The sequence below is a fragment of the Micromonospora sp. NPDC047762 genome, from assembly GCF_043204655.1.
Lineage (GTDB): Bacteria > Actinomycetota > Actinomycetes > Mycobacteriales > Micromonosporaceae > Micromonospora.
In genome coordinates, this window is sequence record NZ_JBIDCQ010000002.1 from 1,035,245 (window position 1) to 1,127,917 (window position 92,673).

The window sequence follows — 92,673 nt, forward strand, 5'->3', positions numbered from 1 at the left end:
GATCACGGCCGGCTCAACGTCAGTCAGGAGGATCAGGAGGCCGACACGGTGATCGGCGCGAGCCCGGTCCTCTTCGACGACATCGCCTCGGGGCGCGAGCACGGCCTGGCCGCGCTGTTGCGGGGGGACATGACGGTGTCCGGTGACGCTCGCCTCGTCGTACAGGTGGAGCGGATCTTTCCGGGTTCCCCGGACGCCCGCGGGCCGCGTCGGCGATTCGCGGGGGAGGAGCACTGATGGGGCAGAGCAACACGATCCGGATCCTGGACGGCAACACGTTCGTCGTCTGCGAGGACACCGGTGACATCGAGGCGACGCCGAGCGAGCCCACCGGGCTCTTCTCCATCGACACCCGGTTCCTGTCGACCTGGGTGCTGACCATCAACGGTGAGCGACTCAACTCGCTCTCCTACGACGACCTGCAGTACTTCGAGTCGCGATTCTTCCTTGTCCCGGGGATGGCCACGCACTACGTGGACGCGAAGCTGTCGATCATCCGCGAGCGCGCGGTGGGCGGCAGCTTCTGTGAGCGGCTGACCATCCTCAACCACGACGAGAAGCCTGTCGACCTGGAAGTCCGAATGGACGCGGCGTCGGACTTCGCCGACCTGTTCCAGGTGAAGGACGAGATCCTCAACAAGAAGGGCGAGATCTACACCGAGGTGGAGTCGGACCGGCTGCGGCTGGGGTACCGGCGGGGGAACTTCAGGCGGGAAACCGTCATCTCGTCGTCGACGTCGGCCCGGTACGACAGCAAGGGCTTCGCGTACACCGTGCACCTGGAGCCCAACGAGCAGTGGGATGCCTCGATCGACGTCCAGACCTACGCGGTCGGACCCGGTGGCCGGGACCTGCGGTTCGGCCTGCGCAAACACGGCACCGAGCGGCTCGCCCTCCAGCACGACCTGGAGAAGTGGATCGCCGACGCTCCGAAGGTCAACAGCGAACACGGGCGCGTGGCGAGCACGTACCGGCGGAGTCTGATCGACCTGGCGGCGCTGCGCTTCTCGCCGCTGTCGCTGGGCGGTGCCACCCTGCCGGCCGCCGGTCTGCCCTGGTTCATGACCATGTTCGGCCGGGACAGCATCCTCACCTGCCTGCAGACACTGCCGTTCACCCCGCAGCTGTCGAAGACGACGCTTCGCATCCTGGCGTCCCTGCAGGGCAGCCGGTTCGACGACTTCCGGGACGAGGACCCGGGGCGCATCCTGCACGAGATGCGCTACGGCGAGACCGCGGCCTTCGAGGAGCAGCCACACTCGCCGTACTACGGCTCGGTGGACGCGACGCCGCTGTTCATCGTGCTGCTCGACGAGTACGAAAAGTGGAGCGGGGACGTCGCGCTGGTCAAGGAGTTGGAGCAGGAGTCCCGGGCGGCGCTGAGGTGGATCGACAACTACGCCGACCTGGTTGGCACCGGCTACATCTGGTACGAGCGACGCAACACCGACACCGGCCTGGAGAACCAGTGCTGGAAGGACTCCTGGGATTCGATCTCCTACTCCGACGGCACGCTGCCGCCGTTCCCCCGGGCCACCTGCGAGGTGCAGGGGTACGCGTACGACGCGAAGGTCCGCGCGGCCCGGTTGGCGCGCGAGTTCTGGGGTGACCCGGAGTTCGCCGACCAGTTGGAGCGGGAGGCGGCGGAGCTGAAGGAGCGGTTCAACCGGGACTGGTGGGTGGACGACGGCGGGTACTACGCCCTGGCCCTGGACCCGGACGGCCGGCAGTGCGACATCCTCAGCTCCAACATCGGCCACCTGCTGTGGAGCGGGATCGTCGAACCCGAGCGGGCGGAGAAGCTCGCCGCGCACCTGGTCGGGCCGCGGCTCTTCTCCGGCTGGGGGGTGCGCACCCTCGCCGAGGGGGAGGCTCGCTACAACCCCATCGGCTACCACAACGGCACGATCTGGCCGTTCGACAACTCGTTCATCGCCTGGGGTCTGCGCCGCTACGGCTTCGCCGAGGAGGCCGCGACCATCGCCAACGGCATCCTGGACGCGGCCACGTACTTCGATGGCCGGCTGCCGGAGGCATTCGGCGGCTACCCGCGGGAGCTGACCAAGTTCCCGGTGGAGTACCCGACGGCATGCAGCCCGCAGGCCTGGTCGACAGGTACCCCGCTGCTGCTGCTGCGCACCATGCTCGGTCTGGAGCCGCACGAGGGTCACCTGGCGGTCGAGCCACGGCTGCCGGTGGGGATGGGTCGCATCGAGGTGCTGGACATCCCCGGTCGTTGGGGCCGGGTGGACGCGTTCGCCCGGGGTCGACTGGACCTGGACAACCTCGCGGACTGACCGATTCAGCCGCCGAACCGGCGGTGGCGCCGCCGCCCGCGTCGCCGCCGCCGGGTCGCCACCCAGCCGATCCCCAGCCGGTCAGGGTAGATTCTGCGAATGCCGGAGCTCGTGTACCCGCCCGTTATCGCCACCGCCAAGACGCTGTTCCGGGTCCTCGACCTGAAGATCACCATCGAGGGCGCCCACCACGTACCCCGCACGGGCGGGGCGGTGCTGGCCAGCAACCACGTCAGCTACCTCGACTTCGTCTTCGCCGGTCTGGGCGCGAACGCGTCGGGCCGCCTGGTGCGGTTCATGGCCAAGGATTCGGTCTTCACGCACAAGATCTCCGGCCCGCTGATGCGCGGTATGCGGCACATTCCGGTGGACCGGCAGGCCGGCGCTGCCTCGTTCCGCGCCGCCGTGGGCGCGCTCAAGAAGGGCGAGGTCGTCGGCGTCTTCCCCGAGGCGACGATCAGCCGGTCGTTCACCGTCAAGGAGCTCAAGAGCGGCACGGTCCGGATGGCCCGCTCGGCGAAGGTGCCGGTGTTGCCGGTCGCGCTGTGGGGCACCCAGCGCCTCTGGACCAAGGGCCGCCCGCGCACTCTCACCCGTCGGCACACGCCGATCACGATCCTGATCGGCGAGCCGATCAGCCCGGCGGACTTCCCGGACCCGAACGTGCTGGCCGCCGAGCTGACCACCCGCCTCAGCGCCCTCGTCGACCGGGCACAGCGGGATTATCCGGACACCCCGGCCGGCCCGGACGACACCTGGTGGCAGCCCGCGCACCTGGGCGGCAGCGCGCCCACGCCGGAGGAGGCCGCCGCTCTGGACGCCGCCGCCGAACACCCCGCTCGCAGCGCCTGACGCTGAAGGCGTGTGTCGACGTTCTCGGCGGGCCCGGGGCTTCGACGCACGCCCCAGCTTCCCGGATCGCTCCGCGCCGGGGCGGAACGGTGTCTGCCGACGTGGACGGTCGGTGTCACCGCTGCCCGGATGCTGCGCCGCCTGCGAGCCCGCCCCACGAGGTCGGATCCGGTCTTGAGCGGTAGTAGTCGTCCCGGGAGTGGAACTCCACCGGCAACGAGCCGGGCAGCGTGATCCGGGTGTCGCCGGCGAGCAGACCGGGGCCGGCCCGCAGCAGCAGCACGTCGCGCTCCTGGGCCGAGAGGTCGACCAGTTGTGGACGGTTGAGCCGGAACATGGCAACCGCGCGGCGGACCTGCCGGGCCAGCGCCACGACCTCAGCTGTCATTCCGCTGAGGGCCAGCGCCGGCTGCTGAATGGTGCGCAGCGCGTCGCAGACGATCAGCAGCTGGGCAGGGACGTCCGGCGCGCTCGTCGGCAGCTCCAACCGGGACGGCCACTGCCAGCGGATCTGACCGCTCATCAGGCCGTTCAGCCGAGCCGGTGGCCGGGCCCGGTGCGTGCCGTCGGCGACCAGCGACAGGTGCGAGCCACTGCCCACCCAGCAGATCCGCTGGTCGGTGACGGTCACCGCGACCGGCTCGGGCAACTGCCAGCGGCGTCGCACCTCGCTCGGCCCGAGCAGGTAGCCCGCGACCAGCAGTCGGTGTCGCCCGAGCAACCGCTCGCCGGGCATGGGTCGCAGGTTGTAGCGGCGGTCCAGGGTCGGGCCCACGTCGTCGTCGGTGGCGTCGAACCGGTGAGGACCGATGAAGAAGGGGGACGCGTCGGCGTGCATCGTCACGACCTTCCGGTCAGCTGGCTGTGTAAGAGAGCCTTCCGGACCGGAGCGCCCCTGTCATGACGCCTGTTAGGGGGTCGGCCGGTCGTGTGCCGCCTGTGACCGGTAGATGCCGATCTCCTCCGGGCGGACGAGACCGTCCTCGATCGCACGGGCGAGCAGTGCCGCCTTTGTGGCGGCGGGTCGCCCCGCCCGGGTGTACTTGATCCGTGCCCGGTCGACGTACTGCTTCACTGTGTGCTCGCTGATCTGCATCCGCCGGGCCACCGACGCCTTGGACATCGACTGGAACCAGAGCAGCAGCGCCTCACGCTCCTTGTCGGACAACATCGGCCGGTCCGGCCGTGGGTCGCCGACCATCGCACCGGCCAGCGCCGGCGGCACGTACGGACGGTCGCTCGCGGCGGCCAGCACCGTCTCCACGCAGTGTTCCCGGCCCTCGTGCTTGGCCAGGAACGCCACCGCCCCGGCGTCCAGCGCGGCGAGCATCGTCTGCGGGTCGGTGTGCTCCGAATAGACCACCACCCGCCGGCCGGCGGCGCTCAGCTCGGCCAACTTGTCCAACGCCATCCGCCCGTGCAGTCGCAGATCGAGCAGTATGACGTCGGCGTGCGGCGCCGCCCGCAGCACCGCGTCCGGGTCGTCGCCGGTGGCGAGCACCGTCAGGCGAGGCTCGGTGGCGAGCCAGGCGCGGACCCCCTCGACCACCACCGGATGGTCGTCGACGATCGCCACCCCGACCGGTCGATCGCCGGTCACCGCCGCCACCGGGTCTGCGCCCATCTGATGTTTCCGTCCCGTTCGTAGAGGTACTCCACCGGCCCGTCGTCGTGCTCCCCGGGAGGCGGGCCGGTCGACTCCGGCCCCTCCCGGTCCGGTGTGACCAGGCTGACCACCACCTCGTCCGAGCCGGAGACCACTGTCAGACGCGCCCATTCCCGGGCGTCGGCGAGGGTGCCGGTGAGCGGGTCGGCCAGCCGGCGGCGGACCTCCACCGGCAGCGGCGGCGGGGTGCCGATGGTGACCAGGTCGATCGGAAGGCCGTTGCGTTCCGCCAGGTCGGCGGCGGCTCGCAACTCGTGCAACAGCGGGTCGGGCACATCGTCGGACTCGGCGATCAGCCGGCGCAGTCGGGCGGCGGCCAGCATGCACCGGCGCTGCACCTCCGGGTCGTCCGGGTCGGCCTGGCCGGCGGCCAGGTCCCCGAGGACCCGCCCGGCCGCCGAGCTGACCAGGGCCAGCCGGTCCCGGCGTTCCCGAAGGCCCCGCTCGGCAGCGTCCCGCTCCGCGGCCATCGCGTGACCGGCAGCCGACACGGCGGCCCGTTCCCGAGCCAGGCCGACGATGACGGTGCTGCCCACGAAGACCGCCACCGGCAGCGAGAACGTGCCGTAGACGTACATCACGTAGCGGGCCACGTCGGCCGGATCGGGGCCGTGCCCGAGCACCGCGACCAGGGCGATCAACGCGTGCGTGCTGAGGAGGGCGATCAGCCCCACGACACGCCGGCCCCACACCGCCAGCACGAAGAACCAGCCGAGCGTGCCCCACACCCAGTTGGCGGCGGTGAACAACTGCCGCTCACCGGCCGCGGCGAAGACGGCCGCGTCGACGACAAGCAGCAGCCCGGCCAGCGGCCACGGCGGCAGCGGCGAGCCTTGCAGCAGCCGTACCCCGGCGATCGCGCCGGTCACGGCGACCAGTACCCAGGCGCCGAGCACCACCGCTGGCGCGGCGAACTCCGCACGGGCGGACAGCACCGCCGGCAGCGCGATCGCGACGTGCCAGGCCAGCGCGATGGCGACGGCGGCGATCCGGGCACCCCGGTCGGACGCGTGCGCCACGGCGGCCGGGGCGGCGAGCGCCGCGGGGGAGTCCGGTTCCCGAGGCGTCGGAACGCTGGTCCAGTTCAATGTCTCCGGCGCGTCGGTCGGGTGCGCCGGGGCGTTCAGGTCAGCCGACACCGGGCCACTCCAGCCGAATCCGAGTGCCCACGCCGACGGCCGAGTGCACGTCGGCCCGGCCACCGACAGTCGCCATCCGGCCACAGATGGACTCGCGCAACCCGTACCGGTGCGGTGGGACGGTGGCCAGGTCGAAGCCGGGGCCGTCGTCGGCGACCTCGACCACGACGCCGATGGCGTCGCGGGTCAACCGCAGCGCGGCCCCGGCGCCCGGCGCGTGGCGGACCACGTTGGACAGCGCCGCGTAGGCGCTCTCGCTGATCGCGTCGGCCACGCCGACCGGGACGGCGCAGGACGCCAGGTCCAGCCGTACCGCAAGCTCGGGTAGCCGGCCGGCCACCAACCGCAACCGCCCGTCGAGCGGCACCGGGCCGTCGCCGGCCACCGGGCCGACGTCGGTGAGCGCGACGAGGGTACGCAGGTCGGCCGCGCAGCGGTCCCGGAAGACTGTCGAAGGCCCGGCCACCGCGCCCAGCCCCACCATGGTCAGCGTCCCGAGCACCGTGTCGTGCAGGTCGCGGTTCTGCTGGCGTTCGGCCTCGCGGGCGGCGCGTGCGACCAACGCCTCCCGGGTCAGCCGCTGGTGTTCGACGAAGGCGCGGTCCGCCCGGCCGATGCGTCGGCGCATGACCGCCGCCATCATCGCCGTGCAGGCGGTCTGCGCCAGTAGCGTGGCCGCGTGCGCCCGGGCTTCGGTGGGGTTGCCGGCGGCCTGCGCCCCGGTCACGTAGGTGGCTATCACGAGTAGTCCGGCCGGGATCGACCAACGTGCCGAGGTCGTGGCCTGTGTGTTGATCACCGTGGTGCTGGCCAGCACGGCGATCCAGCTGCCCTCGCCGGGCAGCACCTCGGGCGCCACCAGCACCGGGATGAGCAGGCAGGTCAGCGCGGTGACCGCCACGTCACCGCCGACGAGGCCGGGGCCGATGCCGTGGCGCAACGCGCGGTGTGCGTACCAGAGGGACCAGCCGGTCAGCACTCCCACGGCGGGCAGCAGCACCGCCTGCTGCACCGGCGGGGTCTGCACCGACACGGCGACCGCCGCGCCGAACAGCCCGCAGCTCAGCCTCAGCAGCGCTGGCAGCGTGGTGAAGATGAGGCCCAGGGCCCCGCCGGCCGGATTGTCCAGCGTGGGCGGCGGCACGGTCGGGGTGGCAACGGCCGGCATCGGGAAGTGTCCTTCCGACAACGACCCGGTCCGGGTCCACGCGGCGTAGATCGACATCGGACAATAGCATGGCGGACCGTGACGGGGTCATCCCTTGTGTGCGGAGTGTCGCTAATGTGTCACTCTGTGCTGCGGGGGTGCGGGCGCTGCGGCGTGATCCACTCGCGTTCACGGAAGTCGGGGTGTCCGGAGCCGGCTGACCACCCGACATCATGAAAACCCGAGTCGATCACCGGGTGCGATGGAGCGACCACCCGGCCGGAACCGGGGGCACCCGTCGTCCGTCTCATCCCCGGATGGAAAGGTGGTGAGCCGGATGCGCTCGTCCCGTACGGCACTCGCGGTGGCACTGCTCGGCATGACGTTGGGCGGCTGCGGTGGCACGGAGGTTGGGCCGGGTCGGGCCGACGAGCCCGCTCCGGCTCAGATCGTCGACGGATGGACCTCCTGCGCCACGGAGGCGCCCAGGGCCGGCGAGATGACCACGGAGGCGTCACCACCGGCCGTGGACGAGCCGGCGATCGGTCGCATCGACCCCACGTTCACACCGGTCGCGGCCGTGGTCTGCGGGCGGGAGATTCGGCCGGGACCCAAGGGCGGCCAGGAGCAGGTCGCCACCGAGCGACGCGCCGAGGAGATCGCACGGCTGATCACCGCGCTGCGCCTTCCCGACGAACAGGCCAACGGGGAGGTCGCCTGCACCCTCGACATGGTCATTCCGCCGTGGCTCGCACTGGTGGACGAGCGGGGGCGTTGGCTTCGGCCCCACATCCCGACGGACTCCTGCGACAAGCCGCGCCCCGAGGTGATCGCCGCTCTGGCCGGGCCGCAGTGGACCACTGTGGACACCCGTACCATCCGGCAGGTCGAATCCGCGGCGGCCGAGGCCGCCGGATGTGCCCAACAGTGGACGGACCTGGTGTGGGTGGAGACCCGCAATGGCCGCCCCGGGCCGCCTCCGCCGGCCCGCTCGACCGCCGGGCCGCTGCGCCTCTGCGTCTACGAGGTGCCCGCGTCGCTTCAGGAGGGCGAGAAACCGCCGGGTGATTTCGTGTACGGCGGCCCGCTGCCGGCCGAGCGTCAGGCGGGCGTGCTCCGGGGGTTGTCCAACCGCCGGGCGGTGGTCGACTGTGCCACCCCGGCGAGCCGCTTCGCGGTGCTGCGCCCGCTCGAAGGGGCGGGCCCCGACCGGTACGTGGAACTCGACGGCTGCCGACGGTTCCTGGTCGCGCCAGCGACGGGTGGTGCGCAACTTGGCCAGGGCGACGCGGCTCTGGCCGCCTTGCTGGGGCCCGTCTAGAAAGTCGGAGGTACGCGCTACCGTCCCGGTCATGGCAGCTCGGATTTCCCTCACCCTCGACTCCACGGACGCGCAGGTGCTCGCCGCCTTCTGGAAGGAGGCCCTGGGTTACATCGACGAGCCACCACCGCCGCCCTTCGCCACCCGCGCGGAATGGCACGCGCAGTTCGACCTGCCAGAGGACGACCTTCCCGAGCACGGCGCGTGGCTGTGCGACCCCGATGGTGTCGGCCCCTACCTCTCCATCCTCAACGTGCCCGAGCCCAAGACGGCGAAGAACCGGCTCCACATCGACATCCGGGTGCCCGGCCACGGCAACTCCGACGAGCAGTGGGCGCGGATCCGGGCTGAGGCCGAGCGGCTGGCGCGGGCCGGCGGACGGGTCCTGGCGGAGTTCGACCAGCAACACGTGGTGATGGCCGACCCGGAGGGCAACGAATTTTGCGTGGCGGCGGCCTCAGCCTGAGCACGGCGTCACCAGGTCTCCAGGCGGTCGAGGTCGCGGGCCGGCCGGTACCCGCCGAGGATCGCCAAGCCCTCCGCCTCGGTGTAGCCGTTCCCCCAACCCCTGCGGAACGCCTCGACGACGCAGGGCTTGACGGTCATCTCCAGGACGTCACTGCCTTGCCGACGAGCCCGGTACGGGCCGGCGACGAGATCCCCGGGCCGGGCGTCATCGCGGGCCGGAGCGGGTTGCGCCCGAACGGTCAGCCAACGGCCGGACGCGTCACCGACCACCAGAGCGCCCTCGACGAAGAAGTCCCGCGCCGAACGGCCGAGCGTGACCGAGCACTCCAGCAGCCGTCCCTCGGGCGGCAGCGACTCCAGGCGGAACGGCACGACGCACCGGTGGGCGCGGTCGAACCGCATCCGGCTCGCCGTACCCGTCGCATCGTCAAGGGTGGTCGCGTAGGTTTCCACCTGGGCCCAGAACCCGTCGGCGGGCTGCCAGCGGACGATCCACAGCTTCCGGTCGCCGGACGGATCGAACCAGGCGACCCCCGAGCGGTCGCCGACCCGTACCTCGGTCCGTCCCTGCGGTCGCCCCTGCGAGGACAACGTCTGCTGGAGCCCGTCGAGCAACGCCTCGGTGCGCGCCAGCACGAAACGGGCCTGACCGCTCGGACCCCGGAACTCGACGCTCTCGATGCCGCGCCCGGTGCGCCACGTGGCGAAGTCGGCACCGTTCACCAGGGTGTCGGTCGTGAAGTGCACAGTCGCGGCATCGGCGCCGACCTCCTCGGGGCGTACGGTCCCATCGCTCTGTGCCTCCGGCAGCATCAGTGCCGCGACCGGCATGACCGGGTCATCGGTGCTCCGAACGCCCGGGATCGCCAGCACCACCGAGGTGAGAGCGACACACGCCGCTGCCACGCCCCCGGTGATCAGCCCCCGCCGCCGCAGTCGCAGCCGCCGGCCCCGATGCCGGGCCTGTCGCACGATCGGCGTCGGGTCGATGTCGCCTCCCGCCCGATGCCTGAGCGTGGTGGCGAGCTGCTCGTCGAGGTCACTGAACATCAGAGCTCTCCTGCCCATGCGTGGGTTGCCGCACCCTGTCGTCGACGCAGCGCCGCCAAGGCCCGCTTGGCGTGTGTGCGTACCGTCCCGGTTGAACAGGCGAGGATCTCGGCGATCGACGTGTCGTCCAGATCCTCGTAGTAGCGCAGCACGATCACGGTGCGCTGACGTGCCGGCAGATCACAGACCAACCGCCACAGGGCGTCGCGCTCGGCGACGCCGGCGGCCTCGTCCACCCCGCCGGCCCGGTCGAGCACCGCGGCAACCGAGATCTCCCGGCTGCTGAGCCGACGCCACCACGAGTTGTGGGTGTTGACGAGCATGCGCCGGACGTACGCGTCCGGCTGGTCCGTCCGCGAGATGCGCCCCCACCGGGCGTACGCCCGGGCGAGGACCTCCTGAACCAGGTCCTCGGCCCGATGCTCGTCACCGGTCAACAGCCGGGCGAGCCGCACCAGCGCCGAAGTGCGAGCGAACGCGTACTCCTCGAACGTCACGCCCTATTAACGCCGTAGGCCGGCCAACCCGTAGACACCCGCCGGGCACTTTCTACCGAGCAGGGCCGTCGTGACACGCCCACCTGTCGAGGCGTCGGCGGGGCTACCTCCGTCCGTGTCGGGAGAAAATCTATGAGCGAAGCGCTAGACATTCGTGCCCTCGCCGACTAACGTTCCTGGGGTCGAGAGAGCAAACAAAGACGCTGACGTTGCCGCCCCGCACGAGGGCGAAGGAGCGGGGCCCAGAAAGCTTGTAGGGCCTGCTCAGTTCGGCGACGGGCACTTGCCGTCGATGGTTAGTACGTGGAAGGCGTGTGACAGCGGGTGAGGCCGACGCTTGTTCAGGGCTTCACCCGAGGTTGAGAAAGGTTCGTCGCACGTGTCAGGGCCATGAAGTCGCGTGGGGCTCGGACACCGACGGACAGCACGGAGTACGACAGAGGAAATCAGAGGCAAGGGAGGGCATTACACCGTTGGATCGCCCGCTGCCAGTCGCGTTCGTGGGCTGGGCGCGGACACCGCAGTTTCCATCGAACGAGAGGTGGTCTCCGGTCACGCTTATGCGATCCTCGCACCCGAAGTCGTCCCTGACGGCTGGTGCGGACAAGACAAGCCGACGTTCTGTCGGTAGATGGTGTTCCTGACCCACAACCCTTGGGCCCCGGTGCTTCCGAGCACCGGGGCCCTCGTGATGGAGGTTCCATGGCTCAACCCGACGATATGTTCGACGATGAGGACTACCCCGCCTACACGATGGGCCGTGCCGCCGAGATCCTCGGCTGCTCGCAGGACTTCCTACGCCGACTCGGCGATGCGAAACTGATCGACCCCCAGCGCTCCAGCGGCGGGCACCGTCGCTACTCCCGCTACCAACTGCGCCTTGCCGCGAGAGCCCGGGAGATGTGCGACCAGGGCACCGACATGGCCTCGGCCTGCCGGATCATCATTCTTGAGGACCAACTCGAAGAGGCCCTTCGGCGCAATGAGCGCCACCAGCAGGGCTGAGATGGTTGCGGTGCTGATAGGTCGTTGAATGCCGGTCATGTCGCTGACGATCGGACCGGCGTTCACCATCCCCGGGTACACCACAGTGGCCAACCGCCTCCGACAGTGGGTGCGAGGCGACTGTGTATGCCGCCGATGTCGTGGTGGGCCACCCGGCCTTCTGGTCGCACTACCTGGCCGGCCCACTCGGCGCGGACAGGGAGGTGGACGCTGCCTTCGAGGTCACAGCGGCCGTGAGAGCGAGCGCCGCATCCACGACTGTCATGCACGGAGGCACCGAACCGCCGGAGTAGCGTCGGGTGGGCCGACTAGCCGACGTCCCTGGCAAACAGCGCCACCACAGTCGGATTGTGTGTGCTGAGGCCGATCCGCTGCGCCCAGCGTCCGAGGCCGACCAGTCCGACCCCATGGGCCTCCTGCTCAGTGCCGGCCGCGATGACCGCACTCAGGGTGGTTGCCCGATCACCCATTTGAGAAATGGCGATCGGGTTCACCCGTGAGTCATCCGTGGCGCCGTCGTCCTCAAGCCAAGCAGGCGACACGCCGGCATACTCGACTGTCATGACCCACGTCGGGGTGACGGCTGACATGGATGTCCTTCCAGCTTCTGCCGAGAGTCTGCGTAACGGATGTGGGGCTCGGTCGGAACTTCGGCTCAGTTGGCTGTAGGAAGCCCTGGTGATGGTCTCGACCGGGCACGGCAAGCCGCTGACCTGCGGTGGTGAAGTGCGCCCGGCAGGATTCGAACCTGCGGCCTTGGGATTAGAAGTCCCCTGCTCTATCCGCTGAGCTACGGGCGCGCGTGGCGTGGATGTCGCGCCCAGAGGGTACCGCCGTCCCAATGCCCGACGGCGAAAAGGGTGCCCGCGTCCACGTTGCCGAGCAGAGTCTCACGTCCGCCCCGTAGCGGGCATCCGGGTTACCTCGAAGCGGCCAGGCCCCGGACCGTACCGTTGGCTGGTGCTGCTGGATTCCGACGCCGAAAGCGACGTCGCCTACGAGCTGTGCCAGGTCGTCGGTCGCGCCATCCTGCCGTACCGGTCATCGGGCGACGTCGGTACGGCGTTCTTCTTCCAGGACGGCGACGACCCGGTGGGAGAGTCGCTGCTGACGGCGGCCGACCTGGTGGGCGGTTCGGGCGGTGAGTTGACCCTGCGGGCCAGTGTCACCGAGCCGGCGGGGGTGGCCCCGGCCGTCATTTCCGAGGCTGAGATCGTGCCCGGTTGGGCCCGCTTCGCGGGCGACGGGGTCGCCGTGTTGCCGACCGCCGGGCTGCACCGGTATGCCGGCGACGGAGGCTGGCGGTGGCGGGTCCAGCCGGTGCCGGCGGGGATCGCCGCCGGGCCCGAGGTGGTCGCCCGCCTCGGTGCCGACACCAGTTCCGCTTTCGTGCTGGCCCACGGGGTACGCGAAGACGGGTCGCGACCGCTGGAGGTCGCGATCGAGCGGGTGGTCCGCGACGGGGACGCCGTGCTGATCACCACCGAGCTGCCACCGGGGTACGTCGGCGCACCGGTCTTCATCGTGCAGGCCGAAGCCGCCGGTGAGGTTTCCCCGTACTGCCTGGGCCTGGTTTTGCCCGGTGTCGGCGCGCACCCGGTGGCGACCTTCGACCGGATCAGTGCCGTCCTTCGGGCGACGCCCGGCGACGTCTGAACCGCGCGCCCGGCCTGGTCAGCCGCCGGCAGTCGTCGCCTTCGCCGGGTCGGCCGGCTGCGCGTGGGTGCGCGCGGCGTCGGCGGGGGCGGTGGGGCCGGCGGCGAGGAACGCCTCGGCCCAGCGGCCCACCTCGTCGAAGACCTTCGTCCGCACGGCCGGACCGGAGAGCGTGAGGTCGTGCAACCCGCCGTCGAAGCGCGCCAGTGTGACGTGGCGACCGAGGCGGGGCGCGTAGCGGACCATGTGCTCGACGTCCAGTACGGCGTCGGCCAGGGTCGCGTTGTCGTGCCATTTGGTGCCTCGGAATGACCGGGTCGAGCAGGCCAGCAGCACCGGCACCTGGATGTCCAGCCCGGCGCGCAGCCGGCGTTGCCCGGTGCGGATCGCGTTCAGCCAGCCGGCCCGGACGGGGAACCCGGCCAGCGGCTTCCACGCCAGGTCGTAGGTCCACTCGCCGCGGTGGTCGGAGTGGATGCTCTCGCCGTACACAGTGCCCAGCCCGAACGGCAGGATGCGGTGCGGCGCCCTGCGGCCCAGCCGGGACACGGCGGCCGCGAGGGGTCGACGGACCGCCCAGGGGGCGTTCAGGTCGAAGAAGGGGCTGTTGAGCACCAGGCCGTCGATGGTGCCGGTGTCGCGGCGGGCGTCCGCCCAGAGCGAGATGATCAGGCCACCGGTGGAGTGGCCCATCGCCAGCAGGGTGTCGTGCCCGTCGTCCTTGCGGATGATCTCGGCGGCGGCGTCCAGCTCGGGGAAGTAGTCGCTGATGTCGCGGCAGAAGTTCGGGGTCTGGGCCGGGAGCAGACTCCGGCCGTACTTACGCAGGTCGAGCGCGTAGAAATCCCAGCCTCGCTCGGCGAAGAAGTCAGCCAGGTGAGTCTGGAAGAAGTAGTCGACGAAGCCGTGCACGTAGAGCACGGCCCGCCCGGTGGGGCGTTCGGCCCGCCGCCGGACCAGTGTCGCGACAACGGGGCCTTCGTCGTCGGTGCCCAGGTCGATCGTCTGCCGCTCGTACGGCGGCCCCAACACGTCCGGTTCCACGAACGCGACGCTACGCCGCCAACCTACCCAGCGGTAGCCCACGCCCGCCCGATGCTCGCCCCCGCGATCTTGCACTTTGTGTCCCGGCGTAAGGGGCGATTGCCGCCATTCGGCGTTTGAAAGTGCAAGATCGCGGGGGTGTGGCGTGGGTCAGGCGGTTTCCGCGTCGGCGCGGAGGGCCGGGTCGGCGGGCTCGTCGGCCTCGACCTGCGGCTGCGGGACATCGCGCAGGTGCTTGTTGTGCCGGGGCTCCTGGCGGGTCTTGGCGTCGTTGAGCTTGCGGCGCAGGTCGTCCCGGACGTCATTGAGGGCGGCGTGCAGATCCTCCTCGGCGGAGGTGGTGACGATCTTCTGTCGGCCGGCGATCCAGCACTCCAGGGTGACCTTCTGACCGCGCGCCTCCCGGTCCTTCACCGACACCTCCAGCTCGGTGGCATCGGCGTGGAAGCTGGCGAGCCGGGCGTCGAGGGTGCCGAACTGCTCGGCGATCCAGTTGCGGTCGCCCTGGGAGAACCCGGCGCCCACCCGCAGGCACTCAGCCACGGTGGCCGGGTTCGCCACGGCGCTCATCGCTGCGCCTCGGAAGCGTTCGCGGAGCCGATGGTAGTGATCATCATGGCGCTGACCTCTCGTCGACGTGGAGCTGTCGGTAGTGCGTTGATCAAGTCCTTACCCAGTTCGGGCGGCCTGGGAAACCGTGGACGGCGGGTCGGGTGGGTCGGGCGTACCACAGCAGGTCTTGATCAGGGCGTTGTCCACAGGTGGGTTCGTCATCCACAGGTCGGAGACGGGTGCTCACAAAGGGCGCCCTCAGTGTCGATGCTCGTTTCGAGTCGACTCGCGCTGGCAGGCCCCGATCCCCCTGGAGGGACGATGTTCGACACTTACGTGACAATCGTCGGCAATGTGCTGACTACGCCCGAGTGGCGGCGTACGACCCAGAGCAACACCCTGGTGGCCAACTTCAAGGTCGCCTCCACCGCCCGCCGACTCGACCGGGACAGCGGCCGGTGGGTTGACGGCAATTCGCTCCGCGTCCGCGTCAACTGCTGGCGCAAACTCGCCGAGGGGGTGGCGGCCTCCGTCATGGTCGGCGATCCGGTGGTGGTCTGCGGGCGGCTCTACACCCGCGACTGGACCGACGACGGCGGTAACCACCGCACGCTCTACGAGTTGGAGGCGGTGGCCGTCGGCCATGACCTGTCCCGGGGGCGCGCCCGCTTCCTGCGCAACCGGCCGAGCATGGCGACCAGCACGCTGGAGGACGCGGAGGCCGAGAGCCGGGTGCACGGCGAGCCCACCGAGCCGGTGCCGGCCGGGCAGGCGCCAACGCTGCCCGACGACGGTCCGCTGGACGACGACTTCGAGCTGCCCGACTACGCGGAGCTGCGAACCAGCCCGTTCGGCAACGTCCCGGCGGATGACGACAGCTCTCCGAGCGGCGGCGTCTTCGGTGACCGCGGAGCGCTTGCGAGCGGCGGACAGGGCGGGCCGGCCGACGCTGCTCCGGCACTCGACGACGAGTTGGCCCCGTCGCCCGAGGCGGACGACGACAACGCCGACGGTGACCTGGACGTCGAGTTGGGTTCGGTGCCCGACGAGGGGCAGCCGGAGCCGGCGCAGCCCGGTCGAGGGCGGCGTGGTCGGGGCCGGATTCCGCAGCCAGCCTGACCGATCGGCTCGGCCGTCGCGGTTGAGCGGCACGACGGGGGCGGGGTGGCGGCGCGACCAGCGTCGTCACCCCGCGTGACAGGACGTCGGCGGGTTTGCCGGCCTGTCACTCGACGGGTTCTCGTTGCCGGTGCGGCACCGTGGGTTGGGCTGGTTCACGGGGTGCTCGTCTAGGCTGGCCGGCCGGAGGTGGTGCGGGTGCGACGGACAGCGCCGATGGCGAACGCGGTGGGGCTGCTGGCCGGGTACGCGCTGGACAGGCTGCTCGGCGACCCCCGCCGGTGGCACCCGGTGGCCGGCTTCGGGCAGGCGGCGGGGGCGCTGGAGCGCCACCTCTACCGCCCGGACCGAACGGCGGGTACGGCATTCACCGCGCTGGCCGTGGGCGGGCCGGTGTTGCTCGGGGCGGTCGCCGCGGCGGCTACCCGCGACCGGCCGGTGACCCGGGCGGTGCTGGTGGCGGCCGGCACCTGGACCGTGCTGGGCGGCCGCACGCTACGGCACGAGGCGACCGTCATGGGTCGTACGCTGCGTGACGGTGACCTGCCCGCTGCAAGGCGACGTCTCGGTCACCTCTGCGGGCGGGACCCGTCGACGCTGGGCGAGTCGGAGCTGGCCCGTGCCACAGTCGAGTCGGTCGCGGAGAACACCTCCGACGCGGTGGTCGCTCCGCTGCTCTGGGGTGCGGTCGCTGGTCTGCCCGGGCTGCTGGGCTACCGCGCGGCGAACACCCTTGATGCGATGGTCGGGCACCGGTCGACGCACTACGCGCGGTTCGGCACGCCGGCCGCTCGGCTGGACGACGCGCTCAACCTCCTGCCGTCCCGGCTGACCGGGCTGCTCACCATTGCCGTCGCGCCGGTCGCGCACGGGGACCGGCAGCGCGCCTGGCAGGTGTGGCGGCGGGACCGCAACGACCACCCGAGCCCCAACGCCGGTCAGTGCGAGGCGGCGATGGCGGGCGCGCTCGGGGTCCGCCTCGGTGGTCGAAACGTCTACTTCGGGCGCTCCGAGGTGCGGCCGTTCCTCGGCGACGGTCCCCGCCCCGAGGCGCGGCACCTGAAGCGGGCCGCCCGGATCTCCGGCGCGGTGGGGCTGGCCGCCGTCGGGTTGGCCGCCGCGTACCCGGTGACGCTCGGCCGGCTGGTCGGCGCGCTGAGCAGGCGTGCACTGACCGGTGCCGTGGGCCGGCGAGGGTCGGCGGATATGGCCGGAGGGCGCGGGTGGGGTGGCGTGGCCGGGGCCCTGCGGTCGGGCGGTGCCGGTGAGCAGGGGCTGCGAGCCGTCGGTGTGGGCAGGGCCGCCGGGGTGCGGCGGGGGAGTGGGAGGTGAGCGGCGGGCTGCTGGTGGCCGGCACGACGTCCGACGCCGGCAAGAGCGTGCTCACCGCCGGCATCTGCCGTTGGCTGCACCGGCAGGGCGTGAAGGTGGCGCCGTACAAGGCGCAGAACATGTCGAACAACTCGGCGGTGGTCGTCGGGGCGGACGGGCGCGGCGGCGAGATCGGGCGTGCCCAGGCCATGCAGGCCGCGGCGTGCGGGCTCGCACCCGACCTGCGGTTCAACCCGGTGCTGCTCAAGCCGGGCAGCGACCTGGCCAGTCAGGTGGTGCTGCTGGGCGAGGCGGTCGACACGATCACCGCGGGCACCTTCCGGCAGTTGCGTCCCCGGCTCGCCGAGACCGCGTACGCCGCGCTGGCCGAGCTGCGCGAGACGTACGACGTGGTGATCTGCGAGGGCGCCGGCAGCCCTGCGGAGATCAACCTGCGGGCCGGTGACTACGTCAACATGGGGCTGGCCCGGCACGCCAACCTGCCCACCATCGTCGTCGGCGACATCGACCGGGGCGGTGTCTTCGCCTCGATGTTCGGCACCGTGGCCCTGCTCGACCCGGCCGACCAGGCGCTGATCGCCGGATTCGTGATCAACAAGTTCCGGGGCGACCTCGGGCTGCTCCAGCCGGGTCTGGACATGTTGCGTCAGGTCACCGGCCGTCCCACGTACGGGGTGCTGCCCTGGTCACTGGACCTGTGGCTCGACGCGGAGGACTCACTCGCCTACGGTCGGGTGCTCGGTCGACCCGCCGCCCCGCACGGCAGGGAATGGCTGGACGTGGCCGTCGTCCGCCTACCCCGGATCAGCAACGCCACCGACGTGGAGGCGCTCGCCACCGAGCCGGGCGTCCGGGTGCGCCTCACCATCGAACCGGCCGAACTGGCCGCCGCCGATCTGGTCGTCCTACCCGGCTCCAAGTCCACCGTCGCCGACCTCGGGTGGCTGCGTGAGACCGGTCTCGCCGACGCGGTGGCCACCCATGTGGCGGCCGGCAAGCCCCTGCTCGGCCTCTGCGGGGGCTTCCAGATGCTCGGCCGCGCCATTAACGATCCGGTGGAGAGCCGGCAGGGCAGCGTGCCGGGGCTCGGCCTGCTGCCCATCGACATCACCTTCGACCCGCGCAAGACCGTCCGGCAGTCGGTGGGCACCGGCCCCGGTGGCCTTCCGGTGCGGGGCTACGAGATCCACCACGGGTACGTCTCCCAGGCCGACCCGAGCCTGACCCCGCTGCTGACCAGCGACGACGGCGTCGGAGAGGGCGCCGTGCTCGGCGCGGTGCACGGCACGCACTGGCACGGGGCGTTCGAGTCTGACGAGTTCCGCCGGTGGTTCCTCACCGAGGCCGCTCGCCTGGCCGGTCGCAGCGGGTTCCGGGTCGCACCGGCCACCAGCTTCGCCGCCGCCCGGGAAAACTCGCTCGACCTGCTCGGCGACCTGGTCGAGGAACACCTGGACACCGATGCCCTCTGGCGTCTCATCGAAGCCGGCCCACCCGCCGACCTGCCCTTCATCCCACCCGGCCCTCCACCCTCCTGACCGGCGCACCGTCCCCTGTGGAGGGTGCTCGATCCTCGTCGTGGGGGCCTCGTCCATCCGAGGAGGGGCCTGTTTTCCGGATCGGGCACGATCTTGCGCGGACCGACCGCCCGCAACGGAACGTGAGGGGCGGGGTCGGGGGAGTCAGGGGCGGATGTCGGCGGGACGGTCGGTGGTGGGCAGGCCGGCGGCGAGCCAGGCGTCCACGCCGCCGATCATGTCGGTGGCCCGGCGCAGCCCGAGGGTCTGCAGGCTGGCGGCGGCCAGGCTGGAGCTGTAACCCTGTCGGCACACCAGGATGATCTCCCGGTCGTACCCGGTGGCTTCCGGGATCCGCCAGGCACTGGCCGGATCGAGGCGCCACTCCAGTACGGTCCGGTCGACGACGACCGCGCCCGGCAGGTCGCCCTGTTCGCGGCGCTGCAGTTCGGTACGGGTGTCGACCAGCAACGCGCCGCCGCGGACCGCCTCGACGGTCTGCTGCGGAGTCAGTCGGTGCAGCCCGGCACGGGCCTGTTCGAGTAGGGCGTCTATACCGGGGCTCATCACGTCTCGGAGCACCACCCGATCATGCCGATTCGGTGGCACCCCGGGCGGCGAACGGGCCGCCCGTCACCCGTCGCCGCCCCAATTCCCCCGGACGTGACGGTGGCCGACCGGGGCGGTCAGCCGGACGTGTCAGGGTGACCCACAGTGGCCCTCCGGTCGGCATGATCGACACGGTCACCGACAACTGTGGTCCCGCCGACAGGGACGTCGACGAACCGAGTCGATCACCCTGCCCACCAGCGGTGGCGGCATACTTCGGACATGCACCACGGAGGGCTGCGCTGAACCCGGGAACCGGCGGACCGACAGTCGCGGTTGTCGAGGCGTACGCCGAACTGGCTCGTCGGGTGCTCGCGGGCCCGGCGCGGTTGGGGCGGACCCGGCTGGTCGCTGTCGACGGGCCGAGTGGCGCGGGTAAGAGCCGGTTCGCCACGCAGCTCGCGGACGCCCTGGCGGGGCCGCTCGACGGCCGACCGCCGGTGGTACACACCGACGACCTGCTCGACGGGTGGGACGACCAGGTCACCTTCTGGCCCCGGCTCGACGAGGGGGTGCTCGCCCCGCTGCGTGTCGGTGAGCCGGGTGCCTACCGGCGGTACAGCTGGGTCCGGCGGTGTTTCCTGCCCCGGCCGGTTCCGGTTCCGGTGGCTCCGGTGCTGGTGGTCGAGGGGGTCAGCGCCGCTCGGGCGGTCGTCCGGCCGGAGCTGACGCTGGCCGTGTTCGTCACCGCGCCCGCGTCGCTGCGGCTGGCTCGCGCGGTCGCCCGGGACGGGCCGGAGATCCTGCCCGAGCTGCGCCGCTGGCATGACGGGGAGCGGGCGCACTTCGCCCTCGACGAGACCGCGACCTACGCCGACCTGGTGGTGGACGGCGCGCCGACACTGCCGTACGACGCGGACCGGTACTACGTGCGGCTGCGATGAGCGGGGCATGGACGTGGGCCACGGTCTGCGGCACGATGCGGAGAGCTACGGCGAACGGGGAGCCATCATGACGGCAGCGGACGCGCCAGCGCGGCGTCGGATCACCCTCACCGGCATCAGCTCGCGGGCCTGGGAGCACCCGGCCGACCGGGGTGCCCTGGTCGCGCTGCGGGAGCTGCGCGGTTTCGACGACGTGGTGCGGGCGTTCTTCGGGATGTGGAACGAGCGGGTTTCCGGCTGTCCGTGCTGGCCTCCGGCATCCGGGTCGACCACCGTCAGTATCCGGCGGTGTGGCAGCGCTACACCGAGGCCGCGGCGGCGCTCGACGTGGCCGAACTGCCCGAGCTGTACGTGACCCAGTCGCCCTGGTTGGGCGCCGAGGCGGTCGGGCTGGAGCGGCCGTTCATCGTGCTGAACTCCGCCTGCGTGCAGCAGTTCGACGAGGACGAACTGCGCTGCCTGCTCGGCCACGAGTTGGGCCACGTGGGCAGCGGGCACGCGGTCTACAAGACCATGCTCATGATCCTCACCCGGTGGGCGGCCAACCTGAGCTGGTTGCCGGTGGGCGCGATCGCGCTGCGCGCCATCATCGCGGCGATGCTGGAGTGGTGGCGCAAGGCGGAGCTCTCCGCCGACCGGGCCGGCCTGCTCGCCGGGCAGGACCCGGCCGCCGCGCTGCGGCTTCTGATGAAGCTCGCCGGCGGCGGTGACCTGTCCCAGGTCGACACCACAGCCTTCCTGGAGCAGGCCGCCGAGTACGCCGGTGGCGGCGATCTGCGAGACAGCCTGCACAAGATCCGGATGACCGCGTGGAGCACCCACCCGGTGCCGGTGGCGCGGGCGGCGTCGCTGCGCCAGTGGATCGACTCCGGGGCGTACGGGCGCGTGCTGGCGGGGGACTATCCGCGCCGCGAGGACGACAGCTCGACAAGCGTGTCGGAGGAGATCAAGGCGGCTGCCGAGTCGTACCGGGAGGAGTTCAGCCGGTCGACCGACCCACTGGTCGGGTTGCTGCGCCGGCTCGGCGACGGCGCGAGCGACGTCGGCGAGTGGGTGGGCGGCACCGCCGGTCGGGCCCGTTCCTGGATGGACGCCGCCACCGAGGCGGCGGGCCGCGCACACCGCGCCGGGCGGGCCGCCCCGGGCGCGCGGGCCGGAGCCGGCCCCGCGGACAGCGGTGACGGTACGGGCTCCGCCGGCACACCCCGGTAAGGCCGGCATACGATGCCGGTCATGACCTCACCGATCATGACCGAGTCCGAGGTACGGGCCGCCGTCGAGCGGGAGATGCCCGGGGTCCGGGCCGACCTGGAGCGCCTCGTCCGCATTCCCGGCATCGCCTTCGAGGGCTTCGACCACTCACACGTGGAACGCTCCGCCGAGGCGGTCGCCGAGCTGCTGCGCGGCTGTGGCCTGGACGTCGACATCGTGCGATCCGGCGGCCAGCCGGCGGTGATCGGCCGTCGGGCCGCCCCGCCCGGCGCGCCCACCGTGCTGCTCTACGCCCACCACGACGTCCAGCCGGTCGGCGACCGGTCGCTGTGGGAGTCCGACCCGTTCGAGCCGGTGGAACGGGACGGCCGGCTCTACGCCCGGGGCGCGGCCGACGACAAGGCCGGCATCATGGCGCACGTGGCGGCGCTGCGCGCGTACGGTGACGCGCTGCCGGTCGGCGTGGTCCTCTTCATCGAGGGCGAGGAGGAGTACGGCTCCGACTCGCTGGAGCAACTGCTGGCCGAGCACCGCGACGCGATCGCCTCGGACGTCATCGTGATCGCCGACTCCGGCAACTGGGACATCGGCGTACCGGCGTTGACCACCTCGCTGCGGGGCATCGTCAACTGCTTCGTCGAGGTGCGCACGCTGGACCACGCGGTGCACAGCGGCATGTTCGGCGGCGCCGTGCCGGACGCGCTCACCGCGCTGGTCCGGCTGTTGGCGACGCTGCACGACGACGCCGGTGACGTGGCCGTGGACGGCCTGGTCGGCCGGGAGGGCGCCACCGTCGACTACCCGGAGGACCGGGTCCGGGCCGAGGCCGGGCTCGCCGAGGGCGTGCAGTTCATCGGCACCGGCCGGATCACCGACCGACTCTGGACCAAGCCGGCGCTGGCCATTCTCGGTGTCGACGCGCCGTCCACCGGTGAGGCACCGAACGCCCTGGTCCCGGCCGCCAAGGCGAAGCTCAGCATCCGCCTCGCCCCGGGCGACGACCCCAAGCGGGCGTACGCGGCGGTGCGTGCGCACCTGGAGCAGCACGCGCCGTGGGGTGCGCAGGTGACCGTCACCTTCGAACACGACGGTGACCCGTGCGTGATCGACGCGTCCGGGCCGATGTTCGACGCCGCCCGTTCGGCCTTCCGGACCGCCTGGGACGGCACCGACCCGGTGGACATCGGCGTCGGCGGCTCGATTCCGTTCATCGCCACCTTTCAGGAGATGTTCCCGAAGGCGGCGATCCTGGTGACCGGCGTGGAGGACCCACACGCCCGCGCGCACGGCCCGAACGAGAGTCTGCACCTGGGTGAGTTCGCCCGGGTCTGCCTGGCCGAGGCACTGCTCCTGCGCAACGTGGCGGCGGTGGGCAGTTAGGTGTCAGAACGGCAACTTTGGGCCTGATCTGGGAGTTTACGGCGTGTCGGATGGTCAGCTGTTATAGCCTTTCGTACATGAGTACGAACGAGGTGATGGCCCGGTTGGGGGCCGCTGTCAGCGCGCTGGGAGATGTCGATGTCTCCGCGTGGTCCGAGGACACGCTCAACGAACAGCTCGGTGAGCTCTCCGCCGCACTGGTCGCCCTCGACTCGGTGCTCTCCCGGGTCGCCGGCGAGGTCCGCGCCCGAGGGTTGCGCATCGAGGAACCCGTCTCCGCCTAGGCCCTGATCCGTCGTCCAGTGAGTGGGCGGCACCCTGCCGACACCGCCCGGGCACGGCAATGCCCGGGCGGTGTCGGAGGTGACTGGCAGGATGAGCTGCGTGCGGTTCCTCGATCTGGCAGCCACCTCCGCCGCCGTCGGCGCCACCAGCGGCCGACGGGCCAAGGTGGAGCTGCTCGCTGACGCGCTGCGCCGGCTCGACCCCGGCGAGGTCGAGCCCGGCGCCGGCTATCTCGCCGGTGAGCTGCGCCAACGGCAGACCGGCGTCGGCTACGCGAGCCTGCGTGACCTGCCGCCGCCGGCCGCCGAGCCGACATTGACGGTCGCCGGCGTGGACGCGGCCATCGCGCAGATCGCCGCGGTGCACGGTTCGGGCTCACAGGCTCGGCGTCGGGCGCTGCTCGGCGCCCTCTACGCGGCGGCGACGGCAGACGAGCAGCGGCTGCTCACCGGCCTGTTCAGTGGCGAGCTACGGCAGGGTGCCCAGGCCGGCCTCCTCGCGGACGCGGTGGCGCGGGCCGCCGAGGTGCCGGTGGCGGTGGTCCGCCGGGCGCTGCTGCTCGCCGGTGATCTCCGGGCGGTGGCGGTGGCCGCGCTGGCCGGAGGGGCCGCCGAGTTGGCCGGCTTCGGTCTACAGGTCGGCCGCCCGCTGGCGCCGATGCTCGCGCAGAGCGCCCCCTCGGTCGACGAGGCGCTCGCCGCGACCGGCACGCCGGCGGTGGTCGACGTGAAGCTCGACGGCATCCGCATCCAGGTGCACCGCTCCGGCACCGACATCGCCGTGTTCACCCGCAGCCTCGACGAGATCACCACCCGGGTGCCCGAGGTGGTCGCCGCGGTCCGTGCCCTGCCGGGCCGGGAGTTGGTCCTCGACGGCGAGGCGATCGGCCTGGACGAGACCGGCCGCCCACTGCCGTTCCAGCAGACGTCGAGCCGGGCCGCCCGACGCACCACCCCCAGCACCACCGGGCGCACACCTGTCGCTCCGGCGGTGCTCGCGGCGGCTGCCAGCACGGGCGCCACGGTGCTCACCCCGTACTTCTTCGACCTGCTGCACCTCGACGGCCAGGATCTGATCGACAGTCCCGGCCGGGAGCGGTGGGCCGCCCTCGCCGGCTCGGTGGATTCGTCGCTGCTTGTCGGTCGGATGGAGGTCGACGGCCCGGAGCAGGCCGCCGCCGCGTTCGCCGCCGCGCTCGACGCCGGGCAGGAGGGCGTTGTGGTCAAGTCGCCGGACGCCCCCTACGACGCCGGCCGGCGCGGTGCCGCCTGGGTCAAGGTGAAACCGAGGCACACCCTCGACCTGGTGGTGCTCGCCGTCGAGTGGGGCAGCGGCCGACGCAAGGGCTGGTTGTCCAACCTGCATCTGGGCGCGCGTGACGCGCGCACCGGTGACTTCGTGATGCTCGGCAAGACGTTCAAGGGGCTCACCGACGAGCTGCTGCGGTGGCAGACCGAACGATTCCTCGACCTCGCCGTGGAACGCGGCGACTGGGTGGTCCGGGTCCGGCCCGAGCAGGTGGTGGAGATCGCCTTCGACGGGGTGCAGACGAGTTCGCGCTATCCCGGTGGGATGGCGCTGCGGTTCGCCCGGGTGGTCCGCTATCGCGACGACAAGTCCGCCGCCGAGGCGGACACCATCGACGCGGTCCGGGCCATCCACGCCGGCCGCGTCACCGGCTGACCGGGCGAGGTCAGGCGGAAGCGGTCGGCGTCGGCTCGGCGGCCCGGTCCAGCGGAGCCGGGGTGGTGCCGATTCCGGCGGCCCGGCGGGCCTCTCGACGGGCCACCCAGCCGTAGCCGAAGAGCGCCATCACCGCGAACAGCCACCACTGCACGACGTAGCCGAAGTTCTGCCAGTTGTTGGCGTGCCCCACCGGCACCGCCTTGAACACCGGATCGGCTGCCGGGGTCTGTTCGTCGAGCAGCAGGTAAGCGCCGTAGACCGGGTAGGGAAGCTCGCCAGCCAGTCGCGACACCCCGATCCGCCGGATCTCCAGCAGCCCGTCGCGTCGGGCCACAGCGCCGGCGCCGCTCTCGGTCTCGTGCACCCGGCCGACCACGGTCACGTCGCCGGTCGGCGCGGCCGGCACCGACGGCTGGGCGGTCGCCCCGCCGGGCGCCGGCGGGATCCAGCCCCGGTCCACCAGCACCGCCGTGCCGTCGGCGAGCACCAACGGGGTGAGCACCTCGAAACCGACCCGGCTGTCCACCGTGCGGCCACGGACCAGCACGGTGTTCGTGGGGTCGTACCGGCCGGTGACGGTGACCCGGGTCCAGACCTTGTCCTCGGCGGGGGCCGGACCGGCCGTCCCCGCGCCGCCGGCGGGAGCGCGCAGCGCGTCGGTGAGCGGCACCGGAGCCATCCGCTGGCCCGCGTCGATCCGCTCGTTGACCTCGGTGCGCCCCCGGTAGCGGTCGAGCTGCCAGTTGCCGAGGAACACCATGACGGCGGCCGCGACCAGGGTCAGCGCGAGAGCGCCCAGCCAGCGTGGGCTCAGCAGGAACCGGTACACGGCACCGAGGCTACTCGTATGACCGGCGCCACTGACCTGGACCGGGCCGGATGGGCCGGGACCGGCGACCGGGCGTCCGGCCAGGGCCGGGCCAGGCACCCCGGTTGGCGGTGCTCGCGCCTCCAGCCGGGCGGGTATCGTCACGCCGACGGATCGGCCTTGGTCGTCCCGTCGCGTACCCGCCGCCGCTCGCGAGGAGTCGATGATGACCGTCGTGCCGCGCCTGGTGCTCAGCGCGCCGTCCTCCGGGCACGGTAAGAACGCGCTGGCGATCGGGCTGCTAACCGCCCTGGCCGAGCGAGGGGTCGACGTCGCCGGGTTCAAGCTCGGGCCGGACCACGTCGACGCCGCCTATCTCGGTCTCGCCTCCGGCCGGCCGGGTCGGGTGATCGACCCCCGACTGGTCGGTCTCGACCGGCTCGCCCCGCTGGTGGCGCACGGTGCCGCCGGTGCCGGGCTGGCCGTGGTGCAGGGCAGCATGGGCCTGTACGACTCGGTCGGTGGCCGTCCCGAGCAGGAGTCCACTGCCGCCGCGGCCGCCGCGCTGCGCAGCCCGGTGGTGCTCGTTGTCGACGTGGCCGCGATGGGCCAGTCGGTGGCGGCCCTGGTGCACGGTTTCCGCTCGTACGACGAGCAGCTGTGGCTCGGCGGCGTGATCCTCAACCGGGTGGCGTCGTCGCGGCACGAGGGCATGCTGCGCGAGGCGTTGGACGACGTGGGGGTGCCGGTCTACGGCGCGCTGCGTCGACAGGACCTGCCGGCGGTGCTGCCGTCGCGGCGGCACGGCGTGGCCCCGGTGGTCGAGGGTTCGGCCGACGCCGTCCGTGCGGTCCGCCGGCTGGGCGAGGCCGTCGCCGCCACCGTCGACCTGGAACGGCTGCTCGGGCTGGCCCGCTCCGCCCCGCCGCTGCCGGCGCCGGCCTGGTCTCCCGAGGAGGCCCTCGGCACGTTCACACCCCCGGCGAACCGCCCACTGGTGGCGGTGGCCGGTGGGCCGGGCGGCAGTTTCAGCCACCCGGAGACCACCGAGTTGCTCCGGGCCGCCGGCGCCGAGGTCGTCGTCGTCGACCCGCTGCGCGACGAGGCGCTGCCGGTCGGCACCCGCGCGCTGGTCGTCGGCGGCGCGCTGCCCGAGGCGTACGCCGAGCAGTTGTCGGCCAACCGGCGGCTCTGCATCGCGGTGGCCGAGTTGGCGCGGACCGGGCGTCCGGTGATCGCCGAGGGCGCCGGGCTGCTCTGGCTGGCCCGGGAGCTGGACGGGTTGCCGATGTGCGGTGTCCTGGACGCGGTGGGCGTCAGCCGTGACGGGGTGGTGGCCGGCTACCGGGAGGCGACCGCCCAGACCGACAGTGTCGTCGCCGCCACCGGGACGGTGCTGGTCGGGCACAAGGCACACCGCGCGGTGCTCACCCCCCGCGCCGGTCAGCGCCCGGCCTGGAGCTGGGACGGCGGCACGCCCGAGGGCTTCGTCTGGCGCAACGTGCACGCCTCGCAGCTCACGCTGCACTGGGCGAGCCATCCGGCGACGGCGGCCCGGTTGGTCGCCGCGGCGGCGGCCGATCCGACGAGCGAGGTGGTGCCCGCGCAGCCGGGCGAGGTGTCGGTGTGATCGGTCAGGTGGCGGTGCGCCGATTCCCGGCGCTGACCGTCTCCACCCCGCGTACCGAGGTGCGGCAGCTCAGGGCGGCCGACGCGGCGGCGGCCGGGGAGATCTTCGCCGACAAGCTCACCCGGCGTTGGCTGCCACTGCCCGACGACTCCGGCCCGATCGACGGGCTGGCCTGGTGCACCGATCTGGCCCGGCAGCGACGCGACAGCGGAGAGGGTGACCACTACGCGGTGCTCCGGCGGGAGGACGACCAGGTGGTGGGCTCGCTGTGGACCCGGCGCACCGACTGGGGCGCCCGCCTCACCGAGATCTCCTACGCGATGGCGGCGCACGCGCGGGGCTTCGGCTTCGCCGCCGAGGCCGTCGACGCGGTGGCCATCGCGCTGATCCTGGAGCACGGCTTCCAGCGGGTCGAGCTGCGGGTGGCTCCCGGCAACCTGGCCTCGCGCCGGGTCGCCGAGAAGGCCGGGTTCAGCTACGAGGGGCTGCTGCGCAACGCCGGGTTCGTCAGCGGCGGCCGGGTGGATCTGGAGCTGTGGTCGTTCGTCGCCGCCGACCTGCGCTGAGCCCGAGCCCCGCCGACCTGCGCTGAGCCCCGCCGACCTGCGCTGACTCGCGCGCCGGTCAGCCGACGATGGCGTCCGACGGTGGGGTGAACTGACGGGTCGGGGTGCCCTTCAAACCGTCGCGTAGGGTCTCCGAAACCGCCTTGATCGGGATCTGGGACTGCCCGTCACCGACCGCGTTGAACGGGTTGTCCGGGTCGGAGATGAAGCTCGCCGCGGCCAACTCCGGGGTGTAGCCCACGAACCAGGCCGACCGGGTGCTGTCGGTCGTACCGGTCTTGCCGGCCACCGGGCGTCCGACGGTGCCCCGCACGCTGTCGGCGGTGGACCAGCCGCCGCAGCTGCCGCGCGCCGGGGTGTCGCCGGTCGGGCAGCGGGCCGCGTCGGTGGCCGCCCGTGCCGCGTCCGCGCTGACCACCTGCCGGCAGCGCGGCTTGGCCACCTCACGGTGCAGACCGCCCGCTGTGGCGTACGTGGCAGGCGTGCCGTCCCGGTTCATGATCGCTTGCACGGGGATGGCCTCGCAGTAGCGGCCGTCGGCCGCTATGGCGGCGTACGCGTTCGCCATCTCCAGCGGGGTGGCGTCGGAGACGCCCAGGGTGAACGCACCCCACTTCTTCGCCTTGTCCGGGGACGCGTGGTCCCGGTCGACGTCGGTGCGCCACCGCAGCCCGAGCTGTTCGGCCAACCGGACCGCCCGGTCCGCGCCGACCTTCTCCTCCAGCCAGACGAAGTACGTGTTCACCGACTTGCCGAAGCCGGACCACATGGTCTGCTGACCGGACATGGCGCCGCTGGCGTTGGAGGGCGCCCAGCCGTCGTAGACCTCGGAGCGGTAGCGGTATGGGGCGTTGAACGAGGTGGAGAGGGTCATGCCCGCGTCGAGCGCGGCCAGCATCGGGAACATCTTGAACGTCGATCCGGCCTGGTAGCCGGCCAGGTCACCGCCGCCGAGCAGCGGTGCCACAGTGTTCGGGTAGTTGGCCTTCACGTTCGGCCCGGCCTCCGGGTTGGAGCTCTGCGGGTTCTCGGCCAGGTCCAGCGAGTACGTCCGGTTCACCGCCATGGCTTTCACCCGCCCGGTGCCCGGCTCGGAGACCACGATTCCGTTGGCGAACGGGCTGCCCGTGGCCTCCTTGGTGCCGACGTTCTTCTCCGCGGCCTCCTGGATCTTCGGGTCGATGCTGAGCACGATGCGGTAGCCGCCCCGGCGCAGGTTGTCCATCCGTTCCAGCCGGTTCGCCCCGAACGCGGGCTGGGCGCTCCACCAGTTCTTCAGGTAGTCGCAGGCGAAGCCCCAGCTGTTGTACTTCTCCGCCACGGCGGCGCAGTCGTGCGGTGGGGTGGTCAGCTTGAGCCGGATCGGTTCGGACTTGGCGGCGGTGGCCGAGTCGGGGGAGAGGTAGCCGAGTTGGCTCATCCGGTCCAGCACGTAGTTGCGCCGCCCGGTGGCCTCCTTCTGGTCGGAGTCGGCCGGGTCGTACTCCGAGGGGGACTTGACCAGTCCGGCGAGGGTGGCGGCCTCGACCGGGGTGAGGTCCTTCGGGGTCTTGGAGAAGAAGATCTCGCTGGCGGCGTAGATGCCGTACGCGCGGTGCCCGAAGTACGCCGAGTTCAGGTAGCGCTCCATGATTTCTTCCTTGCTGATCTCCTTCTCCAGGTCCAGCGCCATCCGCATCTCCTTGACCTTGCGCAGGCTGGTCTGCTGGGTGGCTTCCTGGACCTCCTTGGGCGTGGTCGCGCTGTCCCGTAGGGCCATCCGGACGTACTGCATGGTCAGTGTCGAGGCGCCCTGGGAGCCGCCGGAGCGGGCGTTGGAGACGAAGGCCCGGGCCACGCCCTTCGGGTCGACGCCGTGGTGCTGGTAGAAGCGGGAGTCCTCGGCGGCGATGATCGCCTGCTGGATGTTCGGCGACATGTCCGACAGCTTCGTGTACTGCCGGTACTCCTCGTAGAACATCGTCAGCACGGTCTTGCCGTCCGGGCCGTACACGTACGAGGTCTCGGCGGGCAGGGCGGTCTTCAGCACCCGGGTCTTCTGGTCCACGGCGTGCGCGGTGGCCTTCGCGCCGAGCCCGGTGAGGGCGACGACCGGGTAGGCGACGGCGGCGATCACGATTCCGGCGATCAGTCCGGCGCGGAGGAGAGGGACGAGACGACCAGCGGCAGCAAGGGGTCGGTTGCTCACCTGGTCAAGTTATGACATTTCCGATTCGTACATGAGAAGAACTCTTAAACCGGCGAGTGGTGACGCGGCTTACGTCGGGATCGGCTGTCCCACCGGCCACCTTCCCGGCAGGATCGCGGACATGTCTGATCAGCCGAGCGCTGTCGCCCCACCCGCCGGGGTCGAGCCGGACCTCGCCCACCACGGCGACGCGGAGGCGACCGCCGGTCTGATCGACCTCGCCGTCAACGTCCGTCGGGCGCGGCCGCCCGCCTGGCTGGCCGACCCGATCGCCGCGACCCTGACCGACCTGGCCCGCTATCCGGACCCGGCGCCGGCCCGGGCGGCGGTCGCCGCCCGACACCGCCGTCACCCGAACGAGGTGCTGCTCACCGCCGGCGCCGCCGAGGGGTTCGTGCTGATCGCTCAGGCGCTGCGCGGCGTGCGCCGCCCCGTGGTGGTGCACCCTCAGTTCACCGAGCCGGAGGCGGCGCTGCGGGCCGCCGGACACCCGGTCGAGCGGGTGCTGCTCGACGCCGCCGACGACTTCCGGCTCGACCCGTCCCGGGTGCCCGCCGACGCCGACCTCGTGATGATCGGCAACCCGACGAACCCGACCTCGGTGCTACACCCGGCCGAGGCGGTGGCCGCGCTGGCCCGCCCCGGCCGGGTGCTGGTGGTCGACGAGGCGTTCGCGGACACCACCATCGCCTCAGGGCACCCCGGCGAACCGGAGTCGCTGGCCAAACGCCGCGACCTGCCCGGGCTGCTCGTGGTGCGCAGCCTCACCAAGACGTGGGGCCTGGCCGGGCTGCGGATCGGCTACCTGCTCGGCGCGCCGGAGCTGCTGTCCCGGCTGGCCGCCGTCCAACCGCTCTGGGCCGTCAGCACACCCGCGCTGGCGGCCGCGTCGGCCTGCGCCAGCGCCGTCGCGGTCCAGGCCGAACGCGCGATCGCCGCCGGCCTCGCCGCCGACCGCGAGCACCTGGTCGCGCGCCTCGCCGAACTGCCCGGTGTACGCGTCGTCGGCCGTCCCGCCAGCGCCTTCGTCCTGCTGCACCTGCCGGGCGCGACAGCGATCCGGGCCGCCCTCCGCGAGCGCGGCTGGGCGGTACGCCGAGGCGACACGTTCCCCGGCCTCGGCCCGGACTGGCTGCGGGTGGCCGTACGCGACCGAAACACCACCGACGAGTTCATCGACGTGCTGCGCGAGACCATGGAGGCATGATGCTGGAGACCACTATCGCGGCGATCCGCCCGGCGGACGAAGAGGCAATGGCCGCCGCCCGGGCGCTGCACGGCCGGCTGACCAAGCCGGCGGGCTCGCTGGGCGCGCTGGAGGAGCTTTCGGTACGCCTCGCCGGCCTGGCCGGAGTCTGCCCACCACCGCTGCCCGAGCCGGCCGCAGTGGCGATCTTCGCGGGCGACCACGGGGTGCACGCCCAGGGGGTCAGCCCCTGGCCGCAGGAGGTCACCGCGCAGATGATCGGCAACTTCCTGGCCGGTGGAGCGGTGGTCAACGCGTTCGCCCGGCAGGCCGGCGCCTCGGTCACCGTGGTCGACGTCGGCGTGGCCACCCCGCTGCCCACCGATCCGGCTTTGCTCGACCCGGCCGCCGACCCGGTCGTGCTCGACCCGGCCGTGCCTCGGCTGGTTGTCTCGTCCGTCCGCCGGGGCACCGGCGACCTCACAGTGACGGCGGCGCTGACCCGGGACGAGGCGCTGGCGGCGGTGCGGACCGGCATCCGGATCGCCGACGAACTGATCGACGCCGGTGCCGGCATCCTGCTCACCGGGGACATGGGCATCGGCAACACCACCCCGGCCGCCGTGCTGATCGCCGCGTTCACCGGCGCCGACCCACTCGACACCACCGGTCGGGGCACCGGGGTCGACGACCCGACGTACGCGCGCAAGGTGGCTGTGGTGCGGGCCGCGCTGGCCCGGCACACCCCCGACCCGGCCGACCCGCTGGGGGTGCTGGCCGCCGTCGGTGGTCTGGAGCACGCCGCCCTGGCCGGGCTGATCCTCGGGGCCGCAGCGCGCCGCACACCGGTGCTGCTGGACGGTGTGATCGCGGTCTCGGCCGCGCTCGCCGCCGCCGCGATCGCCCCGGACGCGGTCTGCGCCATGGTCGCCGGCCACCGCTCGGCCGAGCCCGGCGCCACTGTCGCGTTGCGCCACCTCGGCCTCGACCCGCTTATCGACCTGGGGCTGCGCCTCGGTGAGGGCACCGGCGCGCTGCTGGCGTTGCCCGTGGTCACCGGCGCGGTCCGGGTGCTGCACGAGGTGGCCACCTTCGACTCCGCAGGGGTGGCCGAGAAGTGAGCACGCGCCGCGAACGAGCCGTCCGCTTCGGTGGTGCGGCGTGACCTCCAATCCGTACCCCCTGGGTTTGCGGCTGCACGGGCGGCGGGTGGTCGTGGTGGGTGGCGGCGCGGTCGCCACCCGGCGCGTACCCGCGCTGCTGGACGCCGGCGCGGACGTCCTGCTGGTGGCCCCGGAGCTGACTCCGGCGCTGCGCGCCCGGGCGGACGCGGGTCGGCTGCACTGGGTGCCGCGCCGGTTCGTGCCCGAGGACCTGGACGGTGCCTGGCTGGTCCAGGTCGCGGTCGACGACCCGATGGCGGCGGCTTCGGTGAGCGCCGTCGCCGCCGAGCGGCGGATCTTCTGCGTCCGGGCCGACGACCGGACGGCCGCCACCGCCTGGACCCCGGCCGTGACCCGGCACGGCCCGGTCACCGTGGCGGTGCTCGGCGGCGGCGACCCGCACCGGGCGATGACCGTCCGCGACGCCGTCCGCGACCTTCTGGCGGTCCGCCTGGCGCCCGCTGCTGCCGCCGCTGCGCCGCCTGGCGGGCTCGGTGCTGCCGCTGCGCCGCCCGGCCAGGCCGGTGCCGCTGCTGCGGCGCCCGGCGGGCTCGGTGCCGGTGTGACCGAGGCCGGTGTGACCGGCGGGCGGCAGGTCGGGCGGGTGGCGCTGGTCGGGGCGGGGCCGGGGGACCCGGAGCTGATCACCGTGAAGGGCTGGCGGCTGCTCACCGAGGCCGACGTGGTGGTCGTCGACCGGCTGGTGCCCGGACTACTCCTGGACGAGCTGCGCCCGGACGTCGAACTGGTGGACGCCTCGAAGATCCCTTACGGCCCGTCCCGGGCCCAGGAGGAGATCAACCAGATCCTTGTCGACCGGGCCCTGGCCGGCGCGTTCGTGGTGCGGCTCAAGGGCGGTGACCCGTACGTCTTCGGGCGCGGCGGCGAGGAGTTGCTGGCCTGCGCTGCCGCCGGTGTCCCGGTGACGGTGGTGCCCGGGGTGACCAGCTCGATCGCCGCCCCGGCCGCGGCCGGAATCCCGGTCACCCATCGGGGCGTGGCGCACGAGTTCACCGTCGTCTCCGGACACCTGGCACCCGACGCACCGGCTTCGCTGGTGCGCTGGGACGCCCTCGCCGGTCTGCACGGCACCCTGGTGATCCTGATGGGGCTGAAGAACCTCGCCGCCATCACGGCCACCCTGATCGCCCACGGTCGGTCGCCGCAGACCCCAGCCGCTGTCGTACAGGAAGCCACGACGGGCACCCAGCGGGTGCTGCGCTCGACGCTCGACGCGGTGGCCGCCGACGTGCTCACGGCCGAGGTACGGCCACCCGCCGTCGTCGTGGTGGGCGACGTGGTCAACACCCTCGACGGCTGAGGGAGTCGCTGCATCCGCAGTGTTGGAGATCTTGGACAGTTTCCGTCAGCGCGTGACGGAAACTGTCCAAGATCTCGCCGGGAGCCGGGAGCCGGGAGCCGGGAGAGACGACGGGCCGGAGCAGCGCTGCTCCGGCCCGTCGTGGTCTCTCGATCGACTACTGCTTGAGCATGTTGTCCAGCAGCAGGGCGCAGCGGATCAGACCGAGGTGGCTGTACGCCTGCGGGTGGTTGCCCAGGCCGCGCTCGGCGAGCGGGTCGTACTGCTCGGGGAGCAGCCCGGTCGGGCCGGCGGTCAGCACCATCTGTGCGAACAGCTCCTCGGCGTCGGTGCGGCGGCCGGTGCGTAGGTACGCCTCGATCAGCCACGCCGTGCAGATGTGGAAGCCGCCCTCACGGCCGGGCAGGCCGTCGTCCCAGTGGTAGCGGTAGACGACCGGGCCGCTGCGCAGATCCGCCTCGATCCGTAGGACGGTGGACAGGAAGCGCGGGTCGTCGCCCGGGAGCAGGCCGGAGAGGCCGATCCAGAGCGACGAGGCGTCCATGTCCTCGTCCCCGTACGCGACGCTGTACGCCTCGACGTCGGAGTGCCAGCCGTGCTCCAGCACGTTGGCGCCGATCCGGTCGCGCAGGTCCTTCCACTCGGGCCGGTCCTCGCCGCCGTGCTCGCGCATCACATGCAGCGCGCGGTCGACTGTCATCCAGCACATGACCTTGGAGAAGACGTGGTGCCGGGGTGGCAGCCGGGCCTCCCAGATGCCGTGGTCAGGCTCGTGCCAGCGGCGGCGGACCGCCTCGACCATGTTCTCCAGAACCCGCCACTCGTCGTCGCGGACCGAACCGCGAGCGTCGGCGACGGCCGCGATCAGGTCGGCGATCGGGCCGAAGACGTCCAGCTGCAACTGGTGGTTGGCGAGGTTGCCGACCCGGACCGGCCGGGAGCCGGCGTACCCGGGTAGCGTGTCGATGACCGCTTCGGCGCCCAGCTCGTAGCCGTCGATCGTGTAGAGCGGGTGCAGCCGCTCCGGGTGCCCACCGGTGCGCTCGATGCAGCCGTCCACCCAGCGCAGGAACGCCTCGGCCTCCTCGATGGAGCCCAGGTCGACGAGCGAGCGGGCGGTCAGCGCGGCGTCGCGCAGCCAGCAGTAGCGGTAGTCCCAGTTGCGGACGCCGCCCAGCTCCTCGGGGAGCGAGGTCGTCGCCGCGGCCAGGATCGAGCCGGTGGCCTCGTGGCAGAGCCCGCGCAGGGTGAGGGCGCTGCGCGCGACCAGTTCGCGGGAGGTGGACGGCAACCGCAGCGAGGCCACCCAGTCCTTCCACGGCTGCTCGGCTGCGGCCTGCCGCTCGTGGATCGGCACCCGGTGGTGCTCCAGGCTGTGCGTGCCGAAGCGCAGCTCCAGCACCACCTGCCCACCGGCGGCGGAGAGGTCGACGGTCGCCTTGGCGGTCTCGTACCCTCCGTCGTTGCCGACCTCCCACTGCACGCCGGGGGCGTAGAGCGCGACCGGTTCGTTCGAGCCGAGCACCAGCAGGCCGTCGCCGAGCGGCTGCAACTGGACGGCCACCTGGCCGAACTCCGGCCTCGGCGCGAATTCGACAGTGGCCTTGCCCCTGCCGGTCAGCACCCGGACCAGGGTCGAGTCGCCGGTGAGGACCGCCGGGCTGTCGCCGGGGGTGGTCTCCCGGGCCGGCTTGTCCAGCCAGTCGGTGACGGTGAGCCCGGACCACCGGGTCTCCACAGTCATCGTGCCGGAGCGGTAGCGCTGGCCCAGCGGGATGCCCCCACGTTCCGGGGCGATGCTGAAGTGACCGGCCGGGCTGCCACCCACCAGGTCGGCGAAGATCGCCGCCGAATCCGGCTTGGGGTGACAGAGCCAGCTCACCTTGGCCTCGGGGGTGAGCAGAGCGACGGTACGACCGTTGGCCAGCATGGAGTGCCGTTCGATCGGCACCGCCCGCTCACCGAACAGCCAGTGCCGCCGGGTCTCCAGCAGGAGGGCCAGCGCGCGGGCGGCCTCCAGCGGGTCGGCCACCCGGTAGCTGGCCTGGGTGTCACCGGGGCCGATCTTGATGCCGAGGTCGGGACCGTGCAGGTGGCCGAACCCGTTCTCGTCGGTGATGTCGTCGCCGATGAACAGCACCGCGCTGGAGGCGAGCTGGGTCCGCAACTGGTCGAGTGCGGTGCCCTTGTGGGTGGCCACCACGGAGAGTTCGATGACCTCCTTGCCCTGGGTCACCGTGACGCCGTCGAAGGTGGCCGGACCGTTGCGGACCGCCTCGATCGCGGCGGCGGCGATCTGCGGGTCGACCCCACGGGTGTGCATCGCGACGCTCGCCGGTTTGCGTTCCAGCCGGATGCCCGGGTGCTGGGCGGCGATCTCACGCAGCGCGTTGCGGACCTGGGTCCGTACGGCGACCAGCTCGGGGGAGAGCCGCTCGACGAAGCCGATGTCGAATTCGGAGCCGTGACTGCCGACGAGGTGCACCTCGCTGGGCAGCCGCGAGAGGGCGGCCAGGTCGCGCAGCGCCCGGCCGGAGACCACCGCCACTGTGGTCTGCGGCAGCGCGGCGAGCGCGCGGACCGCGGCCACTGACTCGGGCAGCGGAACGGCCGTGCTCGGGTCCTCCACGATCGGCGCCAGTGTGCCGTCGTAGTCGCAGGCGACAAGGAGTTGGGGGACCCGGGCTATCCGGCCGATGGCGGAGCGCAACTCAGGGTCCATGACCCCGGTGGCGACTGCCGCCCCATCGTTGAGGGACGTGTTCACTCGGCCTCCGCCTCGGGAACTCCGAGTTCCGAGAGGAAAGACTTGGCCCAGTGGCCCACGTCGTGGGTACGCAGGTGACGTTGCATTGTCCGCATCCGGCGGCGCGCCTCGGTTTTCTCCACGTGCACTGCCCGGAGGAGGGCGTCCTTGACCGCGTCCGGGTCGTGCGGGTTACACAAAAATGCCTGGCGAAGCTCCGTGGCGGCGCCGGCGAACTCACTGAGTACGAGCGCGCCACCCTGGTCGGCACGTGATGCTACGTATTCCTTCGCCACGAGGTTCATTCCGTCTCGCAGCGGGGTCACCATCATCACGTCGGCAGCAACGTACATCGCCGCCAGCTCACTGCGACTGTACGACTGATGGAGGTAATGAACCGCCGGCACGCCGACCCTGCCGAACTCGCCGTTGATCCGGCCGACCTCGCGCTCCACCTTCACCCGTAGTGCCTGGTAGTGCTCCACGCGCTCGCGGCTGGGTGTGGCGACCTGAACCATGACCGCGTCGGGAACTGTCAACTTTCCGTCAGCCAGCAGTTCCCGGAAGGCCTTGAGCCGCAACTCGATGCCCTTGGTGTAGTCCAGCCGGTCCACGCCCAGAATTATCGTCTTCGGGTCGCCCAGTTCGGCGCGAATCTGCTTGGCCCGGGCCTGGATCGCCGGATCGGCGGCCATCCGCTCCATCTCCTGGGTGTCGATCGAGATGGGGAAGGCGCCCGCCTTCACCTGCCGACCGTCGACCTGGATCATCTGCCCCTCGTAGCGCAGCCCGAGCAGGTGCCGGGCCAGCCGGACGAAGTTCTGCGCGGCCAGCCGCTGCTGGAAACCGACCAGGTCGGCGCCGAGCAGACCGCGCAGGATCTCGGTGCGGAACGGCATCTGCATGAACAGCTCGATCGGCGGGAACGGGATGTGCAGGAAGAACCCGATCCGCAGGTCCGGGCGGAGCTCGCGGAGCATCGCCGGCACCAACTGGAGCTGGTAGTCCTGCACCCAGACCGTCGCGCCCTCGGCCGCCACGTCGGCTGCGGCCTCCGCGAACCGGGCGTTGACCAGGCGGTACGCCTCCCGCCACCGGCGCTTGTAGGCCGGTGTCTCCACGGCATCGTGGTAGAGCGGCCAGATCGTCGCGTTGGACTGGCCCTCGTAGTACCGCTCCAACTCCTCGGCGCTGAGCGGGACCGGGTGCAGCCGGATCCCCTCCAGGTCGAACGGCTCGGGGGCCGCGCCGGTGCCACCGGCCCAGCCGACCCAGGTGCCCTTGTGTTCGGCGAGTACGGGGTGCAGCGCGGTGACCAGCCCGCCAGGGCTGCGTCGCCACTGCCGGCCCTCGGGTGTGCTCACCTCGTCGACCGGCAGACGGTTCGCCACTACGACAAAGGAGCTACGGACGGTCACGATCGGCCACCTCCGGGTACTGACGGGTCCACCGCGATGAGCGTACTGAGCGTAGCTGCGGCGTCTTGTGCCTAGTGCCGGAGTCTCCTACCCGCCTCGGTGCGACCGAACCCTAAAGGTGATCTTGTCGACATGCGCGCTGGTCAGAGGTCGATGATCGGCCATTCCTTGGGCAGCACCTCACCCAGCAGTTCCCGCCGATCCGTCATGATCGGCGTGATCGCCCGAGCGGCCTCCATCGCAACCTGGGCCAGATCCATGCCGCCGAGGGTTCGTGACCAGCCGCCGAGAATGGCGCACATGTCGTGCTCGACGGGCGTGACCATGACGTGCTCCAGGTCGCCGACGATGTCGAGCAGTGGCCAGCCGTCACTGGCCACCTGGCGGTACGCGGCTGCGAGGCAGAGTGCGGGGACGATCACGCCCTGCCCCTTGTCCGCGACTTTCGCGATCTGCTCCCCGACAGCCTCCATGCCTTCCGAGTAGGCGAGGAGGCAGCCCGTGTCGAGGACGAGGCCGGCATCAGTCACGGATGGTCATCCGTCCGCGAGAAGCCTCGCCCAGCAGGGCAGCTGCCTTGGATCGCAGTTCCGGGGTGATCTTGGCGTGAGCCTCGTCAAGCTTCCGGCCCGCCTCGGCGAGGCCTTCGTCGGTGAGTTGGAAGCCCACCTGTCGAAGCGCCCGCCGCGTCCGTTCGCCAGCCATCCGCTGACGAACGGACTCGGTGATGAAGGCGGAGACATTGGATTCCTCGGCCAGCCGCTCCGCCACGTCATCCGGCACGCTGATGGCGATCTTCTTGGTCATACCGGGGACGCTAGCGGGTGATACCGCGGTCGGCAACGCGGCGCGCCCGCGTACTCCTGGGGCGGGGTGATGTGGGCGAAGCGCGCCGTACCTGTCAGGATTGACGATGGCGTGCGCGCGGCCGGCTCCCGGCCGGCGGCGGCGGGCGGTCCTCGCAGCCCGCGCCGCGCCGCCGATCAGCGACAGCAACCGACGGAGGTAGCCCGCACCGTGGCCCAGTACATCTACGTCCTGGAAAAGGCGCGCAAGGCGCACGGCGACAAGGTCGTGCTCGACAACGTCACGTTGAGCTTCCTGCCGGGAGCCAAGATCGGTGTGCTCGGTCCGAACGGCGCCGGTAAGTCCAGCCTCCTCAAGATCATGGCAGGGCTGGACAAGCCGAGCAACGGCGAGGCCCGACTCATGCCCGGCTACACCGTCGGCATGCTCGCCCAGGAGCCCCCGCTCAACGAGGCCAAGACCGTGCTCGGCAACGTCGAGGAGGCGGTCGCCGAGACCAAGGCCAAGCTGGAGCGGTTCAACAAGATCGCCGAGCAGATGGCCACCGACTACTCCGACGAGCTGATGGAGGAGATGGGCAAGCTCCAGGAGGAGCTTGACCACCTCGACGCCTGGGACGTCGACTCCAAGCTCGAACTGGCGATGGACGCGCTGCGCTGCCCGCCGCCGGACGCCGACGTGACCCAGCTCTCCGGTGGTGAGCGTCGCCGGGTGGCCCTCTGCAAGCTGCTGCTGGAGGCGCCCGACCTGCTGCTGCTCGACGAGCCCACCAACCACCTGGACGCGGAGAGCGTCTCCTGGCTGGAGCAGCACCTGGCGAAGTACGCCGGCACCGTCATGGCGATCACCCACGACCGGTACTTCCTCGACAACGTGGCCAACTGGATCCTCGAGCTGGACCGTGGCCGGACGTACCCGTACGAGGGCAACTACTCCACCTACCTGGAGAAGAAGGCCGCCCGGCTGGCCGTCGAGGGTCGCCGCGACGCCAAGATGAAGAAGCGCCTCACCGAGGAACTGGAGTGGGTCCGCTCCAACGCCAAGGCCCGGCAGACCAAGTCCAAGGCCCGCCTCGACCGGTACGACGAGATGGCCACCGAGGCGGAGAAGACCCGCAAGTTGGACTTTGAGGAGATCCAGATCCCGCCGGGCCCGCGCCTGGGCAGCACGGTGATCGAGGCGAACAACCTCAGCAAGGGCTTCGGCGACCGGCTGCTGATCGACAACCTGTCGTTCTCGCTGCCGCGCAACGGCATCGTCGGCATCATCGGCCCCAACGGCGTCGGCAAGACCACGCTGTTCAAGACCATCGTCGGGCTGGAGGAGCCGACCAGCGGCGAGGTCCGGGTCGGCCCCACCGTCTCGCTGTCGTACGTCGACCAGAACCGTGAGGGCCTCAACGGCGACAAGACCGTCTGGGAGGTCGTCTCCGACGGGCTGGACTACCTGATGGTGGGCAAGGTCGAGATGCCGTCGCGGGCGTACATCGCCGCGTTCGGCTTCAAGGGCCCGGACCAGCAGAAGCCGACCAAGGTGCTCTCCGGCGGCGAGCGCAACCGGCTCAACCTGGCGCTGACGCTGAAGATCGGCGGCAACGTCATCCTGCTCGACGAGCCGACGAACGACCTGGACGTGGAGACGCTGTCCAGCCTGGAGAACGCCCTGCTGGAGTTCCCCGGCTGCGCCGTGGTCATCTCCCACGACCGGATGTTCCTGGACCGCGTCGCCACGCACATCCTGGCCTGGGAAGGCGACGACCAGGACCCGTCCAAGTGGTTCTGGTTCGAGGGCAACTTCGAGGCGTACGAGAAGAACAAGGTCGACCGCCTCGGCGCGGAGGCCGCCCGGCCACACCGGGTGACCTACCGCAAGCTGACCCGCGACTGACCGGCCGAGAAGGTGTCTGACCGCTTCGTCTACCACTGCACCCTGCGCTGGTCCGACCTGGACGCGTACGGCCACGTCAACAACTCGCGCTTCCTCACCCTGTACGAGGAGGCGCGGGTGGCGTTGATGTTCGCCGGCGGCCGGGCCTGGGGCGTCGGCTCGTTCGCCGACGGGGTGGTGATCCGCCGGCACGAGGTCGACTACCTGCGCCCGGTCGACTACGCGCTCGGCCGGGCCACCGCGGAGGCGGCCCCCACAGTGCGGATCGAGCTGTGGGTGGAGGAGATCCGGGCCTCCCGGTTCACCGTCGCCTACGAGCTGTACGACGGTGAGGTGCTGGCCAGCCGAGCTCGCTCGGTGCTGGTGCCGTTCGACCTGACCCGCCAGGTGCCCCGGCGGATCACCAGCGAGGAGCGGGACTTCCTGCTCACGTACGCGCCACAGGGCGGGGTGGCGTGACCCGGCCCGGCACCGCCGAGCCGGGTCGGACGGCGGCGCCCACCCACGGTGTCGAAGGGGTGGCGGACGCGGGCGCCTTCCTGGCCCGGCTGGTCCGGTTGGATCCGGTCGCACCGGTCCGGCTGCGGCCGGCCGGCGCACCGGGCCGGATCGCCCTGTGGGCCCGGCTGCCGTGGCAGGTCCTGGTGGTCCGCACGGTTGCCGGTGGGCCGGCCGACGGCGTCGCGGAGGACGTCACTGTGGCAGCCGCGGAGCTGCTCGCCGAACTGGAGCGGAGCGGCGCGACCCTGCCGACCCGCCGGGACGCCCAGTGGCGGTGGCCGCTGCCGCCGACGCGGAGCCGCCAGGTGGAGGCGCTGCCCGTTGCCGAGTTGCGACGGATCGCCGACGCGGCGGCGGGCACCCTGCGGACGGCGAGCGAGCAGGGTGTGGCCGGCCGTGCCGTGGGCCAGCGGGCCTTGCGTGACGCGTTGCTCGACCACGTGGCGGTGCTGATCACCCCGGACGGGACGACCGACGGGACGACCGACGGGACGCCCGACGGGGCGCCCGACGCGCCGGTCGAGGTGCCGCAGCGGCTGGTGCAGGGGGTGGTCCGGATGGGCTTCCTCGGTGCCGCCCACGGCTCGGCGGCCGGCGAGGGCGGGGACGCCGTTCAGGTGCGGGTGGCCGGTCGTTGGGTGGGCCTGGTGGGACCACACGGAGCGGCGTGGTTGCAGAAGGCCACGGATCTTGCCGTGACACCCCTGAGCGCTCGTCCGAACGGATGACCCAGGATCATTCTTCTGGTCAGGGGCGGTCGTTGGGGGGGTGCTTCAACCCGGCTGTCCGGGTACCGTCCATCCTCGGATCCAACGCACCGTAGGCGACTGGATCCGCTGGGGAGTGAGGTGCGCGAGCGATGCCGTGGTGGTCATGGCGCCCCGGTCCCGCCGACGGCGGCGAACCGGAAACCCGAAGCGGGATCACAGTCGATAGCGCGGTCCGGATCGGGCCGCCCAGTCCTCGCCAGCCGGGGGACGACTGCCCGTCCAACGAGCGGCCCGTGCTGACCGATACGCCCGCCACCGTCGAGCCGGTGAGTCTGCGCCGGGTCTGTGACGCGCTCGATCTGCTCGACGTGCGTTACCTGGCCGACGGCGACGGCAACCTGCTGGCGATGTGGGAGCGGCACGCGGTGCTGGTCACCCTCGAAGGGCCGGAGGACGAGATCCTGGTCATGCGGGCACGCCCGCACGCCACGGTCCCGCCGGACTGGGCCGACCGGGCGTACCGGGTGGTCAACGAGTGGAACCACACCCGCCGGTTCTGCAAGGCGTACATCGGTGACCCGACCGAGCGCGGTCAGCTACCGATCTACGCCGAGCTTCAGGTGCCCCTGGGTGCTGGCACCCACGACGCGCTCCTGGTCGAGATGCTCGACTGCGGCGCGGCGGTCGCCACCAGCTTCGTGGACTGGCTGCACGACGAGGGCGCGCTGCTCTGACGCCGATCCGGGCGCTGTGGGTCAGCCGCCGTTGGCCGGGTCGTCCTCGACGTTGACCATGAAGTACGCGGCCCGCTCCAGGTAGTCCCAGAGGGTGACGGCGATCTCCGGCTCAAGGTCGAGCCGGTCCACGGCGCGGCGCATGTTGCGCAGCCAGGCGTCCCGTTCGGCCGCTCCGATCCGGAACGGCGCGTGGCGCATCCGCAGCCGAGGGTGCCCCCGCTGAGCGGAGTACGTGTTCGGCCCGCCCCAGTACTGCATGAGGAACAGGGTCATCCGGTCCGCGGCCGGGCCCAGGTCCTCCTCCGGGTACATGGGTCGCAGCAGGGGGTCGGTGGCGATCCCGGCGTAGAACTCGTCGACCAGCTTGCGGAAGGTGGGTTCGCCGCCGACCGCTTCGAAGAGGGTCATCGACGCACCGGGACGGTCGGATTCACCTGCGGAAGTCACAGTTCCATCCTGCCAGGTGCGTCCGGTGTCGACCCGACCCGCACACCGTGCGTCGGATCACGCCGGGTCGACAAGCCCGAATGTCGGCACCGGCCTGCCCGGGTGAAGGTCGGTTCGACGGGTCAGGTGACAGCGTGCCGGCGGTGGCCGTCACCGGTATGCGGGTTGGGCCTGCCTTCCACCGGACGGTCGCTGGCCGGGTCGCCGAGGCCGGAGGATGGCGGAGCGGCGTTGGCCAACGAGGCGGCAGTGATCGCGTCGTCCACCGTCTGCCGGTCCGGCCACCGCAGCGTGGCCACCGTCATCAGCACCACCCCGGCTGCGCTCCAGACCCCCACCACGATCGGAATGGGGAACCGTTCGGCGAGCATCCCGGTGACCAGTACCGCGAGGCCCTGGATGACCTGTATGCCGGTGGCCATCACCCCGAAGGCGCGGGCTCGGAAGCCGTTGGGCAGCGCCTGGACGAACAACCCGTTGGCCATCGGCATCATGCCGGCGACCGCGAACCCGCAGAGCGCGGCGAGCAGTGCCACCACCAGCGGCGGGGGGTCGAGCAGCACCGGTACGAGCACCAACGGGGCGAGCACCGCGAGCGGCCGCATCAGCTTCAGCCGGCGAGCCGGACCGAACAGGCGACTCACCAGCAACCCACCGAGGATGAAGCCGATCGGGTTCGCCACCATGATCGCCGCCTGTGCGGTGCCCGCGCTCAGCGCACCACGTCCCTCGTCGTTGGCCCAGGCCGCGGCCAGACCCTCGGGAACGATCGAGAAGAGCATCGAGCTGAACACCAGCACCGCGATGGCCCGCAGCACCGGTGTGCGGAACACGATGCCGAACCCCTGCCGAGTCTCACGCAGCAGGTGGCTGCGGTGCTCCGGGTTCATCATCGCCGGATGGTGGCGCACGCCGAGGCGAACCAGCAGCGCCGAGAGACCGAACGTGACCGCGTTGAACAGCAGCGCCGCCTCCGGGTCGACAGCGGCGACAGCGGCGCCGAAGACGTACCCGACGACCTGGGCGGCCTGCCCGACGCTGCCGTTGAGCGACAGCCCCAGCACCAGCCGGTCGCCGGTGAGCAACTGTGGGATCAGCGCGGACTTCGCCGCCTGGCTCGGCGGGTTCGCCAGCGTGGCGGCGAAAATGAGCACCAGCACCGCCTGGTACGGCAGGCTCGGAATGGCGATGACCAGCATCAGCGCCATCCGGATGAGGTCGCATGCCACCATCACCCGTCGGAACGGGTACCGCTCAGCGAGTGCGGCGAGCACGGGACCGCCGAGCAGCCAGGGCAGGAAGCTGACCGCGAAGGCAGCCGCGGAGAGCGCGACGGACCGGGTCTGCTGATAGACGAGCAGGGTGACGGCGGCCTTCGCGACGTAGTCGCCGACCCAGGAGAGAGCACCAGCCACGAACACAGCCCGGAACTCGTGCTGGCCGAAGACGTCGCGGAATGTGGCGGGGCCTTCCGCGGAAGGTCGCTCGTCAGGCACCGTCGCCTCCATCGGCCCCGGCTCGGCCGCTCGTGGCAGCCCGGTCGGAAGCGCTCGTCAGATCTACGGATCAGCGAGGTTGTGATCACGCTTCGGTGGGAACGCGTGCTCCGGATTCTGCCCGATCGTCTGACAACTAGCTAGGTCGAACGGGTCGTTCGTCGCCTCCCCGACTGAACGAACGGACGATACCCGAGGGGCCGGCCGGCTCGCGACCCCTGAATTGCCGGACAATGTGGGCGGTGTCAGGTGGCGCCGCCCTGACCGGTCTCGCCCTCGGACAACGGCCGGGTCGACAGACCGGGATAGATGCGGGCCGCTGCGATCTGCGCGGTGATCCCCGAATTCTCCAGCGCCTCGGCGAGACGCCGACGCAGTTCCCGGCCCACCGCGAACTGCCCGTCAGCGGTCGTCTTCACCACTGTGCGGATGACGGCGCCGTCCACAGTCACCTGCTCGACACCCAGCACCTCGGGCGCCTCCACGATCTCCGGCGACAGCTCCGGGTCCATGGCGACCGAGGCGGCCGCGGTCCGTAGCACCGCCGTCGCTTCCTCGGTGCTGTTGAAGCCGATCGGCAGGTCCACCACCACAAGCGCCCAACCCTGGCTCTTGTTACCCACCCGGATGATCTCGCCGTTGCGGATGTACCAGAGCACGCCGCGGCCGTCGCGCACTGTGGTGACCCGCAGGCCGACCGACTCGACCACGCCCATCGCCTCGCCCAGGTCGACGTTGTCACCCACGCCGTACTGGTCCTCGATCAGCATGAAGAGGCCGGCGATCAGGTCCTTCACCAGGCTCTGCGCACCGAAGCCCAGCGCCACACCGGCGATCCCCGCGCTGGCCAGCAGCGGGGCCAGGTCGAAGCTGAACTCCCGCAGGATCATCAGCAGCGCGATGCCGAAGACGAACGCGGTGGTCAGGCTGCGTAGCACCGACCCGATCGCCTCGGCCCGCTGCCTCCGTCGCTCGGGCACGAACTCGGCCGGGTCGACCGTGGCGGTGGGTACCCGCTCGCGCAGCGGCCGTAGCATCGTCGGCACCGCGCCGTCGGTGGTCGTCCGAACCAACCGGTTGATCGTCCGGTGCAGCGCCCAGCGGGCCACCATCGCCAGGGCCAGGATCAGCAGCACCCGAAGCGGTTTGAGCAGGATCCAGTAGCTTCCCTCGGCGAACCAGGACGACCCGGTGATCCGGTAGATCCACTCGCAGGAGGTGCTGCCCTGGCAGTTCACCGAGACGGCGTCGGACAGGGCTAGGGGCGTCACGCTGGCGGCACTCACTATGTCTTCGTACCGCAAGGAGCCCGAGCCTCCGCCGCCGACCCACCGGCCGGCGGACCGGCGTGGCGAGCATGGCGAGAAAGCGGTGGAGCGTGCGCGTCGACCCGAAGGGGCGCAGGGGCCGCGACCGGGTCTTCCACGGCAGTGCCGATCGCTGGATCGGGCGGCTGCTCCTGCTGGGCATCGTTGCGGTGCTGTACCTGCGCTGGGAGGCGGACTGTCCGACCGAGTGGGGAGCGCCTGAGTCGCGGATGCATTCCCCATGGGCAACCAAGGAAATGCTCCTCCGCCGGTTCGAGCGCGGCGGCCTTCCGGAAGGTACGCGGCCTCAGATCGCTGAGTTACGCGGACCGCTCGCGCCGCCGAACCTGGTCCGCCGATCGCGCCTCAGGCCTGCGGCCACGGCGCGATCGGTGATGGCCCGCCGGCGGCGCGACATACGAAGTAGCCCCGGGCCGCCATGATCGATGGCAGTTTCCGGGGCTTCGGTGTTCGGGAGCGTGCAGGGCGGCAGCGTTGCGCTCAGCGGTTCGGTCGAATGCTGGCGAGCAGTTCGGTGATTTTCGTCTTGATGTCGTCGCGCACCTGGCGGACGACGTCGAGGGGTTGACCGGCAGGGTCGGTGAGCTTCCAATCTTCGTAGCGTTTGCCGGGGAAGACGGGGCATGCGTCACCGCAGCCCATGGTGATGATGACGTCGCTGGCTTGGGCGGCGTCCCAGGTGAGCCGATCCGGGGTTTGTCCGGTGATGTCGATGCCGACTTCGCGCATGGCTTCGACGGCGACGGGGTTGATCTGGTCGGCGGGTTCGCTGCCCGCGGAGCGGACCTCGATGGTGTCGCTGGCGAGGTGTCGGAGCCAGCCGGCGGCCATTTGGGAACGGCCGGCGTTGTGGACGCAAACGAAGAGGACGCTGGGCTTCTCACTCATCGGGCTTCTGTCTCCTGCTTGAGGCGGGGTACGACCACGGCGTCGGCGGACTTGTCGGCACTGGGGTACCAGGTGGCGATGGCGGCGATGGCGACCAGGCCGCCGACGAGCTGCGCGCCGACGAAGCCGGGCAGGGAGTTGGGGGCGATTCCGGCGAAGGTGTCGGTAAAGGCGCGGCCGACAGTGACGGCGGGGTTCGCGAATGATGTGGACGAGGTGAACCAGTAGGCGGCACCGATGTAGGCACCTACGGCGGCCGGAGCCGCATTGCTGCGACCGGTGCGAACGAGGGCGAATACCAGGACGACCAGGCCGGCGGTGGCGATGATCTCGGCCAGCCACAGGTTCGCGCCGACGCGATCGGTGCGGGACCACGTAGCGGCCGGTAGATCGAACATCAGGTTGGCCAGAACAGTCCCGGTGATCGCGCCGCAGACCTGCGCGGCGATGTAGGTGGCGAGATCACCGCCGGTCAGGCCGCTACCGGCGCGACGGCTGAGCCACCAGTCAACGACGGAGACGATCGGATTGAAATGCGCGCCCGATACCGGCCCGAAGGTCAGGATCAACGCGCCCAGCGCCAGGGCGGTGGCGATCGCGTTCTCCAGGAGCTGGAGCCCGACATCGGTGGGCGAGAGCCGGGCGGCGGCGATCCCGGAACCGACGACAGCGGCAACGAGTAAAGCCGTACCAACGAACTCCGCCGACGCGCGACGGGCCAACAGGCTCACGCTGTGCCCTCTGCGAAGGTAGCGGAGAGGTCCAGAAGCGCGCGGAGTTGTCGGAACGCATCCGGGCGGACCCGGTACCAGACCCACGTGCCGCGCCGCTCGGAGTCGACCAGGCCAGCCTCCCGCAAGACCTTCAGGTGGTGGGAAATGGTCGGCCCGGACAGCTCAAACGCGGGGGTCAGATCGCAGACGCACATTTCCGGCACCGAGGCGATCATCGACATCAGCCGTAGTCGGACCGGGTCGCCTAGAGCCTTGAACATCGGTGCGACCACTGCTGCCTGGTTGGTGTCCATGGGGCGGACCGCGATTGGCGCGCAGCAGGCAACCGCGTCCAGGTTCACCACCGGCAGAGCTTGTTTCGACATTCCTCTAGGTTGACAGATTTCGAAACAGGGTGCAACGTGGGTCTTGCTTCGAAAAGTATCAAGACAAGGAGCAGTGATGATCAAGCCGTTGTCCCGCGTTCAGCTCGCCCTGCGTGTGCCCGACCTCGAAGGCTCCGTCGCCTTCTACTCCAAGCTGTTCGGCGTCGAGCCCGCCAAGCGTCGCCCCGGCTACGCCAACTTCGCCGTCGAGAACCCGCCGTTGAAGCTCGTGCTGCTCGAAGGCGAGGCCGACCAGCCCACCGCGATGGACCACCTGGGCGTCGAGGTGTTCAGCACCGACGACGTCAACGCGGCCACCAGGCGCCTCACCGACTCCGGTCTGATCACCCTGGAGGAGAACAGCACTGAGTGCTGCTACGCCCTCCAGGACAAGGTGTGGGTGCGCGGCCCCGGTAACGAGCCCTGGGAGGTCTACACCGTCAAGGCCGACTCCGAACAGTTGGAGAAGGCCACCGAAAGCGCCTGCTGCACACCCGCCGCTGAGAAGGAGCCGGCTACCGCTAGCTGCTGCTGACGCCGGCGCGGCCCCCGCTCTCGACCTGGAGGCCGGGGGCCGGTGCCGTCGGCAGCGCCGAAGATCACCGGGCACAGATTCGGCACATCTGAGGACGGCAAGGACTCTCAACCACTGTCAGGCAACGGAAGGGTTCACCCAGGCCAAAGCAGCGATCGGCCCGATTGCGGATGATCCTCATACCCCATGAGGGATTAGTACGTGCAATCCGGGGTCCGATCAGGGACTATTGGCGCAACGGACGTCGGTGATCGGCCCGGCGTCGACCGTGTGGGCCCTTGTGCCCGGCCCCGGTCGACGGCGGTCCCCAGCAGCCGCTGAACCGGGAGGGTGAGCGCGATGCCTGACATACGACCCACGGTGGGCTCCGGCGCGTTGGTCCTCAACGCCACCTACGAGCCGCTGTGTGTCGTGTCGGTGCGTCGCGCCGCGATCCTCGTCCTCTCCGCCAAGGCGGTCTGCGTCGCCGACGGTGACGGCATCCTGCACAGCGCCCGGGACGCGCTGCCGGTGCCGTCCGTGGTCCGGCTGACGCGCTTCGTCCGGGTGCCGTACCGAACGCATGTCGGGCTGTCCCGCCGGGCGATCTTCGCCCGGGACGGGTGGCGGTGCGCCTACTGCCGGGGCCCGGCCGAGACCATCGACCACGTCTTTCCGCGCAGCCGGGGTGGCCGGCACGCCTGGGAGAACGTGGTCGCCGCGTGTGCCAGGTGCAACCACACGAAGGGCGACAAGACCCCGGCCGAGATGGGCTGGCGGTTACACGCGTTGCCGGCCGCCCCGAAGGGCACCGCCTGGCGGGTGCTGGGCCACCGCGCCCCCGACCCGCGCTGGGCCGACTGGCTGGACCTGCGGGAGCCCGAGGCAGCCGCCTGACTCCGGTCGGTCGCGCTACCCGGCGGTCCGCCGCGCCGCGCGCTCGCGGCGACGCACGGCACGGTCGTGGGCGATCGTCAGCAGTCGATCCACCTCGGGCAGCAGGTGCGGACCGGGCATGACGATGCTGGCGAAGCCGTACTGGGCGTAGCCCGGGTGCGGTACGAGAGTGTCCAGTCGGGCGAAGTCGAACTCGTGCCGGTGCTCCTCGAATGCCTTTGGCGGGAAGCCGAACAGGCGCTCGAACTCGGCCCGACCCAGGTCCAGGTTGAGCCGGAAGACGCCGGGGCGGTCAAGCTGTGCGGCCTCGTCGAAGCCGGGCACGTCATGCTCGACGATGGTGGCGAACGGTTGGCGGCGGTCCGGGCCGACGAAGAAGAACCGGTCGCCCCAGGCCGCCTCGGGGGACCCGTTCTCGTCGCTCGCCACGAGCTGCTCGACGTCGGGCAGTGCGGCGATCCGATCGGCGAGCACGGCCGTGTCGACACCGGTCGGGACGTGCAGGACCGCGTCGGCGTGGTCGATGGTGGCCCGGTCCAGCGGGAAGTAGCGGTAGTCGTGCGTTCGCTGCTCGGCCGCTTCGATGTCGGACGTCGGCAGGTACCGGGGAAGGCTGCCCTCCTGCTGGAGTCGACCCTCGTAGGTGTCGGCGGCTGGCGGCCCGATGCCGAGTGCCGGGCTCGCGCCGAGACTGCCGGCAATCACGGCGTACCGGTCGCCCAGCAACGACGCGATGATCGCGCCAGCGCCGGCCCATGACAGCGGCGTGTCGGCCAGCGTCATGGTGCTCGGGTGGCGCTGGAGGTGCGTGTTGTGCGCGAAGACAAGTGTGGGCCCACGGTGTGCCTCGACCGATCGGATCGCGAGCAGGTTCTCGGCCATCAGCGCGTCCCGGACTGCGGCCAGGCGGGCGAAGCGTTCCTCCTGGGCCAGTGGTGCGGCGGCCGCGGCGTGGTAACGCAGCAACGCGACAGCGGCCGTGGCGTGCACGAACGCTGTCTGCCAGCCCGCCGACCTCGACGGCGCCCGCAGGTACAGCTCGGTCAGCAGGTCGTCGGCGAGCACCCGCAGTCGCTGGGCGTCGGTCGAGCGCCCGACCGATCGGCCCGGTTCCCAGATCGCGGCCGTGTCACTCCACCGTCCCTCGTCCCCGATCAGGTCGTCGATCTCGGTGGCCCGGTCCAGGTCGAGGAACTGGCAGACCTGGGTGAGGTGGCGGCGCGGGCTCGGGGCGCTCTCCAACTCGACCGGGGCGTCGAAGCCGTGGAATGTCAGGCGTTCGGCGACCGGCCGCCCGGCGTTCCACTCCCGCATCCGCAGCAGGAGGTCACGGTTGGCCGGGGCCACCCCGAACCCGTGGCTGAACCCTTCGGCGAGCGCCCGGTCGAGTGTCACGGCGGCGACGCCCTGCACGAACTCGTCGGCGATCAGCCCGGCCGTCCGGTCGCTCTCCACGGCGATCGAGCGGTAGCCGTGCTCGGCCAGCGACAGAAAGGCCTCGTTGCGGAGCTGGAGGAAGGCGGACTCACCGTGCGTCGGCTCGCCGAGAGCGAGCAGGTCCGGGGTAACCGCCAGCAGGTCGAGAAAAGGTGGCATTCCATGAACCGTATCGTTGAACCAGCGGTTGAGACTCTCGAGCGGCGGAGCGCGGTGACAGCCACAAAACCTTCAAACCCGGGGGTACGCCGACCGGTCGACCTCGCGCGCGCCCACGGTCTCTCCGCGCAGGCCGTCCGCAACTACGAACGAGACGGCGTCCTGCCTCCGGCCCGGCGCACGCCGAACGGCTACCGTCGCTTCACCGAACTGCACGCCAAGGCGCTTTGTGCCTACCTTGCGTTGATCCCGGGCCACGGCTATGCGGCCAGCGGCGAGATCATGCGGGCGGTCAACCGGGGCGAGATCGACACGGCGTTGCGAACCATCGACCAGGGGCATGCGCTGCTCCAGCGCGATCGGGAGACCCTGGACGCGGTCGAGGCTGCGGTGTTGACGCTCACCGGAACGAGACCGCAACCGCAGAGCCAGAAGGCCGTGCCGATCAGCGTGTTGGCTCACCGGCTCGGTCTGCGGGCGGCCACGCTGCGCAAATGGGAGCGGGCCGGGGTGCTGCGACCGGCACGTGATCCGGTGACCCACTACCGGCTCTATCTTCCCGACGACGTCCGGGACGCCGAACTGGCCCACCTGTTGCGCCGCGGTGGCTACCGGCTCGACCACATCGCGGGCGTGCTGCGCCGAGTGCGCGATGCCGGCGGTGCCGAACCGCTCGCCGCCTCGCTGCGTCAGTGGCGGCAACGGCTGACCGAGCGAGGCCGGGCCATGCTCACCGGGGCCGCCCGGCTCGCCGAGTACGTCGACGCCGGTCAACCGCCTGAATGTGTCTTGACCAGCGAGGCGAAGACCACGACGTTGTCCGCGTAGCCGGTCTCGCCGCCGACCCACTGGCCGCCGTCTTTCGCTACGTGGTGAACGGACTCGGAATGTAGAACATTTAGTTCTACACTGTCTCCATGGAGCGCATCGGGGTTCGAGAGCTGAACCAGAACACGAGTCAGGTGCTGGCTCGGGTGAGCGGCGGGGAGACGGTCGAGATCACCGATCGCGGGCACCCGATCGCCCGACTGGTTCCGGTCAGTGACGACAGGTCGGTGCTGGCCAAACTTGTCGCGGCGGGGCGGGCTGTCGCTCCAACTGGCGGCGGTCCTGTTCCGCTTCCGCCCAAGCTCGGTGCTGAGGACGTGGACGCTTCTGCCGCCCTCGCCGAGATGCGCGACGAGGAGCGCTGGTGATCTATCTTGACTCCGCTGCGGTCGTCAAGCTTGTTCGTCAGGAGGCGTACAGCGCCGACCTCGTCGCCTGGCTCAACAGCTATGGTGACGTCCCGCTGGTCTCCTCGGCCCTCGTCGAGGTTGAAGTGCCCAGGGCGTTGCGCCGATCCGCCCCGCAAGCGTTGATCGGCGTTCCGGCGGCCGTCGGGCGCCTCTTCCGGCTGGAGATCGACGGCACTGTCCGCGCGACCGCAGCGGCGTTCGCCGAGCCCACGCTACGCAGCCTCGACGCCATCCACCTTGCCACGGCCCAGGTTCTGACAAACGAGTCCGGAGCGGCGCTCATCGCATTCGTCAGTTACGACCGGCGACTGCTCGAGTGTGCCAAGGCCGCAGGGTTGCCGGTGGCAAGCCCAGGGCAGAACTGACCCCCGTGCCGATCTGCCCGATCTCACCCTGAACGCTCCTTGACCAGCGAGGCGAAGACCACGACGTTGTCCGCGTAGCCGGTCTCGCCGCCGACCCACTGGCCGCCGCAGGTGATCAGCCGGAGGCTCGGGCGGCTGAAGTCGCCGTACACCTCGTCCACCGGCAGTCGGCCCTTGTCGAACTTCTCCACCGAGTTGACCTCGAAGACCGCCACGCGCTGGTCGGTGCGGGTGACCTCGATCTCGTCACCGGAGCGCAGCTCGCGGAGTTTGTGGAAGACCGCCGGCCCGCTGGTGGTGTCGACGTGCCCGACGATCACGGCTGGGCCGTACTGGCCCGGGCTGGGCCCCTGGTCGTACCAGCCGGCCTCCTGGGCGCGGGCCGCGTCCGGCACGGCGATCGTGCCGTCCGGGGCGATACCCACGTCGTGTACTGGCGCCCGTACGTCGATCTTGTCGATGGCGAGGTTGGTCGGGTCGCTGGCCGGCAGCACCGGGAACTTCTTCGGCGGCGGTCGCAGCCCGGCGCTGAGCCGATCCGGCAGCAGGCTCATCCCGGTCACCTGCTCGACGCCGAGCATCGCCACGATCAGCACCATCAGCGCGGCGATGGCCAGCACCGGCAACCCGGGGCTCGTAACGAACCGGTGGCGGGCCGACGACGGCCCGGCCGGACGTCGCGGCGGCAGCGGACGAGCGGCCGGATCGGTGGTGGTGACGCTCGCCGCAACGGCCTGCCCGGCGACCCGTCGCAGCCGTCCGGAGACGCGGGCCACCAGCCGGCCGGACGCGCGCAGCGCCGGCCCGGCCCGGAGGCGGGCGCGGCGGTCCGGCCGCGCACGCGCGGATCTGCGGGTCATGGGTGATCCGGCTCAGGAGCCGGCTCCCGGTCGACGTCGGCCGCCGGCCATCCCGAGCACGATCGCGGTGGCCACCAACGCCACGCCACCGAACACCAGCAGCGAGCCGGTGCCGCGCCCGCCGGCCATCCCACCGCCACCGGTCGCCGGGCCCTTGCTGGGTGAGGCCATGTTCAGCACGGTCAGCGTGGTCGACGACGTCTGTCCGTTGTCACATCGCAGGTCGACCGGGTACTGATCGGCCGGTTTGTCGCGCGGAACACTGGCCTGCGCGGTGAGGAAGCCCTTGTCGGGTCTCAGCGTCACGGACCCGAACGCGTCGGAGTGCACGCTGGACTGCCTGTTGTTGTTGTCGTTGTCGCAGCTCGCCTTGATGCTGACCCGACTGCCGGCCTGGACGCTGTTGGGTGTCACCTCGACGAAGACGTTCTCGCCGGCTCGCGCCGGAGCGACCGACAACAGGACGAACGCCCCGACCAGTCCCACCAGTGTCAGTGCGGACGAGAGCGCGCGGTTGATCGTGCGGACTGCCTGCATGATTTCCCCCCAACCGGCGACGACCGCCGGAACCCTCCCCTGGGCACGCGCGCTGCTTTCCCCGCACCCCGAAGCCAAACCCGCCCGGCCCTCGCCCTCACCCGACCGCCCCAACCCGCGATCTTGCACTTTCTGCACTGACGAATACCCGCATAAGGGACATAAAGGCAGCAGAAACTGCAAGATCGGCGCGGGGAGGGCGCGGGGACGGCGCGGGGACGGCGCGGGGAGGGCGCGGGGAGGGCGCGGGGAGGGCGCGGGGAGGGGCGCGTTGGGGTCAGCGGAGGGGGAGGGGTGTGACGGGGTGCCAGTTCAGGGGGGAGGAGAGGACCATCGTGCTCGACGGTTGGCCGTACGGGGCGAGACGGTCGATGACCCCCTCGAACGCGCCGATCGAGCCGGCCGCCACCTTCAGCACGCTGCACGCGTCCCCGGTGATCCGGTGGATCTCCAGGATCTCCGGCCAGTCAGCCACCGCCGGGTCGTGCAGGATGCACCGCGCGCCGTAGCAGGACATCCTGATCAGCGCGACCACTGTGCGGCCGGCGCGGCTCAGGTCGACGTGGGCGTGGTAGCCGGTGATGATCCCGGCCTCCTCCAGCCGGCGAACCCGCTCCGCGACTGACGGTGGCGACAGGTGCACCCGCCGGGACAACTCGCTGAAGGAGAGCCGCGCATCGGCCTGCAACTCGCGCAGCAGCGCCCAGTCCATGTCGTCCACGCTCAGACCTTACTTTCGTGAACCGACTTCGCCTAGTTGCCTTTGGTTTGCCAGGAGAAGCCGGCGGAAGCCGTTGATTCGGCATTCCGCAGGCCGATCCGACCGCGAGATCATGACGTCGGCTAGTCCGGGGGAGGGAGAAGAGATGGTGGATCAGACGGAGCGGCGGGCGCCGAACCGCCGCGCCACGGTGCGACCGGTGACCCCTGGGCAGCGTGTCGCGCAGGCGGAGCGCACCGGTGGCGAACCGACGCTGGAGTTCGCCGACATGGTGCCGTACGACGCGTACGTACAGGCCAGTGCTCTGCACAAGATGCAGCACCCGCTCAGCAGCGACCCGGGCGAGATGTCCTTCCTGATGGTCAGCCAGATCATGGAGCTGTACTTCGGGCTGACCTGCCACGAGCTGCGCGAGACCCAGCGGCTGATCCACGCCGACCAGATCTGGGAGGCGTTGGCCCCGCTGGGCCGAGCCAAACTGCACCTGGAAGGGCTCAACGCCGCCTGGCAGGGCCTGCGCTGGATGAGCCCGGCCGACTTCAACCGGTTCCGCAATCTGCTCGGTGAGGCCTCCGGCTTCCAGTCGGCGATGTACCGGCAGTTGGAGTTCCTGCTCGGGCTGCGCGACCCGACGCTGATCCGCCCGTTCCGCCGGCAGGCCGAGGTGCATGCCGAGCTGAGCGCCGCGCTGACCACCCCGAGCCTCTGGGACGACGTGCTCGCGTTGCTCGCCCGGCGCGGCTTCGACCTCCCCGCCGACCTGCTCGACCGGGACGTGGCCGTCGAACACGACCCGCACCCGTTGGTGGAGGCGGCCTGGGTGCGAATCTACGACGACGCCAGCCCCGACAATCACCTGCGGCTGCTCGGCGAGGCGCTGAGCGCTGTCGCCGAGGAGTTCGGCGACTGGCGCTGGAACCACGTCAAGGCGGTGCAGCGGACGATGGGCGCCAAGGTCGGCAGCGGAGGCTCCGCCGGCCTGGCGTGGTTGCAGCGCAGCATGGCCCGGGTGGTCTTCCCGGAGCTATGGTCGGCCCGCACCGCGATGTGACCGGAGAGCGAGACATGCAAACCCCAGAACAAGAAGCGCATCGCCGTGACGAGGCCGACCCCGGTCACCGGCACCTGTTCCACGTGCCGCCTGCCGACGGCGGCGACCACCCCGAGTCGGCGTACCTGGCCGGCAACTCGCTCGGTCTGCAACCTCGGGCCACCCGCGACGAACTCCTGGCCGACCTGGACGCGTGGGGGCGGCTCGGCGTGGAGGGGCACCTGGAGGCGGAGCGCCCCTGGCTGCCGTACCACGAGTTGTTGACCGGCCCGGCCGCGCGACTGGTCGGTGCCCGGCCCGCGGAGGCCGTGGTGATGAACTCGCTCACCGTCAACCTGCACCTGCTGATGGTGAGTTTCTACCGACCGGCCGGCGCGCGCACCCGCATCGTCATCGAGGATGCCGCCTTCCCCTCGGACAGCTACGCCGTGCGCAGCCAGGCCCGGTTCCACGGCCTGGACCCGGACGACACAGTGGTCCGGTTGCGTCCGCGCGCGGGTGAGGACGCCCTGCGTACCGAGGACGTGACCGACTACCTGGCCGCCGAGGGCGACCGGGTGGCGCTGCTGCTGCTCGGCGGGGTCAACTACCTCACCGGTGAGCTGCTGGACATCCCGGCGATCACGGCTGCCGGCCGGGCCGCCGGTGCGGTTGTCGGTTGGGATCTGGCCCACGCGGTCGGCAACGTGCCGCTGGCCCTGCACGACTGGGAAGTCGACTTCGCCGCGTGGTGCTCCTACAAGTACCTGAACTCCGGCCCGGGTGCCCTCGCTGGCGTCTACGTGCACGAGCGCCACCTCGGCGACGAGAACCTGCAGCGGTTCGAGGGGTGGTGGAGCACGGCGGCAGCCACCCGGTTCGAGATGACGCCGGTGTCCCGACCACCGGCCACTGTGGAGGCCTGGCAGATCTCCAACCCGCCGATCTTCGCGATGGGCCCGGTGCGTACCTCGCTGGAGCTGTTCGACGCGGTGGGGATGACCGCGCTGCGCGCGCGCAGCCAGCGCCTCACCGGCTGGCTGGAGTCACTGCTCGACGAGGTGACCGTCGGCCGGCCGCTGCGGGTGGTCACCCCACGTGACCCAGCCCGCCGAGGTTGCCAGCTCTCCGTGCGCATCGGGTCGGGCAGCGCCGCCGAGCTGACCAAACGCCTGCGGTACGAACACGGGGTCATCGCCGACGCCCGCGAACCCGACGTCGTGCGGTTCGCCCCGGTGCCGCTGTACTCCACGTACCTCGACTGCTGGCGGGCCGCCGCGGCGCTCGCCGCGACGGTGGGGGCGACCTCTGTGAGCGCGAGGAGTGAGCCGGGGTTGCGAGCCCCGCAGTCGCGAACGAAAGGCGGCTCAGCATGACCGCGCGGCGTGACGAGATCGCGATCATCGGTGCCGGGCTGGCCGGCTGTCTGGCTGCCTGCTTCCTGGCCCGGCGTGGCTACCCGGTGGCCCTCTACGAGCGCCGCTCCGACCCGCGCGCCGGCACCGCCGAACGCGGTCGCTCGATCAACCTGGCGCTCTCGGAACGCGGCCTGGACGCGTTGCGCCGGATCGGGCTGGCCGAGCAGGTGATGGCCGACGCGCTGCCGATGCGCGGCCGGATGATCCACCCGGTCGAGGGCGAGCAGCAGTTCCAGTCGTACAGCGCGGCCGGCGACCGGGCGATCAACTCGATCAGCCGGGGCGCGTTGAACAACGCCCTGCTGGACGAGGCCGCCGCGCTGCCGGGCGTGCGGGTCGTCTTCGACCACCGGCTGGTCGGGCTCGACCCGACCGACGGCGCCCTGAGCTTCGAGACCCCGCAGGGCCCGGTCGCGGCCAAGGCGTCCGTCGTGCTCGGCGCCGACGGCGCCGGCTCCGCGGTGCGTGGGCAACTGCTGGCGTACGGGCTGCTCGACGAGAGCGTGGACTTCCTCGACTACGGCTACAAGGAGCTGACGATCCCGCCGCTGGGCGGGGACTTCGCCCTGGAGGAGGACGCGCTGCACATCTGGCCGCGCGGCACCTCGATGATGATCGCGCTGCCGAACCCGGACCGCTCCTTCACCTGCACGCTGTTCTGGCCCAACGACGGTGCCGGCAGCTTCGCCTCGCTGACCAGCCCGGCGGAGATCGAACGGCACTTCACCGAGCACTACCCGGACGTGGTCCCGCTGGCCCCGAACCTGGTCGACGACTACCAGCACAACCCGGTGGGCGTGCTCGGCACCGTGCGCTGCACCCCGTGGCAGGTCAGCGGAAAGGTCGGCCTGCTCGGCGACGCGGCGCACGCCATAGTGCCGTTCTACGGCCAGGGCGCCAACTGCGCCTTCGAGGACGTGGTGGAGCTGGACCGCTGCCTGGACGAGTGCGCCGACGACTGGTTGGCGGCGCTGCCGCTGTTCCAGCGGCGCCGGCAGGAGAACGCCGAGGCCATCGCGACGATGGCGCTGACCAACTTCGTGGAGATGCGGGACAAGGTCGCCTCCCCGGTCTTCCAGACCCGACGGCGGGTGGAGCACGCACTGGAACGGGCCCTGCCGGGCCGGTACGTTTCCCAGTACGAACTGGTGTCGTTCTCCACCACCCCGTACGCGGAGGTGCGCCGCCGGGTGCGCCAACAGCACCTGGTGCTCGGGGCGGTCGTCGGCGGAGCCGCGCTGCTGCTGGTCGGCGCGATCGGCGCGGCACTGGGCCGAGGGAGGCGCGCATGACCGGCAACTGGGATCCGCGGCTGATGGCCGGCCACGCGCCGAGTGGTCCGCAGCGGTTGCGCAACTTCGTCGCCGGTGAGTTCGTCGACGGCGGGAACCCGTTCGCCAAGGCCAGCCCGGTCACCGGGGAGCAGGTCTTCGAGGTGGACGAGGCATCGCAGTCGACAGTGGACGATGCGGTGGCCGCCGCCCGGGCGGCGCTGCGGGGGCCGTGGGGCCGCATGGGGGAGCGCGAGCGCGCCGAGGTGCTGCGCCGCGTCGCCGACGAGCTGGAGCGCCGCTTCGACGACCTGGTCACCGCCGAGGTCGCCGACACCGGCAAATCCATCGCCCAGGCCCGCACCCTGGACATCCCGCGCGGCGCGGCGAACTTCCGCGCGTTCGCGGAGATCGTGGCGACCGCCCCCACCGAGTCGTTCACCACCGTCACCCCGACCGGCGGTCGGGCACTCAACTACGCGCTGCGCAAGCCGGTCGGCGTGGTCGCGGTCATCGTGCCGTGGAACCTGCCGTTGCTGCTGCTCACCTGGAAGGTTGCTCCGGCGCTGGCCTGCGGCAACGCCGTCGTGGTCAAGCCCAGCGAGGAGACTCCCGCCTCGGCGACGGTGCTCGCCGAGGTGATGGCCGCCGCTGGCGTACCGGCCGGTGTGTTCAACCTGGTGCACGGCTTCGGGCCGGACTCGGCGGGCGAGTTCCTCACCCGCCACCCGGGCGTCGACGCGATCACCTTTACCGGCGAGTCGGCCACCGGCGGCGCGATCATGCGGGCCGCCGCCGATGGGGTGAAGGCGGTGAGCTTCGAACTCGGCGGCAAGAACGCCGGCCTGGTCTTCGCAGACGCCGACCTGGACGCCGCGGTGGCCGGCTCGGTGCGGTCCAGCTTCACCAACGGCGGTCAGGTGTGCCTCTGCACCGAGCGCATCTACGTGCAGCGGCCAGTCTTCGAGGAGTTCACCGCCCGACTGGCGAAGCGGGCGGGCGAGCTGGCGTACGGCTGGCCGACCGATGAGGCGACCGCCACCATGCCGCTGATCTCCCACCAGCACCGGGCGAAGGTGCTCGGGGCGTACGAGCTGGCCCGGTCCGAGGGCGCCGAGGTGCTCACCGGCGGCGGTACGCCCACCTTCGGCGACACCCGCGACGGCGGGTCGTACGTGCAGCCGACGGTGCTCACCGGGCTCGGCCCGGACGCCCGCACCAACCGCGAGGAGATCTTCGGCCCGGTGGTGCACGTCGCGCCGTTCGACACCGAGGACGAGGCGTACGCCCTCGCCAACGGCACCGAGTACGGCCTGGCGGCGACCGTGTGGACCCGGGACGTGGGCGTCGCGCACCGGGCCGGTGCCCGGCTCGACGCCGGCATCGTCTGGGTCAACACCTGGTTCCTGCGGGACCTGCGTACTCCGTTCGGCGGGGTGAAGGCGTCCGGGATCGGTCGCGAGGGCGGCGTGCACTCGCTGAACTTCTACTCCGAACTCACGAACGTCTGCGTGGACCTGTCGTGAGCCGTAGCGAGGGAGCGGGCATGGAAGCTGACATCGAGGCCGCCAACCGGGAGCTGGCCGACGCCCGCAGCACCGGCAAGCCGTGCGCGCCGCTTCGGGGCCGGCTGCTGCCGGAGGGCGACGTCGAGGCCGCGTACCGCGTGCAGCAACTCCAGGCGCGGGCCTGGCAGGGCCGCGGCGAACGCCGGATCGGCGCGAAGATCGGGCTGACCTCCCGGGCGGTGCAGGAGACCTTCGGGGTGTTCCAACCGGACTTCGGCATGCTGACCGACGCCATGGCGGTCGGCGACGGGGTCGAGGTGCCCATCGACCGACTGCTCCAGCCTCGGGTCGAGGCGGAAATCGCGTTCGTGCTCGACAAGGATCTCCCGAACCCGCAGCTCACCACCGTCGACCTGATCCGCGCGGTCGACCACGTGCTGCCGGCGATCGAGATCGTCGACTCCCGGATCGCCGCCTGGGACATCTCCATCGTGGACACCGTCGCCGACAACGCCTCCAGCGGGCTCTTCGTGCTCGGCACCACGCCGCGCCGGCTCGCCGACGTGGACCTGCGACTGTGCGGGATGGTGCTGGAGCACGCCGGCGAGCCGGTGTCGGTGGGTGCGGGCGCCGCCTGCCTGGGCAACCCACTGCACGCCCTGCTGTGGCTGGCTGGCACCCTCGCCCGCGCCGGTGACCCGCTGCGTGCCGGGGACGTGGTGCTCTCCGGGGCGCTCGGCCCGATGGTGCCGGTCACCCCCGGCGCCGCGTACGAGGCCCGGATCTCCGGGCTGGGTTCGGTGCGCACCTGCTTCAGCAAGGAGACTTCCGCGTGACCACCGGTATAGCGGTGCTTGGTTCCGGGAACATCGGCACCGACCTGATGATCAAGGTGTTGCGGCTGAGCGACAGCCTGCGCATGGTGGCGATGGCCGGTATCGACCCGGCCTCCGACGGCCTGGCGCGTGCTCGCCGGCTCGGCGTCGCCACCACCGCCGACGGCGTGGACGGGCTCGTCGCGCTGCCCGAGTTCGCCGACGTCGAGTTGGTGTTCGACGCCACCTCGGCCGGCGCGCACCGACGCCACGACGAGGTGCTGCGCGCCCTCGGCCGCACTGTGGTCGACCTGACCCCGGCCGCGATCGGCCCGTACGTGGTGCCGCCGGTCAACCTCGACGAGCACCTGCACCAGCCCAACGTCAACATGGTGACCTGTGGCGGACAGGCGACAGTGCCGATCGTCGCCGCGGTACGCCGGGTCACCCCGGTGGCGTACGGGGAGATCGTCGCCTCGATCGCGTCGAAGTCCGCCGGGCCGGGAACCCGAGCCAACATCGACGAGTTCACCGAGACCACGGCCCGCGCCATCGAGGTGGTGGGCGGTGCCGAGCGGGGCAAGGCGATCATCGTGCTGAACCCGGCGGACCCGCCGCTGCTGATGCGGGACACCGTCTACTGCCTCTGCCCGGACGCCGACGCGGACACCGACGCGATCGCCGCCTCGGTGGCGGACATGGTGGCGACCGTGCAGGAGTACGTCCCCGGTTACCGGCTCAAGCAGGACGTGCAGTTCGACCGGGTCGAGGCGTACCTGCCGACGCTCGGGCGGCGGCTCACCGCTCTTCAGGTGTCGGTCTTCCTGGAGGTCTCCGGCGCCGGGCACTACCTGCCCGCGTACGCCGGGAACCTGGACATCATGACCTCCGCCGCGCTGCGCACCGCGGAGCGGCTGGTCGCCCTGCGTTCCTCGGAGGTGGCCGCGCCATGACCGACCTTTACATCCAGGACGTGACGCTGCGCGACGGCATGCACGCCATCGCCCACCAGTACACAGTCGACCAGGTACGCACCATCGCCGCCGCGTTGGACGCCGCCGGGGTGGCCGCCATCGAGGTGGCGCACGGTGACGGGCTCGCCGGTTCCAGCGTCAACTACGGCCACGGCGCGGCCAGCGATGCCGAGTGGATCTCCGCCGCCGCCGAGGTGCTGACCACGGCGAAGCTGACCACGCTGCTGCTGCCCGGGATCGGCACCATCGCCGACCTGAAGGCGGCGAAGGCGCTCGGGGTGACCAGCGTGCGCATCGCCACCCACTGCACGGAGGCGGACATCTCCGCCCAGCACATCTCGTGGGCCCGGGAGAACGGCATGGACGTCGCCGGGTTCCTGATGATGTCGCACATGAACGATCCGGCCGGGTTGGCCGGGCAGGCCAAGCTGATGGAGTCGTACGGGGCGCACTGCGTCTACGTCACCGACTCCGGCGGTCGGCTGCTGATGTCCGACGTGGCGCAGCGGGTCGACGCGTACCGGCAGGTCCTCGCCCCGGAGACGCAGATCGGCATCCACGCGCACCACAACCTGTCACTCGGGGTCGCCAACAGCGTGCTCGCCGTCGAGCACGGTCGGATCACCGGGTCCGCGCCGGTCGGTCCCGACGCGGTGCACGGTCGGACGGTCCGGGTGGACGCCTCCCTCGCCGGCATGGGCGCGGGCGCCGGCAACGCGCCGCTGGAGGTCTTCGTCGCGGTCGCCGAGCTGCACGGCTGGAAGCACGGCTGTGACGTGTTCGCGCTGATGGACGCGGCCGACGACATCGTCCGCCCGTTGCAGGACCGGCCGGTCCAGGTGGACCGGGAGACGCTCTCCCTGGGGTACGCGGGTGTCTACTCCAGCTTCCTGCGGCACGCCGAGCGGGCCTCCACGAAGTACGGCGTGGACGTCCGGTCGATCCTGGTCGAGCTGGGCCGCCGCCGGATGGTCGGCGGCCAGGAGGACATGATCGTGGACGTGGCCCTCGACCTGGCCGACAAGGAGCAGGCCGTGAGCGCGGGGAGTGAGCCGGGTCCGCGAGCCCCGCAGTCGCGAACGGAAGGTGGCACAGCATGATCGGCGTGGACATCGTCGGGATCGCCGAGAAGCTGGGCGCGGCGGCCGACACGGCCACCGCCATCCCGCAACTCGCCGCCGAGACCGGCCTCGACGTGGACACCGCGTACGCCGTGCAGGCCGCGCTGCTGCAACGTCGGCTGAACGCCGGTGAGCGGTTGGTCGGGTTGAAAATGGGGCTGACCAGCAGGGCGAAGATGGCCCAGGTCGGCGTGGACGAGGTGATCTGGGGGCGGCTCACCAACGCGATGCGGGTGCCCGACGGCGGCGCCGTGGACCCGGCCGCGTACATCCATCCCCGGGTCGAGCCGGAGGTGGCGTTCCTGCTGGACCGGCTGCCCGAGCCGGGCGAGCCGGTCGGCGACTTCGCCACGGCGGTCCGCGCGGTCGCCCCGGCCATCGAATTGATCGACTCCCGGTACGCGGACTTCCGTTTCTCGTTGCCCGACGTGGTCGCTGACAACACCTCGGCCGCCGCCTTCGTGATCGGGCCGTGGTCGCCGGTGCCGGCGGGGCTGGACAACCTGGGCGTGCTGCTGGAGGTCGACGGGCGGGTGGCGCAGGTCGGTTCGACGGCGGCGATCCTCGGTGATCCGCGCCGGGCGCTCGACGAGGGCATCCGGTTGGCGGGCCGGCACGGGGTGCGGCTGGAGTCCGGCTGGGTCTTCCTGGCCGGTGCCGCCACCGCCGCTGTTCCGTTGCGTCCCGGCGCCCACGTCCGCGCCGTCGTCGAGAAGCTCGGCACGGCCTCGCTGCGGGCGTCGTCGTGACCGCCCGGGTGGTGGCCGGGAAGGCCGTCCCGCGGGGGGCTTTTCCGCACGTCAAGGTCGCCGGTGGCTTCGTCTTCGTCTCCGGTACGTCGTCACGGCGCGCGGACAACACCTTCGCCGGTGTCGAGGTGGACGGGTTCGGCACCACCAACCTCGACATCCGGGTGCAGACGCGGGCCGTCATCGAGAACGTGCGGGATCTGCTGCGTTCGGTCGGAGCGGACCTCACCGACCTGGTGCAGGTGACGGCGTACCTGGTCAACATGAACGACTTCGGTGGTTACAACGAGGTGTGGGCCGAGTTCTTCGACGCCTCCGGACCGACCCGTACGACGGTGGCGGTACACCAGTTGCCGCACCCGCACCTGCTGATCGAAATCCAGGCCGTGGCCCTTCTTCCCTCGGGAGGTCAGTCGTGAGTGAGATCGCCGAGCCGTTCAGCTTTCCGGGCTGGATCGCCGACAACCAGCACCTGTTGAAGCCCCCGGTGGGCAACAAGGAGATGTTCCCCGGCGGGGACGACTTCATCGTGATGGTGGTGGGTGGGCCCAACCAGCGCACCGATTTCCACGTGGACCCGTACGAGGAGTTCTTCTACCAGGTCAAGGGCAACATGCACATCAACCTGGTCACCCCGGAAGGGCCGCGCACCGTGCACGTGCGCGAGGGGCAGATGTGGATGTTGCCGCGAAACACCCCGCACTCGCCGCAGCGGCCGGAGGCCGGCTCGATCGGCATGGTCGTCGAGCGGGTCCGTGAGGAGGGCACCCTGGAGACGTTCCAGTGGTACTGCCCGGAGTGCGGCGACAAGGTGCACGAGGTCGAGTTGCAGGTCCGCGACATCGCCGCCGATCTGCCGCCGGTGTTCCAGGCGTTTTACGCCGACGAGTCGGCGCGCACCTGTGCCAACTGCGGCACAGTGCACCCGGGCAAGGGCTGATGCCCGCAGGCGTGGTCGACGTGCACACGCACGTCGTACCGAAGGGTTGGCCGGACCTCGGCGCGGCGTGTGGCGGGTCCGACTGGCCGTGGTTGCGGGTCGACTCCGAGCGCGCCGCCATGATCATGGTGGGGGAGACGGAGTTCCGCCCGGTCGGCGCGGAGTGCTGGGACGCGTCGCGCCGACTGGTCGACATGGACGCCGACGGCGTGGCCGTGCAGGTGGTCTCGCCCACCCCGGTCTTCTTCAGCTACGACCGTCCGGCCGGCCAGGCGGTGAAGGTCGCCCGGATCTTCAACGACCTGACCCTGGAGGTCACCGCGGCCGGGGGTGACCGACTGGTGCCGTTCTGCCAGGTGCCGCTCCAGGACCCGGACGCCGCCTGCGCAGAGCTGGACCGCAGCCTCGCCGCCGGGCACGTCGGCGTGGAGATCGGCAACCACGTCGGCGACCGGGACCTGGACGACGCCGGTGTGGTCACCTTCCTCCAGCACTGCGCCGAGGTGGGCGCACCCGTCTTCGTCCACCCGTGGGACATGCCGGGCGGGCCACGACTGGACCGTTGGATGGCCCGCTGGCTCACCGGGATGCCCGCCGAGACGCACCTGTCGGTGCTGGCGATGATCCTCGGCGGTGTCTTCGACCGGGTGCCCGAGACGCTGCGGATCTGTTTCGCGCACGGCGGCGGCAGTTTCCCGTTCTGGCTCGGCCGCGCCGACAACGCCTGGCACCGCCGTGGCGACCTGGTCCGGGGCGCGTCCGCCGGTCCGCCCAGCAGCTACCTCGACCGGTTCAGTGTCGACTCGGTGGTCTTCGCGCCGCCCGCCCTGCGGCTGCTGGTCGACACCCTGGGGGAGGATCGGGTGCTGGTCGGCAGCGACTACCCGTACCCGCTGGGTGAACGGCCGGCCGGCGCGGTGGTGCACGCGGCCGACTTCCTCAGCGAGGACCAACGCGACAAGCTCCTGTCCACCAACGCCCTGCGCTTCCTGCACGGCTGAGCGCGGCTCACGTCGCCGGCATGCGCAGATCTTGGACACTTTCCGTTCGAACGGCCCGCCAACGTGACGGAAAGTGTCCAAGATCTGCGGCTCGACCACGTCAAGCGTGCGGTGGGCATCCGGTTGGTCCGTTTCCGGTCTCCGGCGCGTGTCGGCTGCGCGAAGGGCCGACTGCCGGCAGGATGGCGTAATGGCCGAGCCGCACGACCTGACCGCGTTGGAACAGGCCGCCGCGATCACCCGCGGCGAGCTGTCCAGCGTCGACCTGGTCGAGCATTCCCTGCGCCGGGTCGCGGCGCTCGGCGACACCGTGGGCGCGTTCGTCACCGTCACACCGGACCTCGCCCGGCAGGCCGCGCGCGCCGCCGACGCGGCGCCTCACGAGGAGCGCGGCCCACTGCACGGCGTGCCGACCGCGATCAAGGACCTGACGCTCACCGCCGGGGTTCGCACCACCTTCGGTTCGGCCGCCTTCGTCGACTTCGTCCCGCCGGTCGACGCCGACGTGGTCCGCTTCATCAAGGCCGCCGGTCTGGTCAGCCTGGGCAAGACGACCACCTCCGAGCTGGGCTGTTCGCTCTACTCCGAGGGCCGGGTCGCGCCGCCGGCCCGCAACCCGTGGCAGTTGGCGTACACGGCGGGCGGTTCCAGCGGCGGCTCGGCGGCGGCGGTCGCGGCCGGGCTCGTCCCGGTCGCCCAGGGATCCGACGGCGGCGGGTCGCTGCGCATCCCGGCGTCGCTCTGCGGCCTGGTCGGCTACAAGCCCAGTCGGGGCCTCGTCTCCGGCGGGCCGATCGGCTCCGGCGCGTTCGGCCTGCCCACCGCCGGCCCGCTCGGACGGACGGTCACCGACGTCGCCGCACTGCTCGACGTCATGGCCGTTCCCGTCCCCGGCGAGCCCTACCTGCCGCCGCCCGCGCCGCCCGGCGGCTACCTGGCCGTCGCGCGCCGGGCCGAGCCCGGCCCGCTGCGGATCGGCCGGTTCACCACGCCGATGCTCGCCGAAGAACCGGTGCATCCCGACTGCGTGGCCGCCGTGGACCGGGCCGCCGCGCTGCTCACGGCGGCCGGCCACGAGGTGGTCGAGGTGCCGCCGCCGCTCGGGCCGGCGGTGTGGCCGCTGTTCGAGACTCTCTGGTACGTGCTGGCGCTCGCCCCGGTGCCACCGCAGCGGGAGGCGGAGCTGCTGCCCTTGACCCGGCTGCTCCGGGCCCGGGGCGCTGAACTCTCCGCCGGCACCCTGACCGCCACCCTCGGGGAGTTGCAGGCGCAGGTGCGCCTCGGTGCCCGCCGCACCGCCGGGTGTGACCTGCTCCTGTGTCCCACCCTGGCCACCCCGCAGGCACCCGTCGGCTGGTTCACCGCCGACGCGGACCCGGCCGCCGACTTCGACCGGCAACGCCGGTTCTCGCCCTACTGCGCCATCTTCAACGTCACCGGCGATCCCTCCGTCTCCCTGCCACTGGGCACCACGACCGACGGACTGCCCGTCGGGGTGCTGCTCACCGGCCGGTACGGCGACGACGCGCGGCTCATAGCTACCGCTGCGCAACTGGAGAACTGCAGTGACGGATGGGATCGGCACCCCGCAATCTGGCGGGCCGTCGACTCCGCTAACGTGAATGGTGACGGAGTCGGGCGGTCGGCAGATTGATCGTCCATCCGACCCGGTTTTTCACTGTCGTCCTTCTTCCGCCTGGGGGCGTTGGGATTGTCTGTTACCGAGACGTTGCTGGTCTTCGTCGGCATCCCGTTGGCCGCGGTGCTGGTCATCGCCGGCCTGTCGTACGCCGGTAGCCACGGTGGTGCCACCGGCGGTGGCGGTGGTGCCAAGCGCTACCGCCCGGGCCGGCCCTTCGACTTCACTCCGGTCTGGTTCCTGGGCCGTCCGGAGCAGCTGGCCGACTCGGCCGGCACCGCGCTGACGGCGGGGGCGCAGGCGCCCGCGCTGACCAGCCACAAGCTTGAGCAGGCCAGCGTCGAGGCGCCGGCCGGTGGAACCGGAGGCGCAAGTGACCGTTGGTGAAAAGCAGGCCGGGTCGGAAAATCCGCCCGAGGTGCTCGACGGGCCGTTCTCGACCCGCCAGCTGCTGCGCATCGACGAGGCGTTGCGCCTGGCCGACAAGGGCACCGGTCTGGTCTTCTCGGTCTTCGTCGGTGGTCTCGACGAGCCGATCCGTGAGCACGCCCAGCGGCTGCACCGTCAGCTCGCCGAGCCCGACAAGTCGGTGCTGATCGCCGTGTCGCCCAACCAGCGCCAGCTGGAGATCATCACCGGGCGGTACGCCCGCAAGCGCATCCCCGACACGTACGCCAAGCTGGCCGCGCTCTCCATGGTCGGCGCGTTCAGCGGCGGTGACCTGGCCGGCGGCATCATCAACGGCCTCGACCAGCTCGCCAGCCACGCCGGCAAGGGCTGAGCCCTTCCTCGTACGACGAAGCCCGGCCCGCTGAACGCGGGCCGGGCTTCGGTGTGTCCGGGGTTGTCTCAGCGGGGCCAGGCGGAGGGATCGAGGCGCTCGAAGCGCCGCCCGTACTTCCGCCACAACAGCGTCCGGGGCCGGCGCGGGCTCAGACCCACGCCGGCCCCGGGCCGGACAACGCTGCTCAGGAGCCCTGGGCGTCCTTCGCGCGGGCCTTCAGCGCCCGCACCACACCGTCGCGGCCCTCGGCCACCAGCCGACGCAGCGGGGCGGGGTGCCCGTCACCGGCCAGCCACGCGTCAGTGGCCGCGACCGTGTCGTCCTCCACCAGATAGGTCGGGTACGCCAACTGGGCGAACTCCTGCGCCGGCTCGCTGTCCCGGGTGGCCCACACCTGCCCGACCGCCGCGAAGTACCGCTCCCGGTACGGGGCAACCAGCTCCACCTGCGCCGGGTGGGCGAACCCCTGCAACAGCGCCCGGTGCCGCCAGTTGGGCAGCGCGTCCGGGCCGGTGAGCAGGGCCCACACGGCGGCCTTGTTCTCGGCCGTCGGCATCAACGCGTGCGCGTACGCGGCTTCCCGCTCGCCGCTGGCCGTTCGGTCGCTGCTCAACTCCGCCTCGATCTCGGCGGTCCCGGCGGCACCGTTGGCCACCAGCGCGGCGAGGACCGACCAGCGCAGCTCGGTGTCGACGGTCAGCCCGGCCGGCATGCCGGTGCCGTCCAGCCAACCGCGTAGCGTGGCCAGGTCTTCCTCGGAGCGGACCGCCGAGGTGAACGCACGGGCCCAGGCCAACTGGAACCCGCTGCCGGGCTCGGCGGCAGCGAGTGCGTCGCGGGCGGTACGGGCCAGGTCGGCCCAGCCGGTCGGCGCCCAGGCCGGGTCGGCGTACAGGGTGAGCGCGGTGGTCGCCTGCCGCAGGGTGGCGGTGACCAGGTTGATGTCGGTCTCCGCGGGCAGCCCGCTCAGCGTCAGCGCCACGTAGTCGCGGGCGGACAGCTCGGCGTCGCGGATCATGTCCCACGCGGCGGTCCAGCAGAGTGCGCGGGCCAGCGACGAGTCGAAGCCACCGATGTGCTGCACCACTGTCGCCATCGAACGCTCGTCGAGGCGCAGCTTGGTGTAGCTGAGGTCGTCGTCGTTGAGCAGCAACACGTCAGCGGCCCGGACGCCACGCAGCGCGGCGAGATCCGTGTGCTCGCCGCTCACGTCCACCTCGTACCGCTCCCGACGGACCAACCGTCCGTCGGTCAGGTCGTACAGGCCCACACCGATCCGGTGGGTCCGCAGCGTCGGGTACGCCGCCGGGGCCTCCTGCCGCACCAGCACCTGCTCGTACGTGCCGTCGGCCCCGATGGTCACCTCCGGACGCAGCGTGTTGACCTGCGCGGTCTCCAACCACTGCGCGGCGAACTTGCGCAGCTCCCGCCCGGATGCGGTCTCCAGCTCGGTCAGCAGGTCGTCGAAGGTGGCGTTGCCCCAGGCGTGCTTGCCGAAGTAGGCCCGCAGCCCGGCCACGAACGGCTCCTCACCCACGTACGCGACGAGCTGCTTGAGCACGCTCGCGCCCTTGGCGTAGGTGATGCCGTCGAAGTTGACCTCGACGGCCTCCATGTCCGGCATCTCGGTGTAGACCGGGTGGGTGGAGGAGAGCTGGTCCTGCCGGTAGCCCCAGTTCTTCCGGATGGACAGGAAGGTCGTCCACGCCTCGCTGAACCGGGTCGCGTTCGTGTTGCACCAGTGGCTGGCCCACTCGGCGAACGACTCGTTCAGCCACAGGTCGTTCCACCAGCGCATGGTGACCAGGTCACCGAACCACATGTGGGCCAGCTCGTGCAGGATCGTGTTGGCCCGCTGCTCGTACTCGAAGTCGGTGACCTGCGAGCGGAACAGGTAGTGCGACTCGGCGTGCGTCACGCAGCCGAAGTTCTCCATCGCGCCGGCGTTGAAGTCGGGCACCCAGAGCTGGTCGTACTTCGGCAGCGGGTAGCGCACGTCGAACTTCTCGTGGAAGAAGTCGAAGCCCTGCTTGGTGATCAGGAAAAGGTCGTCGGAGTCCAGGTACTGGGCCATCGACGCCCGGCAGAAGACCCCCAGGTCGATGCCGTCGTGCGTGTCGCGCACCTCGTGGTAGGGCCCGGCGCACATCGCGGTGATGTAGGTGCTCATCCGGGGCGACTCGGTGAAGTGCAGCGTCTTGAGCGCCTCACCGGCCGGCTCCTCCCGCTGCACGGGCATGTTGGAGATCGCCCGCCAGTGCGCCGGCACTGTGACGTGCCAGGTGTAGACGCTCTTCAGGTCGGGCTGGTCGAAGCAGGCGTACACCCGCTGCGCGTCGGCCGTCTCGAACTGGCTGTAGAGGTACGTCTCGCCGTCCACCGGGTCGACCGTCCGGTGCAGACCCTGACCGCTGTTCGAGTAACCGAAGTCGGCGTCGACCACCAGGACGTTGTCGCTGTCCAACCCGGACAGGGTCAGGCCCTTCTCGGCGGACCAGTCGGAGAGGTCGACGGGCGTGCCGTTCAGCGTCGCGGACCGCACCGACTCGGCGGCCAGCTCGATGAAGGTGTTCGCACCCGGTTCGGAGCAGCGGAACCGGACCTCGGTCGTCGACCGGAACGTGCGGCCGTCGGCCGCCAGCACGGCGCTGGACAGGTCCAGACTGATGTCATACCCCGTCACGTTGAGCAGGCGTGCCCGCTCGGTCGCTTCGACCTGCGTCAGGTTGCGCACTCCCGGCACTGTTCGTCTCCATCCCACATGTCGCCGTACGCCCGGCGGCGCCCGTTCGCCTACCGCTCGTGACGGCTGGCCCGATTCGAGTCTTCCATGTACGGGCAGCCCGCGGTGGCCGAGGTCACGCTCTCATTCGGGTGCCGGTCGATGTGCTGCGGGGTGAAGATTCTCCTGAGACGCCGACCTGTCGGCGCCACCCGTCGCGAAGGGATCTCACAGTGACCGAACGTGTCACCGCCGACATGTGGTTCGACCCGGCCTGCCCGTGGGCCTGGATCACCTCTCGCTGGCTGCTCGAGGTCGAGCAGATCCGGGATGTGGACATCCGCTTCCACGTGATGAGCCTGGCCGTGCTCAACGACGGCCGGGACGAGCTGCCCGAGGAGTACAAGGAGTTCCTGAAGACCGCGTGGGGCCCGGTGCGGGTCTGCATCGCCGCCGAGCAGCTGCACGGCAACGACGTGCTGCGCCCGCTCTACACCGCGCTCGGCACCCGGATCCACCTCCAGAAGCAGGAGCGGGGTCCGGAGCTGTACGTGGCCGCGCTCACCGAGGCCGGCCTCGACCCGGCACTGGCCGCGGCCGCCGACAGCACCGACTACGACGAGGCACTGCGGGCCAGCCACGAGGCGGGCATGCGCCCGGTCGGGCAGGACGTGGGCACTCCCGTCGTGCACGCTCCCGGCCCGGACGGCACCCCGGTCGCGTTCTTCGGCCCGGTGATCACCCCGGCTCCGAAGGGGGAGGCCGCCGGCCGGCTGTGGGACGGCGTGCTGCTGGTCGCCGGCACCCCGGGCTTCTACGAGCTCAAGCGCACCCGCGAGCAGAGCCCGATCTTCGACTGAGCGACGACCACCGCGCCCCCGTCCGTGCTTCGTCAGTCGCGCGGACGGGGGCGTTTCTCGTCCTCCGCCGAGGTCGGCGGTGGGTCGTGGCGTCACCGGGAGGCGGGCGGCGTCGTTTCCCTCGGTGTCCGCCGCAGCGACCCGAAGGGCCGCACGCCGCAGTTCGTGGAGGCAAATCCCGATGGCCAAGCACCGTGCGTCCGGTGACGATCAGCTGACCCGGCAGGGGGTGATCGAGACTCCCGGCGCGGATTACTGGTCCGTTGACGACTCCCGCTGGCCGACGGTCCGCCCGGACCTGCCCGCCCACCTGGTGGATCTCCTCGCGCCGCCCATCGTGGTGGGCGTGGCGCGGGTCCCGGTGACCTCCCGGCTCACCCCGCCCAGGCCGGTCGACCCACTGCCGTCGTCAGTCGACGCGGTGCCGACCAGCGCGCCGGCGCTGGTGCCGTCGGGGGCGGCCCCGGCCGAACCGGCTCCTCCGCCGCCGGCACCGGCTCCTCCGCGCCCGGTGCCGACGCCGCCGCTGAACCCTCGGCCCGTTCCCACGCCTCCTCCCGACCGTCCGGTGCCGGGCCCGCCCGCGTCGCCCCGCCGCGCCCTGAACAGCGGGCCGATCGGGACCGGTCGGCGTGGCAACGGTGGGCCGGTGAGCGCGGGCAGGCACCGCCGGGGCACCTCCGACCGCGCCGGCTGACCAGCCGGGCCCTTCCGGGCGCTTTCATCTGGTGGACGCACCGCGGGTCCCCGTCGGCGGCGACACCGTCGCCGGTAGCGTCAGTGGGCATGACGGTCGTGCATCCGATCACCCGGGCCTGGGTCACCACTGGCGGCACCGGCGCGCAAAACTACGACGAGTTCGCCGACGACGCGGAGATCACCGCGATCATCGGGTCGAACCCGCACAGCGCTCTCGGCATCGAAATGCCGCATCGCGCCCCGCAGAGCCTGGGCAAGTCGTTCCTCGACGCGCTGCCGGACGCGGTGGCCCGCCTCGCCGAGGCCAAGGCCGACGGCAGTTACACCCCCGCCGAGCAGGTGGTGGTGCTCTACCGGATCAGCGCGCCCGGCGAGGAGCCGGCGTACGGGCTGTTCGCGATGGTGGACACCGACCAGATCTCCACCCGGGCAGACGAGCCGGGCCTGGTCATCCGCAACGAGGACGTCTTCATCGCCAAGGTGCGCGAGCGGGTGGCGCTGGCCGACGCGCTGGGGCACCTGCTCTCACCCGTACTCCTGCTCCAGACCGGGCGTGGCGACGAACTGCACGCCGCGCTCGCGGCGGCGACCGACACGGCCGGCGCGCCCGCCGCGACGGACACCGACCAGGCGGGGCGCACGCACGCCATCTGGCTGCTCGGCCCCGGCCCGGAGCAGGCCACGCTCACGGCTCTCGCCGGTGGCGGGGACCTGGTCGTCGCGGACGGCAACCACCGCAGCCTGGCCGCCCAGACCGGTGGGCTGCCGCGCTTCCTGGCCGTGGTCACCACCCCCGCGTCGGTGGCCATCCAGCCGTACAACCGGCTGGTCAGCGAGCTGACCACCACCCCGGCCGAGCTGCTCGACCGGCTGCGGGCCGCGGGCGCCGCTGTCGAGCCGATCGACGGCCCGGTCGAGGTCCCGGCGGCCGGCGGCACCGTGCACCTCCGCCTCGACGGCCAGGGGTACGCGGTGCGCCTGCCCGCCACCGCCTCCGCCCGCCTGGAAAACCTGGATCACGCTCTGGTCGAGCGGTTGGTGCTGCGTGACGCGCTCGGTCTGGACCCGGGCGACAAGCGAATCACCTACGTCGGGGGCGACTACCCGGCGAGCTGGCTCACCGGTGAGGTCGACGCCGACCGGGCCGAGTTGGCCATCCTGATCGCGCCGGTGACAGTGGCGGATTTCGTCGCTGTCAACCTGGCCAGGGAGAAGATGCCCCGCAAGAGCACCTGGTTCACCCCGAAGGCGCGCGGCGGCCTGGTCGTCGCCGAGCTGCCGCGTTGAGCGTCATCCCCACGACCGTGTGACGAACCCGGCTCGGGGACGCCGCCCGTGTGACGTCCCCGAGCGCGGCCTGACAGACTGCCCGGTATGCGCGTCTACCTGGGATCCGATCACGCCGGTTTCGAGTTGAAGGTGCACCTGGCCAGCCACCTGGCCATGCAGGGCTACGACGTGGTCGACGTCGGCCCGCACAGCTACGACCCGGACGACGACTACCCCACGTTCTGCCTGCACACGGGCGACCAGGTGGTGGCCGACGAGACGGGCCTCGGAGTGGTCATCGGTGGCTCCGGCAACGGTGAGCAGATCGCCGCGAACAAGGTCGCCGGCGTCCGCGCCGCGCTGGCCTGGAGCGTCGAGACAGCTCAGCTGGCCCGCCAGCACAACGACGCCAACGTGGTCGCCGTCGGTGCCCGCCAGCACACGCTGGACGAGGCGACCGCCATCGTCGAGGCGTTCCTGAACACGCCGTTCTCCGGCAACGAGCGGCACGCTCGTCGGATCACCCAGGTGGCCGAGTACGAGCGGACCCGGAAGCTGCCCGACCTGCCCTGACCGTGCGGCGCTCAGCGCGGCGAGCGGGGCAGCTCCTCGCGGGGCACCCAGTTTCGCCGGACGACCACCACCCGGGCTTCCGCCTCGGCCAGGTCGTCGTCGGTGGGGCGGGCCGCGTCCCGGGCCCGTAGCGCGGCGCTCAGTCCCACCTGGGACGAGCCGGAACCGACCAACCCGCGCAGCCCCCGCTCGCCGTCGCGCTCGTCGCCGCCCGTGCTCCTGCGTCGCGGCGGCGGCTCGTCACCGTCGTGCACGCCCGGCGTGCTGACCGTCGGGCCGTCCGCACCCGGTCTGGCCGTTTCGGTGTCGGCGTGGTGGCGCAGCCGTCGCCGTCGTCGGTCGGGGTCACCCATCAGCCGACCGTACCCTGGCCCGGTTGGATCCGGCACCGTCGCGGGGCCGCGCGCCCCGGCCGGGGTCGGCGACCGATTTGCCGGCTGGCTACCCTCGAATCAAGGCGGTGCTGTTGCCGTCGGTCAGGGGGAGGACGAGATGGCAGACCAGACGCAGCCGTGGGCGGAGCGGACCGTGGAGGTGCCACCGCAGGCCGGCGTCGGGGTGCCGCCGCAGCGTGACGGGTTCCGCCGGGGGGTCGCTCCGGTGGGCGAGCGACGCACCCCGCGGACGGAGCCGTTCCCGGTGGTCGAGCAGGAGCCGACCGGCACCGGTTGGCCCGGTGGCCCGGTGCCCCGCCGCTCGCTCAGCTCGCGGATGGCGCAGCTGCGGCGCGGCGGTGAGTGGAGCGCTGCGGCAGGCCTCTTCGCGTTCGTGTGTTGGGGGATCTGGGCGCTGTCCGGCCAGGGTGACCTGAGCGGCCCGCTGTTGGTGCTGGTGCTCAGCCTGCTGGTGGCGGCCGGCCTGTTCGCCCTGTTCCGGCTGGTCGGCCGGGTGGTGCTCGAGCGGCAGCTGGGCCGGGTCCGGCGCAGCGCCAGAGGTGCGCACCTGGCGACGGCGGTGTTCCTCGTCGGCCTCGGGGTGGCGTGGCTCCAGCAGACCGAGTGGGTCGTCTCGGCCTGGAACTGGATTTCCTCGAACTGACCGGGCGTGCACGGGCGGGCCGGTCCAGGACCCGCCCACCCGTGCACCCGGTCGTCTCCCCACCAGGCAAGGTCGCTGCTTACCCGGCCGGCCGCGGTTCATCCGTGGCCGGCCGCTCCGACCGGTACTCCTTCGTGGGCTTGCGTGATCCCCGATGTCGTGGAGCCGTTCGCTCAGTGCCGGGGTTTGTGCGCCCGGACCAGGATGCGCTGGGCGTGGGCCACGAACGGCCCGTGGCGACGGATGTGGTCGTGCAGATCGGCGAGCCGGGCCCGGTAGCGGTCCACGGTGAAGTCCGGCACCGTCCAGATGACTTTGCGGAGGAAGTGCACCACCGCTGCCACGTCGTTGAAGGTGGTCGGCAGCGCCTCGTGCCGCAGCTCGTCGATGACCAGGCCGGCGGCTCGCGCGTCGGCGGCGGCGCGGGCCGGGCTGCGTTCGTCACTGATCTCGCGGGGACCGGTGAGGAACTGGGCCAGCTCCCGATTGGACCCGGGGCCGATCTGCTGGGCCAGGTACCGCCCGCCGGGAGTGAGCACCCGTGCGATCTCGTCCCAGAGCACGACGTTGGGATGCCGGCTCACCACCAGGTCGAACGTCTCGTCGGGAAACGGGAGCGGAGCGTCCTCGGCAACGTCGACCACCCGTACGCCGCGCGGTTCGAGCGCGCGTCGGGCCAGTTGGAGGTTGGGCGGCCAGTGTTCGGTGGCCACTGTCAACGGGGGGAATGCCGGCACCTCGGAGAGCACCTCGCCGCCGCCGGTCTGGATGTCCAGCGCGGCGTGGGCAACCCTCATCTGGGCTGACATGAGTTTCAAATATCCCCAGGACGGCCGCTGTTCTGTCGCGCGGCCGTCGAACCAGGAGAAGTCCCAACCGTCCACGGACGCGTCGACGCCTTCTCGGAGCAGATCCTGGAAGGTCGCCGTGTCCTGCATTGCGTCAGGCTGACAGGCGGCAGTGGTGATGGCAAGCGGATGTGTCCCGTGTCGGCGCAGGGTGCATGCAATGACTCCTGTCAGTGATCTGACACCAATTCCGAACGATCTTTCGGTGAGAATTTGTCACGTGGCGGATCTCCTTCGTTTCGAAACTGATCAGGGCGTTCTCCTCGTCGAGGAACACGCTGGCACCGATCTGGAACGGGTCGGTCTGCTCGACCGGATCCGCCCCGCCCGGGAGACGCTGGAAACGGCACTGGCCCACATCAAACCCGCGCTCGACGCGGCGCTGGGCGTGGTCCGTGGGGTGGCGGTGCGTCCCGATCAGGTGGAGGTCGAGATTGGCGTCACCCTCACCGCGGAGGCTGGTGCCGTCGTCGCTCGCACCAGCGCACAGGGCCACCTCAAGGTCAAGCTGATCTGGACCTCGCCCGTCCCCGCACTGCCGTCGCCGGGTGAGGACGGGGCCGGCGCGCAGGAGGACGCCGCGCATGACTGAGCGCAACGTCGGCCTCCGCCCTCCGGCCGCCCCGGCCGAGTGGTTGGCGTTGGCGGAGCACGGATGACCGGCACCCGGTCGCTCACCGGCCGGGTGCGGATACTCGGTGGCCACTCCTCGTCGGTCGTCGGCGCGGGCATCCAGTTGACCGCTGACCTGGTGCTGACCTGCTGGCATGTCGTCGATGACGGCACCGGGACGGGCCCGGCCGGGGTGCTCGTCGACACACCGAGTCACCCCGGCACCCGGGTCGCCGCCGAGGTGACCTGGTCCCGGGGTGTCGGCCCGGCCGGCGACGGCGACCTGGCGGTCCTGCGCTGCGCCACACCGCTGCCATCCGCCCCCGCCACCCTTGCCGATCGTGGCGACGACGAGTTCGACGTGCGGATCGTGGGCTTTCCGGCCAACACCCCGGCGTCCGTCATGGTGCTGGCGCGGGCCGTCGGTCCGGTCGACGTCGGCACCGGATGGCGTCAACTCGACCGACTTTCCCCTGCCACGGCCGGAATCGACAGGGGGTTCAGCGGTTCCGGGGTGTACGCGCCGGATGGCGCCGTGGTGGGCATGGTGCTGGCCCGCGCGAGCGTCGGCCAGCAGCTGGTCGGCTGGATGTCGCCCGTCGGGCAGTGGCGCGCCCTGTTGCCGCCCGGCCTGTTGCCGCCTGCCCTGTTGCCGCCCGGCCCGCTGACGGCCGTCGCCCGGGCGACGCCCCGACCGCCGCCCGCGCCGCTGCAATTCGCGCAGAAGATGGCGTTGGCCCGACTGCTGGAGGAAATCCCGGTACTCCGGCACCCCGACAGCCGTCAATTGGTCATTCAGTCACTGCCGCCGCACATCAGTCGGATGGTGAATCCATTCGGGCCGTTGGGTCTCGACATGTTCGGCCTGATTCGGACGGGCTTAGAATACGAGGACGGGATCGCAGCTCTCTATCGCGTCCTGCTGTTGACGGAAGGGCCGGCGAGTACGCCACTGCGGGCCTTCCGTGACCTTGCCGAGAGCCTCGGTCTGCTGACGGGTACGGAGGACAATCGGTGACGACGCCCCGGATGCCGAGCGCCCAGGTGCAGGCCATCTGCGACGCACTGCTCTCGATGAGTTCGATCAATGACGGGAACACCCGTTCGCTCTACCTCGACGAGGTCGAGGGGGAGCTGCGCAAGCGACTGTCGGTGCCCCGGCACTCCGAGGTCCGGTACGACGTCTACCGCATCGTGCGCGCCTGCGCCCAGGAGCCCCGGGGCGTGTCGATGCTGTTGCAGGTCATCGCCAACTTCCACCCGGGCGCCAGCGCGGTCACCTCCGCCCAGCAGATCTACCTCTCCTGGCTCCTCGCGCAGTTGCTCGCGGACGTCCCGCCCGAGGTGTTGACCGGGGCCGTCGCGGCAGTCACGGCAGTCGCGGATCATCCGCTGTCAGCGGAGGACCTGCCCGACCTGGTGGAGGCCATCGGCTGGCAACCGGTGGGTGACTGGCAGGTCCCGGCCGTCGTGGCGCTGGCGGGCCTGGTCCTCGCCGGCATCGAGTCGCACAGCAAGCCGCTCGAGCAGTGGTTGCGGGAGGCGGCGGCGGCCCTTCGGCTCACCACCGCCGACCTCGACGATCTGCGCGTGGCTGCGAAGACGCACTGGACGTCGCTACGATCCCCGCACCAGGCGGCACCGGCCGAGGCCGGTGGAGAGGAACCTGAATCCGACATGCGCAGGACGATCATCATCGAGGAGACGACGCCCCAGCGATCCCGAACTCTCATCCGGGGCGGCGTCCCACCGCGCAACCTGTACTTCACCGGCCGGGAAAAGCAGCTCGTCGCGCTCGACGAGCTGCTGTCGTCACAGCACCGGGCCTCGGTGCTGCCGGAAGCGGCGCTGCGCGGTGTCGGTGGGGTCGGCAAGACCCAGCTCGCTGTCGAGTTCGCCTACCGGTACGCGGACCGTTACCAGCTGATCTGGTGGATGGCCGCGGAGGACCTCACTGCGCTGCGTACCTCGATCGCGGCCCTCGGCGAGCGGCTCGGCCTGGCCGCGAGCGCCAGCCTGGAGCAGACCGTGCGGACGGTCCTCGACTCGCTGTCGACGAGTTCGCTCAGTTGGCTGCTGGTCTACGACAACGCCGACGACCCGCACGAACTGGCCCCGCTCATGCCCTCGTCGAACCTCGTCGGCGAACGCGGCCACGTCCTCGTCACGTCACGGAACATGGCCTGGTCGGCGAGCGCCCTGACCCTGGACGTCGACGTGTTCACCCGAGCCGAGAGCGTGGAACTGCTGCTCAAGCGGCGTCCCGCGACCAGCCCCGACGACGCCCGCCGGCTCGCCGCCGAGCTCGGCGACCTGCCACTCGCCCTGGAACAAGCCGTCAGTTGGCTGCTCACCATGCTGTCGTCGGTCGACGAATACCTCGTCGACCTCAAGGAACACGCTCGGGAGCTGCTGGGCGAGGGGCAACCCCGGCAGTACCGGGGCACCGTGTTGACCGTGGTGTCGATGGCGCTCGCCGCGGTACGCGAGCAGAACCCGGCCGCCGCGCAGCTGATCCAGCTGCTCGCCTTCCTCAGCCCCGACCCGGTTCCGATGCGCCTGCTCTGGGAGGGGCGCCGCGCCGGGTTGGACGAACCGCTGCGCACCAGCCTCCAGGAGCGCAACGACATAGCCCGGGCCATCCGGCAACTGGCGTCGCTCGGGCTCGCCAAGGCGGACAATGCCAGCCGGCACGTACAGGTGCACCGACTGGTGCAGGCGGTCATCCGGGAGGGGCTCGCCGAGCAGGGCGACGACAGCCCGCTGGCGAACGCCCGCCGGCTGCTCGCCGCCGCCAACCCGGGCTTCCCCGACGACCGGAGCACCTGGCCCCGCCATGCCGACATCGCGCCACACGTCCGTGTCGCCGGTCTGATCCACGGTGACATCGACGCCCGCCGGACGGCGATGGACCAGCTGCGCTACATCTACAACCTGGGTGACTTCGAAGGCTGTCGGGACTTCGCGGAGGAGATCCTGGCCGCCTGGGACCAGCCCGGTCCGGACGGCCAGCGCAGCGGCGATCCGCTGACCCTGCTGGCGATGCGACGGTACGCGGACGCCCTGCGGCTGCTCGCCGACCCGCGCGCGGCCACGTTCGGCCTCGAAGCGCTGGAACGGATGCGGACGAGCCTCGGTGAGGAACACGAGTACACACTGGGCGCGGCGAACAGCGTCGGCGCGGACCTGCGGCGCCTCGGCGACTTCGCGGCGGCGGCCGACCTGGACGGCCGCAACCTCGACGTGCACCGCCGGGTGCTCGGCGACGGGCATCCGAGCACGCTGCGGGTGATGAACTCGATGGCGATCAACCTTCGCCTGAGCGGTGACTTCGAAGGGGCGTACGAGCTCAACCTCGAAGTGGCGCGGCACGCCGGTGCGGCCGCGGAGGACGGCACCTATTCACTGGTGCTGGCGCAGGAGGCCCAGGCCCGCGACCTCTACCTCCTGGGCCGGTACGCCGACGCGCTGGAACTGCTGGACAGCTCCCTGCCGGTGCAGCGGTCGCTGCTGGGCGCGGAGCACCTCACCGTGCTGCGCGCCACCTGCATCCACATCGCCTGCCTGCGCAAGACCGGGCGGCTCGACGCCGCCGTGGCCGAGGGCGCGGCCAACTACCGGCTGGTGACCCGCCGCTTCGGGACCGATCACGTGCTGGCCGCGGAGGCGGGCATGACCTGCGCCAACGCCATGCGCGCGGCGGGCGACGCGACCCAGGCGTACGCCCTGGCCGCCCAGGGGCACGCCACCTTCCGAGCCGTCTTCGGGGAGCGGCATCCGGTCACGCTCTGCGCTGCTGTCAACCTCGGGGTGATCCTGCGGGCTCGCAACTTCGACCGGGAGGCGCGGGAGTTGGGTGCGGCCACTTTGCAGGCAATGGGCGAATCGTTGCCGCCCACCCATCCGTACCTGCTGAGCGCGCGCTCCGCGCAGGCGATCAACCTGGTCCGGTCACACCGGCTGGAGCAGGCGCAGGTGCTCTCCGAGGCGATCCTCGAGGACTCCCGTCGCCTGCGTGGGCCGGGGCATCCGTACACGCTCTACTGTGCGGTTAACGCGTCGGTCGACCTGATCGAGGTGGGCGAGGAGGCTCGGGGCCGCGAGCTGCTCGACGAGGCTGCCGCGGCGCTGGAGGCGTTGTTCGGGCCGGACCACCCGGAGGTGGACGCCGCGCGCGGTCAACGGCGCATCGAGTGCGACATCGAGACCGTTGGGCTGACCTGACGCCGCACCCACCGGTGGCGGCCGTTCATCCGGTGGGGATCGTCGGTCGGCGGGCACGCTCGGCCTGCGCCACCTCCCACCGCCCGGCGGCGTCGGCGGACGCCGGGACCGGCACCGCGGCCAGTCGGCCGATCCGTTCGGCCAGGCAATCTGCCCAGAGCCGCCCGGCCGAGGTGAGACTTCCGGCCCGGGCGAGCTCGACCAGGGCGCGCTGCAACTGAGCGCGTACCACAGCGAACCGCGCGGTGGCCTGGGCCGCCAGCTCCGGATGGGCGCGCAGCGCGGCCCACACCTCGGCGACGGCGGTGAACGCGTAGGTGCCGTGCAGCAGCCCGCCGATCGGACGCGGGTCAGGACGCCAGGGCGCGAAGTACCGCTCCGGGTCGGCGGGTTCGTGCAGCTGGACCAGGCCGAGGACAGCGTTGAGTTTGCTGTGTTGCAGCTCGTGCACCATGGTCACGGCCAGATCGACCGGGTCGAGGTTGGCGTCGGCGGCCAACGCCCCGAAGGCGTCGGCGTGCGTGACACTGTGCCCACGTTCGGTGCCGTCGGCCAACGGTACGAAGGTGCTGATCCCGGCGGCCACCTCGGCGGCGTGCGTCGGGGCGTACCCGACGAGCAGGCGCCAGGCGTGCCCGACGGACCGTTCCAGCTCCGCGGCCTGCGGCGCGGAGAGCCGGGCGGCGACCGGCAGCCCGAAGCAGTCGCGGTAGGGGTCCAGGTCGTCGACGCGGAGGTCGAGGGTGACCGACTGGTCGGTGAAGCGCCACCAGCGGGTGGGCGTCCACCGGCGCCCGGTCAGGTCGGCCGGCGTCACCGTCGTGCTGCCACCGTGTCGACGCAGCACCCCGAGGCCCGGCACCGGCACCAGACCCGCACGCGGCGTGACCTGCACCGCCACGTCCGACCGCCCGCCGAGGGCGGCCGCCGCGAGCGCCGCGAACGGAAGGTAGTCGGGTCGGCCGGTGGCACCGTGCCGGACCCGATCGATCGCCCAGACGGCCAGCCACGGGTGGTCGAGCAGCACGTTCGCGGCGGCGGGGTCGAGGCGGTGGGCGTGGCCGAGCAGGTGCGCCGACGCCGCCAAGGCGTCGTCGGTGTCGGCGAGGCTCTTGAGGACGAGCATCGTTCGGTTGCGTTGCGCGCGCCGCAGAGCGCGGACGGCAGCCGGGCCAGCCCCACCGTCGGCCAGGCGGGTGAACTCGGAGCGGGTCAGCTGGAGTCGGCGCCGGGGTCGAGGAAGCTGTTCCAGCCGGTCAGCGTCGTCTGCCGGGGACTCTTCAGTGTCGCGACCAGTTCCTCGATCCATCGGGCCAGTTCCGGATCCTCGTCGCGTAGCAGGTGGCTCAGACCCTGCGTCAACACGTCGACCACAACGAGGTGATCAGGTGCGGGTTGCTCAGTCATCGATGTCCCGGGTCGGCGCAGGCGTGTTGACATGAAAACACGTCAACGTCTGTGATCACCATCGGCTTACCGTCCGTCACCGCGGGTCGCGTCATGGGCCGTACCGCCGCCGGCTGCTGCCGGCGGCGGTACGGGACCCGCGGGTCAGCCGGCGGCGGCCTCGGCGGCGGCGTAGTCGCGGGCCACCCGGACCATCTCCACCAGCCCGCCGGCGTACTCCTGGGATTCGCCGTGCGCCTCGTCGAACGGCGGCTGGAAGCCGACACCCTCCCACTGGTTGGTCGCCGGGTTCCACAGGTCGTTGCCGACCTCGAAGTCCCAGGCGAAGATGCCCAGCTCGTAGTAGAGCTGGTCGGCCGAGTTGCCGGCTGCGGAGTAGAGCACGTCGGCGACCGGTCCGGTCTGCGACGGCCAGGTGACGGTGCCGCGCTCCTGGGCGATGGCGCCGACGATCCGCCGGGCGCTGTTGAGGAACAGCGTCGACTCGTCGATCGACGGTCGAGGCAGGGTGACCCTGCCGTCGGCCCGGTACGCCCCCGGCGGCCACATGAAGTACCCGCCGTAGGAGTGCACGTTCATCGCGAACTTGATGTTCTGGTGGGCCTTGGCCAACGCGATGACGTTGCCGCTCTCCGCCTCGGACAGCTCCGCCGTGCCGGCGTAGTTGCCGGAGAGGCAGTTCGCGCTGGCCCCCACGTAGCCGTCGAAGTACGACCCGACGGTGTAGTTGCGGTTGACGTCGACGCCCCACGAGGTGCGGTACTTCGGGTCCCGTGCCGATCCCTCGCAGTGGTTGACCAGGTTCTTGCGCTGGAAGTTGTAGTCGTTGAACGAGTAGTTCGCCCCGTCCGGGTTGACCACCGGGATGACGAAGATGTCGACCTGCTCCAGCAGCTCACGGGTGGCCGGGTCGGTCCGGGCGTTGGCCAGCATCCGCTCGGCGAACTCCAGCGTCACCAGCGGGGTGGCCCACTCCCGGGCGTGTTCCTGGGAGTACGCGAGCACCCCGACCCGGGAGCCGTCCCGATGTACGCCGAGGCGCAGCGCCTGCACCGTCCACGGCCGTGCCGGCACCTCGGTGCCCTGGAGGCCGTCGTCGAGCCGGGTGGGGCCGGCGACGGGCATCGGCAGCCCGGCCGAGCCGTCCTCGACGGTGGCCCGGAACCGGTCCGGCTGACGGGCGTTGATCGCCGCCGCGACCTCGTCGGTGGTGCTCACCGTCTTGCCGGCGGTGTCGGTGGCCAGTGACACGGTGAGGACGCGGTCGCGGTAGCCGACGGTCAGGGGGCGGTTCGCCCGGCCCGGGTCGACAGTCCGCACCTGTACGCCGTTCATGTTCTGGTCGCCGAAGCGGACCGACTCGACGACCAGGGCGGCCACCGCCGGGTCGCCCAGGTAGCCGGCGGCGTTGCGTCTGTATCCCTGGGTCCTGTTCGGCAGGTCGATCACGTCCACCAGGTCCCGGTACTGGCGGGCCAGCCGCTTGATCCGCGCCTGGATGTCCACCGGCGTCAGGTACGCGTCGATGAAGTCCTTCTGGTAGCCGGCTGGCAGCGGCGGCGGGGAGGCGTTCGGCCAGAGCGTCGGGGTGATCGCCCTGCTGACCCCGCCGAGGCTGGAGGTGGCGCTCAGCTGAACCGGCCGGCTCGGCACCGGCTGGGGGAGCGCGTAGTGGTACTGGTACTCACCGGAGTCCTCGAACCGGTACAGCGGGAACGAGCCGGTGGCGCCGTCCGCCGTACGCCAACTGACGGTGATCTCCACGTCCGGGTCGTCGGTGGCGGTGGTGGCCACCTGGGCCTGCAGGAAGGTCTGTCCGGTCGTGGTCCACCAGTACGCCTGCTGCACCTGGAGGGTGTCCACGGCAGTGGCGCTGGCGGTGGACCGCTGACCCGCGGCCGGAGCGCGCAGCCCGGCGGCGGTGCGGGCCTGGGCCGCGCGGACGCTGTCGGTGTAGTGCCGGTTACCGTCCCCGGCGCGCTGCACGACCTGCACGGCCGTCGCGCCCTGCGCGGTCAGTTCGCCGAGCTGCGTGCCGCTGAGCACCAGGTCGGCGATGATCCGGCCGTCCCGCGTCCGGGGCCGGTTGGCCAGGTCCGCGCCGGTGGCGACGAGCCGGTCCAGCTGGGCCTGATCGCGGAGCTGAACCCGTACCACTGCGGTTTCGGTGGCGCTCAGGGAGATCGGGGTGGCGGGTGCGGCCGCGCCGGAAGCCGGATGGGACAACACTGCGCTGAACAGGATCACTGTGGTGGCGGCAGCTGTCCACCGTCGTCGGACGATCATGTGCCCTCCTGTGACGGACGTCGATGTGTCTGGTCCTTACACCAGTGCACAGATCGACACCTGTCAAGAAGCGGGGCGCCTCGCCCCTGCGGCGAGGGTGACCGGACCTGAGCGCGTTCGGCCTCGGGTCAGATGTCCTGCTTGTTCTCGCACCTGCCTCGAACAGTCGGAACCGGGCCGCCGAAGATGACGATCGGGACCGAGCCGGACCGGCAGCGTTGGTGACCGTTGGCCACGCTTGTAGCCCCCGGACGTCGTTCGGCGTTGATCCCGGTGACATCTGCGCGAGTTCCGGAGCAACCCTCTGAGCCAGACCCCGCGTGACTAACTCGAAACGGGGATCGGAGGCCTGAATGAGCGATCGTGACGAGGCGTTCGCCGAGTACTTCACGGCACGGTCCGGTGCCATGCGCGGCACCGCGTACCTGCTGTGCGGCGACTGGCACCGTGCCGAAGACCTGGTCCAGACCACGTTCGTCAAGCTCTACCGGGTCTGGAACCGGATCTCGCGGCATGAGGTGCTCGACAGCTACGTGCGCCAGATCCTGATCCGGACCTTCCTCGACGAGCGCCGCCGCGGCTGGTGGCGGCGTGAACGGGTGGGTGGCGAGGACGCCGAGCAGGCGGCCCCGTCCGACTCGCCGGAGAGCCGACTGGTGCTGCTGCAGGCGCTGGCCCAGGTGGCACCGCGTCAGCGGGCCGTGCTGGTTCTCCGGTACTGGGAGGACCTGTCGATCGAGGACGTCGCGGCGTTGCTGGAGTGTTCTCCGGGGACGGTGAAGAGCCAGGCGGCACGCGGGCTCGAGACCTTGCGCGGCCTCCTGACACCCACCTACAGCGGGATCGAGATGGGGGAGCGATGAACGAGCAGGAGTTGCGCGAGGGGCTGCGCAGCGAGATGGCGGAGACAACCCCGCCACCACCATTGAGTACGACAGCCGCGCTCGGCGCGGCACGGCGGACGCAATTCCGCCGACGGGCGCTGTTGGCGTCCCTCGGTTCGGCGGCTGTCGTGCTGGCCGTCACCGGCTTCGCGGCCGTCGCCACCCCGGACGGCCACGTCTACCGGCCGGCGGGCCAGGGGCCACTGGCTTCTCCGGACACCAAGGAACCGTGGCCGACCGGGCCGAACGGGCAACCGCAGGAGGATCGGACCGCGCGGGCCGGGTCCAAGTACGACCAGGGGGTTCACCTGCTCACCGAGGCCGTCTCGGTCATACCCTCCGGCTACAGCACGCCGGAGGACCCGCCGAACCAGTCCGCCGAGGAGCGGACGCTGCGGACCCACCAGGCGCAGTTCGAGGACAAGGTGGACGGCGTCGACGTGTGGAGCTATTCGTCCTCGGTGGCAGTGGCCCAGGGTGAGGGCACCGGGCGCGTGATCGTCGAGGTGCACGCTGCCGGCAACCCGCTGCCGACCGAGCCGTGCGACCTGGCCCAGACGTTCTGGAGCATGCGGGGCGAGTGCCAGGTCGAGACCGTCGGCGCCGTGCGGGTCGGCGTGGTGGTCCGACCGACCGACGACGATCGGCTCGACCAGTGGTCGGCGTACCGGCACCCGGACGGCGTGGTGGTATTCGTGGCGCAGGCCGCGCGGCTGGACGAGAGCCGGCCGGGGTTGACGAAGCTGCCGTTCTCCGTGCCGCAGTTGGCTGCCCTCGCGGCAGACGAACGGTTCCACCTGAAGTGACACGGCGACTCGGCCTCGCCGAGTGGGCCCAGGTGCCGCCACCGTGCGGGCCACCTGGGCCTTCGTGCGTGGAGCGGGCGACGAGAATCGAACTCGCGTAGTCAGTTTGGAAGACTGAAGCTCTACCATTGAGCTACGCCCGCGTGCATCCCGCCGAAACGGGACGCGCCCCTAGCGTACCCAATGCTGTTGCCCGACGCGTAACCGCGTCACCGCCCCGCGGCGTCGCGTCGTCCGCGATCCGGCGGCACCGCGACCCAAGATCCGCGCAACGTCCGGGATGTAGTGGCCTCGCCGCCCGTGGAGACCACCACATCCGTGACGTTGTGCGGATCTTGGCGGTACGGGAGTGGGGGCTGATGGTAATTTTCGGGTGTTGTGTCCGCCTGGGGGATGCCCCGGCACCGACTGAGGCGTGGCGACGGCATAGACTGCACGTCGCCACGGGGTGTGGCGCAGCTTGGTAGCGCACTCGCTTTGGGAGCGAGGGGCCGTGGGTTCAAATCCCGCCACCCCGACTGTCGTCCGCGGCCGGGCCGCCCCGGGTGCCGCCCAGTGCGGCTCCCGGGCGATGCCGGAGCGTCAGGCCGGCTCGCCTACACTCGATGGGCTGAATCACGCCCAGACTCAACTGAGATCCGTCAAGGAGTACGCCTGTGAAGAGCACCGTCGAGACTCTGAGCCCGACGCGCGTGCGGCTCGCCATCGAGGTGCCGTTCGTCGAGCTCGAGCCGAGCCTCAAGAAGGCGTACCGGGAGATCGGTTCGCAGGTCCAGGTTCCGGGCTTCCGCCGGGGCAAGGTGCCGACCGCGGTGATCGACCAGCGGGTGGGCCGGGGCACCGTCCTCAACGAGGCGGTCCAGGAGGCCATCCCGGAGAACATCCTCGCCGCGGTTCGCGAGCACGACCTGAAGACGCTGGGGCGCCCGGAGGTCGAGATCACCGAGTTCAACGACGGTGACTCGCTGAACTTCACGGCCGAGGTCGACGTCCGCCCGGAGATCACCATCCCGGACGCGAGCACCATCGAGGTGACCGTCGACGAGCTGCAGATCGACGAGAGCGAGATCGACGAGCAGGTGAAGAACCTGCGGGAGCGTTTCGCGACCCTCAAGACCGTCGAGCGGGCCGCCGCCGAGGGCGACTACGTCCAGATCGACCTGAACGCCACCGTCGACGGCGAGGACGTGCCGGGCGGCCAGGCGAGCAACATCTCCCACGAGGTGGGCAGCAAGCAGCTCCTGCCGGGCCTGGACGAGGCCGTGGTCGGCCTCGCCGCCGGTGACGACACCACCTTCACCACCCAGCTGGTCGGCGGCGACTTCGCCGGTCGGGACGCCGACGTGGCGGTGACCGTGCGCACGGTCAAGGAGAAGGAGCTGCCGGAGCTGAACGACGAGTTCGCCCAGATGGCGAGCGAGTTCGACACGATCGAGGAGCTGCGCGGCGACCTGCGCGACCGGGTCACCCAGGGCAAGCAGGTCGAGCAGATCTACGCCGCTCGGGACAAGGCCCTGGCCCAGCTCGTCGAGGCCGCCGACATCCCGGCCCCGGAGGGTGTCGTCCGCGAGGAGGTCGACAGCCGCAAGCAGGCGATGGTCGACCAGCTGGAGCGGATCGGCGCCTCGATGGAGGAGTACCTCGCGGCCGAGGACAAGACCGAGGAGCAGATCGACGCCGAGCTGACCGAGGCGGCGACCGAGGGCGTCAAGGTCCAGCTCCTGCTGGACACGCTGGCCGACGCGGAGGACGTGCAGGTCTCCGACGACGAGTTCGGGCACGAGATCGTGCACCGGGCGCAGCGTGCCGGGATGGCCCCGCAGCAGTACTACGACCAGCTGGTGCGCTCCGGCGCGGCCGCCGCTGTCTTCGGCGACGTGCGGCGGGGCAAGGCGCTCGCGGCCGTCATGGAGAAGATCACGATCAAGGACTCGGCCGGCAACGGGATCACCCTCGACGCGCTGCGCGCCGCCAACGAGGCGGAGCACAACCACGACCACTGATCGTCGGGTGCGGCCGCCGTCCACCGCTCAGCGGCGGACGGCGGCCGTTTCCCTCCCGGGTCCGCCCGGACAGCAGGCACTGCCGGGTCCGCCCGGGCAGCAAGCACTGCCGGGTACGCCCGGAAGCCCGCGCCGCGGGTACGCCCGACACAGCTGCGCTGAGAGCGAACACTGCCCCGACCGGGACTCTGCCGCCCCGCACAGCGGTTAGTGTCGGGAAAGACGGTACGGAGAGCGAAGGGCTGCCATGACCGACATGCACATCCCCAAGAAGTCGCTCCGGGCGATTGACGCGCGCGGTGGCGACTCCATTGGCAACCTCGACGACTCGGTCTACAACCGGTTGCTCAAGGAACGCATCATCTTCCTGGGCAGTGAGGTGACCGACCAGGTCGCCAACCGCATCTGCGCGCAGCTGCTGCTGCTCGCCGCGGAGGACCCGGACCGCGACATCAACCTGTGGATCAACTCGCCGGGTGGCTCGGTCTACTCCGGCATGGCGATCTACGACACCATGCAGTTCATCGACAACGACGTGTCGACCGTGGCGATGGGCATGGCTGCCTCGATGGGTCAGCTGCTGCTCTGCGCGGGCACCAAGGGCAAGCGGTACGCCCTGCCCCACGCACGGATCATGATGCACCAGCCGTCCGGTGGTCTGGGCGGCACGGCGTCCGACATCGCCATCCAGGCGGAGCAGATGCTCTACACGAAGCGGATGTTCCAGGAGCGGGTCGCGCACCACACCGGCCAGAGCCAGTCGCAGATCGAGGCCGACTCGGACCGGGACCGTTGGTTCACCGCCCAGGAGGCCATGGACTACGGCTTCATCGACAAGGTGATCATCGGGGCCGCACAGGTTCCGGATGGCGCCGGGACCCTGAGCTGAGGAGCTGACGATGACCGATCTGAGCCTGCCGCCCCAGTTCGCGGCCGTGCACAACCGCTACGTGCTGCCGTCGTTCGTCGAGCGCACGTCGTACGGGGTCAAGGAGTCGAACCCGTACAACAAGCTCTTCGAGGACCGGATCATCTTCCTCGGCGTCCAGGTGGACGACGCGTCGGCCAACGACGTGATGGCCCAGCTGCTGACGCTCGAGGGCACCGACCCGGACCGCGACATCATCATGTACATCAACTCGCCGGGTGGTTCGTTCACCGCCATGACGGCGATCTACGACACCATGCAGTACGTCCGTCCGGACATCTCGACGGTCTGCCTCGGGCAGGCGGCGAGCGCGGCGGCGGTGCTGCTCTCGGCGGGCACTCCGGGTAAGCGGATGGCCCTGCCGAACTCGCGGATCATCATCCACCAGCCGGCCACCGAGGGCGGCTACGGGCAGGGCTCGGACATCGAGATCCAGGCCCGGGAGATCCTGCGGATGCGTACGCAGCTGGAGGACATGCTGTCCCGCCACTGCAACCGCCCGATCGAGCAGGTTCGCAAGGACATCGACCGTGACAAGATCATGACGGCCGAGGAGTCCAAGGAGTACGGGCTGGTCGACACGATCCTGACCAGCCGCAAGAAGGGTTTGCTGGCGGCCAACGCCGCCCGCTGAGCCGTACCGGGTCAGAGGTTGGCCGGGGCTTTCGTTCCCGGCCGACCTCTGACACACCCGTTTTGGGGGTCGGAGAATGCCCCGCCAGCGGGTAACGTCGGGTCCGTACCGCTTCGCCGGCTGTGCCGGCGGCGCGAACCAAACCGGGCGGCGTGCAACGTCCGCAGGTCAGGGCCGGGTCTCCGGCCGATGAGTGCAGGGAGAACGTAGGTGGCACGGATCGGTGACGGCGGCGACCTACTGAAATGCTCCTTCTGCGGCAAGTCGCAGAAGCAGGTCAAGAAGCTCATCGCGGGCCCAGGGGTCTACATCTGCGACGAGTGCATCGATCTCTGCAACGAGATCATCGAAGAGGAGCTGGCCGAGTCCGGCGAGGTGAAGTGGGAAGAGCTTCCCAAGCCGATGGAGATCTGCCAGTTCCTCGACACCTACGTCGTGGGTCAGGATCAGGCCAAGAAGGCGCTCGCCGTAGCGGTCTACAACCACTACAAGCGGATCCAGGCCGAGGCGGCTGGCGCGCCGGGCTCCGGCAGTGACGCCGTCGAGCTGGCCAAGTCCAACATCCTGCTGCTCGGCCCGACGGGGTGCGGCAAGACGCACCTGGCGCAGACCCTCGCCCGGATGTTGAACGTCCCGTTCGCCATCGCCGACGCCACCGCGCTGACCGAGGCGGGCTACGTGGGCGAGGACGTGGAGAACATCCTCCTCAAGCTGATCCAGGCCGCCGACTACGACATCAAGCGCGCCGAGACCGGCATCATCTACATCGACGAGGTCGACAAGATCGCCCGCAAGTCGGAGAATCCGTCGATCACCCGGGACGTCTCCGGTGAGGGCGTGCAGCAGGCGCTGCTCAAGATGCTCGAGGGCACGGTGGCCAACGTGCCGCCGCAGGGTGGCCGTAAGCACCCACACCAGGAGTTCATTCAGATCGACACCACTAACGTGCTGTTCATCTGTGGTGGGGCGTTCGCCGGCCTCGACCAGATCATCGAGTCCCGCACCGGGCAGGGCGGCACCGGCTTCGGCGCCCGGCTCCGGTCGGTCTCCGAGCGGTCTACCGACGACATCTTCAGCCAGGTCATGCCGGAAGACATGCTCAAGTTCGGGTTGATCCCCGAGTTCGTCGGCCGGCTACCTGTCATCACCAACGTTCGCAGCCTGGACCGCAGCGCCCTCGTTCGGATCCTCACCGAGCCGCGCAACGCCCTGGTCCGGCAATACCAGCGTCTGTTCGAGCTTGACGGTGTCGAGCTCGAGTTCGACGAGCCGGCGCTGGAAGCCATCGCCGATCAGGCGATGCTCCGGGGCACCGGTGCACGTGGTCTACGGGCCATCATCGAGGAGGTTCTGCTCTCCGCGATGTACGAGGTGCCGAGCAACCCCGACGCCGCCCGCGTGCTGATCACCCGCGAGGTTGTCCTGGAGAACGTCAACCCGACCATCGTGCCGCGTGAGTTCACCGGGCGCCGGGCTCGGCGCGACCGCGAAGACAAGTCCGCCTGATCCTTTCCGCGTCCCGCCGGCCGTTCGAACCTGAGCGGCCGGCGTGATCGTGTTCGGCGCCGTTCGCCAGTGACCACCGCCCGTGCCGGTCAGGCCGTGGCGCTGTCCGTGAACGGCCCTCCAGCCGTACCCTGTGCTCATGCGTGTCGCCGTCTGCCAGCTGAACGCCCGGGACGACCGTAAGGCAAATCTGGCGGCCGCTGAGGCCCTGCTGGAGCGCGCCGCCGCCGGGGGCGCGGATCTCGCCGTCCTTCCCGAGTACGTCGACTACCTGGGTCCTGCCGCTGGGCTGCCCGAACCGGAGCCGGTCGACGGGGAGGTGGGCAGCTTCTTCGCCGGGGTGGCCAGGCGGCTCGGGATCTGGGTGGTGGCCGGTTCGTTCCATGAGGCGGGTCCGGACCCGGACCACACGTGGAACACCTCGCTGGTCTTCGACCGTTCCGGCAGTCTGGCCGCGAGCTATCGCAAGATCCACCTGTACGACGTGGAGATCCCCGGTCGGGTCTCCTACCGGGAGTCGACAAGTGTCGCGCCCGGGGCCCAACCCGTGGTCGTTGACGTCGAGGGGCTACGGGTCGGCCTGTCGATCTGCTACGACCTGCGCTTCCCGGAGCTCTACCGGCTGCTCGCGTCCGATGGCGGCGCGCAGCTGCTCGTGGTTCCGGCCGCGTTCATGATGCACACCGGCCGGGACCACTGGGAGGTCCTGCTGCGGGCCAGGGCGATCGAGAACCAGTGTTTCGTGGCGGCGGCCGGTCAGACCGGCGACCACGAGCCAGGTCGCACCTGCTTCGGGCGCAGCATGGTGGTCGACCCGTGGGGGACGGTCATCGGCCAGGTGCCGGACGGCCCGGGGGTCTCCGTCGTCGACCTGGACCTGGAGCGGCTCGACACGATCCGCGCCGAGCTGCCCAGCCTGGCCAACCGCCGGCTCTGAGGCTCAGCCTGGCCAACCGCGGCTCCGAGGTGTGCGGCGGGCCAGACGCCGGCTCGGAACCTCAACCCTCCAGCAGAACGCCGATCACCGCGAACCCGGCGATGGCCGCAGCGGTGACCAGCAGCGCCGTGGTCATCCGGGACCTGCCCCGTCGGGCCAGCCGTCCCACCGAGAGCACAAGCACGACCAGCACGACCGCGCCGATCACCACCTGCCAGAACGGCCCGATGAGGCCGAGCAGCGCCTGCTCGGCGAACACCCTGGTGCCGTGCCCGGACTCATCCATGATTGACACTCTGGCACGTCGAGGTGGCCCGCGTCCTCGGCTGTGTCGGGGAGTCGAGGTTGCTGGCAGCTCGGCGGCGCCAGGAACCGGCGGGCGCTCTTCGTCCGAACCAGTGATGAACCCTGATTTGCCTTCTCCGGGCCGTCCGCGTAACTTTCTCTCTGCACGGGGGAGGCCGGACAAACCGGCCGAGAACGGGCGCCAGGCTCGTGGCGGGAACGCCGAGCGGGACTGAGGATCGGGCGGTGCGGAACACTCCGGAAACGGGGTTGCGAACGCGAAGCCGACCGGGTAGAGTTTCGAAGCCGGCAGGAGCCGGGCGGAGAGCCGCGAAGCGGCGATCGGCCGGTCTGCGGCTTCCCACGACAGAAACGAACGTCGGTGACGACGTGCGTCATCGTGGACTCGAGCAAGCAAGACTATCCGTGTTATCGGGTTGAAGCATGACGAACCGCGAAATATCGGTTTGACAGGGCGGAAACGAGCGGGTAACGTAGTAAAAGTGCCTGGCGCTGAAAGCGCGGGGTGC

The 92,673-nt window shown here is 71.2% G+C and carries 89 protein-coding genes, 3 tRNA genes and 2 pseudogenes (1 of these 94 running past the window's edge); 59 read left to right on the forward strand and 35 right to left on the reverse strand.

Features of this window, described 5'->3' with window-relative positions; all coding sequences use genetic code 11:
* The 3 genes from ACGF3C_RS10365 to ACGF3C_RS10375 all read left to right on the forward strand — a co-directional run.
* A protein-coding gene (locus ACGF3C_RS10365; RefSeq protein WP_355008943.1) for an SCP2 sterol-binding domain-containing protein crosses the window boundary here: on the forward strand, positions 1 to 237 show its 3' portion. It extends 135 nt beyond the left edge of the window; 237 of the gene's 372 nt are visible here — the last part of the coding sequence; its start codon lies beyond the left edge, outside the window; its stop codon occupies positions 235 to 237.
* The gene (locus ACGF3C_RS10370) at positions 237 to 2,297 is read left to right on the forward strand and encodes a glycogen debranching N-terminal domain-containing protein (RefSeq protein WP_357224336.1); all 2,061 of its coding nucleotides are present in this window, start codon (positions 237 to 239) and stop codon (positions 2,295 to 2,297) included. The genes ACGF3C_RS10365 and ACGF3C_RS10370 overlap by 1 nt, the downstream gene beginning before the upstream one ends.
* Before the next feature lie 99 nt (positions 2,298 to 2,396).
* Positions 2,397 to 3,149 carry a lysophospholipid acyltransferase family protein gene (locus ACGF3C_RS10375; protein ID WP_357224339.1) on the forward strand — a complete coding sequence of 251 codons (753 nt, stop codon included), beginning with the start codon at positions 2,397 to 2,399 and terminating at the stop codon, positions 3,147 to 3,149.
* A gap of 115 nt (positions 3,150 to 3,264) precedes the next feature.
* On the opposite strand, the gene ACGF3C_RS10380 is transcribed toward ACGF3C_RS10375, so the two are convergent.
* The 4 genes from ACGF3C_RS10380 to ACGF3C_RS10395 form a co-directional block, all read right to left on the reverse strand.
* Positions 3,265 to 3,987 (reverse strand): hypothetical protein, encoded by a 723-nt coding sequence (locus tag ACGF3C_RS10380; RefSeq protein WP_393220580.1) that lies wholly within the window; start codon positions 3,985 to 3,987, stop codon positions 3,265 to 3,267.
* Between the two features lie 72 nt (positions 3,988 to 4,059).
* Complete coding sequence (locus ACGF3C_RS10385) at positions 4,060 to 4,773, reverse strand: response regulator transcription factor (protein ID WP_357202965.1); 714 nt, start codon at positions 4,771 to 4,773, stop codon at positions 4,060 to 4,062.
* Positions 4,746 to 5,903 (reverse strand): hypothetical protein, encoded by a 1,158-nt coding sequence (locus ACGF3C_RS10390; protein ID WP_393220810.1) that lies wholly within the window; start codon positions 5,901 to 5,903, stop codon positions 4,746 to 4,748. Before ACGF3C_RS10390 ends, ACGF3C_RS10385 begins: the two co-directional genes overlap by 28 nt.
* 40 nt (positions 5,904 to 5,943) lie before the next feature.
* Positions 5,944 to 7,122, reverse strand: a complete 1,179-nt coding sequence (locus tag ACGF3C_RS10395) for a sensor histidine kinase (RefSeq protein WP_393220813.1) — start codon at positions 7,120 to 7,122, stop codon at positions 5,944 to 5,946.
* A 316-nt stretch (positions 7,123 to 7,438) separates the two neighbouring features.
* Here ACGF3C_RS10395 and ACGF3C_RS10400 point away from each other — a divergent pair, with 316 nt between their 5' ends.
* On the forward strand, positions 7,439 to 8,422 hold the full coding sequence (locus tag ACGF3C_RS10400) for a hypothetical protein (RefSeq protein ID WP_393220585.1): 984 nt from the start codon (positions 7,439 to 7,441) through the stop codon (positions 8,420 to 8,422).
* A 31-nt stretch (positions 8,423 to 8,453) separates the two neighbouring features.
* Positions 8,454 to 8,888 (forward strand): VOC family protein, encoded by a 435-nt coding sequence (locus ACGF3C_RS10405; RefSeq protein ID WP_357202957.1) that lies wholly within the window; start codon positions 8,454 to 8,456, stop codon positions 8,886 to 8,888.
* Positions 8,889 to 8,896: 8 nt separating this feature from the next.
* Here the strand turns inward: ACGF3C_RS10405 and ACGF3C_RS10410 are convergent, their stop codons facing one another.
* Both ACGF3C_RS10410 and ACGF3C_RS10415 read right to left on the reverse strand, forming a co-directional pair.
* On the reverse strand, positions 8,897 to 9,940 hold the full coding sequence (locus ACGF3C_RS10410) for a hypothetical protein (protein WP_393220588.1): 1,044 nt from the start codon (positions 9,938 to 9,940) through the stop codon (positions 8,897 to 8,899).
* On the reverse strand, positions 9,940 to 10,437 hold the full coding sequence (locus ACGF3C_RS10415; RefSeq protein WP_393220591.1) for a SigE family RNA polymerase sigma factor: 498 nt from the start codon (positions 10,435 to 10,437) through the stop codon (positions 9,940 to 9,942). The genes ACGF3C_RS10410 and ACGF3C_RS10415 overlap by 1 nt, the downstream gene beginning before the upstream one ends.
* A gap of 702 nt (positions 10,438 to 11,139) precedes the next feature.
* On the opposite strand from ACGF3C_RS10415, the gene ACGF3C_RS10420 reads away from it, so the two are divergent.
* Positions 11,140 to 11,442: a MerR family transcriptional regulator gene (locus tag ACGF3C_RS10420; RefSeq protein ID WP_357202949.1), complete on the forward strand. Its 303-nt coding sequence runs from the start codon at positions 11,140 to 11,142 to the stop codon at positions 11,440 to 11,442.
* Between the two features lie 308 nt (positions 11,443 to 11,750).
* On the opposite strand, the gene ACGF3C_RS10425 is transcribed toward ACGF3C_RS10420, so the two are convergent.
* Together ACGF3C_RS10425 and ACGF3C_RS10430 are read right to left on the reverse strand one after the other, a co-directional pair.
* Positions 11,751 to 12,032 carry a hypothetical protein gene (locus ACGF3C_RS10425; protein ID WP_393220595.1) on the reverse strand — a complete coding sequence of 94 codons (282 nt, stop codon included), beginning with the start codon at positions 12,030 to 12,032 and terminating at the stop codon, positions 11,751 to 11,753.
* Between the two features lie 137 nt (positions 12,033 to 12,169).
* Positions 12,170 to 12,242: transfer RNA gene (locus ACGF3C_RS10430), tRNA-Arg, on the reverse strand.
* Between the two features lie 160 nt (positions 12,243 to 12,402).
* On the opposite strand from ACGF3C_RS10430, the gene ACGF3C_RS10435 reads away from it, so the two are divergent.
* On the forward strand, positions 12,403 to 13,098 hold the full coding sequence (locus tag ACGF3C_RS10435) for a hypothetical protein (protein WP_393220598.1): 696 nt from the start codon (positions 12,403 to 12,405) through the stop codon (positions 13,096 to 13,098).
* 18 nt (positions 13,099 to 13,116) lie between these two features.
* Here ACGF3C_RS10435 and ACGF3C_RS10440 read toward each other — a convergent pair whose 3' ends face one another.
* On the reverse strand, positions 13,117 to 14,142 hold the full coding sequence (locus tag ACGF3C_RS10440; RefSeq protein ID WP_393220601.1) for an alpha/beta hydrolase: 1,026 nt from the start codon (positions 14,140 to 14,142) through the stop codon (positions 13,117 to 13,119).
* A 150-nt stretch (positions 14,143 to 14,292) separates the two neighbouring features.
* A complete protein-coding gene (locus tag ACGF3C_RS10445) occupies positions 14,293 to 14,712 on the reverse strand; it encodes an HPF/RaiA family ribosome-associated protein (RefSeq protein WP_357224382.1) in 420 nt (139 codons plus the stop codon).
* 303 nt (positions 14,713 to 15,015) lie between these two features.
* On the opposite strand from ACGF3C_RS10445, the gene ACGF3C_RS10450 reads away from it, so the two are divergent.
* The 3 genes and pseudogenes from ACGF3C_RS10450 (at position 15,016) to ACGF3C_RS10460 (ending at position 18,683) form a co-directional block, all read left to right on the forward strand.
* Positions 15,016 to 15,813, forward strand: coding sequence for a single-stranded DNA-binding protein (locus ACGF3C_RS10450; RefSeq protein ID WP_357224387.1), 798 nt, complete (start codon positions 15,016 to 15,018; stop codon positions 15,811 to 15,813).
* 216 nt (positions 15,814 to 16,029) lie between these two features.
* A pseudogene (locus ACGF3C_RS10455) lies at positions 16,030 to 17,010 on the forward strand (cobalamin biosynthesis protein); the annotation flags it as partial.
* A gap of 131 nt (positions 17,011 to 17,141) precedes the next feature.
* Positions 17,142 to 18,683, forward strand: a complete 1,542-nt coding sequence (locus ACGF3C_RS10460) for a cobyric acid synthase (protein WP_393220605.1) — start codon at positions 17,142 to 17,144, stop codon at positions 18,681 to 18,683.
* A gap of 144 nt (positions 18,684 to 18,827) precedes the next feature.
* On the opposite strand, the gene ACGF3C_RS10465 is transcribed toward ACGF3C_RS10460, so the two are convergent.
* The gene (locus tag ACGF3C_RS10465) at positions 18,828 to 19,229 is read right to left on the reverse strand and encodes a rhodanese-like domain-containing protein (RefSeq protein WP_355009007.1); all 402 of its coding nucleotides are present in this window, start codon (positions 19,227 to 19,229) and stop codon (positions 18,828 to 18,830) included.
* Between the two features lie 164 nt (positions 19,230 to 19,393).
* Here ACGF3C_RS10465 and ACGF3C_RS10470 point away from each other — a divergent pair, with 164 nt between their 5' ends.
* From ACGF3C_RS10470 to ACGF3C_RS10490, 5 genes are all read left to right on the forward strand, one after another.
* The gene (locus ACGF3C_RS10470) at positions 19,394 to 20,155 is read left to right on the forward strand and encodes a uridine kinase (protein WP_393220817.1); all 762 of its coding nucleotides are present in this window, start codon (positions 19,394 to 19,396) and stop codon (positions 20,153 to 20,155) included.
* 216 nt (positions 20,156 to 20,371) lie between these two features.
* Positions 20,372 to 21,367 carry a M48 family metallopeptidase gene (locus tag ACGF3C_RS10475; protein ID WP_393220608.1) on the forward strand — a complete coding sequence of 332 codons (996 nt, stop codon included), beginning with the start codon at positions 20,372 to 20,374 and terminating at the stop codon, positions 21,365 to 21,367.
* A 36-nt stretch (positions 21,368 to 21,403) separates the two neighbouring features.
* A complete protein-coding gene (locus ACGF3C_RS10480; protein ID WP_393220820.1) occupies positions 21,404 to 22,747 on the forward strand; it encodes a dipeptidase in 1,344 nt (447 codons plus the stop codon).
* 77 nt (positions 22,748 to 22,824) lie between these two features.
* Positions 22,825 to 23,031, forward strand: a complete 207-nt coding sequence (locus ACGF3C_RS10485; protein ID WP_030333429.1) for a hypothetical protein — start codon at positions 22,825 to 22,827, stop codon at positions 23,029 to 23,031.
* A 91-nt stretch (positions 23,032 to 23,122) separates the two neighbouring features.
* Positions 23,123 to 24,715 carry an ATP-dependent DNA ligase gene (locus ACGF3C_RS10490; protein ID WP_357228725.1) on the forward strand — a complete coding sequence of 531 codons (1,593 nt, stop codon included), beginning with the start codon at positions 23,123 to 23,125 and terminating at the stop codon, positions 24,713 to 24,715.
* A gap of 10 nt (positions 24,716 to 24,725) precedes the next feature.
* Here ACGF3C_RS10490 and ACGF3C_RS10495 read toward each other — a convergent pair whose 3' ends face one another.
* Complete coding sequence (locus ACGF3C_RS10495; RefSeq protein WP_357228723.1) at positions 24,726 to 25,547, reverse strand: SURF1 family protein; 822 nt, start codon at positions 25,545 to 25,547, stop codon at positions 24,726 to 24,728.
* Between the two features lie 205 nt (positions 25,548 to 25,752).
* Here ACGF3C_RS10495 and ACGF3C_RS10500 point away from each other — a divergent pair, with 205 nt between their 5' ends.
* On the forward strand, positions 25,753 to 27,156 hold the full coding sequence (locus tag ACGF3C_RS10500) for a cobyrinate a,c-diamide synthase (RefSeq protein WP_393220613.1): 1,404 nt from the start codon (positions 25,753 to 25,755) through the stop codon (positions 27,154 to 27,156).
* Positions 27,153 to 27,722, forward strand: coding sequence for a GNAT family protein (locus ACGF3C_RS10505; RefSeq protein ID WP_357228718.1), 570 nt, complete (start codon positions 27,153 to 27,155; stop codon positions 27,720 to 27,722). The genes ACGF3C_RS10500 and ACGF3C_RS10505 overlap by 4 nt, the downstream gene beginning before the upstream one ends.
* 58 nt (positions 27,723 to 27,780) lie before the next feature.
* Here ACGF3C_RS10505 and ACGF3C_RS10510 read toward each other — a convergent pair whose 3' ends face one another.
* A complete protein-coding gene (locus ACGF3C_RS10510) occupies positions 27,781 to 29,910 on the reverse strand; it encodes a transglycosylase domain-containing protein (protein ID WP_357202362.1) in 2,130 nt (709 codons plus the stop codon).
* Between the two features lie 121 nt (positions 29,911 to 30,031).
* Here ACGF3C_RS10510 and cobC point away from each other — a divergent pair, with 121 nt between their 5' ends.
* The 3 genes from cobC to cobA are packed head-to-tail and all read left to right on the forward strand — an operon-like array spanning position 30,032 to position 33,580.
* Complete coding sequence (gene cobC, locus ACGF3C_RS10515; RefSeq protein ID WP_393220618.1) at positions 30,032 to 31,117, forward strand: Rv2231c family pyridoxal phosphate-dependent protein CobC; 1,086 nt, start codon at positions 30,032 to 30,034, stop codon at positions 31,115 to 31,117.
* On the forward strand, positions 31,117 to 32,217 hold the full coding sequence (gene cobT / locus ACGF3C_RS10520) for a nicotinate-nucleotide--dimethylbenzimidazole phosphoribosyltransferase (protein WP_393220621.1): 1,101 nt from the start codon (positions 31,117 to 31,119) through the stop codon (positions 32,215 to 32,217). The genes cobC and cobT overlap by 1 nt, the downstream gene beginning before the upstream one ends.
* Before the next feature lie 40 nt (positions 32,218 to 32,257).
* A complete protein-coding gene (gene cobA, locus ACGF3C_RS10525) occupies positions 32,258 to 33,580 on the forward strand; it encodes a uroporphyrinogen-III C-methyltransferase (protein ID WP_393220624.1) in 1,323 nt (440 codons plus the stop codon).
* Between the two features lie 157 nt (positions 33,581 to 33,737).
* On the opposite strand, the gene otsB is transcribed toward cobA, so the two are convergent.
* The 4 genes from otsB to ACGF3C_RS10545 form a co-directional block, all read right to left on the reverse strand.
* Positions 33,738 to 36,302, reverse strand: a complete 2,565-nt coding sequence (otsB, locus tag ACGF3C_RS10530) for a trehalose-phosphatase (RefSeq protein ID WP_357228492.1) — start codon at positions 36,300 to 36,302, stop codon at positions 33,738 to 33,740.
* A gap of 41 nt (positions 36,303 to 36,343) precedes the next feature.
* The gene (locus ACGF3C_RS10535) at positions 36,344 to 37,744 is read right to left on the reverse strand and encodes a trehalose-6-phosphate synthase (protein WP_030333449.1); all 1,401 of its coding nucleotides are present in this window, start codon (positions 37,742 to 37,744) and stop codon (positions 36,344 to 36,346) included.
* A gap of 143 nt (positions 37,745 to 37,887) precedes the next feature.
* Positions 37,888 to 38,274 (reverse strand): hypothetical protein, encoded by a 387-nt coding sequence (locus ACGF3C_RS10540; RefSeq protein WP_357223419.1) that lies wholly within the window; start codon positions 38,272 to 38,274, stop codon positions 37,888 to 37,890.
* Entirely contained in the window at positions 38,267 to 38,551 is a 285-nt protein-coding gene (locus tag ACGF3C_RS10545; protein WP_357223416.1) for a hypothetical protein, read from the reverse strand. The genes ACGF3C_RS10540 and ACGF3C_RS10545 overlap by 8 nt, the downstream gene beginning before the upstream one ends.
* A gap of 210 nt (positions 38,552 to 38,761) precedes the next feature.
* Here ACGF3C_RS10545 and ettA point away from each other — a divergent pair, with 210 nt between their 5' ends.
* The 4 genes from ettA (at position 38,762) to ACGF3C_RS10565 (ending at position 42,383) form a co-directional block, all read left to right on the forward strand.
* Positions 38,762 to 40,438 carry an energy-dependent translational throttle protein EttA gene (gene ettA / locus ACGF3C_RS10550; protein WP_357202344.1) on the forward strand — a complete coding sequence of 559 codons (1,677 nt, stop codon included), beginning with the start codon at positions 38,762 to 38,764 and terminating at the stop codon, positions 40,436 to 40,438.
* A gap of 12 nt (positions 40,439 to 40,450) precedes the next feature.
* Positions 40,451 to 40,897 carry a thioesterase family protein gene (locus ACGF3C_RS10555; protein ID WP_357202341.1) on the forward strand — a complete coding sequence of 149 codons (447 nt, stop codon included), beginning with the start codon at positions 40,451 to 40,453 and terminating at the stop codon, positions 40,895 to 40,897.
* Positions 40,894 to 41,667: a hypothetical protein gene (locus ACGF3C_RS10560; RefSeq protein ID WP_393220631.1), complete on the forward strand. Its 774-nt coding sequence runs from the start codon at positions 40,894 to 40,896 to the stop codon at positions 41,665 to 41,667. The genes ACGF3C_RS10555 and ACGF3C_RS10560 overlap by 4 nt, the downstream gene beginning before the upstream one ends.
* A 131-nt stretch (positions 41,668 to 41,798) precedes the next feature.
* Positions 41,799 to 42,383, forward strand: a complete 585-nt coding sequence (locus ACGF3C_RS10565; RefSeq protein WP_355008914.1) for a YbjN domain-containing protein — start codon at positions 41,799 to 41,801, stop codon at positions 42,381 to 42,383.
* A 21-nt stretch (positions 42,384 to 42,404) separates the two neighbouring features.
* Here ACGF3C_RS10565 and ACGF3C_RS10570 read toward each other — a convergent pair whose 3' ends face one another.
* The 6 genes from ACGF3C_RS10570 to ACGF3C_RS10595 all read right to left on the reverse strand — a co-directional run bounded on the left by ACGF3C_RS10570 (position 42,405) and on the right by ACGF3C_RS10595 (position 47,644).
* Complete coding sequence (locus ACGF3C_RS10570) at positions 42,405 to 42,794, reverse strand: globin (protein WP_393220635.1); 390 nt, start codon at positions 42,792 to 42,794, stop codon at positions 42,405 to 42,407.
* A 161-nt stretch (positions 42,795 to 42,955) separates the two neighbouring features.
* Positions 42,956 to 44,341 (reverse strand): MFS transporter, encoded by a 1,386-nt coding sequence (locus ACGF3C_RS10575; RefSeq protein ID WP_357223407.1) that lies wholly within the window; start codon positions 44,339 to 44,341, stop codon positions 42,956 to 42,958.
* 233 nt (positions 44,342 to 44,574) lie between these two features.
* A complete protein-coding gene (locus ACGF3C_RS10580) occupies positions 44,575 to 45,633 on the reverse strand; it encodes a mechanosensitive ion channel family protein (RefSeq protein WP_393220638.1) in 1,059 nt (352 codons plus the stop codon).
* Positions 45,634 to 46,137: 504 nt separating this feature from the next.
* Positions 46,138 to 46,545 carry an arsenate reductase ArsC gene (locus ACGF3C_RS10585; protein ID WP_393220641.1) on the reverse strand — a complete coding sequence of 136 codons (408 nt, stop codon included), beginning with the start codon at positions 46,543 to 46,545 and terminating at the stop codon, positions 46,138 to 46,140.
* The gene (locus tag ACGF3C_RS10590; RefSeq protein WP_393220644.1) at positions 46,542 to 47,276 is read right to left on the reverse strand and encodes an aquaporin; all 735 of its coding nucleotides are present in this window, start codon (positions 47,274 to 47,276) and stop codon (positions 46,542 to 46,544) included. Before ACGF3C_RS10590 ends, ACGF3C_RS10585 begins: the two co-directional genes overlap by 4 nt.
* Positions 47,273 to 47,644 carry a metalloregulator ArsR/SmtB family transcription factor gene (locus ACGF3C_RS10595; protein WP_357223399.1) on the reverse strand — a complete coding sequence of 124 codons (372 nt, stop codon included), beginning with the start codon at positions 47,642 to 47,644 and terminating at the stop codon, positions 47,273 to 47,275. The genes ACGF3C_RS10590 and ACGF3C_RS10595 overlap by 4 nt, the downstream gene beginning before the upstream one ends.
* Positions 47,645 to 47,732: 88 nt before the next feature.
* Between ACGF3C_RS10595 and ACGF3C_RS10600 the strand changes: the two genes are divergently transcribed.
* Entirely contained in the window at positions 47,733 to 48,179 is a 447-nt protein-coding gene (locus ACGF3C_RS10600; RefSeq protein WP_393220823.1) for an ArsI/CadI family heavy metal resistance metalloenzyme, read from the forward strand.
* Positions 48,180 to 48,518: 339 nt separating this feature from the next.
* A complete protein-coding gene (locus ACGF3C_RS10605) occupies positions 48,519 to 49,055 on the forward strand; it encodes an HNH endonuclease (protein WP_030333470.1) in 537 nt (178 codons plus the stop codon).
* A gap of 15 nt (positions 49,056 to 49,070) precedes the next feature.
* On the opposite strand, the gene ACGF3C_RS10610 is transcribed toward ACGF3C_RS10605, so the two are convergent.
* A complete protein-coding gene (locus ACGF3C_RS10610) occupies positions 49,071 to 50,651 on the reverse strand; it encodes a DUF6194 family protein (protein WP_393220649.1) in 1,581 nt (526 codons plus the stop codon).
* A 3-nt stretch (positions 50,652 to 50,654) separates the two neighbouring features.
* Between ACGF3C_RS10610 and ACGF3C_RS10615 the strand changes: the two genes are divergently transcribed.
* The 3 genes from ACGF3C_RS10615 to ACGF3C_RS10625 all read left to right on the forward strand — a co-directional run bounded on the left by ACGF3C_RS10615 (position 50,655) and on the right by ACGF3C_RS10625 (position 52,254).
* On the forward strand, positions 50,655 to 51,479 hold the full coding sequence (locus ACGF3C_RS10615) for a MerR family transcriptional regulator (protein WP_393220652.1): 825 nt from the start codon (positions 50,655 to 50,657) through the stop codon (positions 51,477 to 51,479).
* 89 nt (positions 51,480 to 51,568) lie between these two features.
* Positions 51,569 to 51,847, forward strand: a complete 279-nt coding sequence (locus ACGF3C_RS10620; RefSeq protein WP_357223389.1) for a type II toxin-antitoxin system prevent-host-death family antitoxin — start codon at positions 51,569 to 51,571, stop codon at positions 51,845 to 51,847.
* The gene (locus ACGF3C_RS10625; RefSeq protein ID WP_393220656.1) at positions 51,844 to 52,254 is read left to right on the forward strand and encodes a type II toxin-antitoxin system VapC family toxin; all 411 of its coding nucleotides are present in this window, start codon (positions 51,844 to 51,846) and stop codon (positions 52,252 to 52,254) included. The genes ACGF3C_RS10620 and ACGF3C_RS10625 overlap by 4 nt, the downstream gene beginning before the upstream one ends.
* Positions 52,255 to 52,277: 23 nt before the next feature.
* Here the strand turns inward: ACGF3C_RS10625 and ACGF3C_RS10630 are convergent, their stop codons facing one another.
* From ACGF3C_RS10630 to ACGF3C_RS10640, 3 genes are all read right to left on the reverse strand, one after another.
* Positions 52,278 to 53,051 (reverse strand): class F sortase, encoded by a 774-nt coding sequence (locus ACGF3C_RS10630; protein ID WP_357223426.1) that lies wholly within the window; start codon positions 53,049 to 53,051, stop codon positions 52,278 to 52,280.
* A 75-nt stretch (positions 53,052 to 53,126) separates the two neighbouring features.
* Positions 53,127 to 53,651, reverse strand: a complete 525-nt coding sequence (locus ACGF3C_RS10635) for a hypothetical protein (RefSeq protein ID WP_357223383.1) — start codon at positions 53,649 to 53,651, stop codon at positions 53,127 to 53,129.
* A gap of 277 nt (positions 53,652 to 53,928) precedes the next feature.
* On the reverse strand, positions 53,929 to 54,372 hold the full coding sequence (locus ACGF3C_RS10640) for an Lrp/AsnC family transcriptional regulator (protein ID WP_357223380.1): 444 nt from the start codon (positions 54,370 to 54,372) through the stop codon (positions 53,929 to 53,931).
* 148 nt (positions 54,373 to 54,520) lie between these two features.
* Here ACGF3C_RS10640 and ACGF3C_RS10645 point away from each other — a divergent pair, with 148 nt between their 5' ends.
* From ACGF3C_RS10645 to ACGF3C_RS10710, 14 genes and pseudogenes are all read left to right on the forward strand, one after another.
* Complete coding sequence (locus ACGF3C_RS10645; RefSeq protein ID WP_357205438.1) at positions 54,521 to 55,423, forward strand: tryptophan 2,3-dioxygenase family protein; 903 nt, start codon at positions 54,521 to 54,523, stop codon at positions 55,421 to 55,423.
* Positions 55,399 to 56,700: pseudogene (gene kynU, locus ACGF3C_RS10650) on the forward strand (kynureninase); the annotation flags it as partial. The gene ACGF3C_RS10645 and the pseudogene kynU, both read left to right, overlap by 25 nt.
* Before the next feature lie 74 nt (positions 56,701 to 56,774).
* Positions 56,775 to 58,112, forward strand: coding sequence for an FAD-dependent oxidoreductase (locus ACGF3C_RS10655; RefSeq protein ID WP_393220661.1), 1,338 nt, complete (start codon positions 56,775 to 56,777; stop codon positions 58,110 to 58,112).
* Positions 58,113 to 58,135: 23 nt separating this feature from the next.
* Positions 58,136 to 59,617: a 2-hydroxymuconic semialdehyde dehydrogenase gene (locus ACGF3C_RS10660; protein WP_357223424.1), complete on the forward strand. Its 1,482-nt coding sequence runs from the start codon at positions 58,136 to 58,138 to the stop codon at positions 59,615 to 59,617.
* A gap of 20 nt (positions 59,618 to 59,637) precedes the next feature.
* A complete protein-coding gene (locus tag ACGF3C_RS10665; protein ID WP_393220664.1) occupies positions 59,638 to 60,435 on the forward strand; it encodes a 2-keto-4-pentenoate hydratase in 798 nt (265 codons plus the stop codon).
* Positions 60,432 to 61,367, forward strand: a complete 936-nt coding sequence (locus ACGF3C_RS10670; RefSeq protein WP_355008903.1) for an acetaldehyde dehydrogenase (acetylating) — start codon at positions 60,432 to 60,434, stop codon at positions 61,365 to 61,367. Before ACGF3C_RS10665 ends, ACGF3C_RS10670 begins: the two co-directional genes overlap by 4 nt.
* The gene (gene dmpG / locus ACGF3C_RS10675; RefSeq protein ID WP_357229481.1) at positions 61,364 to 62,488 is read left to right on the forward strand and encodes a 4-hydroxy-2-oxovalerate aldolase; all 1,125 of its coding nucleotides are present in this window, start codon (positions 61,364 to 61,366) and stop codon (positions 62,486 to 62,488) included. The genes ACGF3C_RS10670 and dmpG overlap by 4 nt, the downstream gene beginning before the upstream one ends.
* Complete coding sequence (locus ACGF3C_RS10680) at positions 62,485 to 63,258, forward strand: fumarylacetoacetate hydrolase family protein (protein ID WP_350858818.1); 774 nt, start codon at positions 62,485 to 62,487, stop codon at positions 63,256 to 63,258. The genes dmpG and ACGF3C_RS10680 overlap by 4 nt, the downstream gene beginning before the upstream one ends.
* The gene (locus tag ACGF3C_RS10685; protein ID WP_238669047.1) at positions 63,255 to 63,677 is read left to right on the forward strand and encodes a RidA family protein; all 423 of its coding nucleotides are present in this window, start codon (positions 63,255 to 63,257) and stop codon (positions 63,675 to 63,677) included. The genes ACGF3C_RS10680 and ACGF3C_RS10685 overlap by 4 nt, the downstream gene beginning before the upstream one ends.
* Positions 63,674 to 64,198 (forward strand): 3-hydroxyanthranilate 3,4-dioxygenase, encoded by a 525-nt coding sequence (locus ACGF3C_RS10690; protein WP_357229475.1) that lies wholly within the window; start codon positions 63,674 to 63,676, stop codon positions 64,196 to 64,198. The genes ACGF3C_RS10685 and ACGF3C_RS10690 overlap by 4 nt, the downstream gene beginning before the upstream one ends.
* Positions 64,198 to 65,199: an amidohydrolase family protein gene (locus tag ACGF3C_RS10695; RefSeq protein WP_393220670.1), complete on the forward strand. Its 1,002-nt coding sequence runs from the start codon at positions 64,198 to 64,200 to the stop codon at positions 65,197 to 65,199. Before ACGF3C_RS10690 ends, ACGF3C_RS10695 begins: the two co-directional genes overlap by 1 nt.
* A gap of 190 nt (positions 65,200 to 65,389) precedes the next feature.
* A complete protein-coding gene (locus tag ACGF3C_RS10700; protein ID WP_357229470.1) occupies positions 65,390 to 66,853 on the forward strand; it encodes an amidase in 1,464 nt (487 codons plus the stop codon).
* A 75-nt stretch (positions 66,854 to 66,928) separates the two neighbouring features.
* Positions 66,929 to 67,225, forward strand: a complete 297-nt coding sequence (locus tag ACGF3C_RS10705; RefSeq protein WP_196930456.1) for a hypothetical protein — start codon at positions 66,929 to 66,931, stop codon at positions 67,223 to 67,225.
* The gene (locus ACGF3C_RS10710) at positions 67,212 to 67,619 is read left to right on the forward strand and encodes a DUF5130 family protein (RefSeq protein WP_124856680.1); all 408 of its coding nucleotides are present in this window, start codon (positions 67,212 to 67,214) and stop codon (positions 67,617 to 67,619) included. The genes ACGF3C_RS10705 and ACGF3C_RS10710 overlap by 14 nt, the downstream gene beginning before the upstream one ends.
* A gap of 187 nt (positions 67,620 to 67,806) precedes the next feature.
* Here ACGF3C_RS10710 and pepN read toward each other — a convergent pair whose 3' ends face one another.
* Entirely contained in the window at positions 67,807 to 70,356 is a 2,550-nt protein-coding gene (gene pepN / locus ACGF3C_RS10715; protein WP_393220675.1) for an aminopeptidase N, read from the reverse strand.
* Positions 70,357 to 70,577: 221 nt separating this feature from the next.
* On the opposite strand from pepN, the gene ACGF3C_RS10720 reads away from it, so the two are divergent.
* The 4 genes from ACGF3C_RS10720 (at position 70,578) to ACGF3C_RS10735 (ending at position 73,745) form a co-directional block, all read left to right on the forward strand.
* Positions 70,578 to 71,204, forward strand: coding sequence for a DsbA family protein (locus tag ACGF3C_RS10720; RefSeq protein WP_091405414.1), 627 nt, complete (start codon positions 70,578 to 70,580; stop codon positions 71,202 to 71,204).
* A 181-nt stretch (positions 71,205 to 71,385) separates the two neighbouring features.
* Complete coding sequence (locus ACGF3C_RS10725) at positions 71,386 to 71,901, forward strand: hypothetical protein (protein ID WP_357233889.1); 516 nt, start codon at positions 71,386 to 71,388, stop codon at positions 71,899 to 71,901.
* 89 nt (positions 71,902 to 71,990) lie between these two features.
* Positions 71,991 to 73,190: a DUF1015 family protein gene (locus ACGF3C_RS10730; protein ID WP_393220680.1), complete on the forward strand. Its 1,200-nt coding sequence runs from the start codon at positions 71,991 to 71,993 to the stop codon at positions 73,188 to 73,190.
* A gap of 87 nt (positions 73,191 to 73,277) precedes the next feature.
* Positions 73,278 to 73,745, forward strand: coding sequence for a ribose-5-phosphate isomerase (locus ACGF3C_RS10735; RefSeq protein ID WP_357233885.1), 468 nt, complete (start codon positions 73,278 to 73,280; stop codon positions 73,743 to 73,745).
* Positions 73,746 to 73,756: 11 nt separating this feature from the next.
* Here ACGF3C_RS10735 and ACGF3C_RS10740 read toward each other — a convergent pair whose 3' ends face one another.
* Positions 73,757 to 74,098 carry a hypothetical protein gene (locus ACGF3C_RS10740; RefSeq protein ID WP_091405403.1) on the reverse strand — a complete coding sequence of 114 codons (342 nt, stop codon included), beginning with the start codon at positions 74,096 to 74,098 and terminating at the stop codon, positions 73,757 to 73,759.
* Positions 74,099 to 74,237: 139 nt separating this feature from the next.
* Here ACGF3C_RS10740 and ACGF3C_RS10745 point away from each other — a divergent pair, with 139 nt between their 5' ends.
* On the forward strand, positions 74,238 to 74,783 hold the full coding sequence (locus ACGF3C_RS10745) for a hypothetical protein (RefSeq protein ID WP_357233883.1): 546 nt from the start codon (positions 74,238 to 74,240) through the stop codon (positions 74,781 to 74,783).
* A 173-nt stretch (positions 74,784 to 74,956) separates the two neighbouring features.
* Here ACGF3C_RS10745 and ACGF3C_RS10750 read toward each other — a convergent pair whose 3' ends face one another.
* Positions 74,957 to 75,721 (reverse strand): class I SAM-dependent methyltransferase, encoded by a 765-nt coding sequence (locus ACGF3C_RS10750; protein WP_357234237.1) that lies wholly within the window; start codon positions 75,719 to 75,721, stop codon positions 74,957 to 74,959.
* A 70-nt stretch (positions 75,722 to 75,791) separates the two neighbouring features.
* Between ACGF3C_RS10750 and ACGF3C_RS10755 the strand changes: the two genes are divergently transcribed.
* The 3 genes from ACGF3C_RS10755 to fxsT all read left to right on the forward strand — a co-directional run bounded on the left by ACGF3C_RS10755 (position 75,792) and on the right by fxsT (position 80,467).
* Positions 75,792 to 76,223 carry a CU044_2847 family protein gene (locus ACGF3C_RS10755; RefSeq protein ID WP_357234235.1) on the forward strand — a complete coding sequence of 144 codons (432 nt, stop codon included), beginning with the start codon at positions 75,792 to 75,794 and terminating at the stop codon, positions 76,221 to 76,223.
* Positions 76,224 to 76,286: 63 nt separating this feature from the next.
* On the forward strand, positions 76,287 to 77,261 hold the full coding sequence (locus ACGF3C_RS10760; RefSeq protein WP_357234232.1) for a trypsin-like peptidase domain-containing protein: 975 nt from the start codon (positions 76,287 to 76,289) through the stop codon (positions 77,259 to 77,261).
* Positions 77,258 to 80,467 carry an FxSxx-COOH system tetratricopeptide repeat protein gene (fxsT, locus tag ACGF3C_RS10765; RefSeq protein WP_393220687.1) on the forward strand — a complete coding sequence of 1,070 codons (3,210 nt, stop codon included), beginning with the start codon at positions 77,258 to 77,260 and terminating at the stop codon, positions 80,465 to 80,467. The genes ACGF3C_RS10760 and fxsT overlap by 4 nt, the downstream gene beginning before the upstream one ends.
* A 25-nt stretch (positions 80,468 to 80,492) precedes the next feature.
* Here fxsT and ACGF3C_RS10770 read toward each other — a convergent pair whose 3' ends face one another.
* From ACGF3C_RS10770 to ACGF3C_RS10780, 3 genes are all read right to left on the reverse strand, one after another.
* A complete protein-coding gene (locus ACGF3C_RS10770; RefSeq protein WP_393220690.1) occupies positions 80,493 to 81,593 on the reverse strand; it encodes an aKG-HExxH-type peptide beta-hydroxylase in 1,101 nt (366 codons plus the stop codon).
* Positions 81,594 to 81,679: 86 nt separating this feature from the next.
* Positions 81,680 to 81,874, reverse strand: coding sequence for a hypothetical protein (locus ACGF3C_RS10775; RefSeq protein ID WP_357206533.1), 195 nt, complete (start codon positions 81,872 to 81,874; stop codon positions 81,680 to 81,682).
* 144 nt (positions 81,875 to 82,018) lie between these two features.
* The gene (locus ACGF3C_RS10780; protein WP_357232817.1) at positions 82,019 to 84,160 is read right to left on the reverse strand and encodes a M14 family zinc carboxypeptidase; all 2,142 of its coding nucleotides are present in this window, start codon (positions 84,158 to 84,160) and stop codon (positions 82,019 to 82,021) included.
* A 353-nt stretch (positions 84,161 to 84,513) separates the two neighbouring features.
* On the opposite strand from ACGF3C_RS10780, the gene ACGF3C_RS10785 reads away from it, so the two are divergent.
* Together ACGF3C_RS10785 and ACGF3C_RS10790 are read left to right on the forward strand one after the other, a co-directional pair.
* Complete coding sequence (locus ACGF3C_RS10785; protein ID WP_393220695.1) at positions 84,514 to 85,023, forward strand: SigE family RNA polymerase sigma factor; 510 nt, start codon at positions 84,514 to 84,516, stop codon at positions 85,021 to 85,023.
* Complete coding sequence (locus ACGF3C_RS10790; protein ID WP_393220698.1) at positions 85,020 to 85,850, forward strand: hypothetical protein; 831 nt, start codon at positions 85,020 to 85,022, stop codon at positions 85,848 to 85,850. Before ACGF3C_RS10785 ends, ACGF3C_RS10790 begins: the two co-directional genes overlap by 4 nt.
* Before the next feature lie 69 nt (positions 85,851 to 85,919).
* Here the strand turns inward: ACGF3C_RS10790 and ACGF3C_RS10795 are convergent.
* Positions 85,920 to 85,993 (reverse strand) — tRNA-Gly (locus ACGF3C_RS10795).
* Positions 85,994 to 86,294: 301 nt separating this feature from the next.
* On the opposite strand from ACGF3C_RS10795, the gene ACGF3C_RS10800 reads away from it, so the two are divergent.
* From ACGF3C_RS10800 to ACGF3C_RS10825, 6 genes are all read left to right on the forward strand, one after another.
* A tRNA-Pro gene (locus ACGF3C_RS10800) sits at positions 86,295 to 86,368 on the forward strand.
* Positions 86,369 to 86,506: 138 nt separating this feature from the next.
* Entirely contained in the window at positions 86,507 to 87,853 is a 1,347-nt protein-coding gene (gene tig / locus ACGF3C_RS10805) for a trigger factor (protein WP_357232811.1), read from the forward strand.
* Positions 87,854 to 88,100: 247 nt separating this feature from the next.
* On the forward strand, positions 88,101 to 88,742 hold the full coding sequence (locus ACGF3C_RS10810) for an ATP-dependent Clp protease proteolytic subunit (RefSeq protein ID WP_007464111.1): 642 nt from the start codon (positions 88,101 to 88,103) through the stop codon (positions 88,740 to 88,742).
* Between the two features lie 10 nt (positions 88,743 to 88,752).
* A complete protein-coding gene (locus tag ACGF3C_RS10815; RefSeq protein ID WP_030333536.1) occupies positions 88,753 to 89,415 on the forward strand; it encodes an ATP-dependent Clp protease proteolytic subunit in 663 nt (220 codons plus the stop codon).
* A 210-nt stretch (positions 89,416 to 89,625) separates the two neighbouring features.
* Positions 89,626 to 90,921, forward strand: a complete 1,296-nt coding sequence (gene clpX / locus ACGF3C_RS10820; protein WP_355010117.1) for an ATP-dependent Clp protease ATP-binding subunit ClpX — start codon at positions 89,626 to 89,628, stop codon at positions 90,919 to 90,921.
* 139 nt (positions 90,922 to 91,060) lie between these two features.
* Positions 91,061 to 91,858, forward strand: a complete 798-nt coding sequence (locus ACGF3C_RS10825) for a carbon-nitrogen hydrolase family protein (RefSeq protein ID WP_393220703.1) — start codon at positions 91,061 to 91,063, stop codon at positions 91,856 to 91,858.
* Positions 91,859 to 91,919: 61 nt separating this feature from the next.
* Here the strand turns inward: ACGF3C_RS10825 and ACGF3C_RS10830 are convergent, their stop codons facing one another.
* A complete protein-coding gene (locus tag ACGF3C_RS10830; RefSeq protein ID WP_357208127.1) occupies positions 91,920 to 92,144 on the reverse strand; it encodes a hypothetical protein in 225 nt (74 codons plus the stop codon).
* Positions 92,145 to 92,673: the final 529 nt, after the last annotated feature.

Excerpts from the sequence above, each read along its gene's own strand:
- ACGF3C_RS10370 (WP_357224336.1), top strand. The coding sequence starts at position 237 with ATGGGGCAGAGCAACACGATCCGGATCCTGGACGGCAACACGTTCGTC.
- ACGF3C_RS10375 (WP_357224339.1), top strand. The coding sequence starts at position 2,397 with ATGCCGGAGCTCGTGTACCCGCCCGTTATCGCCACCGCCAAGACGCTG.
- ACGF3C_RS10380 (WP_393220580.1), bottom strand. The coding sequence starts at position 3,987 with ATGCACGCCGACGCGTCCCCCTTCTTCATCGGTCCTCACCGGTTCGAC.
- ACGF3C_RS10385 (WP_357202965.1), bottom strand. The coding sequence starts at position 4,773 with ATGGGCGCAGACCCGGTGGCGGCGGTGACCGGCGATCGACCGGTCGGG.
- ACGF3C_RS10395 (WP_393220813.1), bottom strand. The coding sequence starts at position 7,122 with ATGCCGGCCGTTGCCACCCCGACCGTGCCGCCGCCCACGCTGGACAAT.
- ACGF3C_RS10400 (WP_393220585.1), top strand. The coding sequence starts at position 7,439 with ATGCGCTCGTCCCGTACGGCACTCGCGGTGGCACTGCTCGGCATGACG.
- ACGF3C_RS10405 (WP_357202957.1), top strand. The coding sequence starts at position 8,454 with ATGGCAGCTCGGATTTCCCTCACCCTCGACTCCACGGACGCGCAGGTG.
- ACGF3C_RS10410 (WP_393220588.1), bottom strand. The coding sequence starts at position 9,940 with ATGTTCAGTGACCTCGACGAGCAGCTCGCCACCACGCTCAGGCATCGG.
- ACGF3C_RS10420 (WP_357202949.1), top strand. The coding sequence starts at position 11,140 with ATGGCTCAACCCGACGATATGTTCGACGATGAGGACTACCCCGCCTAC.
- ACGF3C_RS10425 (WP_393220595.1), bottom strand. The coding sequence starts at position 12,032 with ATGTCAGCCGTCACCCCGACGTGGGTCATGACAGTCGAGTATGCCGGC.
- ACGF3C_RS10445 (WP_357224382.1), bottom strand. The coding sequence starts at position 14,712 with ATGAGCGCCGTGGCGAACCCGGCCACCGTGGCTGAGTGCCTGCGGGTG.
- ACGF3C_RS10450 (WP_357224387.1), top strand. The coding sequence starts at position 15,016 with ATGTTCGACACTTACGTGACAATCGTCGGCAATGTGCTGACTACGCCC.
- ACGF3C_RS10465 (WP_355009007.1), bottom strand. The coding sequence starts at position 19,229 with ATGAGCCCCGGTATAGACGCCCTACTCGAACAGGCCCGTGCCGGGCTG.
- ACGF3C_RS10470 (WP_393220817.1), top strand. The coding sequence starts at position 19,394 with ATGATCGACACGGTCACCGACAACTGTGGTCCCGCCGACAGGGACGTC.
- ACGF3C_RS10480 (WP_393220820.1), top strand. The coding sequence starts at position 21,404 with ATGACCGAGTCCGAGGTACGGGCCGCCGTCGAGCGGGAGATGCCCGGG.
- ACGF3C_RS10485 (WP_030333429.1), top strand. The coding sequence starts at position 22,825 with ATGAGTACGAACGAGGTGATGGCCCGGTTGGGGGCCGCTGTCAGCGCG.
- ACGF3C_RS10490 (WP_357228725.1), top strand. The coding sequence starts at position 23,123 with ATGAGCTGCGTGCGGTTCCTCGATCTGGCAGCCACCTCCGCCGCCGTC.
- ACGF3C_RS10500 (WP_393220613.1), top strand. The coding sequence starts at position 25,753 with ATGACCGTCGTGCCGCGCCTGGTGCTCAGCGCGCCGTCCTCCGGGCAC.
- cobC (WP_393220618.1), top strand. The coding sequence starts at position 30,032 with ATGTCTGATCAGCCGAGCGCTGTCGCCCCACCCGCCGGGGTCGAGCCG.
- cobT (WP_393220621.1), top strand. The coding sequence starts at position 31,117 with ATGCTGGAGACCACTATCGCGGCGATCCGCCCGGCGGACGAAGAGGCA.
- otsB (WP_357228492.1), bottom strand. The coding sequence starts at position 36,302 with ATGGACCCTGAGTTGCGCTCCGCCATCGGCCGGATAGCCCGGGTCCCC.
- ACGF3C_RS10545 (WP_357223416.1), bottom strand. The coding sequence starts at position 38,551 with ATGACCAAGAAGATCGCCATCAGCGTGCCGGATGACGTGGCGGAGCGG.
- ACGF3C_RS10565 (WP_355008914.1), top strand. The coding sequence starts at position 41,799 with ATGCCGTGGTGGTCATGGCGCCCCGGTCCCGCCGACGGCGGCGAACCG.
- ACGF3C_RS10570 (WP_393220635.1), bottom strand. The coding sequence starts at position 42,794 with ATGACCCTCTTCGAAGCGGTCGGCGGCGAACCCACCTTCCGCAAGCTG.
- ACGF3C_RS10575 (WP_357223407.1), bottom strand. The coding sequence starts at position 44,341 with ATGGAGGCGACGGTGCCTGACGAGCGACCTTCCGCGGAAGGCCCCGCC.
- ACGF3C_RS10585 (WP_393220641.1), bottom strand. The coding sequence starts at position 46,545 with ATGAGTGAGAAGCCCAGCGTCCTCTTCGTTTGCGTCCACAACGCCGGC.
- ACGF3C_RS10595 (WP_357223399.1), bottom strand. The coding sequence starts at position 47,644 with ATGTCGAAACAAGCTCTGCCGGTGGTGAACCTGGACGCGGTTGCCTGC.
- ACGF3C_RS10605 (WP_030333470.1), top strand. The coding sequence starts at position 48,519 with ATGCCTGACATACGACCCACGGTGGGCTCCGGCGCGTTGGTCCTCAAC.
- ACGF3C_RS10610 (WP_393220649.1), bottom strand. The coding sequence starts at position 50,651 with ATGCCACCTTTTCTCGACCTGCTGGCGGTTACCCCGGACCTGCTCGCT.
- ACGF3C_RS10615 (WP_393220652.1), top strand. The coding sequence starts at position 50,655 with ATGAACCGTATCGTTGAACCAGCGGTTGAGACTCTCGAGCGGCGGAGC.
- ACGF3C_RS10620 (WP_357223389.1), top strand. The coding sequence starts at position 51,569 with ATGGAGCGCATCGGGGTTCGAGAGCTGAACCAGAACACGAGTCAGGTG.
- ACGF3C_RS10635 (WP_357223383.1), bottom strand. The coding sequence starts at position 53,651 with ATGCAGGCAGTCCGCACGATCAACCGCGCGCTCTCGTCCGCACTGACA.
- ACGF3C_RS10655 (WP_393220661.1), top strand. The coding sequence starts at position 56,775 with ATGACCGCGCGGCGTGACGAGATCGCGATCATCGGTGCCGGGCTGGCC.
- ACGF3C_RS10660 (WP_357223424.1), top strand. The coding sequence starts at position 58,136 with ATGGCCGGCCACGCGCCGAGTGGTCCGCAGCGGTTGCGCAACTTCGTC.
- ACGF3C_RS10665 (WP_393220664.1), top strand. The coding sequence starts at position 59,638 with ATGGAAGCTGACATCGAGGCCGCCAACCGGGAGCTGGCCGACGCCCGC.
- dmpG (WP_357229481.1), top strand. The coding sequence starts at position 61,364 with ATGACCGACCTTTACATCCAGGACGTGACGCTGCGCGACGGCATGCAC.
- ACGF3C_RS10680 (WP_350858818.1), top strand. The coding sequence starts at position 62,485 with ATGATCGGCGTGGACATCGTCGGGATCGCCGAGAAGCTGGGCGCGGCG.
- ACGF3C_RS10695 (WP_393220670.1), top strand. The coding sequence starts at position 64,198 with ATGCCCGCAGGCGTGGTCGACGTGCACACGCACGTCGTACCGAAGGGT.
- ACGF3C_RS10700 (WP_357229470.1), top strand. The coding sequence starts at position 65,390 with ATGGCCGAGCCGCACGACCTGACCGCGTTGGAACAGGCCGCCGCGATC.
- ACGF3C_RS10725 (WP_357233889.1), top strand. The coding sequence starts at position 71,386 with ATGGCCAAGCACCGTGCGTCCGGTGACGATCAGCTGACCCGGCAGGGG.
- ACGF3C_RS10730 (WP_393220680.1), top strand. The coding sequence starts at position 71,991 with ATGACGGTCGTGCATCCGATCACCCGGGCCTGGGTCACCACTGGCGGC.
- ACGF3C_RS10735 (WP_357233885.1), top strand. The coding sequence starts at position 73,278 with ATGCGCGTCTACCTGGGATCCGATCACGCCGGTTTCGAGTTGAAGGTG.
- ACGF3C_RS10740 (WP_091405403.1), bottom strand. The coding sequence starts at position 74,098 with ATGGGTGACCCCGACCGACGACGGCGACGGCTGCGCCACCACGCCGAC.
- ACGF3C_RS10745 (WP_357233883.1), top strand. The coding sequence starts at position 74,238 with ATGGCAGACCAGACGCAGCCGTGGGCGGAGCGGACCGTGGAGGTGCCA.
- ACGF3C_RS10750 (WP_357234237.1), bottom strand. The coding sequence starts at position 75,721 with ATGCAGGACACGGCGACCTTCCAGGATCTGCTCCGAGAAGGCGTCGAC.
- ACGF3C_RS10755 (WP_357234235.1), top strand. The coding sequence starts at position 75,792 with ATGACTCCTGTCAGTGATCTGACACCAATTCCGAACGATCTTTCGGTG.
- ACGF3C_RS10760 (WP_357234232.1), top strand. The coding sequence starts at position 76,287 with ATGACCGGCACCCGGTCGCTCACCGGCCGGGTGCGGATACTCGGTGGC.
- ACGF3C_RS10770 (WP_393220690.1), bottom strand. The coding sequence starts at position 81,593 with ATGCTCGTCCTCAAGAGCCTCGCCGACACCGACGACGCCTTGGCGGCG.
- ACGF3C_RS10775 (WP_357206533.1), bottom strand. The coding sequence starts at position 81,874 with ATGACTGAGCAACCCGCACCTGATCACCTCGTTGTGGTCGACGTGTTG.
- ACGF3C_RS10780 (WP_357232817.1), bottom strand. The coding sequence starts at position 84,160 with ATGATCGTCCGACGACGGTGGACAGCTGCCGCCACCACAGTGATCCTG.
- ACGF3C_RS10785 (WP_393220695.1), top strand. The coding sequence starts at position 84,514 with ATGAGCGATCGTGACGAGGCGTTCGCCGAGTACTTCACGGCACGGTCC.
- ACGF3C_RS10790 (WP_393220698.1), top strand. The coding sequence starts at position 85,020 with ATGAACGAGCAGGAGTTGCGCGAGGGGCTGCGCAGCGAGATGGCGGAG.
- ACGF3C_RS10810 (WP_007464111.1), top strand. The coding sequence starts at position 88,101 with ATGACCGACATGCACATCCCCAAGAAGTCGCTCCGGGCGATTGACGCG.
- ACGF3C_RS10815 (WP_030333536.1), top strand. The coding sequence starts at position 88,753 with ATGACCGATCTGAGCCTGCCGCCCCAGTTCGCGGCCGTGCACAACCGC.
- ACGF3C_RS10825 (WP_393220703.1), top strand. The coding sequence starts at position 91,061 with ATGCGTGTCGCCGTCTGCCAGCTGAACGCCCGGGACGACCGTAAGGCA.
- ACGF3C_RS10830 (WP_357208127.1), bottom strand. The coding sequence starts at position 92,144 with ATGGATGAGTCCGGGCACGGCACCAGGGTGTTCGCCGAGCAGGCGCTG.